This window comes from Sulfitobacter sp. 1A13679 (assembly GCF_043557115.1).
Lineage (GTDB): Bacteria > Pseudomonadota > Alphaproteobacteria > Rhodobacterales > Rhodobacteraceae > Sulfitobacter > Sulfitobacter faviae.
The window spans coordinates 1-112,396 of sequence record NZ_JBIFFO010000003.1; the positions used below are offsets into that span (position 1 = coordinate 1).

Genomic DNA, 112,396 nt, shown 5'->3' on the forward strand with positions numbered 1-112,396 from the left:
TTAACTTCCCTTTGCAGCCTGTCGAGGCGCCGAGTTAAGCGGAAAACCGCGTCATCCCGTGTGGACTTTCCGTATATTCCACCTGTTTGCAGCCAAATAGCGTGGGCCGGATCAAAGGCAACGCGATGATAAAGCGCCGTCGGCGAAAGGTTGATCAGGGTCACGATCTCACCCGATAATGCCCGTTTTGCAGCCTTTGCCCGGTCTCGCGCCAGATTAATAGGCCGAGTGAACATGGCCACGCTGCGCCGGGCGCGGGCGGGAAAGGGGCGGAAAGCGCTGCTGGCTGTCTGCGGCAGGGTAACGCGGACGATAGGGCGCTTCCCCCCTTCGGCGTGCCCCTCGTCCAACCTGCGCAGCAGCCTTGGCACATCACGCGGCTCCAACCCGCCGCTTACCAGATGGCGCAGCAGACGGCGGCGCTCTTGGGCCCGCAGATGCGCCCAATGAGCGGCACGGTCCTGCGCAGGCAGATGTTTGCGATGAAACACGGCCCAGCTCGCCCCGATATCGAAAAGATCGCGCGGCACGCGGTTGGCGCTTCGTATAGCGTTGGCGGCGAAACCGTGGTGGACCTCGGCCAGTGGCACGATTGCCGTGGCATGGCCCGCCCGCGCCAGCCGCATGTTCAGATCGGTCTCATCAAGATAGTAGTGAAAGGCTGGGTCAAAGCCGGCCATTTCCACCAAGACATCGCGCTGAAAGGCCATATTAGTGCCTTCGGTCTTGATTGCCCCCCCGGGCGGAGGGTGCAGGATGCTTGGGGTTTCAGGGTCGACATCGAGCGTTTCCGGCTCTCCGAGACCATTCAATTGGCGCGCACGATATTGAAACGAGATGCCGTTTCGCCCCCGAACGAAGCCGGTCATCGCCGCGACCTCGGGCTGTTGCGCAGGCTCCAGTAGGTGGCGCAGCCATTGCGGCTCCGGCACCGCGTCATCGTCGATAAAGGCCACGACCTCCCCCGCGGCCTCGGCGATCCCAAGGTTGCGGGCGGCAGAGATATTCGGCCTGTCGAAAGGGACCAGCTTCAACGCCCCGGCGAAATGCATGGCACGGGCCACGGCAATCCCGGCAGGATCGGCCACGATGATGACTTCGAAAGGGGTATATTGAAGCTGTTCCACCCCCGTCAGGCAGCGCCGCAATGCTTCGGGCCGATTCCGGCTGACAATCACGATGCTGACAGGCACGCCGCTTTCGAGCGTGGCACTGACGGGGGTGGCCCTCATTCCAGACCCATTTTCGCCATCATAGCTTCGAGCTTTGGCACGTCTTCGGGGTTGTTCAGCTCCCAAAACTCGCGCCCCTTGGCCTCGACCTCCGCACAGAGCACGGCGCGGCCATTTTCAAGAAAACGCAGCTGCTCCAACCCTTCCAATTGCTCCAAGGGGCCGACGGGCCAGCTTGGGTATTGGGCCAGCGCATCAGGGCGGTAGGCATAGACGCCGACGTGGTGGAAGACCGGGGTCTCATCCGTCTCTGCATAGAGCTTTCCGGTATAGGGAACGACCTCTTTCGAGAAGTAGAGCGCCTGATTGTCGGCGCCGAAAACCGCCGTGGTGCCGCCCACGCGGCCCGCTTTGCGGTCGGCCAGAAGACTGTTCAACGTGGCCCCGTCACAGCGCAGAACCGGGGTGGCGATCTCGGCCTCGGGGTTGTCTTTCAACCCCTGCACCAGCCCTTCGACAAACCAATGCGGGGTCAGCGGGGCGTCACCTTGCAGGTTAACCACGATGTCATAGCCCGCGCCCAATGCGGCATGGGCCTCGGCACAGCGTTCGGTGCCATTGGCGCAGCTTTCCGAGGTCATCACGACCTCGGCACCGCAGCCTTCGGCGGCCTCCCGAATGCGGTCGTCGTCGGTGGCCACCACAACGCGGTCGACGCCCGACACCGCGCTGGCGGCCCGCCAACTGCGTTCGATCAGGGTCTGTTTCTGGCCCGACGCCCCGGTGAGCGCCACCAGCGGCTTGCCGGGATAGCGGGTGGAGGCATAGCGGGCGGGAATGACGATCAGGACCGACATCAGCCCGCCTTCAACTCAACGCCCGGGGCATGGGCGATGAAGAAAGGGTTGGCGAAGTCTTCTTTGCCGTAGGTCAGGGGCGAGAGGTCGTCAAAGCGCACCACCGCGCCGCCTGCCCCGTTCAGCACCGCATGGCCGGCGGCGGTGTCCCACTCCATCGTGCGGCCCAAACGCGGGTAGAGATCGGCCTCTCCGGTCGCAACGAGACAGAATTTCAGCGACGACCCCGCCGAGGTCATGTCTCGCACAGCGTATTTTCCGATGTAATCATCGGTCGCCTGATCACGGTGAGATTTGGAGGCGACGACCATCAAGGCCGCATTGTCGGGGTTAGAGACCGAAATCGCCTTGGTCTCCCCCACCTGCCTCTTGTCGAATGCGCCGGCCTCTTCGACCGACTGGCCATCGGCTTGGGTAAAGAACATCCGGGCTTTGGCGGGGGCATAGACCACGCCGCGCGTCGGCACGCCGCCTTCGACCAGCGCGATGTTCACCGTGAAATCCCCGCGGCGGTGGACGAACTCTTTGGTGCCATCCAGCGGATCGACGATGAGAAAGGTATCGCCTTTAGCGGAATGGGTCGCAGCCTGCTCTTCGGTCACCAACATGACATCGGGGAAGGCCGCGCGGAGCCCGTCGGAAATGATCGCGTCGGCGGCTTCATCGGCGGCGGTGACGGGGCTGTCGTCGGATTTCGATTTCACCTCGAAATCGTCCTGACCGTAGATCTCCATGATCTTGTCCCCGGCTTCCAATGCCAGCCGCCGCATTTCCGCGACCAGTTTCTCGTAATCCATTTTGCCTCCGGCCCTGCGGGCTGTCGTTGCTTCAATTCACTGTTTCCCTTATGCTGCGGAGCTAACGGAACAGCAAGAATTCCGTGCCACGCTAGGGCTTCGTCAAGGACGCGCGCATGTTCCAGTCTTCCAGAAAGCCGAAATCCGGCATCGGTTCTGCCCTCGCCATCGCGGAACTGGTGTACCATTCCGTGGTGCGCAACGTGCGCAAACAGCACAACAATGCCTTTATCGCCATCGCGATGAACATGCTGCAAACGGTGATGTTCGTACTGGCCTTCTATGTGATGTTTTCGATCCTCGGGATGCGCGGCTCTGCCGTGCGGGGTGACTTCCTCATCTATCTCATGTCGGGGATTTTCCTCTACCTCACACATGTGAAAGCTTTGGGCGCGGTCGCGGGGTCTGAGGGACCGGCAAGCCCGATGATGCAGCACGCCCCGATGAACACGATCATCGCCATCGCATCGGCGGCAGTGGGCTCGCTCTATATCCAAGTGCTGTCGCTCTTCGTGATCCTGTTCATCTATCATGTGGCGGTCACCCCGATCACCATAGATCAACCTTTTGCCGCTTTCGGGATGATGCTGACCGCATGGTTTACCGGCTGCGCGCTCGGGCTGGTGATGCTCGCGATCAAACCGTGGTTTCCGTCCTTCGTGACGATTTTCTCTACCGTCTATCAACGCGCCAATATGATCGCCTCGGGGAAGATGTTCCTCGCCAACTCCCTGCCCGGCTATATGCTGGCGATGTTTGACTGGAACCCGCTGTTTCACAGCATCGACCAAGCGCGCGGCTTTGCCTTCATCAATTACAACCCGCGCTACACCAGTTGGGAATATCCGCTTTGGGTGGGTCTGGTGCTTTTGATGATTGGGCTGATGGGCGAATTCTATACCCGCCGCCATGCGTCCATCAGTTGGAACGCCCGGCGATGAGACTTCTGGCGCTCTTCCTCTGCCTTTGGGCACTGCCTGTCTGGGCGACGCAGGATGCTTGGCCCGCCCTGCATGACGTTAGCGGTGTCGCGGCGGATGACGTATTGAACATTCGCCAAGCCCCGAGTGCCAGCGCCCCGATCATCGGCAACTTCGAGCCTGACGCGCAGAACATCGAAGTGATCCGCCCCGATGACCATCACGGCTGGGGCTTGGTCAACACGGGCGAAGGGAGCGGCTGGGTCTCTCTGCGTTTCCTCACCCGGCAAGCGGGCCAATGGGCCGGTGCGATGCCACCCGTGGCCCATTGCGGCGGGACGGAGCCGTTTTGGTCTTTTGAGGTGACCGGCGAGGCGTTGAGCTACGATGCCATGGTGGGCGGTGCACGCGATTACCGCATCACGCAGTCTGGCCCGGCGCAGGGGCGGCGCGACAGTTTTCACATGATCGCCGAGGGGCGGCAGGGCGCGGCCATCGCCACGCTTACGGCGCGGGCCTGTAGCGATGGCATGTCGGATCGCGCCTATGGGCTGGCGGTCGACTTCCTTCTGCAGGGAAATGATGGCTGGCAACATCAGACAGGGTGTTGTTCGCTTAGCCACTGAAGCGACGGACTTTTTGAATAAGTCCGTCGCCGTTCTCTTTCAAAGAAAACGCTACTCCACCACGCGCAGCGTCAAGTTGATCCGCCCGCCTTTGGGCAGCAATGTCGAGGTGCCGGGTTTGATCCGGTCCACACCGTGATAGGTCAGCCGCGCGTCACCGCCCATCACCACCACATCGCCCGATTGCAGCCAGATCGATTCCGTCTTGCCCCCTCGGGTCAGGTTGCCGATCCGAAACAACCCATCATCCCCCAGAGAGACTGAGACCACAGGCCACTGAAAATCCGCCTCGTCCCGGTCTTGATGCAGCCCCATACGCGCATCGGCATCGTAGTAGTTGATCAGGCAGCATTCCGGGCGGCGCTCCAACCCGGTCAACTGATCCCAAATCGCCACAATCGGGACCGGGATCTCGGGCCAAGGCTGGCCGTCGGGATGTTCGGTGACGTAACGATACCCACGCCGATCCGAAAACCAGCCATAGCGCCCTGCCGCGCTCATCCGGACCGACATGCGCCCGCCGCGCGGCACTTCGGGGCGAAAGAACGGCGCCTGACGCACCACGCCGCGCACCGCCTCCAGCACCTCCTGCTGGGCCGCTCTTCCTAGAAATTCCTTGTGAATATCAAAGCCCCGGAGGCGCAAAGCAGTCATTTTTCGTTCTTCCTCACTCGTTTAGCAAAAACATCACGGAATCGCGACCATCCAGACCAGCCAATGGTTGCAGGGTGCAAATACCCTCCCTATATACGCTCCGAACCGTCGAAGGCACGTGGTCTTCGATGTCAACAGATCGGGGCAGGATGCCAAAACGGGTCCGCGCCTCGTGTCATCGCCTTAGATTCAAAGAGGGATCGAAACATGTCCAAAGTAATCGGTATTGACCTTGGCACCACCAACAGCTGTATCGCCATCATGGATGGCAGCCAGCCGCGTGTGATCGAAAACGCCGAAGGCGCGCGCACCACGCCGTCGATCGTCGCCTTCACCGACGATGAACGCCTTGTCGGCCAGCCGGCGAAACGCCAGGCGGTCACCAACCCTGAAAACACAGTCTTTGGCGTCAAGCGCCTGATCGGCCGCCGCAACGACGATGCGGACCTGGCCAAAGACAAAAAGAACATGCCGTTCAACGTCATCGACGGCGGCAACGGCGACGCATGGGTCGAAGCCAAGGGTGAGAAATACTCCCCAAGCCAAATCTCGGCCTTCATCCTCGGCAAGATGAAAGAAACCGCAGAAAGCTATCTGGGTGAGGAAGTCTCTCAGGCGGTTATCACCGTGCCTGCCTACTTTAACGACGCCCAGCGTCAGGCCACCAAAGACGCCGGCAAGATCGCCGGTCTCGAAGTGCTGCGCATCATCAACGAGCCGACAGCCGCCGCGCTGGCCTACGGTCTCGACAAAGAGAACACGCAAACCATCGCGGTCTATGACCTTGGCGGCGGTACATTCGACGTAACCATTCTTGAGATCGACGACGGCCTGTTCGAAGTGAAATCCACCAACGGCGACACCTTCCTCGGTGGTGAAGACTTTGACATGCGCATCGTGAACTATCTTGCGGAAGAGTTCAAAAAGGCCAACGGCGTCGACCTGACGCAAGACAAGATGGCGTTGCAGCGTCTGAAGGAAGCTGCTGAGAAGGCGAAAATCGAACTGTCCTCCTCCAGCCAGACCGAGATCAACCAGCCCTTCATCTCGATGGGCAAGGATGGCTCGCCGCTGCACATGGTCATGAAGCTGACCCGTGCCAAGCTGGAAAGCCTCGTTGGTGACCTGATCAAAGCTTCGATGAAGCCCTGCGCCGCCGCGCTGAAGGATGCCGGCCTGTCCGCGTCCGACATCGACGAAGTCGTGCTCGTGGGTGGTATGACCCGTATGCCGAAGGTGGCCGAAGAGGTCTCCAAATTCTTCGGCAAGGAGCCGCACAAGGGTGTGAACCCGGACGAAGTCGTGGCCCTTGGTGCCGCCATTCAGGCCGGTGTTCTGCAAGGCGACGTGAAGGACGTGGTCCTGCTCGACGTGACCCCGCTGTCCCTCGGTATCGAGACGCTCGGTGGTGTCTTCACCCGTCTGATCGACCGTAACACCACGATCCCGACGAAGAAGTCTCAGGTCTTCTCGACCGCCGAAGACAACCAGAACGCCGTGACCATCCGGGTCTTCCAAGGTGAGCGTGAGATGGCTGCCGACAACAAGATGCTCGGTGCCTTCAACCTTGAGAACATCCCGCCTGCGCCCCGCGGCATGCCGCAGATCGAAGTGACCTTCGACATTGACGCCAACGGCATCGTGTCGGTCGGCGCGCTCGACAAAGGCACCGGTAAGGAGCAGAAGATCACGATCCAAGCTTCGGGCGGTCTGTCGGATGCGGACATCGAACAGATGGTCAAGGACGCGGAAGAGAATGCCGAGGCGGACAAGTCCCGTCGCGAGCTGATCGAAGCGAAGAACCAGGCGGAATCGCTGATCCACTCGACCGAGAAGTCGCTGGAAGAGCATTCCGACAAGGTCGACCCGACCACCGTCGAAGCGATCGAACTGGCCATTGCCGCGCTGAAAGACGAGCTGGAAACAGACAACGCCGACAAGATCAAGAACGGCATCCAGAACGTCACCGAATCCGCCATGAAACTGGGCGAAGCCATCTATAAGGCCGCTCAGGAAGAGGGCGGCAGCGAAGACACGGCGCAGCCTTCGGATGCTCAGCAAGCCCAAGGTGGCGATGATGACATCCTTGATGCCGAGTTCGAAGATCTGGACGACGACAAGCGCGCGTAAGCGTGTGAAACGGAACCTGTGAAAGGGCCGGTCCGTCAGACGGGCCGGCCTATCACGTTCTAGCGCAGGAGCATGATAACCCATGGCAAAACGTGACTACTACGAGGTGCTTGGCGTTGCCAAAGGGGCCTCTGCCGACGAGATCAAGAAAGCCTATCGCCGCAAGGTGAAGGACCTCCACCCCGACCGCAACAAAGACAACCCCCAAGCCGAAGCCCAGTTCAAAGAAGTGGGCGAGGCTTATGATGTGCTCAAAGACGGTGACAAGAAAGCCGCCTATGATCGCTATGGCCACGCCGCCTTCGAAGGTGGCATGGGCGGCGGGCGTCCCGGCGGCGGCATGGGCGGCGGTCAGGGCGATTTCTCTTCGGCCTTTTCCGACGTCTTTGACGATCTTTTCGGCGACTTCATGGGCCAACGTGGCGGTGGCGGAGGACGACGTGCCGCACGCGGGGCTGATTTGCGCTACAACCTGCGCATCTCGCTCGAAGATGCCTTTTCGGGCATGCAAAAGTCGATCACCGTCCCGGCCTCCGTCCAATGTGACGCCTGTGACGGCAGCGGTGCCGAAGGCGGCGCGGAACCTTCGACCTGCCCTACCTGTTCGGGCATGGGCAAGGTGCGCGCGCAGCAAGGTTTCTTTACCGTCGAGCGGACCTGCCCGACCTGTTCCGGCATGGGGCAGATCGTCAAGAATCCTTGCAAGAAATGCCGCGGCGCGGGCCGGGTTGAGAAAGAGCGCACGCTCTCGGTCAACATCCCCGCGGGCGTCGAAACCGGCACCCGCATCCGTCTCGCTGGCGAAGGCGAAGCGGGCATGCGTGGCGGGCCTTCGGGTGATCTCTACATCTTTATTGAGGTGGCCGATCACGAATTGTTCGAACGCGACGGGCCGAACCTCTTCTGCCGTGTTCCGGTGTCGATGAGCACTGCCGCTCTGGGTGGCAATATCGAAGTGCCCACCATCGACGGGGGCCGTGGCCGCGTGCAGATCCCCGCAGGCAGCCAGTCGGGCCGTCAGATGCGTCTGCGCGGCAAGGGCATGCCGCCGCTGCGTGGCGGTGGCGTGGGTGACATGATCATCGAACTGGCGGTCGAAACCCCGGTGAACCTGACCAACCGGCAGAAAGAACTGCTGCGTGAGTTCGAGGGCGAGGCCCAGAACAACAACCCCGAAAGCAGCAACTTCTTCTCTTCCGTCAAATCCTTCTGGGATTCGATGAAGGGTTAATCATTGGGGGGAGCCTTGGATGCGGCTCCCCTTTTTCGGCAGCGTGGTGAACGAAGTTTTAACCGTCCGTTAACCGAATAATAACCACTTTGGCGCGACACTCCGGGCATGACCCGTGCCCCGAGAACCTTGGCTGATCAGCCCCTCCCCTATCTGCTGGACGAAGCGCAAGCGCCGCCGTCCAATACGGGCAAGCAACCCTCCTATATCGCGGATCACCGCCAGCGCCTGCGCAGCCGTTTCATCGACGGGGGCGCGGCGGCCATGCCGGATTACGAGATGTTGGAGCTTGTCCTCTTCCGCGCCATCCCGCGCCGGGATGTGAAACCGCTGGCGCGCGAACTGCTGGACCGGTTCGGCGATTTCAATCGCGTCATCACCGCCCCCGCCGCCCGGCTGCGCGATGTTAAAGGCGTCGGAGAGGCGGTGATTGTCGAACTCAAGATCATTGAAGCCGCGGCACAGCGGCTAGCCCGAGCGAAGGTGCTGCAACGGCATATCGTTTCCTCATGGGACGCGCTGCTGGACTATTGCCACACCACCATGGCCCATCTGGAGATGGAGCAGTTTCGAGTCCTCTACCTCGACCGGAAAAACATCCTCATCGCCGATGAAGAACAAGCGAAAGGCACGGTGGACCATGTGCCGGTCTACCCGCGCGAGGTTGCCAAACGTGCGCTTGAGTTGAACGCCAGCGCGATCATCCTCGTGCATAATCACCCCTCGGGCGACCCCAGCCCGTCACGGTCAGACATTGACATGACCCGACAGGTCGCCGCCGCCTGTGACGCCTTGGGGCTGACCCTGCATGACCACCTGATCATCGGAAAATCGCGCGAGCTCAGCTTTCGCAGTGAGGGGCATCTATAGCGGGGTGCGGTTAGCGCACCCAAACCTCGACTCGCCGGTTTGCTTGACGGCCCCATTCGCTGTCGTCACAGGCAATCGGCATCGCCTCCCCAAAGGCATCGACCCGCAGATCAATGCGCGACAGATTGGCGGTGACCGCAGCCGCGCTGACCGCGCGCTGCACCGCTTCGGCCCGGCGCAGGGCGATTTCGCGGTTGGCCCGCGCGGCCCCCTCGCCATCGCTGAAGCCCACGAACATCAATCGCCGCGCATCATACTGCCCCTGTTCCAAGGCCCGCGCCAATTGCTGCACGTTGGACCGCGACTGCGCATCAAGCCGGATCGACCCGGCCTCGAAGCGGAAAGAGGTGGTCAGCCGCGCCATCGGCACCAGTGTCGCCGTCATGCGCTGCAACTCTTCCAGCGGCGTTTCCGCGCCCGCCGTGATGATCGCATTGGCAAAGCGGTTGCCCTGCTCCTCAACCGGGATTTCCTCGGGCGTTTGATCCACGAAACCGGCCCGGCGGATCACGATCTGGGCCGAAGGGCCACGGGTGAAGGCCAGAAACTCGCGCGTGATCAGCGGCAAGCGCCGGGCGGGGAAATAGAGGAACATCGGCGCGGTCAGCGGGTAATCTTCGGTTTTGATCGTGCGCCGTGCGGCATCCAGCGCAAAACCGCAGTTGCCGCCAAGAGTCAGCACCTCGGTCTCCCCCTGTTCGGCATAGCTGGTGATGCCAAGGGCAAAAACATCCCGCGCGACCGCTTCGGCCAGCGCATCGGGCATGGCATGACGGGTGACATCGGCGCTCAGTTCCAGCCCGGCGGGGGTGAGCACCTGATCCACGATGGCTTGGCTCAACCCGCTGTCGGCGGTGGGCAGATGCAACTCAATCGGTGCGTCCGGCCCGCCGAGGCGCTGCCAATTCTTGATCTCGCCCGAGAACACCCGCGCCAAGGTCAGCGGCGAGATTTGTTTCACCGGGTTGGACGGGGCGACCACGGGCACCACTGCATCAAGCGCCAGAACCCGGCTGCGATTGGCATCGGTCAGATCACCCAAGCCCGCCTCACGGGCATTGATCCGCTCTTCGCGGCGCACCTCGCGTAGGGCCATGACGACGTCGGCCTCATCCGCCAGCAGATCGGCAAAGCCCTCGTTGGTATTGCTTGCACGAAAATCGAACCGCGCGGCAAGCTTGCCGTCATCCTCCCGCGAAAGCAGCAGCGCGAAGCGCCCGCTGTCCCCCTCTTCGCGGCTGACGGTATAGCCTTGGCGCGCGGCGAAGGCTTCGATCAGCGCAGGCATAAGCACCGCACCCATGGTGGCAGAGCCTGAAAAGCGCACCTCGGCCACGAAATCCGCAAGGTTGGGGCAGCCCGGACCGGCGCAGGACACACCGCTGCTGTCGACGGTCAACTCGCCATAGTCCGTCTCGACGCGGTAGAATTCGCCGTCGAACCCCAGCAGGGTGCCGCTGAGTTCGACACTGCCATCGCGCGAGGTCAGTGCGATGTCCTGCGCTGCGGATGCGCCCGTCGTAAAAAGCAAAAGTGCGGCGCTGATCGCCGCACGTTTCAACCCGTTCATCTAGACCTACCCGGTTGCGTCAGTTCTGCGCGACTTTCAGGTCTTGGAGCAAATTATTCAACACCAGAAAGTTGCCGACCGCGTCACAGTCCGGCACAGCGAGGGTCAGGTTTTGGGTTTTCACCGGATCATCGCCGCGCAGTTCCAGCGCCTGTGCTTCGATCTCAAGCCCGCAGTTCGCCTCGCTCACCTCAGCCTCCACGCTGAGCGCGACATCGCCCTCCTGCCCCGCTTTGGCGACCGGAAAGCTATAGACTTCGGCCATCAGCGGCTCAGAAGCCTCAATGTCGCCATTGCGGGTCATGAAGCCCCCTTCGCCCAGTACGGCGGCAGTCATATCGCGCGGCGCACCGGACCAGACGTGGCCCGCCTCGCCGTAATCCGCGCCAAACTCGCGGGCGTGAAGCTCGAACCCCGCCGTGCCTTTCCATTGCAGCACGACGCGGTTGAAGTCGGATAGTTCAGGAACCGAAGTTTGCGCCACCGCGCCATCACCGTTGCCGAAGGCGAGGATGAAAACAGCCTCTTCCGCCAAGGCGGGGACGGTGACGGACAACTGCCCTTGGTCATCGGTCACTTCGGTGAAAATCATCCCGTTGTGGTGCACGGTCAGCCGCTCATTTGGCAGGCAGGCGGCATCGAGGGTGAGTTTCACCATCGCAGCGGCAACGGCATCCGCTTCGGCAATGATATCGCAGGTCGCAGGGATCGCGGCGCCGTGGCTTTCCGGGGCGGGCGGCAGGCTTTGGGGCGCTGCGGCCTTGATCACGCGGTCATCCAGTGTTGGCAGCGCAATGGGACTGTCGAGCGCGGCAGAGGTCAGGGTGATGCCTTCAACCTCAAGCAATGCGCCATTGTCGGCCACCGGGCGCAGCACCTCAGCCGCGCCATAGCGCTGCTGCGCGGTGTCGGAGCTTTGCATGACATAGCCAATGCCCACCGCACAGGCCAGAGTGCCGACAGCTGTCAGAATTTCTTTCGTGCGCCACATGACAAGTCTCCTTCAACGGATTCGTTAGAGACTTTATGGGCGCGGATCAGGGCCGGGGTATGGCCCTGAAACGCCAAGTTATGGGCGAAAAGGTGACGCCGCTCAGGTGATCTGACCGTGGCAGTGTTTGAACTTCTTGCCAGAGCCGCAGGGGCAGGGATCGTTCCGGCCCGGGTTGCCCCATGTGGACGGATCGTTCTCGTCAAAGCCGGGGGCTGCGGCCTCGGCCTGTTCAGAGGCCTCATCCGCCGCTTCGCTCGCCGCAGCCTGCATCGCGGCCTGACGGGCGGCCATTTCCTGCATCATCTCGCGGCGCTGCTCTTCGCTCATCGGTTGGATCTGGCCCAGCTTTTGGGTCACGTCCTGCCGCAGACTGTCGAGCATCGTCTCGAACAATTGGAAGGCTTCGTTCTTATACTCGTTCAGCGGATCGCGCTGCGCGTAGCTGCGGAAGCCTACAACCGAGCGCAGATGTTCAAGCGTCAGCAGGTGATCGCGCCATTTGGTGTCGATGGCCTGCAACAACAACTGTTTCTCGATGTTGCGCATGTTCTCTTCGCCAAAGGCCTCGGCCTTCTTGGCCATTAGCTCATCCGTGGCTTTCATTAGACGTTCGCGGATCACCTCATCATCCACGCCGTCCTCTTCGCACCATGCAATGATCGGCACGTCGACGTTCAACTGTTCGATCACCGCGGCATAGAAAGCTTGGGTGTCCCACTGATCGGCATAGGTCTTGGGCGGCATATAGGTGTCGATCAAATCGTCGATCACCTGCTCGCGCATGTCGGTGACGATCTCATTGAGGTTGTCCGCCTCCATGATCTCGCGGCGCTGGCCAAAGATCACCTTGCGCTGCTCGTTCATCACGTCGTCGAACTTCAACAGCTGCTTGCGGATGTCGAAGTTGCGGCCCTCAACCTTGGCCTGCGCACGCTCCAGCGATTTGTTGACCCATGGGTGCACGATGGCTTCACCATCTTTCAGGCCCAACGTCGTCAGCACTTTCTCAAGCCGTTCCGAACCGAAAATGCGCATCAGGTCATCTTCGAGCGACAGGAAGAACGAGGTGCGGCCCGGGTCACCCTGACGGCCCGAACGGCCCCGCAACTGGTTGTCGATGCGGCGGCTCTCGTGACGCTCAGAGGCCAGAACGTAGAGACCACCGGCCTCCAGCACCTTCTGCTTCTCTTCGGCGTGCTGCGCTTCGATCTGGGCGCGGATGTTGGCCGGGTCGGCCTCAGGATCGGCATCCAGCGCGTCGAGCACTTTCAATTCGACGTTGCCGCCCAACTGAATATCGGTGCCGCGGCCCGCCATGTTGGTGGCGATGGTCACCGCGCCCAGCTTGCCCGCTTCGGCGATGATCTGCGCCTCTTGCTCGTGCTGGCGGGCGTTGAGCACATTGTGCTCGATCCCGGCGGCGGTCAGCATGGCGCTGAGCTGTTCGGACTTTTCGATTGAGGTGGTGCCGACAAGGCAGGGCTGCCCCTTGGCGTGGGCCTCTTTGACCCGTTCGATCATCGCCTCGTATTTCTCACGCGCGGTGCGGTAGACGGCGTCGTCTTCGTCCACACGGGCGATTGGCACATTGGTCGGCACTTCGACCACGCCGAGGCCGTAGATCTCGGCAAATTCTTCGGCTTCGGTCAGGGCCGTGCCGGTCATGCCGCCCAGTTTGTCGTATAGGCGGAAGTAGTTCTGGAAAGTGACGCTTGCGAGGGTCACGTTCTCGGGCTGGATGTCGACGCCTTCCTTGGCTTCGATCGCTTGGTGCAGACCGTCCGACAGGCGGCGGCCCGGCATCATGCGGCCGGTGAATTCGTCGATCAACGTCACCGCGCCATCGCGCACGATGTAGTCCTTGTCGCGCTGGAACAGCTTGTGCGCCCGCAGACCTTGGTTGACGTGGTGCACGATGGTCGTGCTTTCGGGATCGTAAAGGGTCATCCCCTCTTCGATCAATTCCCGCGCGCGCAACTGCTCTTCGAGGAACTCATTGCCCTCGTCGGTGAAGGTGACGTTGCGGGTCTTCTCGTCCAGCTCGTAATGCTCATCGGTGAGCGAGGGGATCAGCGCGTCGATGATCTGATACATCTCGGAACGGTCCTGCGACGGGCCGGAGATGATCAGCGGCGTCCGCGCTTCGTCGATCAGGATACTGTCGACCTCGTCCACGATGGCAAAGTTATGCCCGCGTTGCAGCATGTCCGACAGGTTCGACTTCATATTGTCGCGCAGGTAGTCGAAGCCCAACTCGTTGTTGGTGGCATAGGTGATGTCGCAGGCGTAGGCCGCGCGTTTCTGGTCCTCGGGCATGCCAGAATAGGCGACACCCGTGGTCAGGCCCAATGCGCCGAAAACCTTGCCCATCCATTCGGCGTCGCGTTTGGCGAGGTATTCGTTCACGGTCACCACATGCACGCCCTTATGCGTAAGCCCGTTGAGATAGGCCGCGAAGGTCGCGGTCAGGGTCTTGCCCTCACCGGTCTTCTGCTCGGCGATATTGCCCTGATGCAGGAAGATGCCACCCAGAAGCTGCGTGTCGAAGGCGCGCAGGCCGAGGGTGCGGCGGGCGGCTTCGCGGCAGTTGGCAAAGGCTTCGGGCAGCAGATCGTCAAGGCTTTCGCCCCCGTCGGCCCGTTTGGCCAATTCCGCGGTGCGCGCTTTGATCTCGTGGTCGCTTAGCTTTTCAAACTCGGGCTCCAGCGCATTGATCCGTGCCACAAGCGGCCGGGTCGCCTTGATCTTCCGGTCGTTTGGCGTGCCAAAGACCTTTTTGGCGATTGTTCCGATACCCAGCATGTAATCTCCCGCCGAAGTTATGATGTCTTGCGCCGATCTGGTTGCCGAGCGCCATGGCAGCCCATAGATAGTGGATGAGCCCGCGCCTCTCAGCGCCATAAGGCGATGTAAGGGGCGTGCCATACACTGTCAATGTAGCACCCTTGCTACGAAGGAAGCGATTGGACCCAACCATGCAAAAACCCCTCACTTTTCTGTCGTCTTTGGCGCTTGCAGCCGCTGTGGCGCTGCCTGTGGCCGCCCAGGACGAACCGGGTCTCGACACGGTTGTTGCCACCGTCAACGACACTGAAATCACGCTCGGGCATATGATCGTCGCCCGCGCGAGCCTGCCCCAGCAGTACCAACAACTGCCCGAGGACGTGCTGTTCAAAGGTCTGCTGGACCAGCTTGTGCAACAGACGGCCCTCGCCGACAGCTTTACCGGCGAATTGCCGCCGCGCGTGACCCTGTCTCTCGAGAATGAGACCCGCTCGCTCACCGCCGGTGAGGCGATCGAAGGCGTCATGGCTGAGCCGGTCAGCGACGAAGAATTGCAAGCGGCCTATGACGCGCAGTACAGCGACGCAGAGCCTGAGCCCGAGTTCAACGCCTCGCATATCCTTGTCGAAACCAAGGAAGAAGCCGACGCGATCAAAGCAGAACTCGACGGCGGCGCGGATTTTGCCGAGCTTGCCAAAGAGAAATCGACCGGCCCCTCCGGCCCCGGTGGCGGTTCCTTGGGTTGGTTCGGCCCCGGCATGATGGTGCCCGCCTTTGAAGAGGCTGTGACCGGCATGGAAGCTGGCAGCGTGTCGGAACCGGTGGAAACCCAGTTCGGCTGGCATGTCATCAAACTGAACGAGACACGCACCGCCGAAGCCCCCGCACTGGAAGACGTGCGCGAAGAGCTGGAAACCCAAATCCGCCAGACCAACGTGCAAGAGGCCATCGAAAGCCTGACCGACTCCGCCGAGGTTGACCGCAGCGCGGCCGAAGGCATCGACCCTTCCGTTCTCAACAACATCGAATGGCTGAACTAACTCATGGCTAAATCCCTGGCTGTCTCGCCGCTCGCCCCGGCCCGTTTTCCCGACCTGCCGGTTATCGACGGCGTGACTTTCGCCACCATCGCCGCAGGCGTGCGCTATCAAGGGCGCACCGATGTGATGTTGGCGAAGCTGGCACCCGGCAGTGCTGTGGCGGGGGCGTTCACGCGCTCTGCCACCCGCGCGGCCCCGGTGCTGGACTGCCAGGCAAAGATCGGCGGCGCCTCTGACGAGGGCGCCGCCATCGTCGTGAACTCCGGCAACGCCAACGCCTTTACCGGGCGCGGCGGCACCGACGCGGTCGAAGCGATCACCGCCGCCGCTGCCGAGGCCTGCGGCGTGCCGCAGGCGCGGGTCTTCACCTCCTCCACCGGTGTCATCGGCGAACCCCTACCGCATGAACGCATCACCGCCGTGCTGGGTGATCTGCACGACCAGCTTGACCCCGCGGGCATCGAGGACGCGGCGCGCGCCATCATGACGACGGACACTTTCCCCAAAGGGGCCAGCGCCAAGGTTGAGATCGGGGGCAAAACCGTCTCTATCGCGGGGATCGCCAAAGGATCGGGCATGATCGCGCCCGATATGGCCACTATGCTGGTCTATATCTTTACCGATGCGGTGCTGGCGACGGACGAGCTGCAACAGCGCCTTTCAACCCATACCGAAACAACGTTCAACTGCATCACCGTCGACAGTGATACCTCCACCTCCGACGCGCTGATCATGGCCGCAACAGGCGCCTCCGGTGTCGACGTATCGGGCAATGAAGCCTTCGACGCGGCGCTGCGGGACGTGATGATGGACCTCGCACATCAGGTCGTCAAAGACGGCGAAGGCGCGCAGAAATTCGTCGAGGTGGCCGTGACCGGCGCCTCCAACGATGACGAGGCCAAGATCCACGCCATGGCCATCGCCAACTCCCCCCTGATCAAGACCGCCATCGCGGGCGAAGACCCCAACTGGGGCCGCGTCGTCATGGCCATCGGGAAATCCGGGGCTGCGGCGGACCGTGATCGTCTGTCGATCCGGTTCGGTGATATCGAAGTCGCGCGCGACGGGTGGCGCAGCCCCGACTACTCCGAAGAAGATGCCGCCGCGCATATGAAGGGTCAGAACGTCACCATCGGCGTCGATCTGGGCCTTGGCGAGGGGAAGTGCACCGTATGGACCTGTGACCTGACCCACGGCTATATCGACATCAACGCCGATTATCGGTCCTGACCAGATGAAGACAGTGCTGGTTTCCGCCGCGGCCTTGATCGACATCGATGGCCGCGTGCTTTTGACCCAACGCCCCGAAGGCAAGCCGATGGCGGGCCTTTGGGAGTTTCCGGGCGGCAAGATCGAACCCGGAGAGACGCCAGAGGCGGCGCTGATCCGCGAGTTGCATGAGGAACTGGGGATCGAGACATGGGAATCCTGTCTTGCCCCGCTGACCTTTGCCAGCCACAGCTACAGTGATTTCCACCTTCTGATGCCGCTGTTTGCCTGCCGCAAATGGGGCGGCACACCGGTTTCGCGCGAGGGGCAGACCCTGAAATGGGTGCGCCCGAACGAAATGCGCGCCTATCCGATGCCCGAGGCAGACGTGCCGCTCATATCAATATTGCGTGATTGGCTCTAGCGCAGAGTGGCAGAATTGCACTAGTGATCGCCAATCGCTCAGCATGTTGCGGATTTTTTAACCGAATGCGCACCATCCTGAGGCAGAGTTGTAACATCTGTATGAAAGGGTGCCGACATGTTGAGAACCATCGCAATCGGAAGTTCCATTTACGTTCAGGGTATCTTTGTAAAAATGTTGGCAGGCGGTCGCATGGCCGTTCAGGTCGACGGGAAGATTTTCGAAGGCAGGCCTGTCTGAAAAATCTCATCGGAACGCCTATTGAGGTGAACAAATAGGCGTTCCACCGCGTTTTCCCCGAGCATTTGGCAGGGGAAACTATGTCACCGAAGCGCGCTATCGTCATTCTGAACCGCGGTTCAGGCCGTCAAGACGGTGACCAAGCCGAAAACACGATCCGATCCGCCTTTGCGCGGCATGGGATCACGGCGGAATTAATTCACATCGACAAACGCAACGACCCTGCCAGCGCAGCGCGCGAAGCCCTGTCTAGCGGCGAGGGGATCATCGCCGTCGCGGGCGGGGATGGCACAATCTCGGGCGTATCCTCGGCCATGGTAGACCATGACTGTCCGCTCGGCATCATCCCGCAGGGCACCTTCAACTACTTCGCGCGGTCGATGGGCATTCCAGAGAACCTTGAAGAGGCGGTCGACGTCATCGCCGCTGGTGACAGCCGCCCGGTGCATGTGGCGACGATCAACGGTGAGACCTTTTTGAACAACGCCAGCATCGGGGCCTATCCCGCTATCCTCAAAACGCGCGAAGGCATCTACCGTCGTTGGGGACGCAGCCGGATCGCCGCCTATTGGTCGGTGATCAAAGCCTTGATGGATTTCCGCACCTCGCTCAAACTGACTATCGTGGTCGACGGGAAAGAGAGCCAGTTGCGCACCCCGCTGGTCTTCGCGGTGAACAACGCCTTCCAATTAGATCAAATGGGGCTCGATGGGCAGGACTGCATCGCGCGCGGTGATATGGTGCTGCTGGTCGCCCCTGACACCTATCGCTTCGGCCTGCTGCGCCATGCGGTGGCGCTGGCGACAGGCCGCGCGAAACACCACACGGACTATGAAATGCTCTGCGGGTCCGAGATTGAGATACGCATGAAGCAGCGCAAACGCTATGTCGCGCGGGACGGAGAGATTGCGGTAATGCGCGGCCCGTATCGGCTCACCCGTGCCAGTTCGCCCATTCATATCTTTGTCCCCTCCACGACCGGGAAGACCGTGCGATGAGCCGTTTGATCCACCTATCCGACCTGCACTTTGGCAAGGACCGTCCCGACCTTTTGGTGCCGCTCCTAGAGGCGGTGAATGGCTATGACCCCGATCTGGTGATCATCTCGGGCGACCTGACCCAACGGGCGCGGGAAAAGGAATATCGCGCCGCGCGGGCCTTTATCGACAGGATCAACGCACCGGTGCTGAGCGTGCCGGGCAATCACGATATTCCGCTGCACCGCCCCTTTACCCGGTTTTTCGCCCCGTGGCGCTATTACCGGCGTTGGATCGATCACGACCTTACGCCGGTGCATGAGGGGGCGGATTTTGTCGCCGTGGGGATCAACACCGTCGACCGGTTCAAATGGCAGACCGGCAAACTGGGCCTGCGCCGTTTGGGCCGCGCCTGCCGCGCCTTGTCGCGCGGGGGGGAAAAGACCCTGCGCATCGCGGTTTGCCACCATCCGCTGGATCACCCCAACGAGACCCACAAGAAACCCATCCCCGGCGCGAAACGCGCGCTGAGGCGGCTCTTGGACTGCGGGGGCGACCTGATCCTCTCGGGTCATCTGCACATCTGGCACGCGGGCACCTTTGCCCATCCCGCGCCGGAGCATGACGGTCATCTGGCGATTCAACTGCACGCGGGAACCAGCCTGTCTTCGCGCCAGCGGGGGGAGCCCAATGACTTCAACCTGATCGATATCTCTCCCCTGCACGTCAATCTGGCGCGGATCAGTTTCGATGACAGTAAGAAGGCCTTCACAAAAGCAGAAGCCCGGCAATTCGACCGGGCCTCTGGGGAATTCATCTTGTAAACGCTTGGCTTAGGCCAAAGTGCGGGTCACTTCTTCGCGCTCGAAAATCTCGATCACATCGCCGGGGCGGATGTCTTCGTAGTTTTCAAATGCCATGCCGCATTCCTGACCGGACTGAACCTCGGGCACTTCGTCTTTGAAGCGCTTAAGCGTTTTCAGCGTGCCTTCGTGGATCACGACGTTGTCGCGCAACAAACGCACACCGGCGCTGCGGCGGGCGACGCCTTCGGTGACCAGACAGCCTGCGACTTTGCCCACACCGGTGACCTTGAAGACTTCTTTGATATTGGCGTAGCCAATGAAGTTCTCTTTGATCTCGGCGCTCAGCAAGCCGCTTGCGGCCGCTTTCACGTCATCCACAAGGTCATAGATGACCGAGTAGTAGCGGATTTCGACACCCTTCTGGTTCGCCGTATTCCGGGCCGAGGCATTGGCACGCACGTTGAAGCCCATGATCGGCGCGCCTGAGGCTTCGGCAAGGCCGACATCCGTCTCGGTGATCGCGCCCACACCGGAGTGCAGAACCCGAACGCGGACTTCGTCGTTGCCGATCTTCTCCATCGCCTGAACGATCGCTTCGGCAGAACCCTGCACGTCGGCTTTGACCAAGATCGGCAGCTCGCTGACGTTCTCGTCGGCCTTGGCGTTGGCCATCAGCTGTTCCAGCGTCGTGGCGGCACCGGCAGCGGCGCGTTTGTCCTTGGCGGCCTGCGCACGATACTCGGCAATCTCACGGGCCTGCGCTTCGGTCTCGGTCACGTTCAGCACGTCCCCGGCCTCGGGCGTGCCGTTGATGCCCAGCACCTCGACAGGCACCGAAGGCCCGGCTTCTTTGACGCGCTCGCCTTGGTCGTTGATCAGCGCACGGACCTTACCGTATTGCTCACCCACGACGAAGATATCGCCCTGACGCAGCGTGCCGTTCTGAACCAGCACAGTCGCGACGGGGCCGCGGCCCACGTCAAGCTGCGCTTCGATCACCGCACCCACGGCGGCCCGGTTCGGGTTCGCCTTCAGTTCGAGGATTTCCGACTGCAGCGCGATGGCTTCGAGCAGATCGTCCAGACCTTGGCCTGTCGCTGCCGAAACTTCGACGTCTTGCACATCGCCCGACATCTTCTCGACGATGACTTCGTGCTGAAGCAGATCGGTACGGACCTTGTCGGCATTGGCGGCGGGTTTGTCGATCTTGTTGATCGCCACGATCATCGGCACCTTGGCCGCTTTCGCGTGGGCAATCGCTTCGATCGTCTGCGGCATCACGGCGTCATCCGCCGCGACCACCAGAACCACGATATCCGTGACCTGAGCCCCGCGCGAGCGCATGGAGGTGAAGGCCGCGTGGCCGGGCGTGTCGAGGAAGGACAGCACGGTGCCATTGTCGGTTTTCACCTGATAGGCGCCGATGTGCTGGGTGATGCCACCGGCTTCGCCCGCCACAACCTTGGCGTTGCGGATCGCGTCCAGAAGCGAGGTTTTGCCGTGGTCGACGTGGCCCATGATCGTGATGACCGGGGGACGCGATTGCAGATCCTTCGGATCGTCCTCGACCTCTTTAATGACATCTTCGACATCGGCGTCGGAAACGCGCACCACTTTGTGGCCGAATTCCTCGATGATCAGCTCGGCTGTATCGGCGTCGATGGTTTCGTTCTGGGTCACCATCAGGCCGTTTTGCATCAGCGCCTTGACCACCGCGCCGGTCTTCTCGGCCATACGGTTGGCAAGTTCAGAGACCACGATGGCGGGCGGCAGCTGCACGTCGCGCACGATCTTTTCACGCTCGACCTGACCACCCATCGCCTTTTGACGGGCACGTTCTTGCTTGCGTTTCATCTGCGCCATGGAACGCTGACGGCCACCTTCGCCACCGGCAAGCGCCTGATTGACGGTCAGCTTGCCCGCGCGGCGGCTGTCGCCACCCTTGCTGCGCTTCTTGCTGTCGTCGCGGTCACGGTCCGTGGTTTTGCGCGGCGTAGCGGCGGGCGCAGGTTTGTTGCCCGGCTCGCGTGCAGCGGCAGGTTCCGGCGCGGGGGCAGCAGCAGCCGCTTCGGCCTCTGCCTTGCGGCGGGCGTCTTCCTCGGCCTTGGCTTTGAGGCTTTCTTCGCGCTCACGCTCTTCGCGTTCCTTGGCCTCAATCTCGGCCCGGCGACGCTCGCGCTCTTCGGCGCGGGCTTTTTCCTCGGCTTCACGCTGCGCGGCTTCCTCAGCCTCACGGGCCTTGGCGGCCTGAACGGCCTTCAGACGGCGCTCCATCTCGGCATCGGTGATGCCTGCGGGGCGCTTCTTGGGATCCCCAATTGGCCCGGCGCCCGGACCTGTTGATTTCTGGCCACCCGGTTTGGGCACCACAACACGCTTGCGCTTGGTTTCGACCACAACGTTTTTGGTACGCCCGTGGCTAAAGCTTTGCTTTACGTTCCCCGGACGTGCGCCACCGCGCAGACCCAATGTTTTCTTGCCGTCACTATCGCTCATGAAGCTCGTCTATCCTTTCGGATGGCCGTTGCCACCCTCGTTTACGCGCACGCCTTTAAGTCTACCGGCTTCCTCTACAACACGTTGCGTGAGTCCACCAGAGGCGAGCGCCCCATGTATCACAGTTTGGCGACCGAATGCCAAACCCAATTCATCGGCTGTCAACCAGCCGATGTAATGACCATAGTGTGGGGTGCTCAGCTTGGACTTGCCGCGCCCTGACCCATCTACGGCCTGTATCAATACTTCGGCCTCTTCGGTTTGCAACCAACCCTTGACCTTTTCGTAACCGGCGACCGCCTTGCCCGCCTTGCGCTGGAGCGAGATCAGCTCGACCACCCGGCGCGCCAACTGCTGCTCGACCTCGTCGACCAGCCCGTCGGGCAGGGTGACCGGCTGTTTCGCCGAGCGGGAAAAGGCCTTTTTCTTGATGGCCAATTCCAGCGCCGTACGATCCGCCGCGACATAGATGCCCCGGCCCGGCAGTTTACCCAGAATATCCGGGTAAACCTGATTGTCCGGGCCGACCACGAAACGGATCAACCCGTGTTTCGGCTGCACCTCGCCCGTGGCGATGCACTTGCGTTCCGCACCGTCTGACCGGTCATTCGAGGCGCCACCGCGTCCCATGTGCAACCCCCGAGGCCCGCTTAGGCCTCGGCCTCCTCGGCGGTTTCGCCGTCTGTTTCTACGTCGTCTTCTTCCGCATCGCCTTCAAGCTCGGTCGGGTCGACCCAGCCCAGCATGACGCGGGCGGTCATGATCATGGCCTGCGCATCTTCGAGGCTAACATCGAAGGGCTCAAGCGCGCCGTCGTCTTTGACACGCTCGCCATTGACCGTGGTCCAGCCGCCAGCCAGTTCCCAATCGGCACAGGTGGCGAAATCTTCCAGCGTTTTGACGTCGTCCTTGGCCAGCGCTTCTATCATTTGGGGGGTCAGCCCCTCAAATTCAACCAGGCTGTCTTCGACACCCAATGCGCGGGCGTTATCAAGCGCCGCTTTGTTCTGCGCTTCGAGCACGTCACGGGCGCGGGCCTGCAACTCACCCGCCGTGTCTTCGTCCACACCGTCGATGACCAGCAGCTCGTCGACTTCGACATAGGCCACTTCTTCGAGGTTGGTGAAACCTTCGGAGACCAGAAGCTGGGCGAAGAATTCGTCGAGATCGAGGTTGTCCATGAACAGCTTGGTGCGCAGTTCGAACTCGGCCTGACGGCGCTGGCTTTCCTGCTCTTCGGTCATGATGTCGATGTCGAGACCGGTCAACTGCGACGCCAGACGCACGTTTTGACCACGGCGACCAATCGCAAGCGACAGTTGCTCTTCAGGCACGACGACTTCGATCTTACCGGCTTCTTCATCGAGAACCACTTTCGACACTTCCGCAGGCTGAAGCGCGTTCACAAGGAAGGTGGGCTGGTCTTCGTTCCACGGGATAATGTCGATCTTCTCGCCCTGAAGCTCGTTCACAACGGCCTGCACGCGCGAACCACGCATACCAACACAAGCACCGACGGGGTCGATGGAGCCGTCATGCGAGATCACGGCGATCTTGGCACGCGAACCGGGGTCGCGGGCGACCGCTTTGATCTCGATGATGCCGTCGTAGATTTCGGGCACTTCCATCTTGAACAACTCGGCCATGAACTCAGGCGCGGTGCGGCTCAGGAAAATCTGCGGGCCGCGCTGCTCGCGGCGCACGTCTTTGATGTAGACGCGGATGCGGTCGTTCGGGCGATAGCTTTCGCGGCCAATCTTCTCGTTCCGGCGCAGGATCGCCTCGCCGGCACCCACGTCGACGATGACGTTGCCATATTCCTCGCGCTTGACCAGACCGTTGATGATGGTCCCGGCGCGGTCTTTGAATTCTTCGTACTGGCGGTCACGCTCAGCTTCGCGGACCTTTTGCAAGATCACCTGCTTGGCCGACTGCGCCGCGATCCGGCCCATTTCAACCGGAGGCACTTCCTCGACGAAAGTGTCGCCAACCTTGGGGTCGGCCATGTACTGCTTGGCCTGCTCTACGGTGAACTCGGCCTGATAGTTCTCAAGCTCATCATCCTCGACCACGGTGCGGACGCGGGTGAAGGTGGCCTTGCCGGTCTTGCGGTCGATGTCGACCCGGATGTCCATCTCGGCGCCATAGCGGGACTTGGCGGCACGGGCGAGGGATTCCTCCATCGCTTCGACGACCAGACCGGGGTCGATCATCTTCTCGCGCGCCACCGCCTCGGCGGTTTGCAACAGCTCAAGCTGGTTTGCAGATGTAATGGCCATTAGGTGTCTCCCTCAGCAGACTCTTCAGTCTCGATATCATCAAAATCGGTTTCGTCGATCGCACCAGACGCTTTGCGCTGGCGGAGCATTTCCTTGATCAGGTCGTCAGTCAGCACCAGCTTGGCATCGCTGAGCCAGTCGAACTGCAATCCGATGGTGCCTTCTTCGACATTGATCAGCACTTCGCCGCCCTCGACGCCAGCCAACTCACCCTTAAAGCGGCGGCGGCCGTCAATCAGTTCGGTCGTCTCGATCTTGGCCTCATAGCCTTCGAAGGCGTCAAAATCCTTAAGCCGCGTCAGCGGTCGGTCGATGCCGGGGCTCGACACTTCGAGCGAATACTCATCCAGGATCGGGTCTTCGACATCCAGCACGGCGCCGATGGCCTGCGAGATCTTGGCGCATTCATCCACTTCGATCCCGCCCTCCGGCCGGTCGGCCATGACTTGCAGGGTGGTGGACTTGCCCGACATCAGGCGCACGCGCACCAGTTCAAAGCCCATATCCTCGATCACCGGGGTGATGATCTCGGCCAGGCGGCGGTCGATGGCGGCTTTGGCGATCAGGTCATTCGACATGAGACATCCATTTTCACTGGGCACAAAAAAACGGGCGCGCGGCCCGTTCACGAATTAGGTGGAGCCTTCGGTGTGGACCCGAAAGCGCCGCTGTTGAGGGGATATAGGCCGAATGCGGCGAAACTGCAACCCCTCTCAGCCGAACCACCACCGCTCGGGCGCGCGCAGGTTGTCCATCGGCGCTTGGCGTCCGGGGTTCGGCGGCTGGCGCAGATCGCCCGACAATGCGCTGACCCCGCCTGCGCTATCAGCCTGAAGGGTCACATCCCCCCGGTCGCGGTAACGGGGCCGCGCGGGTAAATCCGCTGCATCAACAAGCCCTTCGCTCAGCGCCTGCGCCCGCACCTCACGGGCGGGGAGCGACACCAGTTCGACCGTATCGAACCACCCGGCGGTGCCGTCCTTGTAATGCATCTCTACCCGTTCGGCCAAAACCTGACGTCCAGCGGAAAAGCGCCGCAGACGGTAAAGGCCGGTGCCAATCCCGGCCTCGGGCGCATGTGCGGGGCGGATCACATAGCGCGATTGCGCCAGCAAGAGCGGCAGGTCAGGATTCGCCGCCGCCAATGTGACCTGCACTTGCAGATCGTCCTGAACGGCGACCTCGGCACCGGCCAGCAGACCGCGCAGACTGGCGACCACATCGCGGGCGGTCAGGGGGCTGCCGTCGTGAAAACGCACATCGGGGCGCAGATCGAACTGCCACTGCCGCGCGCCGTCGCTGGCCTGCCAGCCAGTCGCCAACTCACCCATGAGGATGCCATTGCCGGTGACTTCGGTCAGCGTGTCAAAGATCATTCCCTGCCGCGCGACCTGCATAAACAGCCCGTCGCCTTTGACCCAAGTGTCGTCACGCGTGGCACCCGAAAGCGCCAGCCGCAAACGGCCCCCACGCCGGGGCGGCTCCCCCGCGCTGGCACCTGTCGCAGCCAGCAGGGCCGCCGCCGCACCCGTGGTGAAAAGCGCCCGGCGATCCAGCAGAGAGTTACGCCCGCTCATCGCTGCCCGATCCTATCCATCGTGCGCACCAATTCGGCACTGATCCCCGGCTCCGACAAGGCGTGGCCCGCATCCCGGATCATCCGCAGGTCGGCATTAGGCCAGCGTTCGGCCAGCGCATAGGCCCCCGCAGGCGGGCAGATCATGTCATAGCGCCCCTGCACGATGACCCCCGGGATATGCGCAATCCGCCCCATATGTTCGAGGATCTGACCGTCGAACTCCAAAAAACCATTGTTGGTGAAATAATGGTTCTCCAACCGCGAAAAGGCCCGCGCATAGGCCGATGGCCCGCCATGCGACACCCCATCGGAATGCACCGAGGCCAGCGCGTTCTCCCAAGCGGCCCATGCGCGGCCATAGTCCTGCTCGACCCGCAGATCGCCCGAGAACAGCCGCCGGTGATAGGCCGCAATCAGATCGTCACGCTCATCTTCGGGGATCAGGTTCACGAAACGCGCCCACAGTTCGGGCCAGAACCGCCCGGCCCCGCCGCCGTAAAACCAATCAAGCTCGGCCTGCGTCATCAGAAAGACGCCGCGCAGGATCAGATGGCGCACCGCTTCGGGGTGCGCTTGGGCATAGATCAGCGAAAGCGTCGCGCCCCAAGAGCCGCCAAAAACCATCCATTTGTCGATGCCGAGCGTGGTGCGAATCAGCTCGATATCGGCGACCAGATGCCATGTCGTGTTGTCCGTGACCGACGCATGCGGGGTGGAGCGCCCGCATCCGCGCTGATCGAACAGCACCACACGGTAGACCTTGGGGTCGAAATACCGCCGCATCGCCGGGCTGCAACCACCGCCGGGGCCGCCATGCAGCACGACAACGGGGATGCCATCGGGGTTGCCACATTGCTCGACATAGACCTGATGCCCTTGCCCTACGGACAGCATCCGCTGGTCGAAAGGCTCAACCGGCGGATAAAGATGCGGCGCGCCGCGTTTTTGGTCGGGATACTTGTCCATTGCCGCCCTATATAGTCATTGAACCCAAAAGAGCACAGGGAGATCAGAATGCAAGCGGATCAATCAACCATCGACCCCGCCGAGATCGCCAAATTCGAAGCCATGGCCGCGGAATGGTGGGATCTGAACGGCAAGTTCAAACCGCTGCACATGCTGAACCCCTGCCGGTTGGACTATATCACCAGCCAGATCGCGGGGGAGTTCGACCGCGACCTGACGGCCCCTGCCCCCTTCGCGGGGCTGCGGATCCTCGACATCGGCTGCGGCGGCGGGTTGCTGTCCGAACCGATGGCGCGGCTTGGGGCCGATGTGGTGGGCGCGGATGCGGCGGCGGGCAACATCCCCGTGGCGCAGATCCACGCGCAGCGATCGGGGCTAGAGATCGACTACCGCCACACCACCGCCGAAGACATGGCCGAGGCTGGTGAGAAATTCGATGTGGTGCTGAACATGGAGGTGGTCGAACATGTCGCCTCTCCCATCGACTATCTGATCGCTTGCCGCCGCCTGCTGAAACCCGGCGGGCTGCACATCTGTTCGACCCTGAACCGCAATCCAAAGTCCTTTATGATGGCGATTGTCGGGGCCGAGCATGTGATGCGCTGGCTGCCCAAGGGCACCCATGACTGGAACAAGTTCATCACCCCAGATGAACTCTTTGACCTGCTGAGCCGCGCCGGGTTGGAGCCGGTGGATCGCAAAGGTTTCGTCTTTAACCCCGTCGCATGGTCGTGGCGGCTTTCGGATCGGGATTTAAGCGTGAACTACGTCACCGCCAGCCTTAATCCGGGCCTCAACCCTGGCTCAACTGACGCCTGAGCGCGCGCAGGATCGGGAGCGTGGCGCGGACCTGTTCTTCGCCAAGCTCCCCCACCACGTTTGAGATCATCGGCGTGATCGCATTCACCGCCGCATCCCGCGCCTGCCGCCCGGCGGGGCTGATCGCGACCATTTTGCGCCGCGCATCGTCCCAATCGGGGCGGATATGGACGTAGCCGGCCCACTCCAGCTTGCTCAGCGTGTTGGTCATGGCGCCGCGCGTGACGTTGAAAGTCTCGGCCAACTGCGCAGGTGAGCGTTCCCCGCCGTGCCACGAAAGAGAGTTCAGCACCGAGAAATGCGAAATCTCCATCCCCCGCGGCAACACCCGTGTCAGGCGACTGCGCACCGATTGGTCCGCGGCCAGCAATTCTCCGAACAACATGATCGCAAGGGTGTTTTTATCGTCGGTCATTTTCGGTCCGGTCAGGGCGCGGCAAAGGGGCGGCGGTTGGCAAGGCTGGGCACTTTGGCGCGGGCCTTGTCACATTCTTCCATGTCCATGTCACAAAAGTAAACGCCGGGGGCTGTCCCGGCATCCAACACCACCTCCCCCCAAGGGGCCACGACCAGTGAATGCCCATAGGTATCGCGCGTCTTATGTTCCGCACTGGCATGGGTGCCGGTCTGCGCCGGGGCCAGCACATAGCAGCCATTCTCGATCGCCCGCGCCCGCAGCAGACTGTGCCAATGCGCGGCCCCGGTGACCGGAGAGAAGGCCGCAGGCATGGTCAGGATACGCGCGCCCGCCTCGGCCAAAGCTTGATATAGCGGCGGAAAACGCATGTCATAGCAGATCGACATGCCGATCTTGCCAAACGGCGTCTCGGCCACCACGGCCTTGTCGCCGGGGCGGTAGCCTGCGGACTCGCGGTAGCTTTCGGTTTCGTTGATATTTACATCGAACATATGGATCTTGTCGTAACGCGCGACGATCTCCCCCTCCGGGGAAATCAGGAAAGACCGGTTGGCAAAGCGCCCGTCCCCCTCACGCGTTTTCAACCCGAGCGAACCGATCAGCAGCCAGATGCCCGCCTTCGCCGCCTCTTCGCGCAGGGCGGCAAGGGTGGTGTCGTCTTCCTCATAGGCAAGCACCGCTTGCTGGTGGCTGCGGCTGGTGCTGACGCAATTCGTCACCTCGGGGGTCAGGACAAACTCGGCCCCGCCCGCCACCGCCTCGCGCAGCAGGGCGCGGGTCTCGATCAAGTTGGCGGCGGGATCGTCCGAGACGTTGAGTTGCAGCAGCGCGATTTTCATCTGTCTTGCAGCAGCGCGTCGAGTTTGCCGGCACGGTCCAGCGCATAAAGCTCATCACAGCCGCCCACATGCACGTCGCCGATAAAGATCTGCGGCACGGTGCGGGCACCGCCTGCCCGCTGGATCATCTCTTTCTTGCGCTCAGGCTCCGACAGCACGTCGACTTCGTCAAAGGCTGCGCCCTTTTGGGTCAGCAGGCGTTTGGCGGAATGGCAAAAACCGCAGAGCGGCGACGTATAGATTTCGACAGGTTGCATAGGATCACCCTTTGAACAGTTAACGTTGCCCAGTGATCTAGGTCTCTTTGGCCACGCGCGCCAGTGCCAGCACGGAAACGGGGCCGGACCCGGCAGCCAGACAGGCCTGCGTGCAGGCGGTCAACGTAGCCCCGGAGGTAAAGACATCGTCCACCAAGATCACCGGTCGCGTTATGATACGGTGCCGCCGCCGAGGATGCACGCGGATCGCCTGTTCCAACACCCGATACCGGGCGGCACGGCCCAAACCCTCCAACGAGGGCGTATGCCGGATCCGCTGCAACAGATCGGGACACCAGCGGTGCCCGGTTTCCGCCGACAGCGCCTTGGCCAGCAGAGCCGATTGATTGTACCGCCGTTTTAGCAAGCGCAGCCAATGCAGCGGCACCGGCGCGATCAGCGCCTCTTGCGGCAGGATGCCTTGGGCCGCCTGCGCCATCCAGCGGGCCGCGGGGCGGGCGATCTCTTGCCGGTCGCTATGTTTCAGCGCCAGAACCAGCCTTCGCCCCATATCGCGGTAGATGAGCGCCGTGCGCCCCTGCGCCCAAGGCCGCGGCGTAGCAAGACAGGCATCACAATGGGGTGAACTCACATCCCCGCCGCCGGGCAGGGGCACGCCGCAGGCATCGCAGACCGTTCCCCCGATGAAGGCCGTATCGCGCCAGCAGGCGCCGCACAGGCCGAAATCCGCATCGACAAGCCCCCCGCAGCCCAGACAGCGCGGTGGGTAGATAAGCGACACTGCTGTTTGAAGTCCCCGTGGCGGCATTCTATGTGTTCCTCATGACAGCACAGCCCACCCTGACCGACCCCAAGGCCCTCGCCCAGCACCGCGCCCGCGCGACGGCCCGGGGCATGTTCCTGCAACAGGCAGCCGCCGATGAGGTTCAGGATCGGCTGAGTTTGGTTAAGAAAACGTTTACCGCACCGGCCATCGTGACCGGCTTCCCACAAGTCTGGGCAGAGGCGTTCCCCAAGGCCAAGATTGTCGCCGAGGCCGAGGTGCTGGCACTGGAACCGCAGGCGCATGATCTGGTGATCCACGCCATGGGGCTGCATTGGGCGAATGACCCCATTGGCCAGTTGATCCAATGCCGCCGCGCGCTGCGCCCTGACGGGCTGTTACAGGCCGTGGCGCTTGGCGGGCAAACCCTGCATGAGCTGCGCGCCTGCCTTGGTCAAGCCGAAGCCGAAGTGACCGGCGGCCTGTCGCCCCGCATCGCCCCGATGGGGGAACTGCGCGATCTCGGCGCGCTGCTGCAACGCGCGGGGCTGGCCCTGCCCGTGGCCGATAGCCAACCACTGACCGTGGAATATGATGACGCATGGGCCCTGATGCGCGACCTGCGCGAAATGGGAGAGACCAACGCCCTGCAAGCCCGCCTGCGCCGCCCCACGGGCCGCGCCGTGCTGACACGCGCGGCTGAGCTATACGCCACGCATTTCACCGCCGCCTCGGGCCGGATCACGGCGACCTTCGACATGATCTTTCTCGCCGGTTGGGCACCAGATGAAAGCCAGCAAAAGCCGCTCCGCCCCGGATCGGCGCAGCAACGGCTCGCAGATGCGTTGAATAGTCGCGAGGAACCCCTCCCCGATTGACCCAATCGGCAAAGCGGCTATCTCTGCGCGGATGATATGCGAGGAAACCCCCATGCAGGCAGCCCAGCCCCAATCCGCCCAAGCCGACGCCACCCAACCCGAACACGGCTCCACCGATCACCCCAAAGTCCCGCGTCCCAAAGTTGGCGTTTTGCTCGCCAACCTTGGCACGCCGGACGGCTATGACTATTGGTCGATGCGCCGCTACCTGAGTGAGTTCCTCTCGGACCGCCGGGTGATTGATTACAGCCCGTGGAAATGGCAACCGCTGTTGCAAACGGTCATCCTCACCAAACGCCCCTTTGCCAGCGGCGCGGCCTATAAATCCATCTGGAACGAGGCCGAGAACGAGAGCCCACTGGCGACGATCACCAAATCGCAAACCGCCAAGATCAAAGCGGCGCTTGAGGCGCGCTACGGGGCCGATGTGATGGTCGACTACGCCATGCGCTATGGCAACCCGTCGACCCGTTCCAAGGTCGAGTCGATGGTCGCAGCCGGATGCCAGAAGATCTTGTTTTTCCCGCTTTATCCGCAATATGCCGGGGCGACCACGGCAACGGCGAATGACGCTTTCTTTGCCGCTCTGGCGAAGGAAAAATGGCAACCCGCTTCGCGCACCGTGGCCCCCTATTTCGACCGGCCTGACTATATCGAAGCGCTGGCGCAATCGGTCGAACGTGCCTATGCCGCGAAGGACAAAAAGCCCGACCTGCTGGTCTGTTCCTACCACGGTCTGCCGCAGCGCTATCTGATGGAGGGTGACCCCTACCATTGTCAGTGCCAGAAAACGACGCGCCTGCTGAAAGAGCGTTTGGGCTGGCAGGACAGTGAGATCATCACGACCTTCCAGTCACAGTTCGGCCCCGAGGAATGGCTGCAGCCCTATACGGTTGAAGAGGTCGCGCGTCAGGCCAAGGCAGGCAAGAAAAGCATCGCCGTCTGCGCGCCTGCCTTCTCGGCCGATTGCATCGAAACGCTCGAAGAGATCAACGAAGAGATCAAGGAAAGCTTTGAAGAGGCAGGCGGCGAGGATTTCACCTATATTCCCTGCCTGAACGACGATGCGGCGCATATCGAAACGCTGACCACGATCATCACCGAGAATCTGGGCGGCTGGCTGGATTAAGCCCCCGCCTTGGGGTCGCTGCGGCGGCCCCTTTTTCAAAGCCTTACGCAGAAAACAAAAAAGGCGGTGCATTGCACCGCCTTTTCCGTTTGATCGTCAGTTCCGATTAGTCGGAAGCAACAGCTGCGGCAACCAGAGCCAGCAGGATCAGGGGAACCAGGATGCCCGAGGACGAACCTGTTGTTTCTTCCACGATGACCGGTGCTTCTACGATCGGCTCGGCCAGCGAACCGGCAAAAGCAGTCGATGCAGCAGCGGACAGAGCAGCGGCGAGAACGAGTTTCTTCATAACATAACCTCCAGAATAGGCGTGCTGTATCATATACATACACGCACCCAAGACTTACCTCGTAATCCTGTTCTAAACAGTATCGGCAAAAGTTTGCAAACCCGGAATCAGCTATTGCATCAAGGAATCAGGGGGATGTCGTCAAATAAGCAACACCTGCGTGCCGACCTTCGTCAGGGCAAAAAGTTCGGCGATATGTTCGTTATAGAGCCCGATGCAACCATTGGAAGACTTACGACCAATTTTTCTTGTGTCGTGGGTTCCGTGGATACGATAGTAGGTCCAGCTGAGGTACAGCGCATGGGTGCCCAGTGGGTTGTCCGGGCCGGGGCCGACATAGGGCGGCCATTCGGGATTGCGCTTGAGCATCGACGGCGTGGGACGCCAGCTTGGCCCCTCGACCTTTTTGATGACACGGGTCCGGCCACGGCGCGTGAGGTCTTCGGTCAGCGGCACCGAAGAGGGGTAGAGTTTGTAAACGCTCTGATCCTCAGACCAGTAGTGCACCGCCCGGCTGTCGATATCGACCAGCACCGCGCCATTGCGCGTGTTGCTGAAATAGGGGCGCCAATCCAGCATCCGGAAACTTGAGACATTGCGCTTGACCGCTTCGGTCAGATCACGCTCCGTCTCGGTCGTGGCGGTGGAGTTGAAGGAAGAGGTGCTTTGCGCCAGCGCGGGTGTGGCGAGCATCGCGGCGCTGCCAGCAAGGAAGCCACGGCGGCTCTTGATCGAAAAACGGGGAGCGGACATGGAGCGTCTCCAAAACTGAAATTATGCTAATTAATGCCAATTATATGGCTCGAAAGACGCAGTTTCAATTGAAACCGGGGCCGCACGGCAGAGTCATGCCTATGTGCGTTTGAACTGCAACGCGCCCCGATGTAAGGCAGAAAAAACTTCATTGCGTGGAGCGCTCATATGATCCGTATCCTGTCCATTCTACTGGCGCTGACGGTTGCGCTATCTGCATGTACCCCGTCCAGCACGACCGGCGGCAAAGCTGGCGGCACCTACCGCATCAGCCGCTCCGACGCGGGTACGATCCAATTCCGCATGCTCGACTCCGTCAATGCGCTGCGCAGCTCTGCCGGGGTGACGCCGCTCGCGCTAGATGCCAAGCTGAACGCCGCTGCCGCCACCCATTCGCGCGATATGGCGGTGCAAAACCGCCCTTGGCACTTCGGCTCTGACGGGTCGTCGCCCATCGATCGCATTCAGCGCGTGGGCTATACCGGTGGTCTGGTCGGCGAAGTCATCTCGGAAACCTATGAGACCGAGCTTGAGACCCTGGCCGCGTGGATGGAACAACCCGACACGCGCCGCATTCTGATGGCCCCCGATGGCCGCCAGATGGGTTTCGCATGGCATCAGGAAAACGGCGGCAAGATCTGGTGGACGCTGGTCGTCGGCAACTGATCTTTGTCTAATTAACCGACCGATCCGGCCCCTACGGGGGCCGGTGTCGTATCAAGCGGTCCTTAGGGCGTGATCAGGATCGGCGTGCCGTCACGCACCATCGCGTAGACATCTTCAATCTCTTTGTTGGTGACCGCGATACAGCCCCAAGTCCAATCGTGCTTTTCCTTCTTCCGCGGGTCCTTTTGCCCGTGGATAAAGATATCGCCCCCCGGGCTTTTGCCCATGGCGCGGGCGTTTTCGATATCGCGCGCGTTCGGGTAATCGATCCCGACGGAAAGGTGGAAACGGCTGTTCGGGTTTCGACGGTCGATTCGGTACAGTCCTTCGGGCGTTCGGCCATCCCCCTCAAAGGCTTTGTGACCCACCGGAGCGAAGCCCAGCTTGATCCGGTAATCTTCGAGCACGCGGTTATGGTGCAACAGCATCATGCGGCGTTGGCTTTTGTTCACAACCACATAGGTCACTTCAGGACCGGTGTAACGTTTGAACTTACTGCTACTGCACGCGCCAAGCGCCACCATAGCGGTGCCGCCAAGTATCATCGTCCTGCGTTTCATCACTGTGCCCTCAACGCCCTGGCCATTCCGGCCTTTTTATCCGCGTTACCATAGAGAGGGATTAATTTCACTCAAAAAGCGGTGATCCGCGGCGTCATATGGGGCCGTGGATTAGCTTTCAGGCAGGGTCAGACACGCGGCGAGTTCCACATGGGACGACCAGCGGAACTGGTCGACCACCTGCACCCAATCCAACCGATAGCCTGTCGCGACCATGTTCTGCACATCGCGGGCAAAGCTCACCGGATTGCAGGAGACATAGGCCACGCGCGGCACCTCGGCGCGGATGATCTCGGCCACCTGCGCCTCTGCCCCGGCACGCGGGGGATCGAGCACCACGGCGTCGATCTTGGCCAGTTCATCCGGAAGGAGCGGTCGGCGAAACAGATCGCGCGTCTCGGCGGTGAGCGGTTTTGCCCCCTTGGCCCGACGCCAGCCTCCTTCCAGCGCGGCGATCATCTCGGCATCGCCTTCCACCGCGTGCACCCGCGCCTGCTGCGCCAAGGGCAAGGCAAAGGTGCCGCAGCCCGCGAAAAGATCGGCCACGACTTCCGCCTCGCCCACGGCGTCCCTGACCGCCTCCAGCAAAGCTGCTTCACCATGACGGGTCGCCTGCAAGAAGGCGCCCGGCGGCGGCGTGACCGGCGCATCGCCAAAGCGCTGTACGGGCGGCGCGCGCATCGCAATTACCTCGCCATCCCATGTCAGCCGAGCCAGAGATAGAGCCTCACAAGCCTGCGCCAATTGCTGGCGCAGCGGCCCGTCGAGCGGTTTGCCATTGGCGACAGAGACGTCCAGCCCCTCTTCCGACAGGGTTACCGTGACGGCCAATTCGGCCTTTCGGCTGGTGCCGATCAGCGCGAGTTCTTCGGCCACCTTCAGCCCCGGCAGCAAGGCGGGATCGACCAACTGACAGCCCGGCACCTCGATCAGCACGTCAGAGGCGCGGCCATGAAAGCCCGCCATAGCGCCCTTTTTCGTCCGCCGCGCGGCAAAGGTCGCCCGGCGTCGCGATTGCGCGGGGGAGGTTTGGATGGGGCGAAATTCTGTCTCTAACCCATGAGCTGAAAGCGCGTTGCGCACCACATCGACCTTCCAAGCCGCCACGAAATCATCAGCGGCATGCTGCAACTGGCAGCCGCCGCAGGATTTGAAATGGCGACAGGGCGGTGCGACCCGGTGGTCGGAGGGGGTGACGATCCGCACATCGCGAAGCTGCTGCCCGTCGACAACGCCGGTGACGGTTTCCCCCGGCAGGGTCATCGGGGCAAAGATCGGACCTTCGGCGATGCCATCGCCGTGGTGGCCGAGACGCAAGATTTCATGTTCTGTCATGGCCTGCCCATAGCGCGCCAAAGGCGACTGGGAAAGCCTATTCCGCCGCCTTCACATCCAGAAACCCGCCCGACTGCCGGTGCCAATAGCGCGCATAAAGCCCGTCTTGGGCAAGCAAATCGGCATGGCTGCCAATCTCTGCAATGCGGCCCGCGTCCAGCACCATGATGCGGTCCATTTCGGTCAGGGTCGACAGACGGTGGGCGATGGCCAGCACGGTTTTGCCTTCCATCACACGGTCTAGGGTCTGCTGAATCGCGGCCTCCACCTCGCTATCAAGGGCGCTCGTCGCCTCGTCCAGCACCAGTATCGGCGCGTCTTTCAGGATGGCGCGGGCCAAGGCGATGCGCTGGCGCTGGCCGCCCGAAAGCTTCACCCCACGCTCCCCCAGATGCGCGTCATAGCCGCGGCGACCTTTGTGATCTTCGAGCTGCTGAATGAACTCATGCGCCTCGGCGCGTTCGGCGGCGGCGATGACCTCGGCCTCGGTCGCATCGGGGCGGCCATACAGGATGTTATCCCGCGCGGAGCGGTTGAACATCGCCGTCTCCTGCGTGACCATGCCGATATTGCGCCGCAGACTCTCTTGGGTCACCGTCGTAGTATCCACCCCGTCGATCAATATTTTGCCCTGCTCCGGTTCATAGAGCCGCAACAGCAGCGCCACGAGGGTCGATTTCCCCGCCCCCGAAGCACCGACGATGCCCAGCTTCTCACCCGGCCTGATGGTCAGTGAAATCCGGTCGATCCCACCCGTTTGGCGGCCATAGGCAAAGCCGAGATCCCGCAGTTCGATCTGCCCCGCCTCAACGACCAGATCCTTTGCATCAGGCCCATCGTCCAGCCTCACACGCGGCGTCAGGGTCCGCATGCCGTCTTCGACCTCACCGATGTTGGAATAAATCGCCATCAGCGTGAAAGACACCCAGCCGGTCATCTGCGCGATGCGGATCGCGATGGCGCCGGAGGCGACGATATCGCCCTCGCTTGCCAATCCGCGCTGCCACAGCAGGATCGTCCCGCCCAAAAGCAGAACCGGCAAAAGCCCCGCAAGGCTCATCAGCGCCAGACGGAACCCGGCGGCGAGATAGCCAAACTCCAAGGCCCGGGCGCGAAAGCTCTGCATCGCGGAAAGTGCCGCGCGGTCTTCGTGATCGGCATGGGCGAAAAGCTTCACCGTCTTGATGTTGGTGATCGTATCGACCACCTGCCCCGACACCATCGCCCGCGCCCCGGCCCGCCCCGCGGCCCGTTTGCGCACGCGCGGCAAGAACCAGTTGATCAGCGCCAGATACATCACCAGCCAGACGGAAAACCCAACCGCCACACGCCAGTCGATCGCCAAAAGTAGGGCCACCGACCCCACGAGAGAGGCGAGCGCAAAGGCCACCACGTTGATCACCTCGGCGGCCACATCCGTCACCGCCCGCGCTGCCTGCATCTGCTTTTGCGCAATGCGCCCGGCGAAGTCTTCGTCAAAAAAATTGACGTTCTGCCCCAGCGTCCAACGGTGCAGGCGCGACAGCACCAGCGGGTTCACATTAGGCTGCACCATGATCGCGTTGGAGGCCGAGGAGAGGCCAAACAGCACGGGACGCGCCACAAGGAAAAACGCAATCGCGCCCAAGACCAGAACCAGACTGCTGCCCTCAAAAAACCGCTCCGGCCCCGCGCTGACCGTGGCATCGATCACCTTGCCCAAAATCCACGCTGTGCCCGCCTCCATCGCGCCAGCGGCGGCAGATAGAAAGGCGGCGAGCCAGAGCACCGGCCAAGCGCCTGCAAGGCACCAGCGGATGAAGGCCCAGAGGGTCTGCGGTGGCGGCCCCTCGGCTGGGCGAAACGGGTTGATCCAATTCGAAATGCTCACGTCTTGTCATCCAATGCGAGAAAACCGCCCGACTGACGGTGCCAGAAAGCTGCATATAGGCCAGCTTTCTGCAAAAGCGCGTCATGGCTGCCCTCTTCGACGATACGGCCTTGATCCAGAACCAGAATTCGGTCCATCTCGGCAATCGTCGACAGCCTGTGCGCGATGGCGATGACGGTCTTGCCCGCCATCATGCCATAGAGCGTTTCCTGAATGACGGCCTCCACCTCACTGTCGAGCGCGCTTGTCGCCTCATCCAGCAACAAGATCGGCGCGTCCTTGAGGATTACCCGCGCCAGCGTGATCCGCTGCCGTTGCCCACCGGACAGTTTCACGCCCCGCTCACCCACCCGCGCGTCATAGCCCGCGCGCCCTTCAGGATCGGTCAGATCGAGGATAAACTCATGCGCCTGCGCCTGTTTCGCCGCCGCGATCATTTCGGCCTCGCTGGCGTCGGGACGGCCATAGAGAATATTCTCGCGCACCGAGCGATGCAGCAGCGAGGAATCCTGCTGCACCACACCGATATGCCGCCGTAGACTGTCTTGCCGGACCTGTGCGATGTCCTGCCCGTCGATCCGGATTTCGCCCGTTTCGGCGTCGTAGAATCGCAGTATCAGCTTCACGAGGGTCGATTTTCCCGCGCCCGAGCGGCCCACAAGGCCAATCCTCTCGCCCGGCTGCACGGTGATATTGATGTCCTGAACCCCGCCGCTATCGCGCCCGTAGTGATGGCTCAGCCCCGCCATTTCAATCCGCCCATCGGTGAGTTTCAGCGGCGGCGCATCGCGGCGGTCGGTGAGGGCGAGGGGCTGGGCAATGGTCTCCATCCCTTCGGCAACGACACCCAATTCGCGGAAAAAGCTCGACAGCGCCCACATGATCCAGCCGGTCATGGAGTTAAGCCGCAGCGCCAGCGCGGCGGCAGCGGCGACGACACCGACGCTTGCCTCCGCGCCCATCCACAACACCAAGGCCCAGCCGACGACGCCCACGATCAACATGCCGTTGAGAAGGGTGAGCACCACATCCATGATGGTGAAGATACGCATCTCACCTTGAAACGTGCGCCGCGCCTCTTCGATGGCCTCGCCCGCGAAATCGACCTCCAGATCATGATGCGCGAACATCTTGACCGAATGGATATTGGTATAGGCATCCACCACACGCCCCGTCACCTGCGACCGCGCGTCCGACGCCGCTTTGGACGCAGGGCCGACCCGTTTGATCGTCCAAGCCACCAAGCCGCCATAGAGGATGAACCACCCCAAAAGCGGCACTAACAAACGGATATCCGAGGTAGAGAGCAGGATCGCCGCGCCGATCATATAGGCCAGCGAATAAGAGATCGCGTCAAAGACCTGAAAGACCACCTCCCCCGCTGCTGGTGGGGTCTGCATGATCCGGTTGGCGATACGCCCGGCGAAGTCATTCTCGAACCAGCCCACGGATTGCCGCAAGACATGGCGATGCGCCCGCCAACGGATCAACGTGCCGAAGTTCGGCAAGATCGCATTGTTCAAAAGCATCACATCGACCGCCTGCACCATGGGCCGCAGCAACAGCACGGCCAGCGCCACGAGGATCAGCTCGGTCCCATGTTCCGCCCACATCTGCGCAGGATCGCTGCCCAGCAGATCGACGATGCGGCCCATGTAGTAGATCAGGCCAACCTCAATCGCGGCGACGAGGATTGCCATCAGCCCGGCGAGGGCAAATACCTTTTTGAACGGCTGCGCATAGTCCCGCAGGAAGGGCCAGAGCCCTTGGGGCGGCACGTCCTTCTCGCGATAGGAGACATAGGGATCGACGAGGTTTTCAAAAAAGCGAAACATGGGGAGACCTTGAAAAACAGACGTGCAAAATGTTCGGCACCGCCCAAGAGTAGAGCCGCAAAGGGGCAATGGTTATGCCAGCTTAGCTGAACCAGATCCCGAGGTACATTTCGCCCATCTCCCTTGTAATGGGCTTTGGATAGACGAATTTCCCCGCGATGTCGACCTAGCTGCGCCGCGCCAATAGGTCCGCCCGGGTCAAGGTGAAGCCGGAGTCGACCCAAAGCTGCTCCAGCCGGGCAAGCTCTTGGCCCAAGGCCGGGCCTTTGAACGCGGGCATCAGGTCTTTGGCCGTTACTGGAAACCGAGCCGCCGCGGCGGTTTTTATTGTCTCTAACATGGCGGTTTCGGGCATCTGTTCCGCCATACAGCCCCGCAGCAAAGCCGCGCCAATGGCCACATCCGCCCCATGACGATAGGCAAGCTCAGGCAATGGTGGCCCTGCGAAGCCCTGCTCTTGCAGCATGGTGAGATGTTTGGCCTCTGCTTTGCTCAACCGCAGACGGTCGGTCAAACCCTCCCCGCCCAGCGCGGCCAGACGCACCAGCCAATCGGGATCAAGGCCAAGCTCTTGTTCGAAATGGACCAGCAGGGAAATCCAACGGTCATCACTCCCCGGCAAAAGCACGGGCAAAGCACCGGTTTGCCGCATCAGAGCCAGTGCGGGGGCAGGATCAGGCGCGCGGAGGAGTTTTTTGAACTCCTGCCCCACACGTTCCGCCGAGAGCGTCTCGAGCCCATCCAAATTCGACGCGATGGCATCCAGTGCCTCAGGCTCTGGCCCCACTTCAACGTCACCATACCACGCCATGAAGCGGAAATAGCGCAGGGTGCGCAGGTAATCTTCGCGGATACGCTGACCTGCGTCCTCGATGAAACGCAAACGGCGCGCGCGCAGGTCGGGCAGCCCGCCCAATGGGTCGATCACACGGCCCTCAGGCGTGGCATAGAGCGCGTTCATCGTGAAATCCCGGCGGCGGGCGTCATCAGCGATATCGGTGGAAAAGGCGACGACAGCCCGACGGCCATCGGTCTCTAAATCGCGGCGAAAGGTGGTGATCTCAAAGGGTTTGCCACCCGAGACCAGCGTCACCGTGCCATGGTCGATCCCTGTCGGCACGGCCTTGACCCCGGCAGCCTTGGCCAGCGCCATCACCGTTTCAGGCGTCGCCTCGGTAGAAAGGTCCACGTCGCTGTCTGGCAGTCCCAGCAGCGCATCGCGCACGCAGCCGCCGACGAAATAGATAGGATGCCCGCCATCCTGCACCACGCGGCAAACCCGCTGTGCGTCTTCGTCATGTAGCCAGCGCGTGCCGGTCGGAATCATTGGTTCATTCGTGTCGCCCATGCCCGCAACATACGCGCGGTCGCGCCCCAGATGTAATAGGGGCCGTAGGGAACGGCGTAATAATACCGCCGCTGGCCGCGCCAACGCCGGGAATGGACAAGGTAGTTGCTGGGGTCGAGTACATGGTCGAGCGGCACGCGAAACACCTCTTCGACCTCGCCGGGTTCTGACACCACGGTGAAATCGCGCGTCACATGGCCGATCACGGGGGTCACGCTAAAGCCGGTGACCGTCTCATGAGCCGGAAGCACGCCCAAGACATCCACGCTATCGCTCGGCAGGCCAATCTCTTCGCGGGCTTCGCGCAGGGCGGCAGCGATGACATCCGCATCCCCGCCGTCTTGCTTGCCCCCCGGAAAGGCGATCTGCCCGGGGTGATGTTTTAACGCCGAAGACCGTTTGGTCAGGATCAGTTCCAGCCGCGCACCGGTATCCACCACCGGGGCCAGCACCCCCGCAGGGCGCAGGGCACGCCCCTCGGGGAGAGTAACCTCTGGGTTCAAATCGAAATCAGAGGATTCCACCCCGGTCTGGGCAAGCGCCTCACGAAAGGTCTGGAACCGGTCGCTCACCTTAGGCCTTGGCGTCGAAACCGACCGTGGCCGGATCAAGGTCGTAATGCGCGCCGCAGAATTGGCAATCGGCGGTAACCCGACCTTCGTCCGTAGTCATCTTTTCGATATCACGGGCCGAGTAGATCGACAGGCTTTGCCGCACGCGGTCTTCGGAACAGGTACAGCCGAAACGCACCGGCTGGGGGTCATAGACCCGCGGTTGTTCCTCGTGAAACAATCGCAGCAGCAGATCGGTCGGCGGAACGCTGGGGCCGATCAGCTCCAAATCCTCAACGGTGCCGAGCAGGATGTTCACCCGGTTCCAATCCTCGGCCTCATCGCCCTCGACCAAGTCATCGGCCTTGAGGATATCACCGCTCCCCTCGCCCGAGGCCGCCAACGGCGAGCCTTTGGGCATATGCTGCAACATGATGCCACCGGCGCGCCAATGCTCCGGCTCATCCGGGCCGGACGATTTGCCAAAGCTCAGGGAAAAGCGGGTCGGCAACTGTTCGGACTGGGCGAAATAGGCTTCGGCACAGGCGGCCAGAGACCCACCGGCCAGCGGCGTGATGCCCTGATAGGGGGTCATGCCTTGGCCTTGGTCGATCATGATCGCAAAATAGCCTTCGCCGACCTGCTCGAACGGGGCGTCATCGGTCAGCCGGTCCGCATCATAGCTGGCATAGGCGCGGATGCGCGCAGGCTCGCCTTCCTTCTCGGGGCCGTAGTAATCGGTCGCGATCATCCGAACGGCACCTTTGGACTGCACTTGCAGCGACAGCTTCCAACGCAGTTTGATCGTCTGGCCGATCAATGCGGTCAGCAACGCCATCTCGGCCACCAGCGCTTCGACCTGCGGCGGATAGTCGTGCTGTTTCAGGATGCCTTCCAACACGCCATCAAGCCGCGCCACGCGGCCGCGCATGTCGACATCATCAAGCTGAAAGGGCAGAACGGTATCGTCCCACGCGATTTTAGTTCCTTGGGTCATCGGGTTTCCTTATCGGGGGCCGCTTGGCATACCGCGTCTATATAGGCGCAGCAACCCATGGAAAAAGGGGCAGCATATGATCCGACGTACAGGTGAGACACCACAGCCCAGCCAACGCTACACGCCGCGACCCGGCGTCTATGCCATTCTGCCGCTGCAACGCCGCTTTCTGATGACGCTGGAAATGGCGGAGGAGACCGAGGTGCAACTGCCCGGCGGCGGTATCGAGGCGGGGGAATCCCCGCTTCAAGCGCTGCACCGCGAGGTGCTGGAGGAAACCGGCTGGCGCATCGCCCGCCCGCGCCGGTTGGGAGCCTTCCGCCGCTTTACCTATATGAAGGATTACGACCTCTGGGCGCAGAAGATCTGCCACGTCTATGTCGCCCATCCCGTGCGCCAAATCGCCGCCCCGACAGAGCCGCATCACGCCACGCTGGTGCTATCGGCCAGCGAGGCGCTGGCAACCCTCACCAATGAAGGCGATCGTCTGTTCCTGCAACGCCACCTGCGCTAGGCGTTGCCGTGATACTCAAGCAATATCCCCGAGACATCATCGGGGAAATCGCGGCTAGCAGCGAATTCCGACAGCTTCCAAACCAGCGCACTCAGCAACGCCGGGCCGCTGAACCGGCGCAATTCGCCCAACATGCGCGCCAAACCCTCTTCGCCCAACATCTCCCCCCCCGGATCGGGGCATTCCGTCACCCCATCAGATAGGACCAACAAACGATCCCCCGGCGCCATCTGAAGCTTATAGTCCTCGAACCCGACTCCAGAAAGCAGCCCGACAGGGAAGCCCCCGGTGCCCGACTGTTCGACCCGCCCATCCGAGCGCAGCAAGGCGGGATGCGGATGCCCCGCCTGCGCGACAGTGACCTCCCCAGACGTGAGATCCGCAATCGCGAGCATCAGGGTGAAATAATGCTCCGTCTCCATCTCATGAAGAACAAGATCGTTCAGTTCCGCAATCACTTCGCCCGGTGGTCGCGCCGCGTAGGTCCCCCCGGGCAAAAGCGTAAGCGCAAGGTTCTGATCCGGCGTGGCCGCCGACAGATACCCCGCCAGCCGCGCCGTCATCAGGGCCGAACTGATCCCATGCCCAGACACATCCAAGCCAAACAGCCCCACGACCCCCGGCCGCACCGGGAAATACCCCACCAAATCCCCGCCAACATGCCCGGCAGAGCGCAGCATCATCGACAGATTGCCCCCCTCCATGGCGCGATAACGCTCCCGGAGCAGCGATTGCTGGAATTTCTTCGCCTCGACCAAATCCTTGTCGATCCGCGCATGCACCTGCCGCAGAATATCCAAAGTCTCGGTAGTCAGCTGGTTTTTCTGCGTCAGCTCCCGCTGCATGGCCAGAAAACGCGCCCCCGCCATTAGACGCGCGCGTAGCTCCGGCAGACCGGCGGGCCGTATCAGAACATCATCAGCCCCCGCATCAAGGGTGCAGTCCACCCCCTCCTGACTATCGGCCAACAGAATGACATAACTGCCGCGCCCTTGCGAAAGCTCCCGAAAAGCCCGGCAAAAATCGAGCCCCGATATCGCCCCACTGCAAAGTACGATATCAGGCCACCCCTGCGCGCAAAGGGCCAACGCCTCGGCTTCCGAGGCGGCAGAGACCACCTCATACCCCCATCCCTTCAGCGCGGTCGAAAGACAGGCCCGCCGGGTCTCATCCCCCTCGACCACCAAAACCAAGGACGCCACAGCAGGTGTCGCCACTGCTTCGGAAAGGCTGGGGATATCCAATTTCATGCGACACGATCCTGACAGACCCTGTCGAGTTAGCCTACCAAGCCTTTCCAGAAGGTGAATCCTTCCGGTCTTCCGCCCCTACAGAACGAACTGCGCCAAGGTTTCGTCGTTGGTGATATCCGTATAGGTAAAGCCCGATTGCCCCAACTGCTCGAGAAACGGTTTGAAATTTTCAGGCCGCCGCGTCTCGATCCCGATCAGGACCGAGCCAAAGTTTCGCGCCGATTTTTTCAAATACTCAAAGCGGCAAATGTCATCCTCCGGCCCCAGCAGCATCAGGAATTCCTTCAACGCCCCGGGCCGCTGCGGCATGCGCAGGATGAAATATTTCTTCACACCCGAATAGCGCTGCGCCCGCTCCTTGACCTCCGGCAAACGCTCGAAATCGAAATTACCCCCCGAGGCCACGCAAACCACCGTCTTGCCCACAATCTGATCGGCCACCTCACCGAGCGCATCGATCGATAGCGCGCCTGCCGGCTCCAACACGATGCCTTCGACATTCAACATCTCGTTGATCGTCACGCAGATCCGGTCCTCAGGCAGATGCACCACATCCGCCGGGTTCACCCCGCGCAAACGCTCAAAGGTCCGCGCGCCGATCTTGGCCACCGCAGCACCATCGACAAAGTTGTCGATCGGAGAAACATCAACCGGCGCCCCGGCTTCCAACGCCCGCGCAAGGCTCGGCGCACCGGCGGGTTCGACGAATGTATAGTCGCAGGCATCCCCGAAATAGCTGACCACCCCCGAAGACAGCCCGCCGCCGCCCACCGGCAAGATTACCCGGTCGGGCACCCGGCCCAACTGCGCGGCAATCTCCACCGCGACCGAAGCCTGCCCCTCGATCACGTCGTCATCATCGAAGGGCGACAGAAAATGCGCCCCCTCCTCCCGACAGAAATCCTGCGCTGCGGCCAGCGTGGCGTCAAAATAATCCCCCACCAGCCGGATCTCGACATTCTTACCGCCGAACATGCGGGTCTTCTGCACCTTCTGCTGCGGCGTCGTCACCGGCATGAAGATCACGCCGCGCACCCCGAAATGACTACAAGCAAAAGCCACCCCCTGCGCATGGTTCCCGGCAGAGGCACAGACGAAAACCCCCTGCCCCGGGATCACCTTGCGCATCGCATTGAAGGCCCCGCGCAGCTTGTAGGAGCGCACCGGGCTCAGATCCTCGCGCTTCAACCAGATATCCGCGCCAAATCGCTCCGACAGATGTTCATTGCGCAAAAGCGGTGTCGCCGGGAACAATGCCCGCAGCGCCTCTGCCGCCGCCTGTGCTTTTCGTGCAAATTCATCCGCCATCTGTGCTCTCCTTGCTGCCGTTCGTCGATAGGCGCGCAGCCAGCATAGGTCAACGCGGGCTTCAATCTTGCCCGCGCCCGCGAAAACCGCTACCTCGCAGGGCGAACTTGAAAGGAAACCCGTCATGTCCGCGCCCAAGAAAGTCGTGCTTGCCTATTCCGGCGGCCTCGATACCTCGATCATCCTCAAATGGCTGCAAACCGAATATGGCTGCGAGGTGGTGACCTTCACCGCCGATCTCGGCCAAGGCGAAGAGCTGGAACCGGCCCGCAAGAAAGCCGAAATGATGGGCATCGCGCCTGAGAACATCTACATCGAAGACGTGCGCGAGGAATTCGTCCGCGACTTCGTCTTCCCAATGTTCCGCGCCAATGCGGTCTATGAAGGCCTCTACCTCCTCGGCACCTCCATCGCCCGCCCGCTGATCTCCAAACGCCTCGTGGAAATCGCCGAAGAAACCGGCGCCGATGCTGTCGCCCACGGCGCCACCGGCAAAGGCAATGACCAAGTCCGTTTCGAACTGGCCGCCTATGCGCTCAACCCCGACATCAAAGTCATCGCGCCTTGGCGCGAATGGGACCTGTCGAGCCGCACCAAACTGCTGGCCTTCGCGGAAGAAAACCAAATCCCGATCGCCAAAGACAAACGCGGCGAAGCGCCCTTCTCTGTCGACGCCAACCTGCTGCACACCTCCTCCGAAGGTAAAGTCCTCGAAGACCCGGCCATCGACGCGCCCGACTACGTCTACCAGCGCACCGTGAACCCCGAAGACGCCCCCGACACGCCCGAATACGTCGAAATCGGCTTCGAGCGCGGCGATGCGGTCAGCATCAACGGCGAAGCCATGTCCCCCGCAACGATCCTCACCAAACTCAACGAGCTTGGCGGCAAACACGGTTGCGGCCGTCTCGATCTGGTCGAAGGCCGCTTCGTCGGCATGAAGTCCCGCGGCATCTACGAGACCCCCGGCGGCACCCTGCTGCTCGAAGCGCACCGCGGCATCGAATCCATCACACTCGACCGCGGTGCCATGCACCTCAAAGACGAGCTGATGCCGAAATACGCCGAGCTTATCTACAACGGCTTCTGGTACAGCCCCGAACGGACCATGCTGCAAGCCGCCATCGACGCGAGCCAAACCCATGTCACCGGCACCGTGCGCCTCAAGCTCTACAAGGGCCATGTCCGCACCGTTGGCCGCTGGTCCGATCACAGCCTCTATTCCGAGGCCCATGTGACCTTCGAAGACGACGCCGGCGCCTACGACCAGAAAGACGCCGCAGGCTTCATCCAACTGAACGCCCTGCGCCTCAAACTCCTCGCCGCCCGCGACAAGCGCAGCAAAGGCTGAAGCACGGGACCCCAATCCCCCTTCATCCTTTCTTAAATACCACGGGGGTCCGGGGGCAGCGCCCCCGGCGGCCAGCCCCAGATAAAAACGCAAAAGGCCCGGACGCTCCCGCCCGGGCCTTTCTCTGAGCCACCTACCGGATCAATCGGCAGTGACGACCGTCATCACCAGCTCCCCATTCGGTTTGATCGGCCCGTCTTCCTTGGCGCCCAACGTATATTCGAACACCCCGGTTTTCATGCCACCATCTTCGGAATGAACCATCAACATCAGCATGTCGCCCGAAGCCACGTCCTCTTGCAGGATCGCGACCACATCCATGTTCTCGCCCGCGCGCAGCGGGGCGTAGCCGACCACGGGGCCGGGCTTCATATCGGCATCGGTGCGATGCACGACCAGCCAGCCATTCTCGCCCGCCATCACCTTGTCGGCAGTGACGACGCCATTCGATACATCCTGACCCGAGGCTTCGACCATGGCCATGGCATGGGCATCCGCCCATGCGCCACCGGCGATCATGGACAGGGCGATTGCGGTGCTTGCAAATTTTTTCATCTGGTTTTCCCTCCGTTTGAAATAGCACCGTAGTCACGACAGCCCCGCGAAATAGTTTCGCGGTCTTCAGGAATTTTTTAGACGTTCCGCAAACAGCCGCTCATAGTAGGGCATGGCGGCCTCCAGAACTTCCGCCTCTGCTCCTCTAAGCTCGGGCAGTTCCCCCTCCGGCCCCGCGAAACCGGTGCTGCGATGGATCGCCCCATACCAATGCGGCGCCCAAACCCCATCCTCGGCCCGCGGCCCGGCGGGCCAATTCAGCATTGCAGGATCGAAAGGCAGATCGATGGCGGCGCAAAGCCTGCGCAGCATCCCCTCCGGATCCGCCCGGATATCGCCGCTGTCGATGATCAGCCCCCCTAACAGCTCGAACAGCATGAGTTGCCGGTCAAACCCGATATCCGCCAGGCGGGGTGCTTCGCGCTTCTCCGCATAACTCGCGATCACCCGGGCCGGATGGCGGATCAGGTGGATGTTCACACAATCCTCGGCCCAATCAAGTGGGAACCCGTCGATCATATGCTGCGCCATATGTTTCATATAAAGATGCCGCCCGCCGTGTTGGACAAAGCCAAGAGGCACCCGTGCGGGGTCTTGCTCCTGCGCCGCCAGTACCGCGTCGCGCATCGGATGATCCAGCCCCGTCGCCTTGAGATAGGCCGCGTAAAACGGCTCATCCATCGCGGTGAAATCCGCGCGCGCTCCAAAACTATACATCATCGCAGTGCTAAGATTGCGCGGCCCTGACCACATCGCAATTCGCATGAAGAGCTTCTCCCATTGCCGTTCAACTCAGAACGCTAGGAAGAACGCGCCCGCGCGCCAAGTGGTAAATTGCCTTCACCAGAGCGTGACTTTCCCCGCCCCGGCCTTGCGCTATCTCCGCCCCAGCGGCAAGCCTAGGCCTGAGGAGGACCGACATGTTCCAAAAATCAATGTTCAAACCCGCCATTCTGACCCTTGCGATCACTCTGGGCCTCGCCGCGCAGAACCGACCTGCGGCGGCGGCGGAGACCGAGGTGCTGACCGTGGCGGGCGGCTGCTTCTGGTGCGTCGAAGCCGATTTCGAATCCGTCAAAGGCGTGAAAGAGGCCATCTCGGGCTTTGCCGGGGGCCGCACCAAGAACCCGACCTACAAAGAAGTCACCGGCGGCAACACAGGCCATTACGAAGCGGTGCAGATCCAATTCGACCCGGATGTGGTCAGCCGCAAGACACTGCTTGATCTCTTCTTCCGCTCGATTGACCCAACAGATGCAGGCGGGCAATTCTGTGATCGGGGGGAAAGCTACCGCACGGCGATCTTCGCGGGCAGCCCCGCCCAGAAAAGCGCGGCAGAGGCTGCCAAGGCCGAAGCGCAGGCCGCCCTTGGGACCAAGGTCGTGACGCCGATCCTCGGCGATGCGCCCTTTTACCCGGCCGATGATTACCACCAGGACTACTACAAAAGCAGCGATCGGCTCGCGTTCAGCAGTGTCGGCGTGGCCGTGAAAAAATCGGTCGCTTACAAACGCTACCGCAAGGGCTGTGGCCGTGACGCCCGCGTGAAACAGCTTTGGGGCAGCGCGGCCCCCTTCGTGAAGTAACCGCGCCCCGGTAGATTAGCTGCGAAAATCGTGATCCCGGATCTCTTTCAGATCGGGGATCACATCTGCCGTGCCATGACGCGTGACCATCAAGGCCCCCGCGCGCATGGCCAGATCAATCGCCTGCGGCATGGTCATCCCCCGGTCCAACCCGGCCAGCAGATAGCCGGTGAAAGTATCGCCCGCGCCGGTCGTATCCACCGCATCGACTTGATAGGCGGGGAAGCTCTCGACCAGATGTGCCTTGTTAGAGACCCATTCACAGCCCCCCGCCCCCAGCGTCACCACGATGTCGTCAATCGGCAGCTGCCGCAGCTCGCCCCCCGTCGCGGCCCGCAACTGCGCCGCTTCGACCTCGTTCAGCACCAATAGATCGATCTGTTCGAGGATCGCCGTCACCGCATCCGCATCAAAAGGGGCGGCGGCATAGGCCAGTCGCAGGCCCAAGGTCTTTGCCGTTCGCGCCGCGAACCGCTGCCCGTTGGTTTCGTTCTGCATCAACAGCCAATCGCCCGAGGAAGCCTCGCTCAGCGCGGCACCGATCATCTCATCGGTGATCTCGTGATTGGTGCCGGGGAAGATGACGATATTGTTCTCCCCTTCCAGATCCACGGCGATATTGGCGTGACCGGTCACGCCCTCCATCAAGGTGATATGCGCCGTTTCGACCCCATATTCCAAAAGCCGTTCCAGCGCCCAACCGCCATCGGCGCCCAACGCGCCGACATGCATCACCCGCGTCCCGGCCCGGGCGGCAGCGACAGACATATTGGCCCCCTTGCCGCCCAGCCCCTGCCGGAAATTCCGGGCTGAAATGGTCTCTCCCGGTCCCGGCAGATGGGGCAGCAGATAGAAGTTATCCGCGTTGATAGAGCCGAGGTTCCAGATCATCAGCCCACCTTACAGGCCGCGAGAATGGCCATGTTAAGGATGTCATTCGCCGTGGAGGTGGAAGAGCAGATCTGAATCGACTTATCGAGGCCCGTAAGGATCGGCCCGATCACCGTCGCCCCCGCCATCTCCTGCATCAGCTTGACCGAGATGCTGGCCGAGTGCCGCGCTGGCACCACGAGGATGTTCGCAGGGCCGGTCAGCCGCGAGAACGGGTAATTCGCCTGACTGGCCGCGTTCAGCGCCACGTCGACGGTCATCTCGCCCTCATATTCGAAATCCACCCCGCGCTGATCCAACACCTCTGGCGCGAGGTGCATCTTCTCAGCCCGTTCCGAGACAGGGTAGCCGAAGGTCGAGAAGCTGACGAAGGCGACCCGAGGCTCCAGCCCAAGATGCCGCGCCACGCGCGCGCCGCTTTCGGCGATATTCGCCAGATCGTTCTCATCGGGCCATTCATGGACCAAGGTGTCGGCGATAAAGACGATGCGCCCCTTGTGCAGCAGCGCCGTAATGCCTGCGGCCCCGGCCTCGGCATTGGCATCGAAGACGTGGTTGAGCCGCTCCAAGACATGCGCCGACTTGCGGGTCGCCCCGGTCACCAGACCGTCGCCATGACCATGCGCCAGCATCAGTGCAGCAAAGACATGGCGGTCGCGCGAGGCGAGGCGGTGGATGTCCTTGCGGTCGAACCCCTTGCGCTGCAACCGGCCGTAAAGAAAGTCTTTGTAGGTCGCCAGATGCTGGGTGTTGGCGGCGTTCACCACCTCCAACTCGCGCACTGCGTCGGCCATGCCCGCCTCTTCGAGCTTGGCGCGCACGTCGTCCTCGCGGCCCACGACCAGCGCCTTGCCCAAGCCCGCGCGCTGGTACATGACCGCCGCACGCAGCACCTTGGGATCGTCCCCCTCGGCAAAGATCATCCGGGCCTGATTGGCCCGGGCGCGAGCGTTGATGCCGCGCAGGATGCTCGCCGTTGGGTCCATCCGCGATTTCAGCCCGACCTCATAGGCGTCCATGTCGATGATCGGCCGCCGCGCGGCCCCGGTGTCCATGCCCGCCTTGGCCACGGCGGGCGGAATGCGGTGGATGAGGCGTGGGTCGAATGGCGTGGGAATGATGTAGTCGCGGCCAAAGCTCAGCGTGCGGCCATAGGCCAGCGCCACCTCGTCCGGCACATCCTCGCGCGCCAGCTGGGCCAGCGCATGGGCGCAGGCGATCTTCATCTCGTCGTTGATGGCCCGGGCATGGATGTCGAGCGCGCCGCGGAAAAGATAGGGAAAGCCCAGCACGTTATTGACCTGATTGGGGTAATCCGAGCGCCCGGTGGCAACGATGGCGTCCATGCGGACCTCATGCGCCTCTTCGGGGGTGATCTCCGGGTCCGGGTTGGCCATGGCGAAGATCACCGGGTTGTCGGCCATGGAGGCCACCATCGCCGGCGTCACCGCCCCTTTGACCGAGACGCCGAGGAAGACATCCGCGCCCTGCATCGCCTCTTCCAGCGTGCGCAGCTCGGTATTGGCGGCATGGGCCGATTTCCACTGGTTCATGCCCTCGGTGCGGCCTTGGTAGATCACGCCCTTGGTGTCGCACATGATGCAATTGTCGTGTTTCGCGCCCATCGCCTTGAGCAGCTCCAGACAAGCGATGCCCGCAGCCCCCGCACCGTTGAGCACGATGCGCACGTCCTCGATCTTCTTGCCCGAGAGGTGCAACGCGTTGATCAGCCCGGCGGCACAGATCACCGCCGTGCCGTGCTGGTCGTCGTGGAAGACGGGAATGTCCATCTCTTCCTTCAGGCGCTGCTCAATGATGAAACACTCGGGCGCCTTGATGTCTTCGAGGTTGATGCCGCCGAAGGTCGGCCCCATCAGCTTGCAGGCGTTGATGAAAGCCTCGGTGTCCTCGGTATCAAGCTCGATGTCGATGGAGTTCACATCCGCGAAGCGCTTGAACAGAACCGCCTTGCCCTCCATCACCGGTTTGGAGGCCAGCGCACCGAGGTTGCCGAGCCCCAGCACCGCCGTCCCGTTCGAGATCACGGCGACCAGATTGCCCTTGTTGGTGTAGTCATAAGCCGTTTCGGGGCTCTCGGCGATGGCCTCGCAAGGGACGGCCACACCGGGGGAATAGGCAAGGCTCAGGTCACGCTGTGTGGTCATCGGCACGGTGGCCGAGATCTCGAACTTGCCGGGTGTCGGTTCGAGGTGAAAGGCAAGCGCCTCTTCAGAGGTGATACGGTTCTTTCTCGTCACGACATTACCTTTCTTCTGCTTAGGGATCTTCTTAGCCACGATCCGAGTTCAGCACAACGCAAGCCCCACGTCAGTGCAAATCGCATGACAAAGACCGCCCAAGGCCCCGCACCCCCTTTCGCTGCGCCGGGGGGTTTTGTAGGGTCCGCGCGGCAACAGGGGGCAGCCGTGCAGACAGAAAAAGTAACGCCAATGATGGCGCAATATCTCGAGCTTAAAGCGGACCACGCGGATGCGTTGCTGTTCTACCGCATGGGCGATTTTTACGAGATGTTCTTTGACGATGCCATCGCCGCGGCAGAGGCGTTGGACATCGCGCTCACCAAACGCGGCAAGCATCAGGGCAAGGATATCGCCATGTGCGGCGTGCCGGTGCATGCCGCCGAAGGCTACCTGCTGACGCTGATCCGCAAGGGGTTTCGCGTCGCCGTCTGCGAGCAGATGGAAAGCCCCGCCGAGGCCAAGAAGCGCGGCTATAAATCGGTGGTGAAACGCGACGTGGTGCGGCTGGTGACGCCGGGCACGTTGACCGAGGAAAGCCTGCTTGAGGCGCGCCGGCATAACTACCTCGCCGCCTTTGCCGAGGTGCGCGATGCTTGTGCGATGGCTTGGGTCGATATCTCGACCGGTGCGTTTCACGTGATGCCGCTGGCCCAAGTCCGGTTGGGGCCGGAACTGGCGCGGCTATCGCCCTCGGAACTGATCGTCTCAGAGGCGAAAGAGACGGAATTGCACGAGGTTGTCTCTGATTTCGGGATCGCACTGACGGGTCTGGCCCGTTCGGCCTTTGACAGCACCAGTGCGGAAAAACGGGTCTGCGACCTGTTTGATATTGCAACGCTAGAGGCTTTCGGCAGCTTCACCCGCGCCGAAGTCTCCGCCATGGGAGCGGTAATAGAATACCTCACTATCACCCAACGCGGCAAGCTGCCCCTGCTCCGCCCGCCTCAGAAAGAGGCCGAGGCCCGCACCGTTCAGATTGACGCGGCAACGCGGCGCAATCTGGAACTGACGCACTCGCTGAACGGGGGCCGCGCCGGGTCTTTGCTGTCGATCATGGACAATACCGTCACCGCCGGGGGCGCGCGCCTGCTGGAGCGGCGGATCTCAAGCCCTTCGCGTGTTGTCGATGTGGTCACCTCCCGCGCCGATGCGGTCAGCTTTGCCTATGACAATGCCCGCGTTGCCGAAGACATTCGCCAACGTCTGCGCAATGTGCCGGACCTTGACCGGGCGCTGTCACGCCTCTCGCTCGACCGGGGTGGACCGCGCGACCTTGCCGCGATCCGCAATGGGTTGATCGAAGCCGAGGCTTTGCACCAAAGCCTGACACAACAGGATCTCCCCGACCTGCTTCGCGAAGCTGCGGAAGGGCTGCAGGGCCATGGAGATCTTATTGACCTGCTGGATCACGCGCTGGTGGCCGAGCCCCCGCTGATGGTGCGCGACGGCGGATTCATCGCCCCCGGCCATGACGCCGACCTCGACGCCGCGCGCGAGCTGCGCGACGAAGGCCGCAGCGTAATCGCGGGCATGCAGCAGCAGTTCGTCTCTGATACGGGGATTTCGTCGCTCAAGATCAAGCACAATAATGTGCTGGGATACTTCGTCGAATGCACCGCGACCCATGCCGAGAAGATGCTGAACCCGCCGCTGTCAGAGACCTTTATCCACCGGCAGACCACGGCCAACCAAGTGCGCTTTACCACTGTCGAACTGTCCGAGTTGGAGACGAAAATCCTCAATGCGGGCAACCACGCGCAGGAGATCGAAAAGCGGCTCTACGAAAGCCTTCGGAGCGCAATTCTAGAGCATGCCGCAGAGATCGGACAAGCCTCTGCCGGGTTGGCCGAGGTCGATCTGGCCACCGGTCTGGCCGACCTCGCGCGGAGTGAGAATTGGACCCGCCCGCGCGTGGATATGTCCCGCGCCTTCGACATCCAAGGCGGGCGGCATCCGGTCGTGGAACGCGCTCTGACCCAGCAATCGGGCGAGCCTTTCATTGCCAATGACTGCGACTTAAGTGCCGAGGGTGAAGCCGCGAATATCTGGCTCCTGACCGGTCCGAACATGGCGGGTAAATCGACTTTCCTGCGCCAGAACGCGCTGATCGCTCTGATGGCGCAGATGGGCAGTTTCGTGCCCGCCACTTCGGCGCATATCGGCGTTGTCAGCCAGCTCTTCAGCCGCGTCGGTGCCTCGGACGATCTGGCGCGGGGCCGCTCGACCTTCATGGTCGAAATGGTCGAGACCGCCGCGATCTTGAACCAAGCCGATGACCGCGCGCTGGTGATCCTCGACGAGATCGGGCGCGGCACGGCCACCTACGACGGCCTCTCTATCGCTTGGGCCACGTTGGAACATCTGCACGACGTGAACCAGACCCGGGCACTTTTCGCCACCCATTACCACGAGATGACGGCACTGGCCGGCAAACTGCCGGGGGTCGACAATGCCACGGTGGCGGTCAAAGAATGGGAGGGTGAGGTCGTCTTCCTGCACGAAGTGCGCAAGGGCGCTGCGGACCGCTCTTATGGCGTGCAGGTGGCGCAACTGGCGGGCCTGCCCGCCCCGGTGATCGCCCGCGCCCGTGTGGTGCTGGAGGCACTGGAGAAAGGTGAGCGCGAAGGCGGCGCGACGCAAAAGACCCTGATCGACGATCTGCCGCTCTTCGCGGCTAGCCCGCCCCCGCAACCAGCCCCGGCGAAAACGTCGCCTGTTGAGGAAAAGCTGAAAGAGATCATTCCCGATGAACTCTCCCCGCGTGAAGCGCTTGAGCTGATCTACAAACTAAAAGAGGCGGCCAAGTCCTGACCGCCTCTTTCGAAAGTGACTGACTGCGCGCTTAGCTCGCCGGGGTCGAAGACACCCCAACCTGCGCCGGGCGCAGCAGACGGTCGTGCAGCATGAAGCCTTCGGCGGCGACCTGAATGATCTCGCCCGCCACGGTGCCGGGCACGGGCGCTTCGAACATCGCTTCGTGATGCTTGGGGTCGAACTTGTCGCCAACCTCGGGCGCGATCACTTCGATGCCGTGCTTTTTGAAGACGTTCAGAAGCTCGCGCATCGTCAGTTCCACACCTTCCAGAAGCGGGCCAAAGGCCTCTTTCTGCTCATCGGTGGTGGTTTCCAGCGCGCGTTTCATGTTGTCATAAACAGGCAGCATGTCACGGGCCAGCTTCGAGCCGCCATAGTTCTCGGCCTCGCGACGGTCCTTGTCGGAGCGTTTGCGCGCATTCTCGGCATCGGCGAGCGCGCGCATGAAACGGTCGCGGTACTGGTCACGTTCGGCGCGCAGTTCCTCTACCGCAAGGGCTTCTTCGTCGATCTCGGCCATGTCTTCGGCGTATTCTTCAGCTTCGGCGCTGTCGATCTCGTCCAAAAAGTCGTTTTCTTTCGGCTCTGCCATGTTCCACCTCTAGTTCCGGTCGGAAATCAGCTTTCCCACCAGTTGTGCCGTGTAGTTCACAATCGGCACGATACGTCCATAATTTAAGCGTGTCGGGCCAATGACACCCACGGCGCCGATCACCTTACGATCAGCGTTCATATAAGGGGAAACGACCAGAGAGGAACCCGAAAGTGAGAAAAGTTTGTTTTCCGAGCCGATAAAAATTCGCACACCGTCCCCATCTTCGGCCAGTTCGAGGAATTCGGCGATGTCCCGCTTGCGCTCAAGATCATCGAAAAGACTGCGGATACGGTCAAGGTCTTCGGCCTCCGCCTCTCCGCCCAGCAGATTCGACCGACCGCGCACGATCAAACGCTCGGAATGCTCCCCTTCCGCGTCCCACAGCACCGCACCGCTCTCGACAAGCTGCTGTGCCAGCACGTCGATCTCCTGACGGCGCTTAGAGATCTCCTGCTTGATGCTGCGCTGCAACTCGCTGAGGGTTTTGCCTTCGACGAAAGCATTCAGGAAATTCGCCGCCTCGCGCATCGAACTGGGTGTCTGCCCGGGTGGCGGCGTGAATAGCCGGTTCTCCACATGGCCGTCGGAGAAAACAAGCACCACCAAGGCTCTATCAGGCGAGAGAGAAACGAATTCGATATGTTTGATCGGCGCTTCATGCTTCGGCGTCAACACGAGCGACGCACCATGCGTGACGCCCGACAGGGCCGATCCGATCCGGTCCAACAGCCCGCCGACATCAGAGGAATTATTCCCCAGTGTCGCGTCGATCTTCTCCCGGTCAAGCTCTGTCGGATCGCCGATCTCGATCATCCCATCGACGAACATCCGGAGCCCTAGCTGTGTCGGAATGCGCCCGGCTGAAACATGAGGGCTATCCAACAGGCCCATATATTCGAGATCCTGCATTACATTGCGGATTGTCGCCGCCGAGACCTTTTCGCTGAAGTCCCGCGTCAAGGTGCGCGACCCAACCGGATCGCCACTTTCCAGATAGCCCTCGACCACCCGGCGAAACACTTCGCGGGATCGGTCATTCATGTCTTTCAGCAATTCAGGCGTGTTTTTCATCGGTGCTCGCTCTCTTGTCTAATAAAGGTACAAGCCGGGCAAACGTCAATCGGGGTTGCATCAAAGCCTTGTGGGGCGGTATCCCCGGGCAACATCAAAAAGGATATGTCATGCGTCCCTCTGGCCGGAAACTCGATGAAATGCGCGCCGTCTCGATCGAGACAGGTTTCACCAAACATGCCGAAGGGTCGGCCCTGATCAAGATGGGCGATACCCATGTGCTCTGCACCGCAACGATCGAAGACCGCGTGCCGCCCTTCATCAAAGGCTCAGGTCTGGGGTGGGTCACTGCGGAATATGGCATGCTGCCCCGCGCCACTAACACGCGGATGCGCCGCGAAGCCGCCTCCGGCAAACAAGGGGGTCGCACGGTCGAGATCCAGCGCCTAATCGGTCGTGCCCTACGGGCCGGGGTCGACCGCTCAGCCTTGGGCGAGCGTCAGATCACCGTCGATTGTGACGTGCTGCAAGCCGATGGCGGCACCCGCTGCGCGTCCATCACCGGCGGCTGGATCGCGCTGCGTCTCGCCGTGAACAAGCTGATGAAAGCGGGCGATGTCGTTTCTGACCCGCTGGTCGATCCGGTCGCGGCGGTAAGCTGCGGCATCTACGCAGGCCAGCCGGTGCTCGATCTCGACTACCCCGAGGATTCCGAGGCGGGCGTCGATGGCAACTTCATCATGACCGGATCCGGCAAGCTGATCGAAGTGCAGATGAGCGCCGAAGGCTCGACCTATACCCGCGACCAGATGAACCAGCTAATGGACCTGGCCGAGAAGGGCGTCGGCGAACTGGCCACCATCCAAAAATCGGTTACCGCATGACCCGCAAGTTCACCGAAAATCGCATTCTGATCGCCACCCATAACGCCGGCAAACTGGCTGAAATGCGCCAGCTCTTCGCCCCCCACGGGGTCGAGGTGGTGGGCGCGGCAGAGATGAACCTGCCCGAGCCGGAAGAGACCGAGACGACCTTCGCCGGCAACGCCCGGATCAAAGCGCATGCCGCCGCCAAGGCGACCGGCTTGCCCGCATTGGCCGACGATTCCGGCATCGAAGTCGAAGCGCTCGACAATGCGCCAGGCGTCTATACCGCCGATTGGGCCGAAACAGAGAATGGCCGCGACTTCGTCATGGCCATGACCAAGACGCGCAATCTGCTAGAAGAAAAGAACGCCCCTCACCCCCGCCGCGCCCGTTTCTGCGCGACCCTAGTCTTGGCATGGCCCGACGGCCATGACGAGGTTTTCGCGGGCAAGGTGAACGGCACACTGGTTTGGCCGATGCGCGGCGAACAGGGTCACGGCTATGACCCGATGTTCCAACCTGACGGCCACGAGGCCACCTTTGCCGAAATGGACGCCGAGCAGAAAAACAGCATCAGCCACCGCGCCGATGCCTTTGCGAAACTGATTGCAGGCTGTTTTGGCTGAAGATTGGGAACAGGGCGGCTTCGGCCTCTATATCCATTGGCCATTTTGCGAGGCGAAATGTCCCTATTGCGACTTTAACAGCCACGTTAGCCGCCAGATCGACCAAGCAGCTTGGCGGGATGCCTATCTCGCCGAGCTTCAGCGCGCTGCGGATGAGACACCGGGGCGCGTGCTCAATGCCGTCTTTTTCGGCGGCGGCACGCCAAGTCTAATGGACCCCGATGTCGTCGCAGACATCATCAGCGCCATCCGGGGCCACTGGCCCACGGCAAACGATCTGGAAATCACCCTCGAAGCCAACCCCGGCTCAGTCGAAGCGGGCCGCTTTGCCGCCTACAGACAAGCCGGAGTGTCCCGCGTGTCGATGGGCATTCAGGCGCTGAACGATCCGGATCTCAAACGTTTGGGTCGTCTGCATACGGCAAAAGAAGCGATGACCGCCTTCGACATTGCCCGCAGTACCTTTGACCGCGTGAGCTTCGATCTAATCTATGGGCGGCAAGACCAATCCGCCACGGAATGGGAAGCCGAGTTAAAACAGGCTCTATCCCTCGCGATAGACCATATATCGCTCTATCAGCTCACGATCGAACAAGGCACCGCCTTTGGCGACCGTTACGCCCGCGGAAAACTTCGCGGCCTGCCTGACGAAGATCTCGGCGCGGATATGTTCACCCTGACCCAAGACATCTGCAATGACATGGGCATGCCTGCTTACGAGGTGTCAAACCACGCCCGGGATGGCGCCCAATCGCGTCACAACCTGATCTATTGGCGCTATGGGGACTATATCGGCATCGGCCCCGGCGCCCATGGGCGGCTGACGCTGGACGGGCAGAAATTCGCGACAGTTGCTTATAGCAATCCACAGCGGTGGCTCGACGGTGTCGCAAAAGGCGAAACGGAGAAACCCCGGACTGCCCTGAGCCGAAGCGAACAGGCGACCGAGTTTCTCCTGATGGGCCTGCGCCTAAAAGAAGGCGTCGACCTTAGCCGTTACGCCGATATTGCCGGGCATGAGATCGACGAAAAGGCCGTCAATCACCTGCAAGACATCGGCATGGCAACACGCGAGAAAGAAAGGTTAATCGTTTCAGATCAAGGCGTTATCGTCCTAAACGCCGTGATCGAAACGCTTCTGCCTTAAGAGCTGCCCAACAGGCGGCAGATCTCATCCAACTGGTCAAGCGTGGTATAGTGCAACGTCACCTTACCCGCTTCCTGACCCGGTTTATGGTCCAAACTAACCTTCATACCTAGGTTGGCTGACAGGTCGCCTTCAAGCGCCTGAGTATCGGCATCCTTCTCTGGCCGCTGCGAGAGACGCTCTTTATTTACCATATTGCCGCGCTCGCCAGCTTGATCTTTCTTGACCAAAGCCTCGGTCGCGCGCACGGAAAGGCCGCCTTTGATGACCTGCTGCGCCAGCTTCAGCGGATCCTTCGCCGGAATTAGCGCCCGCGCATGGCCCGCGCTTAGTTCATTCTGGCGCACCATCTCTTGCACCGGATCTGGCAGGTTCAGCAGACGCAATAGATTGGCAATATGGCTTCGGCTTTTCCCAAGGGCTTCGGCCATCTTCTCCTGAGTATGGCCGAACTTATCCATCAACTGACGATAACCCGCCGCTTCTTCGACCGAATTCAGATCTGCCCGCTGGATGTTCTCGATGATCGCGACTTCCAGGACTTCGACATCGGTGAACTCGCGCACGATCACCGGAAGGCTATGGACCTTCGCGATCTGCGATGCCCGCCAACGCCGTTCACCCGCGACGATCTCGAAATTGCCATCGGCCAAAGCGCGGACGATCAGAGGCTGAATGACCCCCTTTTCTTTGATTGAGGCCGCGAGATCATCAAGATGCTCTTGCTCAAACCGCTTACGAGGCTGATCCGGGTTCGGTTTGATCCGCTCGATCGGAACGAACTGCTCCGCCGCCGCGGCCCCCTTGGCGGCCACGCTCTCGGTCTTCGCTACATCCGCCATCAGTGCCGAAAGCCCCCGGCCAAGGCCCCGTTTCCGCTCTTGTTTGTCTGCCATACTGCCACCTTATTAACCATTGTTTCTTGTTAGCTCCGCCGCCAAATCGCGGTAGGCTTGGGCCCCTTTCGATGTGGGATCATAACTCAAAACGGGCATGGCAAAGCTCGGCGCTTCGCTGACCCGAACATTACGCGGAATTACGGTTTGGAACACCAGTTCACCAAGGTTCGCCCGTGCGTCATTCTCAACCTGCTGCGACAGATTATTGCGGCGATCATACATGGTCAGTAGAACGCCCTCAATCCGCAGGTCTTTATTTCCGCTTTGCCGGACCTCTCTTATCGTCAGCATAAGCTGGGAAAGCCCTTCCAGTGCGAAAAATTCGCTCTGCAAAGGCACCAAAACCGAATGCGCCGCGATCATCGCATTTACGGTCAATAGGTTGAGCGAAGGCGGGCAATCAATCAAGATGTAATCAAACTTAAACTGATCCATCTGGGTTTGCCTGAGTGCGTCGTGCAAAAGGAAACTTCTTTTCTCATTCGAAAAGAGTTCGATATCCGCGGAACTGAGGTCAACCGTCGCTGGAACGATGAGCAACCCTTCCGTTTCTGTCCGCTGGATAACATCCTGCGGAAGGCTATCGTCCAGCAAAAGATCATATGTCGTAAACTCGCGATCTTCGACTTCGATCCCGAGCCCCGTAGAGGCGTTGCCCTGCGGATCCAGATCAACCACCAGAATACGCTTTCCAGACTCCGCAAGCGCAGCGGCAAGATTGATCGTCGTCGTCGTTTTTCCAACGCCGCCCTTCTGGTTTGCAATGGCAATGATTTTCGGTCCATTTGGACGAGAAAGGTCAGACACGGGCGATTTCCTTAATCTTTAGAGTGGCAGCGTCCGAATTGGTCTTGCTGGTTACCGTCTCTAGGTCGTAAGTCCAATCCTGCCGCGCCTCTAGGTCTTCGCGCTGCCAGCTTTGACCTTTAGGGAAAAGTGCAATGCCTCCGCGTTTAAGATGCAACTCGGCGAACCCTAACAACTTCGTCAGATCGGCTAAAGCGCGGGCAGATAGCACGTCTGCTTCGAGACATTCGAGTTCTTCAATTCTCTCAGTTTTCACCTTTGCCGAAAGATCAAGTTCTCGAATGGCCGTCCGCAGGAAAGCTGATTTCCTTTGATCACTTTCAACCATGACTACATCGAAATTGCGTTCTTCTTGATTGAGGATCGAAATAACAATGCCCGGGAAACCTCCGCCGCTACCGAGGTCTATCCATTTCCCTCGGCCCGTAGCAAGCTCAAAGATTTGGACGGAATCCAGAATATGGCGAGACCACAGGTCGTCCAAGCTGCTCTTAGAAACCAAGTTAATCTTCGGATTCCATTTCCTCACGAGTTCGGCAAAGGCTTTCAGCTTTTCCAATGTTTCACGTGAAACATCGAGGTCATTTTCGGTGCTCATGCTGACTTCTTTCCGGCCCCGCGCTTCACACGAGCAAGTATCAAAGTCAGCGCGGCTGGTGTCATTCCATCAATGCGAGCCGCCTGTGCCATTGTTTCCGGACGCGCGGAAGATACCTTCGACTTCAGCTCGTTAGAAAGGCCTGCAAGATCATCGAAGGAAAAATCAGACGGTATACGAACGTTCTCGTCTTTCTTAAGCACATCGATCTCTTTCTGTTGTCGAGCGATGTAGGTTGCGTAGAGCGCGTCCCGTTCAATCTGTCGACGTATCTCGAATGGAGTTTCTTCCAGGCTGCGATCAAGCGGCAGCAAATCTTCAAACTCTACATCGGGAAACGCGAGAACCTGATAGCCGCTACGCTTTGAACCATCTTGGTTGACTTTGATACCGGCGCTCGCAAGCTCTTTCGGCGTGTACTCCGTACCTTCCAGCTTCGCTTTTGTCTCCTCTAGGGAGGAAACTTTCTTCTCGAAGCTATCTCGGCGCGCGTCAGAAATACAGCCTAATTGAATCGCCAAAGGAGTTAGTCGCTGATCCGCATTGTCCGCCCGTAGCGACAGGCGGAACTCGGCCCGCGATGTGAACATCCGGTAGGGTTCCGTAACGCCCCGGGTCGTCAGATCATCGACCATAACCCCAATATAGCTTTCGGAACGGGTAAATGTCATCGCATCCCGGCCCTGGGCGCTAAGAGCGGCATTCAAGCCTGCTACCAGTCCCTGCGCGGCTGCTTCCTCATAGCCCGTCGTACCATTGATCTGTCCGGCGAAATAGAGGCCGGGTACGGTACGGACCGAAAGCGTCGATGAGAGAGCGCGCGGATCGACGTAGTCGTATTCGATCGCGTAACCGGGTTGCAGAATAGTTACGTTCTCAAGGCCAACCATGCTCCGGACATAGGCTTCCTGAACATCTGCCGGGAGGGAGGTCGAAATGCCGTTTGGATAGACGGTATGATCATCCGCGCCCTCGGGCTCTAGGAAAACCTGATGCGACTCTTTATCGGCAAAACGGACGACCTTATCTTCGATCGAAGGGCAATAGCGCGGGCCTACGCCATCGATATGCCCGCCATACATTGCGGACCTATCGAGATTCTCTCTGATGATCTTATGAGTTTTCTCGTTCGTATGCGTGATACCGCAGGCGACCTGAGGGGCTGAAACCTTATCGGAGAGAAAGGAAAACAGGACGGGGTCATCGTCCCCGGGCTGCGCTTCCAATATATCCCAATTGATCGTGCGGCCATCCAGCCGGGGTGGTGTCCCCGTCTTTAGTCGGCCCATCGGGAGATTAAAGGAATCGATCCGTTCGGCCAGTTTAACCGACGCTTTATCGCCCATGCGGCCGCCTTCGTGCGATACGTCGCCGATATGAATGACACCACGGAGGAAGGTCCCCGTCGTAAGAACCACTGACGCCGATTTTATGGTCGTTCCGTCTGCCAAGACTACCCCGGTAACGACTTCGCCGTCCATCACGAAGTCGGTAACCTCTCCTTCAATGATGTTGAGGTTCGCTTGTGCGTTGATTTCGCGGAGCATCTCTGTCCGGTAGATTTTCCGATCAGCCTGCGCACGGGGGCCCTGAACCGCGGGGCCTTTCCGGCGGTTTAGCAGACGGAATTGAATGCCGGCCTTATCGGCAACGTGGCCCATGACGCCGTCCATCGCGTCAATCTCTCGTACCAGATGGCCCTTCCCCAGTCCGCCGATGGCCGGATTGCAGGACATGACGCCGATCCCATCGCGGCTCATCGTGACGAGTGCTGTTTGTGCGCCTAGCCGTGCCGAAGCGTGCGCTGCTTCCGCGCCCGCGTGGCCGCCACCGATCACGATCACATCAAAATGTTTCACGTGAAACACTCCATCATTTACCAACGCAAAAGCTGGTGAAGATCTCATCCAGCAGGTTCTCGACGTCTATGCGGCCCACTAGGGTTTCCAGCGCGCGAATGGCGAACCGAAGCTCCGCAGCGGCCAAATCATAGAAATCAGGTCCGCGAGTCAGGATAACATCTACTTCAGCCAAACACGAGACGGCTTGCTGCAAAGCGACGCGATGCCGCTCATGGGTCGCAAGTCCGATGCTTGAGCTGCGTTCCGAGAGCGTAGATTGAATGCGGTCGATCAGCTCTGACACGCCCTGCCCGGTCTTGCCTGAGATACCGTTCGCCTCCATACCAACGAGATCTGCTTTCGGCTGGAGAACAATATCCTCTTCCTCCGGTGTAAGGGCCAAGGCCTCACCCGGCGCCGCGAGGAACACCCGCAGATCCGCCGCCCCGGCGCGTTCGATTGCGCGCTCGATCCCGATGGCTTCAACTTTATCTTCGCTCTCACGCAGACCCGCCGTATCCAAAAGGGTGACCGGCAGCCCGCCGAGGTCCATTCGAACTTCGATTACGTCGCGGGTGGTGCCCGCGATTTCAGAGGTGATCGCTGCGTCGCGTCCCGCTAGCGCATTCAAGAGCGTCGACTTGCCTGCATTTGGCGCGCCGATGATCGCGACTTCGAAGCCGTTTCGAACCCGTTCGGCGACATAGGTGCCTTCCGCTTCGGCTTGCAATTCCTTACCGACCTTCGAGAGCAGCGCCTCCACCTCGGGGGTGACATCGACGGGTACCTCTTCATCCGCGAAGTCGATCGTGGCCTCCAGAAGCGCAGCGGCGCGTATCAAATCTTTCCGCCAATCTTCGACCCGTGCGCCGAGGTGGCCCGATAAAACGCGAATCGCTTGCTTTCGCTGTGCTTCTGTTTCGGCTTCGATGAGATCTGCCAGCCCTTCAACCTGCGCGAGATCCAGCTTTTCATTCTCTAGCGCACGGCGAGTGAACTCCCCCGCTTCGGCCATCCGAGTTTCGGGGAAGGTCGAGAGCAGGGAAAGCATCGCCCGAACCACGGCGATAGAACCATGCAATTGAAGCTCGACCACATCCTCGCCAGTGAAGGAGTTTGGCCCGGGGAAGCTCAGGACCAAAGCTTGGTCGATAACCTCTCCGCCCGTGCCGCGGAGGTTTCGCAACACGCTTTCGCGTCCTTCAGGACGTTTGCCGGAAATCTCCTGCGCGATCGCGAAGGACTGTGGGCCGGAAATGCGGATCACCGCAACCCCGGCACGGCCCGGCGCTGACGCTTGGGCGAATATCGTGTCCATATTTCACTAACCTATTGTTATTACGAAATAACTCAGGTGTTCATGGAGTCGAAGAAGTCAGAATTCGACTTAGTTTGCTTTAGCTTGCCGAGCAGGAATTCGATGGCATCGGTGGTGCCCATCGGGTTGAGGATGCGGCGCAGCACGAAGGTTTTCTGCAGGTCCACTTTGTCGACCAGAAGGTCCTCTTTCCGGGTGCCGGACTTGAGGATGTCGATCGCCGGGAAGACGCGTTTGTCGGCGATCTTGCGGTCCAGCACGATCTCGGAGTTGCCGGTGCCTTTGAACTCTTCAAAGATCACTTCGTCCATGCGGCTGCCGGTGTCGATCAGCGCGGTGGCGATAATGGTGAGCGAGCCGCCCTCTTCGATGTTCCGCGCGGCCCCGAAGAAACGCTTCGGCCGTTGCAGGGCATTAGCGTCGACACCACCGGTCAGGACCTTGCCAGAGGACGGCACCACGGTGTTGAAGGCGCGGCCCAGACGGGTGATCGAATCGAGCAGGATGACAACGTCGCGCTTGTGCTCGACGAGGCGCTTGGCCTTTTCGATAACCATCTCGGAAACGGCGACGTGGCGCGTGGCGGGCTCGTCGAAGGTGGAGGAGACGACCTCCCCCTTCACTGACCGCTGCATGTCGGTGACTTCCTCGGGCCGTTCGTCGATCAGCAGGACGATCAGGTAGCACTCCGGGTGGTTCTTTTCGATGCTGTTGGCGATGTTCTGCAGCAGCACGGTCTTACCGGTGCGCGGCGGGGCCACGATCAGCGAGCGCTGGCCCTTACCGATGGGTGAGACCAGATCGATGATCCGCGCGGAGCGGTCCTTGATCGTAGGGTCATCAACCTCCATCGTCAGACGCTCGTCGGGGTAAAGCGGCGTGAGGTTCTCGAAGGCAACCTTGTGGCGCGCCTTCTCGGGCGCCTCGAAGTTGATCTTGGTGACCTCGGTCAGCGCGAAATAGCGTTCGGTGTCATCGGGCGCCTTGATCAGCCCCTCGATAGTGTCCCCGGTGCGCAGCGACCATTTGCGGATCATGTCGGGCGAGACGTAGATGTCATCGGGGCCCGGCAGGTAGTTCGCCTCCGGCGAACGCAGGAAGCCGAATCCGTCCTGCAGCACTTCCAACACGCCGTCGCCCGAGATCTCCCAACCGTCATCCGCGCGTTCGCGGAGAATCTGGAACATCATCTCGCCTTTACGCATGGTCGAGGCGTTCTCGATCTCCAGCTCTTCGGCCATAGCGAGCAGGTTTTTCGGCGTCTGCGCCTTGAGATCAGCGAGGTTCAGCGTTTCGGTTGTCATGGAGCATCCTGTTCAGCCGCAGCAGAATGCGGGCTGGTCGATCATTTGAATGTGGCAAGCAGAAACCGCCCCGGACGGGACAGTGGCGCAGATATAGGCGGCAGCGCGGCTTGAGTCAATTGCCTCAGAATTTCACGACCACCGAGAAGACGATCACGATCATCAGCAGCGTCGGCACTTCGTTTAAAAGCCGGAACTGACGGCCCGTGACGGTACTGCAGCCGCTTTCGACGGATTTGACCTGTTTTTTCAGCCAAACATGGAAAACCGTCATGGCGATGACACTGGCCCCCTTGGTCCATGGCCAGATCATCGTCCAATCCACGATTCCGGGCGTCAGAACGAGGGCGAGGCCGAAAACCCATGTCGCCATCATCGCGGGCCGCATGATGAACTGAGCGAGCTTGAATTCCATCATCGCGAAAGTCTCGTGCATCCGCCCGGCGGAGCCCGCCTGTTCGACATGATGCACGAAGAGGCGCGGCATGTAGAAGAGCGCCGCCATCCAACTGATGACCGACACGATATGGAGCGCTTTGATCCATGGATAAGCGAGGCTGAGAAGATCGAACATGGGGAAGGCTCCGGTGTGCGTGCTTCTTTCTTAATAAATAAGAAAAGAGAAAAGATGTAGTTGATTGTAGGGCGCCTGAATCCTGTGGATTAATGATTTATACCGCCGCTTATCAACAGGTGAACAAACTTCGCGGCCCCCTGTGGATAAGCCGGCCCCGATTCGAGAATGTCGAACTTTCTCAAGATCTTGCTCGCGTATTTTCCGGGGGACAAAATGTATCAAAGCGGGGATAACCGGTGAAGTCTCGTGGTTATACGCACAAGCGGCTTATCCCTATTCATCGGGGTGGGAATCGGCGACAAAAACCGCGACTCGGGGCGAGATCTGCGGGCTTGTGCTGTCAACTTTTATCTCGCAGAACAAATCCTCAAGATTTGCGCCAGATCATCACAGGGTTATCCACATGCCGCAGAAAATCATCCTCGCCTCCGGCTCGGAGATCCGGGCGCAGCTTTTGGCGCAGGCCGCGATCCCGCATGAAGTGATCCCAGCCAAGATTGACGAAGAGATGATAACCGCCGCGCTGCGGGCCGAAGAGGCCAAGCCGCGCGACCTCGCCGATACCTTGGCTGAGATGAAAGCCCGCAAAGTGAGCGAGCGGCACCCCGGCGCGCTGGTTCTTGGCTGCGATCAGGTTTTGCAACATCGCGGAGAGATGCTGCACAAGCCGCATGATCGGGACGAGGCGATTGCGCAGCTTCACCGGCTGCGCGGGGATCGGCATTCGTTGCTCTCTGCCGCCGTGCTTTATGAAGACGGTGAACCGCTCTGGCGGCACGTCGGTCAGGTGCGGCTGCGCATGCGTGAGGCCAGCGACGCCTATATAGAAGACTACGTCGCGCGAAACTGGGAGAGCATTCGCCACGCGGTGGGCTGCTACAAGCTCGAAGAGGAAGGCGTGCGGCTCTTCACCCAGATTGAGGGGGATTACTTTCACGTCCTCGGTATGCCATTTCTTGAACTGCTGAATTACCTGACGCTGCGCGGAGACCTCACGACATGAGCCTGCCCAAAATCCCCCTCGCCGGTGTGATCGGATCGCCCATCGCGCATTCCAAATCCCCGCAGTTGCATCGCCATTGGCTGGAGACCTATGGCATCGCCGGTCATTACGTGCCGCTTGATGTCGCGCCCGACGATCTGGAAGAGGTGCTGAGAACGTTGCCCAAGATGGGTTTTGTCGGGGTGAACCTGACGATCCCCCATAAAGAAGCGGTGATGGAGATCGCGGATCTTATCACCGACCGTGCCACTCTGATCGGCGCGGCCAATACGTTGATCTTTCGCGCCGATGGCAAGATTCATGCGGATAATACGGATGGCTACGGCTTCATCGAAAACCTCAAGGCCGGTGCGCCGGATTGGGATCCGAAGGCCGGACCGGCGGCGGTCTTGGGCGCGGGGGGCGCCGCGCGGGCGGTTGTCTCGTCGCTTTTGGATGCTGGCGTGCCTGAGATCTGCCTGTCAAACCGCACCCGCGTCCGGGCAGAGCAGTTGCAGCGCGATTTCGGCGGCCGGGTCAAAGTCGTCGATTGGGTGCAAGCGGGCAATATGATCGATCACGCCAGTTTGTTGGTGAACACCACATCGCTTGGCATGATCGGCAAAGGCGCCTTGCGGGTGCCTCTGGATGGGCTGCGCTCCGGCACGGTGGTGACGGATCTCGTCTATGCCCCGCTGCGCACCCATCTGCTTGAAACGGCTGAGGATATGGGCTGCGTCACGGTCGACGGGCTGGGCATGTTGTTGCATCAGGCGGTCCCGGCGTTCGAGCGTTGGTTCGGCCAGCGGCCCGAGGTCGACCGCGCCACGCGAACGGCGGTGCTGCGCTGATGTTTCACCTCGGGCTCACCGGCTCCATCGGCATGGGCAAATCGACCACGGCAAAGATGTTTGCCGAGGAAGGCTGCGCCGTTTGGGACGCCGACGCGGCGGTGCACCGGCTTTATGCCCCGGGCGGGGCTGCCGCGGCGCCGATGCAGACGGCTTTCCCGGAGGCCATCGAGGGCGATGGCGTCTCTCGTGCCGCATTGAAAGAGATCATCGCCGCCGATCCGACCGCCCTGCCCCGGATTGAGGCCATCGTGCATCCGCTGGTGGCCAAAGACCGGGCGACGTTTCTGGCGCAGGCGGATAGCGACATCGCCGTGCTCGACATCCCGCTGCTGTTCGAAACCGGCGGCGAGGCTGCGATGGACGCCGTGGCCTGCGTGACGATCCCGGCAGAGGTGCAACGCGAGCGCGTACTGGCGCGTGGCACGATGACGGAGGCGCAATTCGACGCCATCCGCGCCAAGCAAATGCCCGCCGAAGAGAAGTGCGCCCGCTCGGACTATGTGATAGTGACCGACACGCTCGACCATGCCCGCGCGCAGGTGCGGGCGGTGATCCGCGACATCAGGGAAAGACTGCGCCATGCGTGAAATCGTGCTCGATACCGAAACCACCGGCTTTGACCCCGAAAGCGGCGACCGCATCGTCGAGATCGGCGCGGTCGAGTTGATGAACCATATGGCCACGGGCGAGACCTATCACCAATACATCAATCCCGAACGCTCCATGCCCGAGGAAGCCTTTCAGGTGCACGGGCTGGGCGATGACTTTTTGCGCGACAAGCCCAAGTTCGCGCAGATCGGGCGGCAGTTTCTCGACTTTATCGGCGATTCCAAGCTGATCATCCACAACGCCGCCTTCGACATCAAATTCCTGAACGCCGAACTGCGCTGGATGGGCCTGCCGCAAATCCCGTGGGAACAGGCGCTCGACACGCTTGAGATCGCGCGCAAACGCTTTCCGGGCTCACCCGCTTCGCTCGACGCTCTGTGCCGCCGCTTCGGCATCGACAACACCTCGCGGACGCTGCACGGCGCTCTGCTCGACAGTGAGATCTTGGCCGAAGTCTATCTGGAACTGATTGGGGGGCGGCAGCCGGATTTCGCGCTGTCCTCGGCGCCGGAGCGCAAGACGGGCGAGCCAGAGACGCGCTGGACCCCGAAACCGCGGCCCACGCCCCTGCCCTCGCGTCTGACAGAGGCCGAAGCCGCCGCCCATGCCGAATTTGTCGGCAAACTGGGCGACGACGCGCTGTGGAAACAGCTTAGCTGACGCTTAGGCGTCGGCTTTTGGCGGGTTTTCGGCCTGACGGCGTGCCACTTCGTTGCGATAGAGCGATAGGAAGTCGATGTTCTCAAGGTTCAGCGGCGGGAAGCCACCGTCACGCGTCACGTCGCTGACGATGCGGCGCAGGAAGGGGAAGATCATGCGCGGGCATTCGATCAGCAGATAGGGGTGCATCTGCTCTTCCGGCACGTTTTCGACTTGGAAGATACCGACATAGTCGATTTCCAGCACGAAAAGCGTCGCGTCGCCGTCTTTCGCCTTGGAGGTGATGTTCAGCTTGATCGCGGTCTCATACTGGTTGTCGCCCGAACGCTTTTTGGCGTCGAGGTTGACCTGAACCTGCACGTCGGGCTGTACATCCGCCGGGGCACCCTTTTGCGCCATGATGTTCTCGAACGACATGTCGCGGATGAACTGGCCCATCACGCGCATCTGCGGCTGCTTAGGTTGTGCGGTTTCGTTTTCTGCCATTTTCTGTGTCCTGTTGTGGTGAATTTCTTAAATCTACCCGGACTTAACAGGTCGGCACGGGCCGCTCAATCCTTAGTCCAGCCCGAGGGGCCCCTGGTCTGGCGCGGCTGTTCGGGAATTTCGTGAAAATCCCCGTCGATCACATCACCGCGCGGATCGCCGCGGCGTTGCGGCCCGGGCCGCGGCCCCATGCCGCCGGGGGTGCCAAAGCTTTGGACCTTCACCCGGTCGCGGATCGCGCGATAGGCGGCGGCGCGAAAGCGCGGCACCAGAAAGGCAAAGCCAACAGCATCGGTGAAGAACCCCGGCGTCAGCAGCAGCGCGCCGGAAAACAGGATCATCGCGCCATGCACCAAAGGCTCGGTCGGGTCGCGCAGATCATTGAAGGAACTGCGCAACTGCCCAAGCGCAAGCGCACCCTGAGACCGCACCAACCATGTGCCCAAAATGGCGGTCGAAACCACCACGGCCAGCGTCCAGCCAAGGCCGATGGCGCCACCGACTTGGATGAAAAGCGTGATCTCGATCAGAGGCACGGCGATAAATGCGATCAATAGCCACATGCGGCGGAGTCCTTTCGCTGGGGGCAGAGTGGACTTGCCCCGGTCGAACACCTACATAAGAGCTTAACTCGCATGTTTCCATGCCACCCCTGAATGAGGTTTCGATGAATTCTCCCCTGATACAGCTTCTGGTGCTTGCCGGTATCGCCGTATTCCTGATCCTGCGGCTGAAAAACGTGCTTGGCACGCGTGAGGGTTTTGAAAAGCCCCCGGTCACCGATCAAACGCCAACCGCCCGCAGCGGCCCCGCGTTCGAAGTGATCGAAGGTGGTCCGGATCTCGATATCACCGACCACGTTCCCGAAGACAGCCCCTCGGGCAAGGCCTTGGCCGAGATGAAGCGGGTCGAGCCGTCCTTTGGTGTCAGCGATTTCCTGCAAGGCGCGCGCGGCGCTTATGAGATGATCGTCATGGGCTATGAGCGGGGCGATTTGGCCGAAATTCAGCCGTTTCTGGCTGATGACGTCTATGAAAGCTTTGTTGACGGCGTCGCCGCGCGGGAGGACCAAGGTCTGACGATCGAGGCGACTTTCATCGGCGTGCGCGAGATGGAACTGATCGACGCCAAGATGGACGAGACCACGAAAGAAGCCGAACTCACCATCCGCTTCGTCGGCGAGCTGACCTCGGAGGTTCGCAACCGCGAGGGCGAGGTTGTCGAGGGCAGCAGCAAAGAAATCAAACGCCAAAAAGATACATGGGTTTTTGCCCGTGTCATGGGCTCGGATGATCCGAATTGGCTGTTGGTTTCCACAGACGGGTAGCGCGTGTGCTTGGCGCACTGGCGCTGTTGGGCGGTGTGTCGATGAACACGCCGTCCGCAGCAGAGGTGCATTATACCGTCATGGATTTCGACCAGCTTGAGGGCTGGGCCGAAGATGACCACGCCGCCGCCTTTGAGGTTTTCACCAGTACCTGCGGCGACATGAAAGACGTCGATTGGCGCGCGCTCTGTAAGCTGGCCAAGGATGGCCCCGACCCGCGGCAGTTTTTCGAATTGTTCTTTCGCCCCGTTCTGATGGAAGACGGCAAAGACGCGCTTTTCACTGGGTATTTCGAACCTGAGTTGGATGGTGATCTCTACCCCTCTGCCCGATTTCAATATCCCATCTACGCCATGCCCCCCGAGGCCGAGCAGATCCGCCCCTGGCTCACTAGACGCGAGATCCTAGATGGCGACGTGATGCGCGACCGCGGGCTTGAGATCGCTTGGGTCGATGACCCGGTTGAGCTTTTCTTTCTGCAAATTCAGGGTTCTGGCCGTATTCGCCTGCCCGATGGCAGCTATCTGCGGGTGGGCTATCGCGGCGCGAATGGTCATGATTACCGCTCGGTCGGGGTCGAATTGGTGCGGCGCGGGGTCTATGAGGCGCATCAGGTCAGCGCCGATGTCATCAAGAACTGGGTGCGTCGCAACCCCGAAGATGGCCGGGAACTGCTCTATCACAATCCCTCTTACGTATTCTTCCGCGAGGTCAGCCGCGTGCCCGCCGACAAGGGGCCGCTGGGGGCGATGAACCGATCCATCACCGCCATGCGCAGCATCGCGGTGGACCCGTCGCACGTGCCGCTCGGCGCGCCGGTCTGGATTGAGAAAGACGGGAAGAAACCCCTGCGCCGTCTGATGGTCGCGCAGGATACAGGCTCGGCCATTAAGGGCGCGCAGCGTGCGGATGTTTTCTTTGGCACCGGTGACAAAGCGGGCCGCGCGGCGGGCCGTCTGCGTGATCCGGGGCGGATGATGGTCTTGATGCCCATCCAACGCGCCTATGCTTTCCTGCCGGAGAGCGCGATATGAAACGGCGCCGCTTGAACGAAGACGATCTCGAACTTTGGCGCCGGGTGACCGAGCGGACCGAGAAGCTGGAGTTAAATAAGCTGTTCACGCCCGAGATCGACGCCCCCGCCCCTGCCCCGCCGCAGGTTCGGCGCGCCAAGATCGCCCTGCAGGGCAACAAGCCGCAGCCCAACATGAAAAAGCGCAGCAATGACCTGCGCCCGACGTTGGCCGAACAGATGAAAGCTGCGCCGGTTCAGATGGACCACAAGGCTTACGGAAAGCTCAAACGTGGCAAGCTGCGGCCCGAGGGCCGGATCGACCTACATGGCATGACCCTCGACCGGGCGCATCCGGCGCTCAATGGTTTCATCATGGATGCCCATGCCCGGGGTAAAAGGTTGGTGCTGGTGATCACCGGTAAGGGCAAGCGGCGCGACGACGGTGGCCCGATCCCCGTGCGCGACGGGGTGTTGCGCCATCAGGTTCCGCAATGGCTGTCGATGCCCCCGCTTAGCAGCCTCGTGCTTCAGATCGCGCAGGCCCATGTCAGCCACGGCGGCGGCGGGGCCTATTACGTTTACCTACGGCGCAACCGCTAGCCGCGCAGCAGCGGTTTGTAGTGCGCAATAGCCCATGCGGCCAAACCAGCCGCCAGCAGATAGTAAAGCGCAATTGGCAACATTTGCTGCGGGAAATCGACGCCCAAGTCGATAAACAGCCCCGTCACCCCCGGCCCGATGGCCGAGCCAAAGACCATCAGCGCGGCGGCGACCGCTTTAATCGACCCCACATGACGGGTGCCGAAATACTCGGCCCAAAAGGCCGCCGGGGCGGTGGATTGCATGCCTTGCCCCATGCCGAAAATCAGCAAACCGATCCCGGCCATCCAGAGCGTGTCGGCATAGGCCAGCACTGCGAATGACAGGGCAAAGGGCAGCATCATCACCGGCACCACGCGGCTGACGCCAAAGCGGTCAATCGCCCATCCCGAGAGGAAGGTCGAAGCCACGGCAGAGAGCGTATAGACCGGCATCAACGCCACGAATTCGACCAAGACCCAGCCCTTCACTCGGGTCAGATGCACCTGCTGAAAGAACAGAGCGGTGCCCCATGCGGCGGGGCCGATGGCCAGCGGAATGATCATCCAGAACAGGCCCGAGCGGAACATCTCTGCCCGGGTCCAATGTCGCCCTTTCATGCCCGCGCGCTGTGCCTGATCCGCCATGCTTTGCGGAGTGCGCTCTTGCCGCAGCAGCATCAGGATCACGGGGATCGTCAGCAACACCAGCACGGCGGCCAGCACCCAAAGGCTGCGCCAGTGAAAGCTGGCGAAAAGCGCCACGAAGATCACCGGCAAAAATGCCTGACCAGCGGCGAAACCCATCGAGGATAGGGAAAGCGCTTTGCCGCGTGAGGCTTCGAACCAGCGCACCATGGCGACCTGCCCAAGCTGAGACATCATCCCCTGCCCGGTCAGCCGCAAGGCGTAGATGACAAAGATCAGCGCAATCCAATTCGGCACCGCTGCCATCGCCAGACAAGCCCCCGCCAGCGCCAGCATCACGCCAAGGGCCAGCACCCGCACGCGAAAGCGGTCCGTCAGCACCCCGGCCCAGACCATGGTGATGGCCGAAAACGTCGTGCCGATGGTATAGATGCCGCCCCATTGGCCGTCGCTTAGGCCAAAGTCGCCCTTCACCGCCCCCGCAAAGAGCGAGATGAAATAGGTTTGCCCATAGGACGAGGTGAAGGTCAGCAGGAAACCGGCCAGTAGAAACAGCCAGTTGCGCTGCAGAAATGAGAGGTATTCCATGCCCCTTTCATCGCCGGGGCATGGAGGAAAGGAAAGCCCTAAAGAACGTAGCGGCTGAGATCGGTGGAGCGGGTCAGTTCGCCAAGGTTCTTTTCAACGAAATCGGCATCGACGGTGATCTCTTGCCCCGAGCGATCAGGCGCGTCGAAGGAGACTTCTTCGAAGACCCGTTCCATCACCGTGTAAAGCCGCCGCGCGCCAATATTCTCGACCGAGGTGTTGACCTCTGCCGCGATCTTGGCCAGCGCCGCGATGCCCTCTTCGGTGAAGGTCACGGTCAGTTCCTCGGTCCCCATCAGGGCGGTGTACTGCCGCGTCAGCGCATTGTCGGTTTCGGTCAGGATGCGGACAAAATCATCCTCGGTCAGCGCCCGCAGTTCGACGCGGATCGGCAGACGTCCCTGCAATTCGGGCAAAAGGTCCGAAGGCTTGGCGATATGGAACGCGCCCGAGGCGATGAAGAGGATATGGTCGGTCTTCACCGGGCCATATTTCGTCGAAACGACGGTGCCTTCGATCAGCGGCAGCAGGTCGCGCTGCACCCCTTCGCGGGAAACATCGCCACCGCGCGCGTCAGAACGGGCGCAGACCTTGTCGATCTCATCAAGGAAAACGATGCCGTTCTGCTCGACCGCTTCAATGGCGGCGCGGTTGACGGCTTCGTCGTCGAGCAGCTTGTCGGCCTCTTCGCCCACCAGCACGTCATAGCTATCGGCCACGGCCATGCGTTTTTTGGTGGTGCGGCCCCCCATGGCTTTGCCGAAAATATCGCCGAGGTTCATCATCCCCATGCCTTGCTGGCCGGGAATGTCCATCATCGGGAAGGGGCTGGAGGTATCGGCGACCTCAAGCTCGATCATCGTGTCGTCGAGTTCGCCTGCGCGGAGCTTCTTGCGGAACATCTCGCGCGTGCCGTCGCGGGCATCGGTGCCGGCGATGGCGTCGATGACACGATCCTCAGCGGCTTGTTCGGCCTTAGCTTTAACGTCTTCGCGCATGAACTCGCGGGTCATGGCGATAGAGCTGTCCACGAGATCGCGGATGATCTGTTCCACGTCGCGGCCAACATAGCCGACTTCCGTGAATTTCGTCGCCTCAATTTTAATGAAGGGCGCGCGGGCGAGCTTCGCCAAGCGGCGGCTGATCTCGGTCTTGCCGACGCCGGTGGGGCCGATCATCAGGATGTTCTTTGGGTAGACTTCGTCGCGCAGGTCATCGCTCAATTGCTTGCGGCGCCAGCGGTTTCGCAGGGCCACCGCCACGGCGCGTTTGGCGTCGTTCTGGCCGATGATATAGCGGTCCAGTTCGGATACGATCTCGCGGGGGGTCAGGTCGGTCATGCGGTGATTTTCTCCACGGTGAGTTTGCCGTTGGTGTAGACGCAGATGTCAGCGGCGATCGCCATGGCATCACGGGCAATGGTTTCGGCGTCCCGGTTGCTGTCCATCATGCCGCGCGCGGCGGCGAGGGCATAGTTCCCGCCCGATCCGATGGCGGCGACCTCATGTTCGGGCTCCAGCACATCGCCCGCGCCGGTGATGACCAGCAGGTCTTTCCCGTCGGTGACGATCAGCATCGCTTCGAGCTTTTGCAGGTATTTATCGGTGCGCCAGTCCTTGGCCAATTCGACACTGGCACGGGCCAATTGACCCGGTGTCGCTTCCAGTTTGGCCTCCAGCCGTTCCAGCAGGGTAAAGGCATCCGCGGTGGAGCCCGCGAACCCCGCCACCACGTCATAGCCGCCGGGGCTGAGCTTGCGCACCTTGCGCGCGGTGCCTTTGATCACGGTCTGGCCGAGGCTGACCTGTCCGTCACCGGCAATCACCACTTCGCCGCCTTTTTTGACGCCAATGATCGTGGTCCCGTGCCAACCGGGGAAATCGTCGTTCTGTGCCATGGGGCCTCCTGTCGCTTGGCGCTCTATATGGCCCCCGTGGCAGGGCAGGACAAGGGCAGCGCCGGTTGCGCGTGGGGCAGGGCTGCCGTTCGTGATGCGGGGGCACGCTTGCGGTGATGTGGCCAGAGGCTTTGCCCAAATGAAAAGGGCGCCCCGAAGGACGCCCGTTTTCGTAACTCAATGCCTAAGGCGTTAACCTTAGATGGATTCTTCGATCCAGCTTTGCAGGGCCGCCTTCGGGCGCGCGCCGGCGAGGTTGGACACGACCTGACCGTCCTTGAAGATGAACAGCGCCGGGATACCGCGCACGCCGACTTGGGCGGGCGAGTTCGGGTTTTCGTCGACGTTGACTTTGACGATCTTCACGCGACCGTTCATTTCATCCGACAGCTCTTCCAGCGAAGGGCCAATCTGTTTGCACGGGCCGCACCATTCGGCCCAGAAATCGACCAGAACCGGAATGTCCGAATTTTTGACTTCGGCGTCGAAAGTGTCGTCGGTGACTGCGACGGTTGCCATGATGCTCTCCTGACAGGAATGGGTTGAGGCCTGAACCTATGAATGCGCGGCAGTGGCGTCAAGATATGGCAGGGCACGCAGGGCATTTGTCACGATATCGTTGGGTAACACCATAAGCGCGGGGGTCGCGGTCCATAGAATGGCCGTCTCGATCCGCCGATCCGGGTAGATCTGGCGCAGCATATGAGCATAGGCCCCCATCTGGCGCAGCAGCCCGTCGGGGCAGGCCTCAGCCGTGCCGGGGACCACGCGGTTGGTCTTGAAATCGACAGCAAGGATGCGATCCTCGGCGATCACCAAACGGTCGATCGTGCCATGCAGGCGCTGGTCTCCGAGGCTGCCGGTCACGGGCACTTCGGCGAGGGTTGTCTCAGCGAACAGCGGGGCGAGGGCAGGGGTGTTCAGCACCGCTTCCGCCTCATCTTCCGCGCGGGCGATCATCTCGGCGGGGTGTGTGCGGGCCAACCGCTCTAGAAAGACTTCCCGGGCATCCGCGCCCATCAGTGGCAGATGTTCCAGCAACTCATGAACCAGCGTGCCATAGCTCAACGCAGTGTCCATATCGAGCCCGGCCTCACCCGCAAGCGCCTTGGCTCCGCCGAGATCCGAGGGCGACAGGGTCTTGTCCTCTCCCTTGGGGGAGGGGGCGGGGCGGGCGAAAACAGGGTCTAACCTGGGCGTTGTGACGGTTTTCTCTGGCGTCTCTATGATGTCGAGCGCATCCCAATCGCCCTGTTGATAGCGCAGCGTGCCATCGTCGCCCAAAGGCTCGGCCCGGAGCCGGGCCAGAGCGGCTGCGGTGATTTGATACCAAGAGGATTCATCTTTCGACAATTCCCCCGCCGCTGCCACGATCAGCCATTTTTCGGCCCGCGTCATGGCGACATAGAACAGGCGAAGTCGCTCTTGCAGCGCGGCCTCTTTCATCTCGTCCAGCCGGACGCGCATGGGCTGGGGCATGTCATCCGCCGGGGCTTTCCAGACGGGGGTGCCGTCAACGGTGATGATCTCATCCTTGATCGTCACATCGCGCCGCCCGGTGTCGGGCAGGATCACGATTGGCGCTTCCAGACCCTTGGCCCCGTGCACCGTCATCACCCGGATCTGGTTCGACGCGCTGTCGATCTGGCGTTTGATTTCCAGATCATCGGTCTGCATCCATTGCAAGAACCCGGTCAGGCTGGGCACCGTGCCGCGCTCGTAAGACAGCGCTTGGCTCAGCATCGCGTTGATCCCATCCTCGGCCTCTGGCCCCAACCGTGCCAGCAGTTTGCGGCGCCCATCGTGGCGGGTGAGGATGCGTTCGACCAGATCGTAGGGGCGTAGGTAATCGACCTGCCCGCGCAGGTCGCGCAGCACGGCGAGGGTGGCGGCGTGGGCCTCGGTCTGGTTGCGCAGCGCTTGCCAGAGGTGATCCTCCTTACGGTAATGGGCGAGGGTGAAAAGCTCTTGTTCCGACCAGCCGAAAAGTGGCGATTTCAGCGCGGTGGCTAGCGATAGATCGTCGTCCGGCGTTGCAAGGAACGACAGGATCGCCGCCAGATCGCGCACCGCCAGTTCGGCCCCAACCTTGAGCCTGTCGGCCCCGGCGATGGGCAATTCCGCCGCCTTGCAAGCGCGGATGATCTCGGAAAAGAGGGCCGAGCGGCGCTGCACGAGGATTAGAAAATCCCCCGGTTGGATGCGCCGCCGCGCTAACCCGCCCTTGCTGTCATCGGGGAGGTAATGCTCCTCGGTCGTCAACTCCTTGATGCGGCGCGCGATGCGTTCGGCCAGTTGCACCGTGTGATGCCGCGCGCTGCGTCGGTCGACGGGATCGGTCCAATCGCCTTCTTCGTCAGGGCCTGCCTTTTCGATGAAGGGCCAAAGATCGACGCGGCCGGGCAGGCGATCTTTGAAGGCCATATGGCCGTCATTGGTAAAGCCGGTCTGGATCGCGGGGTCGAAAACCCCATCGACCGCTTGCAAAATCGCCGAAGAGGAGCGGAAGGAATAGGCGAGGCTGCGGCGCTGGAAAAACTGCCCGGCCTCACCGATCTTTTGTTCGAATGTCGTGCCTTTGCGGTCCAGCTCTTCGGGGTCCGCGCCTTGGAAAGAGTAGATCGATTGCTTCTTATCGCCCACGACGAAGAGGGTGCGATCCACCTCGTTACGCGCCCCGGCGCCGGAGTAAAATTCATCCGTCAGCCGTTCGATCACGTCCCATTGCCGGGGCGAGGTGTCCTGCGCCTCGTCGACAAGGATATGGTCGATGCCGCCGTCGATGCGGAACAGCACCCAAGCGGCCACGGCCTTGTCGGTCAGCAATGCGCGGGCTTTGAGGATCAGATCGTCAAAGTCGAGCCAGCCGCGTTTTTGTTTCTCATCCGCGTAGCGTTCAAGAAAGCGGGCCGCGAAACGGTGCAGCACATAGGATTTGCGCGCCGCCTTTAGCGCCAGCCGCGCTTCGCGGGCATCTTCGACGCGTTGCATCAATTGCTCAAGCTGCGGCATCTGCTCGGCGATGACCTTTTGCGTCGGCTTGGTCGGGAAACTGCCGATCTTGGCGGTGAAGGGCGCCTTGGCGCCGCTGCCGGTCAAAAGGATGTTTTCAAGCTGGGGCAGGGCGGACAGATCATAGCGGTCGATCTCTTGCAGCGCCGCGCCCGCCTTGCCGTCATTGCCGCCTTTCGCCAGCAGATGGGGGATGATCTCGGCCATCATCGCCGCTTCGCTGCCAAGGAAGACCGAGGCCGCGATCTTGTCTTCGGTCAGGTCTTCGGGCTGGGCGAAAAGCGCTAGGATCTCGTGCCAAGAGCGGGGCGTGCTGAAGGCATCGCGCTGGCCTACGATGCTGCGGGTGAGGCTGGCGAAATCCTCGCCCGTGTAGTGCCGCGCAATCTCGGCAACCAGCGGGGCGTCTTCGCCTTCGGCCATCTCATCGACGATCTCGGCCCGCAGTAGATCAGCGGCGCGGTCTTCGATCTCGGTGAATTGCGGGCTGACCTGCGCCTCCAGCGGGAAGCGGCGCAGAAGGGCCGCGCAGAAAGAGTGGATGGTCTGAATTTTCAGCCCGCCGGGCGTCTCGATCGCGCGGGCAAAAAGGGTGCGGGCATTGCGCAGTTGCTCAGGCGTCAATTCGCCCTGAACGCCAAGATCGGCCAAGGCGCTGCGCAGTGCCGCGTCTTTCAGCATCGCCCATTCGCCCAAGCGTTTGAACAGGCGGTTCTGCATCTCCGAGGCCGCCGCCTTGGTATAGGTCAAGCAGAGGATGTGCTGCGGCTCCACGTCGTCGAGCAGCAGCCGCGCCACGCGGTCGGTCAGCACGCGGGTCTTGCCAGAGCCTGCGTTGGCCGTCAGCCAAGTGGAGGCATCGGGCCGCGCCGCTTCGATCTGGGCGCGGGTGGCATCGTTGAAATCACGCATCATTCCAGATCCTCCGGGCGGGCGGGGCTGGTGCCATCCCACTCCCCGAACCGCGCCAATTGGTCGAAGTTCCCGGCAAAGGCATCGCTTTGCACCATCCGCCGCGCGGTAAAGCCCTGCCCCTCATCAAGGTAGCGTGAGAGCAGCGCGTGCAGACCGGCCAGCACCTCTTGCGGGTTCTCTTCGTCCAGCGGGGCGGGGACTTCGACGGGTTTTGACCCCAACCCGATAAAGGCCGCATGGGCCACATGGGCCACGCCCACCTCGGGAAAGCCGCCCCGTTCGACCATCGCCGCTTCGATCAAGAGTTGCTTGTCGAAAAGCCGCTGTTCTTTTTTGCCGGGCGGGGTGCCGGTTTTGTAGTCGTAGATCAGCACATCGCCGTCATCGGTCTGGTCGATCCGGTCAGCAAAGCCGCTGAGTGTAAAACCGAGGTCGGCAAAGGTGTAGCTGCCCCGCGCGCCCTGTTCGAAGGCGACGGGGCTGGAGAATGCGGCGCGTTGGCTCTCGCGGGCGATGAACCAATCCGCGATCCGGTCGATACGGGCCAGCCACATGGCGCGGGCGGCGGGCCAGGGGGCTTCTTCCTCTAGCACCTCGGCGGCCACTTGCATCAGCGTGTCGCGGGTCAACCGCGCAGGATCGCGGGCCACCAGTTTGACGAAATCCTCCATGATGCGGTGCAGGACGATGCCGCGCACCGGCGCATCCGGCGATTGCACCAGCGGGTTGATCGGACGCAGTTTCAGGCTGTGTTTGGCATAGATCGCGTAAGGATCGCGGATCAGCGTCTTGATCTCGGTCACCGACAGTTTGCGGGGGCGCGCCGCGCGCGGCGGGCGGGGCGAGGGGCGCGTGGCCGGGGCGGTGCGCTCCACCGCTTCCAAGGCGCGCACCTGATCCAGCCAGTGGTTGCCGCGCTGCTGCATGGCCTTCCACGCCTCCGGCCCGCCGGTGTCGCCCAAGCCGCCCAGCAGGTTGCCCAAGCGGTTCAGCCAGCGTGATGGCACCATCTCGGCCTCGTCCGAGCGGATCGCGCGGGTGATCCAAACCTCGGGGCTGGCGATGGCCTGTTGATAGTCATGCGCCGACAGGCCGATACGCCGTTCGGGCAGCAGCAGCCCGGCCTTCTCGCGCATCTGACGGTTGAGCCATGGATCGGGCGGCGGTGCTTCGGGCCATGTGCCTTCGTTCAAACCGCCAAGGATGACCAGCTCGGCCCCCTGCACCCGCGCCTCCATCGTGCCCCAGATCATGATATCGGGATGGGGAGTATCGGCCTCGCGCACCTCTTCTTGGGCCAAGAGCGCGCCCAAGAGATCGGCATAATCGGCGGCGTTCATCGCCCCGCCGTGGGCCGCATGTTCCGTGAGGTTCGCCATCACCGCCTCGGCCGCGATGCCCGCGCCCTGCTGCCAAAGCAGGTGGTCGGGATCGGCGGATTGCCCGGCGGCGATCTTTTCGGCCAGCGCCAAATGCGCGGCGACGCATTCGGGCAGGGGCCGCTCTCCGGGGGTGTCATGGCCGGGAAAAACCTCGCCCAGCCAAGCGACCCAATCGCGGAAACCGCTGGGGTCTTCCATCCGCTTTGCGGCGCGCTCTGCAATCTCGGCCAAGCCTTCGGCGTCGGGGTAGGGCAGCCCATGGCGGCGGATCTCATCCTCCAAGCGCTGGGTATAGAGCTGGTGGAAATTCCGCCCCGCGCCGCTGTGGGTCAGCGGGTGTTTCAGCAGGGTCAGCAGCGCTTCGGCATCCAGTTTTCGGACAAACAGCGCCGCCACATGGCGTAAGAACCGCCCCGGCGGGGAGAGTTGCAGCGGCATCCCGGCGCTGTCGTCGGGCAGAATGCCCCACCGGTCGAGCGCTGCGGTGACCTGCCGGGTGAGCATCCGGTCGGGGGTGATCAAGGCGGCCTTCACGCCTTCCTCGGCAGCTTGGCGCAGGCGCAGCGCGATGGCCAAAGCCTCGACCCGGGGGGTGGGCGCTTCGATCAGGGTAATGTCGGCGGTGGCACCTTGCAGGTTTTCCAGCTTCGGCCCTTCGTTCAGCCAAGCATGGGTGACGGGCGCAGGCCGAAGCGAGAGCGACACCAGCTTGTTACGGGCGGCGGATACCGGGGGCATCTCGCACCACGGCGCGACCGCGCCGCGCGCCACGCCGAGCATATTCATCAGCTTGCGGAAGCGGTATTGCGGGTGATCCTCGGCCAGAAGCGCCTGATCCAACTCGTTCCAAACGGCGGTCGGCATTTCAAAATCGAACCCCGGCAGGATGATCGCGCCCTGCGGCAGGCGAGCCACGGCCTCCATCAACAGCGCGGTGGTCCCGCGCGAGCCGGTGGACCCGGCGAGGATCACCGGGTGCTGCGGTGGCGCGTCCTGCCAGCGGGCGATGATCCGGGCGACCAGCTGCCGCCGACGTGCCTCGGCATCCGGGCGGGTGGTGGTTTGGCCCAGATAGTCATGCGCGATGGCGAGGAACCGCTGCGCCCGCTCCCAATGGGCAGAGAGGTTGCCGACGTCCAGCCCGGCCACCGTCTCGGGCGAGACCCCTTCGCCCTGCATTTCGTCGATCAGCCCCGCCAGACTGTCCGACAGCGCATAGAGCGAGGCGCGCGGCGCGAGATCGGGTGCGGCATCCAGCAGGCGCGACACGAGTTGAATGAGTTCCAGCCGCCGTTGCAGCGGCGGTGTCGGGGCGGGGAGCGCGATGCCGGGGGCCAATGCATCAAGGTCGGTGATCAGCCGAATGCGCGGCAGAAATCCTGCCGGACCCGCGTCGAAATCATGGCGCAGCCGACGCGCCATGCGGTTGGTGTTGACCAGTAACTCGACACGGGCCATCGCCTCGGGTGGGCCATTCTCCAACCGGTCGCACAGCCCGCGCACCAATCCGCGCGGGAAATCGACACCGGGGGCAAGGCCAAAGACCCGGGGGCTGTCCTGCGGCTCAAACATCGGCACCGGCCAAGAGGCTTTCGGCAAGGCGGATGCCGCCGGGGTGCCCCACGTCGCACCAGCGCCCGCTATAGGGCAGGCCAAACAGCGTCCCGCGTGCCAGCATCATGTCCCACAACAGGTTGAGCGAGAATGCCTCGGCTTCGATATCGGCCAACAGGTCGGTCTTGATGATCTGCACCCCGCCATAGACCTCGCCCGGCCCCCGTTGCAGGCGGCCATCCGCGGTGCGGGTAAAGTCGCCCGTGCCGCCATGGCCAAGTGTGTTTTCCAACGGCACGGTCATCAAAAGCGCGTCCATCCGCGCCGGATCCCATGCGTTGCGGAGCATTTCGAGCGGGTTCGCCCCGGCCCAGATCGCGTCACTGTTCATGGTGAAAACGGGGCCCGTCCCCAACAGCGGCAACGCGTTGCGCAGCCCGCCGCCGGTGTCGAGAATCTGGGGCGTTTCGATCACCGTTTGCACATCCTGCGCTTTCAGATGTGCCTCCAACTGGTCGGGGAGGTAGTGGAGGTTCGCCACGATCCGCGCAGGGGATATTCCGCGGGCAAGATCGAGCGTATGGTCAATCAAGGGGCGGCCCGCGACCGGCACCATGGGCTTGGGTTGGTTCTGGGTGAGATGTTTCATACGCGTGCCGAACCCGGCCGCGAACATCATGATGGCGTCGGGATTGTCGCGCATTGGCTTTTCAGTTGCTCCAGAAATTCGGGGGTCGGCGGGGGCAGCACGCCTGCGATTGCCTCCGCCACATCGGCAAGCGCGGGATGGCGCAGGTTATGTTGCAGATGCTGCCAGACGCGGGGGATCAGATCGACGTAATGCGGTTTGCCATCGCGCAGACAGAGGCGCGCAAAGATCCCCAAGATGCGCAGATTGCGCTGGGCGCCGAGTAGCGCATAGGCGCGGCGGAAGGGGGTTTCCGCCTGTCCGGTTTGGGCAAGGTAATCGTCGATGATCTGCGCCTCCACCGCCCGGGGCACATCGCGGCGGGCGTCTTGCAGGATCGAGACGAGATCATAGGCCGGGTGGCCGAGCAGCGCGTCTTGAAAATCCAGCAAACCGACCCGCGCCGCCCCTTCGCGCTGCGGCAGCCAGAGCAGGTTCTCGGCATGATAATCGCGCAGGATCACGACCTTTGGGCTGTCATCCAGCGCAGCGGCGAGGGGGTGGAAAGCCTCAGCAAAAGCGGCGTTTGCCTCTCGTCCACCCGCGGGTGCGTAGTAGTCGAAGGCGGGGGCTGCCATATCCGTCAGCCAATCGGCATCGCAAATCGGCAGTTCCGGCAGGGGGGCGGCGTGCAGTTTCACCAGCACGTCGGCGGCGGCGCGGTAGAGGGGGAGTTCCCGAGCCGGATCCGCGGCCATGAGCCGCGCAAAGAGGTCATCGCCGAGGTCTTCGATCAGCAGCAGACCGTTGTCATTGTCCGCATGATAAATCTCGGGCGCGCTGAGGCCACAGTCTGCCAGATGCGCGGCGACATGACGGAAGGGTCGCACGTCTTCACCGCGTTCCGGTGGGGCGTCCATCAGAATGGCCCGCGCTCCATTCGCTTTGCGCAACCGGTCATACCGCCGGTTGGAGGCATCGCCCGCCAGCAGCTTGCGGGAGGCTTCGGCCCAGCCCGCGGTTTGCAAAAAACCTTTGATCAATGCGGCGCGTTCGGTCATTTGCGCCACGCCGCCAGCTTCTCGGCCCAATCGCCGCCGGACCATTCTGCGGTCAGCCTGCGGCTATCTTCTTCGGTGCCGGGGCTAAGGCTGATCTCTAGGGCATCGGCTGGCGCGAGCGGGCCCAGCCGATCCGGCCATTCCACCAAACAGATCGCATCGTGAAAGGCGTCGATCAGCCCGAGCTCCTCAATCTCATGGGTGGAGGTCAGCCGGTAGAGATCGGCGTGCCAGATCGCGCTGCTTGCCGTGTCATAGGTCTGCACCAAGGTGAAGGTGGGCGAGGGGATATCCTCGGGGTGGTCGAGCAATTCGGTGATCAGCGCGCGGGCGAAATGGGTCTTGCCCGCGCCGACATCGCCGCTGAGCAGGATGACATCGCCGGGAGACAGGCGGCGGGCCAGTTGCCGGGCGCGCCCAGCGGTGTCATAGGGGCCGCTGAGCAGGAGGGAAAGGGTATCGTCGGACATGCCCCATGCTTAGCGTCCCGACGCGCAGCCGCAAGATTAAAGCGGCTGGGAGTGACCTAGTTGGAGGGTTGCCGCCGGTCGGCCGCCGAAGGAGCGTTAGTAGGCTCCGACCGGTCCGCGCCGACGGGGATCGGACAAAAGCGTATGAGCGTGGCACCCGATGCGATGGCCGAGACCTCGCAAGAAAGCGGCGCGCCCTGATGCGGGTAGATGGGCATGTTCCAGCCCGCGCGGTCGCCCCTGCCCATGACGAATTCCACAACATCGGGCCAGAGTGGATTGGCCGCCGACATTTCCTGCCAGACCCGGATCGCATCGTTGATGGTGATCTCGGCAAAGCTTTTGTCCGGGTCCTGTTTCCACCGGGCGCGATAGGCGGCGTTGCAAAAGGTCAGCACGCCGGAGGCGGAGAAGACGGCGAAACCATCTTCGAGCGTGTCGAGCAGGCTTTGGCTCTGTTCAAGTTCGGCCCGAAAATTGCGGGTCAGGGTCACCTCGGCGGTGATGTCTTCGATCAGGAAAGCGGTGGCGCCATCGGGGTGGGGCCGGCCCCGGATGCTGTAGGTCTGGCCGTTCTCCAGCGACCAAGTCTCTTGATAGCGGCCATCGGTTGCGGCGGCGATAACTTCGGCGATTTCGTGACGCCAATTCTTGTAATTCTTCGGCTCCGGCATGCGGCGGCTTTCGCGCAATTGGTCGAAGAAAGAGACAATCGTAGGCCGGGCGCTGAGAAATGGGGCAGGCAGATCGGTCAGGTCGACCAGCGCGGGGTTAAACAGGGCCAATTGCCCGTTGCGGTCAAAAATCGCGAGCCCGATGGACAGATGCGCAAAGGTTTTGGCGAGGGTTTGGACAAAGTTGCGCTGCGCCTCTTCGGCGGCGACCACGGCATTGATGCAGGTGGCGTGGTAGACCTGCACATTATCCTCGGTCGTGGTGGTGAGCGCGTACCAATCGGGCTTTTCCCCATCGCTACGCCGCAAGCAGACGCGGTTGGGATGGTCGGGCGAGGGGGTGCTGAACAAGGCGGCGCCGCCGCAGTCCGGGTCGGGTTGGACTTTGCGTTTCAAGGCCCCGTAGGCCCGGTTGTGCCAGATGATACGGCCGCTCGCGTCGGTCTGCCACGCGGGGTTCGGGCTGGTTTCGCTGGCCCGGCGCAGTGCGGCGAGTTTCTGAAACGTCCCTTCCGTGATCTCTTCGGTCGCGCGGGTCTGGGGCAGGTGCAGCCAGCAGAGCGCGTCGCGCCATGTGATGCGCAGCTCTGACGGGCTGTCGCCATCCTCTGCCCTAAGGGTCAACTTGCCGGTGGCCCCATGCCGGGGCGTGCGGGGAAATTCGGGAAACCGCGACAGCAGCGCATCGCGAATATCTTCCCACTGGTGATAGCCGGGTGCGAGGGCAAAGCGGGTCAGCGCGTCGTTGGAGCCATGAACCAACTGGCCCTCTTCGAACAGCAGGCTCATATCATCGATGCCGGGGGGTGCCGCCGCCGGTCGCCCCGCAGCCGCGCCGAGCCACCAAAGAGCGGCCAGCGCGGTGACGGAGGCGGCGGCAAGCACGATGATGACATCCGGCAATGCCACGACGGAGACCCCTTTCGGCAAATGCGACGCCCTATTTTGAGCCCCAATGGTTAACGGTGGGTTAACAAACGCGCCAATCCCGCCCTCAAGCCGTCAGACGCTGGTTCTCGCCCATCACGCTGTCATCGGGGCCAAGGTCCAGCAGGCGGCGTGGCCAGACGACTTCGACCACAGCACCGCTGCCAGCGGGGGGCAGCCCGCGCAGCCAACCGCTGTCCGATCCATTGGCAAAGCGCAACCGCGCGCCGGAGCGTTCGAGGAAGGTCTTGGCGATGAACAGCCCCAGCCCCATGCCCTCATATTCAGGCCGCGCCGTCTCGTTCGATGCACCTCCTCGGCGGCGCAAAAACGGGTCGCCGATGCGGCCCAGATGCTGCGGCGGGAAGCCCGGCCCGTTGTCGATGATCCGCACCGAGATATCCTCGGCGGACCATTCGGTTTCGATCCAAACCGTGGTTTCGGCAAAATCCACGGCGTTCTGCACCAGATTGCGCAGCCCGTGGATGATCTCGGGCTTGCGCGGGATCGTCGGGGCGCGGGCCGGGTCTCGGGCCATCGGATTGTCGGAAAAAATCACCGTCTTGCCGCGCTCCAGATGCGGCTCGGCGGCCTCTTTCACCACGGCGGTCAGCTGCGCGCGCTGCATGTGCAGATCGTCTTTCCCGATGCGGCCCATGTCGCGCAGGATATCCCGGCAGCGGTCGGCCTGATCGCGGATCAGCGCTGCGTCTTCTGCCAGATCGGGACGGTCTTCCAGATCGCCCAGCAGCTCGGTGCTGGCCAATTTGATCGTGGCAAGCGGCGTTCCCAATTCATGGGCGGCGGCGGCAACGACGCCGCTGAGGTCCGAGAGCTTCTGCTCCCGTGCCAGCACCATCTGCGTGGCCGATAGTGCGTCGGCCATGGAGTGGACCTCGGTCGTAACGCGCCGGGAATAGGCACTGGTAAAGACGATGGCGATCAGCAGCGCCGCCCAATGGCCAAAGACGAAGATGCCGGGCTGTCGCAGCACATCGCCTGATTGCGTCACCAACGGCAGATGCCACAGCGCCAGCACCGAGGCCGCGATAATCGCGGTGCCGCCCAGAACCAGTGTCGAGCGCAGGCTGAGCGCGGTGGCCGAGATCGTCACCGGTGCCAGCAGCAGAAGTGCAAAGGGATTGTGTAGCCCGCCGGTCAGCGCCAAAAGCGCGGTAAGTTGCAGCAGGTCGAAGAGCACCATGGCGAGGTTCTCGCGCTCGGACAGGCGTTTGTTCTGCGGAAAGACGAAGGCCGCGACGAGGTTGCCCACCACCGAGGCCCCGATCGTCAGATAACAAAGGCCAAAAGCCAGTTGCAGCCCAAGCGCCCATTGCGCCACGGTGACGGCGGTCAACTGTCCGGCGATGGCGAACCAGCGCAGCAGGATCATCGTGCGCAGGCGGATCCAACTGGCGCGGGTGCGCCCATCGAGGGGCCGGATATTTGCCTGCGTCATCTTAGCCCCATCACTTTATTGCGTCTTGCATCACCTGCCATCTAGCGTAGGTCTGCGGCGAAACACGATCAAGACCGGCCAGCACGGCGGAGGACTGACATGAAACGAATGATTGCATTTGGCGCAGCTGGGGTTGCGGCGGTATTTCTGGCCGGGACGGCTTTCATGGTGCTGCGGGGCGAGGACGATCCCTATGCCACCTGCCGGTCGAGCCAAGTGGCGGGCGGTGATATCGGCGGGCCGTTCGAGCTGGTCAACAGCGCGGGCGAAACCGTGACCGATGCCGATGTCATCAAAGAGCCAGCCTTGCTTTATTTCGGCTATACTTCCTGCCCCGATGTCTGCCCGCTGGACGTGGACCGCAACGCGGCAGCGACCGAAATTCTGGATGAGCGCGGCCAGAGCATCACGCCGGTCTTCATCACCGTTGACCCTGCGCGCGACACGCCAGAAGTGGTCGGTGATTTTGCCGAGGTGATGCACCCGCGTATGGTCGGGCTGACCGGCTCGCCCGAGCAAATCAAAGCCGCCAGCCAAGCCTACCGCACCTATTACAAAGTGCACCCCGAAGACGAGAATGGCGAATACCTCGTCGATCACTCGACCTTCAGCTATCTGGTCATGCCCGAAGAAGGCGTTGTCGACTTTTTCCGCCGCGAAGTGCGCCCCGAAGAGATGGCCGACAGCATCGGTTGTTTTCTGGATCAACGCTGAAATTGACCCGCCGCCTTGGCCGCCCCATATTAGCCTTTGAGAGGGGATGTTGATGCAGGATATTTGTGACTTAGGCGCGGACCGCAGCTTGCTTTTGGTCGATGACGATGAGCCGTTTCTGCGCCGTTTGGCCAAGGCGATGGAGAAACGCGGCTTTGAGGTGGAAACCGCAGGGTCCGTCGCGGCGGGCAAAGCCATCGCCACGGCGCGCCCCCCGGCCTTCGCCGTGGTCGATCTTCGGCTTCAGGATGGCAATGGGCTCGACGTGGTCGAAGTGCTGCGCGACAAACGCGCCGATGCGCGGGTCGTCGTGCTGACGGGCTATGGTGCGATTGCCACGGCAGTGGCAGCGGTGAAATCCGGGGCTACGGATTACCTGTCGAAACCCGCCGACGCCAATGACATCGTGAATGCGCTTTTGGCCACCGGAGGAGACCTGCCCGAACCGCCGGAAAACCCGATGAGTGCGGATCGCGTGCGGTGGGAGCATATCCAGCGGGTCTATGAACTCTGTGACCGAAACGTCTCGGAAACCGCGCGGCGGCTGAACATGCACCGGCGGACCTTGCAGCGCATCTTGGCAAAACGCTCGCCGCGCTAAAGCTCGAACCGTTTCCAGATTTTATCAACGCGGGTGCCATCGGCCAATGTGCAGTTTGGCAGCCGTTTGAAATCCTCGAAGCCGCGGCTTTGGTAATAGGCCAGCCCGCCCTGATTGTCGGCGCGGATGATGGCGTGGATATGGGCATAGCCTAGATCACGCGCGGCCTGTTTGGTCTGTTCGAACAGGGCCGAGCCGATGCCAAACCCCGTCTCTCCCAACCGTACGAAAGTTGCGACATCCACACCGCCTTCGGGCAGGTCAGGGTGGGGTTCGATGTACTGAAAGCCTTTGATCTCACCGCGCACATCTTCCGCCAGATGCCACGCGCTGTCGGGCGCGGCCATCCAACCTTGCAACTCGCGCGGGGTGACGGGGCTGACCATGGCGGTGGTCCCGCCCTTGGCGATGATCGCGTTCAGCAATTCGGCCAAGGCGCGGGTATCGAGCGCTCCGGCGCGGCGGATGTGGATCACGCCATTTCGCGCAGCAGCGCCGTGTGGCGTTCGGTGAACTCGGCCCGTACCTCAACCGGCGGGCGCAGCAGGATGCTCAGCCCTTCCATCAGCGCCGCATCGGGGCGGCCAAAGAAACGGGTCGCCTCGGCCTCGGAAAAGCCTGCGATCTGGCTGGCCTCCATCCAAGCGCTGACGCGGTCGGCTTTCTTGATCTGCTGCTTGACCCGCGCGGGCAAGCTGGCGGGGAGGCCGAAGCGGACATGCACGGCAGTGGTCAAGCGCTCATCCAAAGCGCGATAATCCGGCCCGACGGCGGCCTTTACGGGTGAGATCATGTCGCCGATCACATATTCCGGCGCATCATGCAGCAACGCGGCCAGACGCCATTTCGCAGGCGCGCGGGGGGCGATGCGGGCGAAAATCGTTTCCACCAGCAGCGAATGTTCGGCCACCGAATAGGCATAGTCGCCCCGTGTCTGCCCGTTCCAGCGCGCGACAAAGGCCAGACCATGGGCGATGTCTTCGATCTCGACATCGACCGGCGTGGGGTCGAGCAGGTCAAGCCGCCGACCTGACAGCATCCTTTGCCATGCGCGTGGTTTCTGCGCCATTCGCGGGGGTCCTTACCTCGTGAGCCTTGGGAACAAATCCCTGTCAAACCTGTTCATCCCACGAAGGAGATGATCATGAAACCCGTTTTTTCCGGTACGATAGTTGCAGTTACCTTGGCCACCCTCGCCGGTGCTGCACAGGCAGAAGAAGTCTGCATGCCCGCCAAGGAAATGAAGTCTGCCTTGATTGATTGGTACGGCGAAGAGCCGGTGCCGGGTCAGCGTGAGGACAACAACCAGCTTTGGGCATCGGATCAGTCGGGGACATGGACCTTGGTCAAGACTTTGGCCGATGGCAATGCCTGCGTGCTGGCTCAAGGCGATGATTGGATGGCGGGCCTGTCGGGTGATAAGCAACTGGCCGCTCTTCAGGAGTGATCCGGCGCGGCTTTCCCCCATTCACGTTGAGAATTCGCGGCGAAGGTGCTAACCGCCCTGCAACACTTCAAACAGGAGCGCCGCATGGCCCACGACTATATTGTTAAGGATATCAATCTGGCGGCCTACGGGCGTAAAGAGCTGGACATCGCCGAGACCGAAATGCCGGGCCTGATGGCGCTGCGCGATGAATACGGTGACAGCAAGCCGCTGAAAGGCGCGCGGATCGTCGGCTCTTTGCATATGACCATCCAGACCGCCGTTCTGATCGAAACACTGGTCGCCCTTGGCGCCGATGTGCGTTGGGCATCTTGCAACATCTTCTCGACCCAAGACCACGCGGCCGCGGCCATCGCCGAAGCGGGCGTGCCGGTTTTCGCCATCAAAGGCCAGTCATTGGTTGAGCATTGGGATTACCTCGACAAATCCTTCATGTTCCCCGAAGGGCCGAACCTGATCCTCGACGATGGCGGCGATGCGACGCTCTACATCCTTCTCGGCGCGCGCGTGGAAAATGGCGAAGACGAGCTGATCGCCGTGCCGAAGTCCGAAGAGGAAGAGGCGATCTTTGCCCAGATCAAGAAGCGTATGGCCGAAAGCCCCGGCTGGTTCACCAAGATGCGCGACCAGATCAAGGGTGTCTCCGAAGAGACCACGACGGGCGTGCATCGTCTTTATGACCTCGTGAAACAGGGGCAGCTGCCCTTCCCCGCGATCAATGTGAACGACTCTGTCACAAAGTCGAAGTTCGACAACAAATACGGCTGTAAAGAGAGCCTCGTCGACGGTATCCGCCGAGCCACCGATACGATGATGGCGGGCAAGGTCGCCGTTGTCATGGGCTATGGTGACGTGGGCAAAGGCTCCGCCGCGTCTCTGCGCGGTGCGGGTGCCCGCGTGAAGGTCACCGAAGTCGACCCGATCTGCGCGCTGCAGGCCGCGATGGACGGCTTTGAGGTCGTGCTGCTGGAAGACGTGGTCGCGACCGCCGATATCTTTATCACCACCACCGGCAACAAGGACGTGATCCGCATCGAGCACATGCGCGAGATGAAGGACATGGCGATCGTCGGCAACATCGGCCACTTCGACAATGAAATCCAAGTCGCCGCGCTGAAGAACCACAAGTGGACCAACATCAAAGAGCAGGTGGACATGATCGAGATGCCGAATGGCAATCGTCTGATCCTGCTCTCTGAGGGTCGCCTGCTGAACCTTGGTAACGCCACTGGGCACCCGTCTTTCGTGATGTCTGCATCCTTTACCAACCAAGTGCTGGCGCAGATCGAACTGTGGGAAAACACCGACAAATACGAGAATGACGTCTACATCCTGCCCAAGCATCTGGATGAAAAAGTCGCCCGCCTGCACCTCGACCGGATCGGCGTAAAACTGTCGAAGCTGAACCCGGAGCAGGCTGCCTATATCGGCGTGACGCCCGAGGGGCCGTTCAAGCCCGAGCATTACCGCTACTAAGCCGCGAAGAGTTCCCTCTTTCAGCAATTTTCAGCGCCGTCCCGGAGATCACCGGGGCGGCGTTTTTGTGTTAAGTGACTGAAATAAATATTAAAATCAGATCAATCGGCGGATTCAAGCACATATCTGCCAGGGGCGGAGGACGGGCGGAACATAGTCAATCGGGCGGTGTTTCATCCCCAGACCATTCAAAAGGAGTATCGAAGATGAAACGTACATTCCTGAAGTCCACCGTCGCCGCCCTCGCTCTGACCGCGGGCACCGCATTCGCTCAGACCGCCGACACCGATGCGGGTGCCGCCGCGGAAGCCGAGGCCACCATCTCGGGCGAGAACGTCACCAACACGGCCAACGATCTGACCGCCACTGTTGAGCAGCAGGCCGAGCGAACCGCTGAGATGTCGCGCGAAAATTCCGACGACTACGAGGGGACCAACGACCCCAACACCACCGATGAAATCCTGACCGCTCCGACACAGGGCGCAGAGTTCGAAGGTGATACCGAAGTCGACAACGAAGCGGAACTGACCGCCGAGACCGATGGCGTGACGCCGACAACCGATGCCGAAGCGGATCTGGCCGGAAACGCCGATTCAGAGTCGAATTCGACCCTGAGCACCGACACCAGCGGCACCGTCACCACCGAGACTGACACCGATCTGGCCGCCGACGAAGATGCCGATTTCGACAATGAAACCACAGCCGAGATCGAAGGCGAAGCCGAAACCGATCTGGATGAGAATGTCGCTTCCAACACCGAAGCGGACATGGAAACAGATGTGACACGCACCGACACCGGCATGAGCAACGCATTTTCCGGCATGGTCGTGGGTGATCTGGTCGGCCTGACCGTGGTCGAAGCCGATGGCGACAGCATTGGTGATGTCGACTATGTCATCAAGACCGACGATGGCTATGCCGCTGTTGTTGGCGTGGGCGGCTTCCTTGGCCTTGGCGAGCACACCGTCGCCGTACCGCTTGAGGAAATCTCCATGGCAGCCGAGAACGACCTGAAGCTGAGCTCCTGGACCAAAGCCGAGCTGGAAGCCCAGCCGGAAGTCGATGAAGACAACATCGAAGGTCTGGAAGACGACGTCCGCCTTGACGACGCCTCCTAAGCGACAGCCGATATCCTGACTGAGAGGCGCCCAATTCGGGCGCCTCTTTTTCTGGCGGCTCCGGGGTCAGCCCACCGCCCCCGAAATAAATCTTTTGCAATACAGGGATATGGCCTTAGGCTCCGGTCTCAGGAACCCCTGACGGGCCGAAGACACTATTGGGAGAGATTTTATGGGCAAGCGTGACGAATGGATCGCCAAATACGCCGAAGACCTGAAGAACAAATGCGGCATGGAGCCGGATATGGACCTTTTGACCAAGGTGACCATCGGCTGCGGTCCGTCGATCTATAACGCCGACGCGCAGACGGTATCTTCCAGCGATACGGCTGAGTTGAACACCGTAAAGGACAACTTCCTGATCAAGAAACTCGGCCTGCCGGATGATGAGCATCTTATGGGCGGCATTCAAAAAGTGGTCGAGACCTATGGCCGGTCCGAGCGGAACAAGTACCGCGCGGTGGTCTATTACATGCTGGTCAAACACTTCGGCAAAGAGTCCGTCTACGCCTGAAGGGCGGTGGGAAACCCTACCAAAACCTTACCTGAGACGCGCGCTTGGTTAAGCGCGCGTTTCGTTTTTGCGCGGGCTTTGACACAGTCGAAAGTTGAGTAAATCACCGGTTTCTGCTATCTCTCTTATATCGGCCAGATCGGCTGGTAAGAGTTACGAACATGTGTGGTGGTTATGGGAGCACATGGGGTGAGAAGGGTTCTGGCGGGGTGCCGGAACCCTTTTTCGTTTTTCCGATGGCCGCGCCGGAATTAGGGCGCGGTCTTGCCCAGGGCGCAGATAAGCTGCCATTCCGCTTCGGTCACGGGCTGCACCGATAGGCGCGAATTCTTCACCAGAACCATGTCCTCCAGCCTTGGGTCCGCTTTGATCGTATCCAAACTGACCGGCTGGTTGAACGACCGCACCGCTTTGATATCCACACATTCCCAACGCGGGTCATCGGTGCTGTTGTCGGGATGAGCCTCGGCGCAGACTTCGACGATGCCGACGATCTCACGATCTTTCTGCGAGTGGTAAAAGAACCCGAGGTCGCCAACCTTCATCTCACGCATGAAATTGCGGGCCTGATAGTTGCGCACGCCGTCCCATTCCTCGCCCGCGTCGCCCTTGCCCTTTTGGTCGGCCCAGCTCCAAGTTGCGGGTTCGGATTTGAACAACCAATAGGCCATCAGCCGATCACCCGGTTCCAATGGGTCAGGGTCACGCTTTGGAACAAGCCGGCCTTGGCATAGGGGTCATTCGCGGCCCAATCCTCGGCCGCGGCCATATCGGGCACCTCCAGAATGATGAGCGAACCGATCATGCCGCCTTCGGCATCCAAAAGCGGCCCAGCCTGTGCCACGGCATCACTGGACTTTAGATAGGCCAAATGGTCGGGCCGGTTTTCCTGACGGATCGGCAGGCCATCGGCTTTGTCATGGGCGATCAGGGCAACAAACATATCATTCTTCCTTTAGGGGGCGGGTCAGCAAAGATTTCATGGCACCAGCCACATCTAACTGGTTGTCGAGCAATCCGGCAACCGCGCGGGTGATCGGCATATCAAGCGCCGCTTCGCGCGCCAGCGCATCGACGGCGCGGGCGGTCGCGGCCCCTTCGACCGTGGTCGATGGGTCAAAGGGGGTGCCTTGGCCCAGCGATTGTCCCAAACGGTAGTTGCGCGATTGCTCGGAGGTGCAGGTCAGCGTGAGATCACCAAAGCCCGAAAGCCCGGCCAGCGTTGTCGGCTCAGCCTTCAGATGGGCGGCGAGGCGCTGCATTTCGGCATAGCCGCGGGTCATCAGCGCGGCGCGGGCGCTTTCGCCCAATCCGGCCCCTATCGCGGCCCCGCTAGCGATGGCGACGACATTTTTCAGCGCCCCGCCCAATTCCGCGCCGGTGGTATCCGTGGTGCGGTAAAGCCGCAGGTTCGCCGTGGTGAGTTCCGCTTGCAGCTGTTCGCCCGCCGCAGGGTCTGCACAGGCCAAGGTGAGCGCGGTGGGCAGGCCCCGCGCGATATCGGCGGCAAAGCTCGGCCCTGTCAGGATCGCGGCGGTTGCTTGGGGAATGGTCTCTTCGATCACGCTGACCGGCCCCACGCCGCTGCTGAGTTCGATGCCTTTGCAGCAGGCGACCAAATGTTTCCCGTGAAGCGCCGCGCGATGTTCCTTTAACACGCTGCGCAGCTTTTGCATCGGCACGGCAAGCAAAAGGGTCTCGGCTTCAGCCGCTTGGGCGAGGCTTTCGGTCACGCTGAGCGTCTCGGGGAAAGGGCAGCCGGGGAGGCGTTTGGCGTTCTCGCGCCGCGCGGCCATGTCCCCCGCGTCACGCGCCCAGAGTGTTACCGGCCCTTTGCCCGCAAGCGAAATGGCCAGTGCCGTGCCGAATGCCCCTGCGCCGAGGACGGAAACGCTCATGCCTTGGCCCCCTTCTTGCCGCTGCCCAGCATCGACGGGCGCGCGGTATCCAGCGGCCAGCGGGGCCTTGCGGCGAGGGTCAGGTCATCGGCGTCCCGCAGGGCGGCCTGCTCTCCCGCCGCGAAGGCGATCATCGCGGCGTTGTCAGTGCAAAGCGCCAGGGGCGGCGCCACAAAGGTGGCCTCTTGCGCTGCCGCAACAGTCTCTAACGCAGCGCGGATGGACTTGTTTGCCGCCACGCCCCCCGCCACGCAAAGGCTCCGCGCATCCTCTGCCGGGTACTCTGCAAAGGCGCGGCGCGTTTTATGGGCCAGCACATCGACCACGGCAGCTTGGAACCCCGCGGCGAGGTCCGCTTGATCCTGTCGCGTCAGCCCGCCACGCTCTGCCACGCATTTGTCGCGGGCGCGCAGCACGGCGGTTTTCAAACCCGAGAAGGACATGTCGCAGCCCTCGCGATCCAGCAGAGGGCGCGGCAGGGCAAAGCGTTTCACATCGCCCTCTTGGGCGCATTTTTCAATCGACGGTCCGCCCGGCTGGGGCAGGCCCAACAGCCGCGCGACCTTGTCAAAGGCCTCACCCGGGGCATCGTCGATGGTACCGCCGAGACGGTCGAAACTTTCCGGCCCGCGCACCAGTAGAAACTGACAATGTCCGCCCGAGACCAGAAGCATCAGATAGGGATAGGGCACATCATCGGTCAGCCGCGGGGTCAGCGCGTGACCTGCGAGGTGGTTCACCCCGTAAAGCGGTTTGCCCGTCGCCGCCGAGAGCCCCTTGGCGCACATCACGCCCGACACCACGCCGCCGATCAGCCCCGGCCCGGCGGTCACTGCGATGGCGTCGATCTGCGGCAGGCCGATACCAGCTTCGGCCAAGGCATCCTCGACACAGTGGTCCAATTTCTCGGCATGGGCGCGGGCGGCGATTTCAGGAACAACGCCGCCAAAGTCGGCGTGCAGCTCGGTCTGGCCCGCCACGACCGAGGCCAGCACCTTGCCGCGCCCGTCCTCCTCCATGCGCACCACGGCGGCGGCGGTATCGTCGCAACTGCTTTCCAAACCAAGGATCAAGCGGGTCTGAGACTGGGTAGAGGGCATGGGGGCTTTCCGTTGCAAGGCACCTGTACCGCAGGTAACACCGCTCTCACGCGCAAACAATGCCGGAGCCTTGCGATGCCGCAGCCAAGATTGCTTCTGACACGTCCCCAGCCCGGTGCCGCGCAGTTTCTGGATCGGCTTTCGCCTGCGCTGCGCGACGGGGCCGTGATCTCTCCGCTGATCGAGATTACCGCGACGGGTGAGCCTGTCGATCTTTCGCCCTATGCCGGGGTGATCTTTACCTCGGCGAATGCCGTGGCCCATGCGCCGCCGGGGGAGGGGCGGCCTGCCTATTGCGTCGGCCCGCAGACCACGGCGGCGGCGGGCAAAGCGGGCTGGCAGGCGCAAATGATCGGGCTGGATGCCGAGGCGCTGATTGCGACCCTGTCGGAACGCCCTCGGATCGGCCCGCTCTTGCACCTTGCCGGGCGGCACCGGCGGGCAGATATTGCCGGAATTTTAAGCGCCGCAGGTCTAAAAGTGGAAACCGCCACGGTCTATGACCAGACCCTTCTGCCGCTCTCCACCGCCGCGCAGACCCTTCTAAAGGGCCCTAACCCTGTCATCGTGCCGCTGTTTTCCCCGCGCAGCGCACAGCATTTCGCCCGCGAAGCAAGCTCGACGGAACGGGTCATCGCCCTGTCGATCAGCCGCGCCGCCGCTCAGGCGCTTGAAGCTCTGCCGCTCTATGCGCATGATGTCGCCACAGAACCCACCGGCGAGGCCATGGCAGAGGCCGTTGAAAAACTATTCCGCTGCACCACCTTGCCTTGAGGGGCATAGGTATGCCGGGTAAGCTCGCCATTGCGAGTGAATGACAGGTTCAGAATCGAAAGGCGTGAGGCGTGGCAAAACCCAAAAAGACGGTCAGCAAAAACGAAGCGGACAAGACCACAGCCGATCAGACGCCTCCCGCGGCGGATAAGGCGACCACGGCAGAGAAGGCCGAGGCCGCGAAACCCAGCCAGACCGATGGTAAGGGGGCGGAGACGGCAAAACCCGACACGCCAAAAAACGAGGATGCCCTGCCCGACGCGCCGAAAACCGAAACGGGCAAGGCCGACTCGTTGAAGACATCCAGCACCACGCCCACAACGGATAAAGCAACGGCGAAGCCCGCCACTGCAGCCAAGCCGGACGACAAAGCCCCGGCCAAGTCCGAAAGCGCAACGCCGGCGAAAGAGACGAAGCCCCAGACGGCTTCGCCCAAGGACGATACCAAGACAAGCGCCACCAGCGCTGCACCCAAGGACAAACCAGTGCCCAAAGACAAACCGGCCGCTGATCCCGCGCCCTCGCGCGCCTCGGCGGCTGCGTCTAAGCCGAGCGGTAGCTCAGCCAAACCCGCGCCGGAAAAGGCTGAAAAGCCGAGCGTTGCCACGTCCAAACCGATGTCCCCACCCGCCTCGACCCCGGCGCCTGAGCCCGCCTCGAAAGAGCGCAAGCGTGGCGTGTTCTTCCCCATGCTGCTCGGCGGTGCCATCGCTGCGGGCCTCGGCTTTGCCGCATCGGAATATGACGTCTTGGGCACCCGGGCACAAAGCGCGGCAGAATTGAAGAGCGCGATGGAAGCGCAGCAGGCCCGCATCGCGGAACTGGAAGCCCGCATCGAAGAGCCTGCCACCCTGCCGGAAAGCCTGCCGCAGGTCGACGCGCTGCGCGAAGAACTGACCGCCAGCCGCGAGGCCCTCTCGGCGCTGCAAAGCCAATTGGGCGAGATCGACAGCCGCCTCACCACGGTTGAAAAGCAACCCGCAACCGGCGGTGACAACCAAGTCGCGGTCGCGGCTTTTGAGCGTGAGATGGAAGCCCTGCGCGCCTCCGTCGCCGAACAGCGCAGCGAGATCGAGAGCCTGCTGGAAAACGCCCAGACCGCCGAAGAGGCAACAGCCGCCGCGGCGGAAGCGGCCCGTGCCCAGACCGCGATGACCCAGATGAACGCTGCAATCGGCGCCGGGCGCCCCTTCGAAGCGCCGTTGGCCGAGTTGCAGCAGGCCGGGGTCGAGGACATACCCGAAACCCTGCGTGAAAGCGCCGCGGGCGGTGTCGTCACCCTCGCCAATCTCCAAGCGCGCTATCCCGATGCCGCGCGGCAGGCGCTGGCCACCGCCCGTGCCGCCGTGCCGGAAGAGGGCGAAGGTGGATTTAGCAACTTCCTGAAACGTCAACTGGGTGCCCGCTCGGTTGCGCCGCGCGAAGGGACGGATGCCGATGCAGTCCTGTCTCGCGCCGAAGCGGCGGTGCGCGATGGCCGTTTGACCGATGCGCTGGCTGAGATCGACACGCTGCCAGCCCCCGCGCAGGATGCGATGGCGGAATGGCTCGCCGATGCCCGCGGGCGTCAGGCGGCTGAAACCGCCGCCAATGAACTCTCCCAACGCCTGACGGCCAACTGAGGAACGAAAAATGCTCTGGTCTCTTATTAAAATCGTTCTTTTTGTCGTGTTGGTCGCCGCTCTGGCTTGGGGTGCAGGCTTCCTGTTGGAAAGCGAAGGTGGCATTCAGCTGACCGTGGCGGGCACGGAATATACCCTTGGGCCGCTGCAATCGGTGATCGCCGTTTTGCTGCTGATGCTTGCGGTTTGGGTGTTGCTCAAGATCGTGTCGCTGCTCTCGGCAGTCTGGCATTTCCTGAATGGCGATGAGACGGCGCTGTCGCGCTACTTTGACCGCAACCGCGAGCGTAAGGGCTATGAGGCGCTGTCGGACGGGTTGATGGCGCTGGCCAGCGGCGAGGGTCAGGTCGCGATGGCCAAGGCCGCCAAGGCTGACCGCTATCTCAAACGCCCGGCACTGACCAATCTGCTGACCGCGCAGGCGGCGGAGCTGGCGGGGGACCGTCGCAAGGCCGAACGGACCTATCGCAAGCTGGTCGAAGACGAAAAGACCCGTTTCGTCGGCGTGCGCGGTATCATGAAGCAGAAGCTGGCCGACGGAGATACCGAAACGGCGCTGAAACTGGCCGAGAAAGCCTTCGCGCTGAAGCCCAAACATGAGGAAACCGGCGACACGCTCCTGAAGTTGCAGGCCGAGAAACATGATTGGACCGGTGCGCGTGGCACTCTGCAGGCCAAGTATAAAAACGGCCATCTGCCGCGCGATGTGCACAAGCGCCGCGACGCGGTTCTGGCACTCTCCGAGGCGCGCGAGGTTATCGACGAGGGCAACAGTGTCGAGGCCCGCGAGGCCGCGATCGAAGCCAACCGCCTGTCGCCCGATCTGGTGCCCGCCGCCGTGATGGCCGCGCGCAGCTATATCGCGCAGGACAAGCCCCGCAATGCTTCCAAAGTGCTGCAAAAAGCGTGGAGCGTGCAACCGCACCCCGATCTTGCCGCCGCCTTTGCCGAGATTCAGCCGGATGAGACACCGCCCCAGCGGATCAAACGGTTCCGCGCGCTGACCAAATCTCAGCCCGACCATCCCGAGACCAAGATGCTGCTGGCCGAACTGCACATCGCCAACGAAGACTTCCCCGAAGCGCGCCGGGCGCTTGGCAATCTGGTTGAGACCGATCCCTCGGCCCGGTCCGTCACCCTGATGGCGGCGATCGAGCGGGGCGAGGGCGCGCCGGACACCGTGGTCAAAGGCTGGCTGACACGCGCGCTGAACGTCTCACGCGGGCCGCAGTGGATTTGCGAGAACTGCCACCACATCCATGCCGAATGGGTGCCGATCTGCGAAAACTGCAAGAGCTTTGACACACTGGAATGGAAGACGCCGCCGCTGTCGGAGGTGGCCATGCCGAGCGGAGTTCAGATGCTGCCCCTGATCGTCGGCGCGCCGGAAACGACCCCGACAGAGGGGGCGTTGACCAAGCGGACGGAGGATATCGAAGATGCGGAACTGGTGACCGAACCGGAAAAGCCGACCGATCCTGAGGCGCCCAAGAAAGCGCCGGACCCTACAGCTTGATGTCGTAGGTGACCCAGTTGGTCCGGGTGGCCAGCCTGTCATAAACACCACGGCCGCGGTAGTTATCCTCGGCCGTGATCCAGCGGACGAGGCTCCAACCGCGTTTCTCGGCGATCTTTTTCACCTCTCCGATCAGCGCATCGGCAGCCCCGCTGCCGCGGGCTTCGGGGGCCACGAAAAGATCGTCGAGGAAACAGCCCGTCGCCGCAGCGAGCGGGCGGGCGAAATGCCGAAAATGGGTGAGTCCGATCACCCGTCCTTCGGCATCTTCGCAGACCAGCCCTTCGACCTCGGTCAGCGGATCATGCAGCCAAGACCAGACCCGCGCGCGCATCTCCGGCGTCTGCTCGACTTTATAGAATTCGGCATAGCCTTGATAAAGCCGCTCCCAATCGGCGCGGTCATGGTCTCTCACGGTTCGGATGGTAAGGTCGGACATGGCGGGCTCCCTTCGCTGGCTGCGCGATCTTTGCCCCAGTTGGTTCAGAAATCCAGCCCAAGGTCCAGCGTTGTCGCAGAATGTGTCAGCGCGCCCATAGAGATATAGTGCACCCCCGTCGCCGCGACCTCGGCCAAGCGCGGCAGGGTCATGTTGCCCGAAGCCTCCAGCACGATGCGCCCTTGCGCCATTTCGACCGCTTGCGAGAGCGTTGGCGTGTCCATATTATCCAACAGCACCACATCCGCGCCGCCTTCGTCCAAGACCTCTTGAAGCTGCGCCAGCGTGTCGACCTCGATCTCGACCCGGATCATATGCGAGGCATTGGCCTTGACCGCCTGCAACACAGGCCGGATGCCCCCGGCGGCGGCGATGTGGTTGTCCTTGATCAGGATCGCGTCAGAGAGGGAGAAGCGGTGGTTGAACCCGCCGCCATGCAGCACCGCTTGCTTCTCGACCATGCGCAGCCCCGGCGTGGTTTTGCGGGTGCAGGTGATCCGGGTCTCGGTCCCCTTCGTCTCGGCCACACAGGCCGCGGTGAGGGTGGCAATGCCCGAGAGCCGCCCGGCGAAATTCAGCGCCACACGTTCCGCCGAGAGGATCGCGGCGGCGGAGCCTTCGATCTCCATCAGCGTGTCGCCTTTGGCGATTTCGCTGCCGTCTTCTTTTAGCGTGCGCACCTCAAGCGTAGGGTCGACAAGGTGGAAGGCCAGCCGCGCGATCTGCATGCCAGAGACGACCCCCTCGGCGCGGGCGCGCAGCCGGGCGGTATAGGTCGTGCCCTCGGGAATTACGCTGCGGGTCGTGACGTCACCATAGGTGCCGAGGTCTTCCATCAAGGCGGCGCGGACCAGCGGCTCAAGGATCAGGTCGGGCAGGGCGGTGGTCATCTTCAGGCGTCCTCGGGGTTGGAGCGGCGGGCGGTGGCCTCGGCCAATGTCATGAAGCTGCGGGCGGCTTCGGGGAGTGTTTCGGGATAGTCCGTGCGGCAATGCGCGCCCCGGCTTTCGCGGCGGGCGAGGGCCGCGGCGGCGATGAGCGTCGCGGTGGCGGTCATGTTTTGCAACTGGGCGCAATCGGGCTGCGCCGCTTCGATCTCGGCGATGGCCGTTAAGGCGCGGTGCAAGCCCGCCGCATCCCGCAGCACGCCGACCTCTGCGGTCATGGTTTGGCGCAGGCGGGTGACGAGGGTCTCGTTCGGTGCCTCGCCAGCAGACAACTCCGGCAGCTGTACGGCGTCATCGTCGCCCGCTTCGCATTCCTCAAGCATGTCCTGCGCTGCGCGGCGGGCAAAGACCAGCGCTTCAAGCAGCCCGTTTGACGCCAGACGGTTCGCGCCGTGCAGCCCAGTCGAAGACGCCTCTCCGCAGACCCAGAGCCCGGCGAGGCTTGAGCGGCCATGCGCATCCGTCGCGACACCGCCCATATGGTAATGCGCCGCGGCGGCGACGGGGATGGGCTGGGTCACCGGGTCGATGCCATTGCGCGCGCAGGCGGCTGCGACGGCGGGGTAGTCGGTCAGCACCGCCGCGCCCAAGGCCGCGCGGGTGTCCAGCATGGGGCGCAGCCCCGTCTGGGTCTGGGCAAAGATGGCGCGGGCCACGACATCGCGCGGGGCAAGCTCGGCAAGGGGGTGAACCGCCTCCATAAAGCGCGCGCCTTCGCGGTTGATCAGATGCGCCCCGGCCCCGCGCAGTGCTTCGGTCGCCAAGGGCGCGGGGTCTTCGCCGCAATCGATGGCGGTGGGGTGAAATTGCACGAATTCCGCATCGGCAATGAGCGCGCCCGCCCGGGCGGCCATGCCGATCACCTGCCCGCGAATGCGGGCCGGGTTGGTGGTCAGCGCATAAAGCCCGCCAGACCCGCCGCCCGCCAGCAAGACCCCCGCGCCGCGCAGCATTACGGGGGCGGAGCCTTCGGGCCGGGCCAGTTCGACCTCGACCCCGGTGACCTTGGTGCCGTCACTTTCCAAACCGCGGGCCAGCACCCCTTCGAGCACTTGGATCGAGGGTGTTTCGCGCACCTTTTCGATCAGCGCGCGCATGATCTCGGCCCCCGCTTGATCGCCTTGCACGCGCACGACGCGGGCAAAGCTATGCGCCGCCTCGCGCGACATGACGTAGCCACCATCGGCGCTGCGGTCGAAGGCAGTGCCGAAATCGGTCAGGGCGAGGATATGGGCGCGGGCCTCATCCGTTACGGTGGCGGCGACGCGCGGCTCGACCGTGCCCGCCCCGGCTTTGATGGTGTCGAGCGCATGGGCCTCGGGGCTGTCGGCCTGCGCCATCGCGGCGGCCACGCCGCCCTGCGCCCAAGCGGAACTGGCCCCAGACCCCAAAGGATCGGGCGAGATCAGCAAAACCGGGCGCGGCGAAAGACAAAGAGCGGCATAGAGCGCGCCCAGACCGGCCCCAACGATGATGATCCTGCCGGTTGTGATCTGCTCCACGCGCGCGCCCTTCAGAGGCCGAGTTCGCGGGAGAGGTCGATCATCCGTTGCACGGCCACCCGCGCCTTGCTGGCAACCTCGGTCTCCACTTCGACGGCGCCGGACATCGTGTGCAGCGACCAGAGCACCTTTTCCATCGTGATCTTCTTCATGTAGGGGCACATGTTGCAAGGGCCGACGAAATCGACCTCGGGCAATTCATCGGCGATGTTCGACGCCATGGAACATTCGGTGACCAGCATCGCTTTGGCCGGTTTTTCGCGGTGCACATAGTCAAGGATGCCGCTAGTCGAGCCGGAAAAATCCGCCTCCGCCACCACGTCGGGCGGGCATTCCGGATGCGCGATGATGCGGGTGTCGGGGTTCCACTCGCGGTAGTCGGCGATGTCCTTGGCGGTGTAGCGTTCGTGCACGATGCAGGCGCCGTCCCACCAGACGATGCGCTTTTGCGGCACCTGTTTGGCGATGTTCTGGGCGAGGTATTTGTCCGGCGTCATGATGATCGTCTCTGCCTCAAGCGCAGCCACGATCTGCGCCGCGTTCGACGAGGTGCAGCAGATGTCCGACGCCGCCTTCACCTCGGCCGTGGTGTTGACGTAAGTGACAACCGGCGCGCCGGGATATTGCGCGCGCATCTGTGCCACGCCCTCGGCGGTGATGCTTTCGGCCAGCGAGCAACCCGCTTCCATGTCGGGGATCAGCACGGTTTTTGCGGGGTTCAGGATTTTCGAAGTCTCGGCCATGAAATGCACGCCGCATTGCACGATGACATCGGCCTCAACCTCGGTCGCCTTAATGGCGAGTTGCAGGCTGTCGCCGACGAAATCCGCGATGCCATGGTAGATGTCGGGCGTCATGTAATTATGCGCAAGGATGACCGCGTTGCGCTCTTTCTTGAGCTTGTTGATCGCGGCGACATAGGGCGCATGAATGGCCCAATCGGGGGGCGAGACGACACGATCCATCTTGGCGTAGATATCGGCCATTTCAGCCGCCAGCGCTGGCGATGGCGCGAGGTCATAATGGCGCTCAAGCTCGCTGGGCGAAAAGATTTCATCACGCATGGTCGGTCCCCCTCCGGCCTTGGCGCGTGTCACGGCACCGCGCTGGACACCACACCCGGCGTGCTGGCCATAGACGACTGGCGGGGTTTGGGCAAGCCAATACCCTTTATGACAAGGCGTTGCTTGCTGAGGGCGTTAGGTGAATTTGCGGAACAAACGGGTCTGGTCGAACATGTCTTCCAGCCGTTCGGCGCGGTCCTTTGTATCGGCCCAGTTGATGTCTTGCATGGCCGAGATCACGCTTTCTACCAGCAGCAGCGTGGCCGCCGCGCTGTCCCAAGCTGAGGGCGCGACGATCCGGCTGGAGAAACAGATATCGGCAAGGCTATGCACAGGAGAGCGCCATTGGTCGGTGAAGAGGATGATCTTGGCCCCCCGCGCATGGGCCATTTCCGCCAGTTTCAGCGTGTTGTTCTCATAGCGCCGCACGTCGAAAATGACGAAGACATCGCCTTCGCCCACGTCCAGCAGGTAATGCGGCCAAGCGTTTGATGTGGATTGAATATGTGTCACTCGTGGGCGGATGATCTGGGCGTGGAGGAACAGATACTCGGCCATCACATGGGTAATGCGCCCGCCCACGATATAGAGCGGGTGCGCGGTGTCGGCGATCATCGCGCAGGCACGGTCAAAGGTGGCCGGTTCGATCTGGCCGAGGGTGTGGCGGATGTTGTCTATCACCGCGTCGGTGAACCGGTTCAGCACATGGCCCGAGGGTGCGCCTTCAGCCCATGTGTCATGTTTGGCGATGGGGTTCTTGGCCTTGGCTTTAAGCTCTTCGCGCAGCTCGTTCTGAAACTCGGGATAGCCCTTGAACCCCAGCTTTTGCACCATCCGCGCCACGGTGGGGGTCGAGACATTGGCATCCTTCGCCAGCGCCGTCAGCGGGCCGAGGCCAGAGGCGGGGTAGTTTTCCAGAATCGAATGGGCGAGTTGCCGTTCCGCACGGGTCAGCCGGTCCAGCTCCTGCTGGATACGGTCGGAAATGGTCAGTGTCGGTTCAGCCATGGATGCCCCTCTTTTGACGAGTAATAACACAAACTGAACCGCGTTGTAATAAATTTGACATTATTCTGTTGACAGAAGCCCCCCGCCCGAATGAGGTTTGAACTAACTGAGGGGGACAGGGTGTCAGAACAGTCAGATCTTTCGAATGAAGCCGTCGAGGTGATCAATGCCGGGGCCAAGGCCCCGCTGGTGTTGGTCTGCGAACATGCGGCGCGTGAGATACCGGCCTGCTACGACGGTCTGGGGCTGGATGCCGCGGCCCGCGAAAGCCATGTGGCTTGGGATCCCGGTGCCTTGGGCGTGGCCCGGGCCATGGCGCAGGATCTGGATGCGGTGCTGGTGGCGGGGCGCGTCTCGCGTCTGGTCTACGATTGCAACCGCCCGCCCGAAGCCCCGGGCGCGATGCCAGCGCAGAGCGAGATTTTCGCGATCCCCGGCAATGCCACGCTTGATGACGCAGGCCGGGCCGAGCGGGTGACGCGCTATTACGAGCCTTTCCGCAAGACTTTGGCCGCGACGATCAAGCGGGTCGAGGCGCCTGCGATCGTCACGGTGCATAGTTTCACGCCCATCTACCACGGCAAACCGCGCAGCGTAGAGATCGGGATCCTACACGACAGCGATACGCGCCTTGCCGATGCGATGCTGGCCGTGGCGGCGGAGTTCACAGATCTGAAGGTTGAGCGTAACGAACCCTACGGCCCGCAGGACGGGGTGACCCATACGCTGAAAGAACATGGGCTCGCCCATGGTCATCCGCATGTCATGCTAGAGATCCGTAATGACCTCATCACGACCGAAGCCGAACAGCGGCAGATGGCCGAGATGATCAGCAATTGGCTCCGTGCCGCCATGGCTCGGCCCGAGATGGAGGAGGTCAAACCATGAGGTTCATCCGGGGCTATATCCGAGGCATCGACGCGATGAACCGGCGGATCGGGCGGATCATGATGTATGGCATCTTTGTCCTGATGGGGGTGCTGTTGTGGTCCACCGTCAGCAAAGCCTTCTTCGTCCCCTCGCTTTGGACGCTGGAAATCGCGCAGTTCGTCATGGTGGGCTATTACATTCTGGGCGGTCCCTATTCGATCCAACTGGGGTCGAACGTGCGGATGGACCTGCTCTATGGCGATTGGTCGCTGCGCCGCAAAGCGTGGTTTGACCTCTTCACCGTCTTCTTCCTGATCTTCTATCTCTGCGTGCTGCTCTATGGCGCAGTAAGCTCTACCGCCTATTCGCTGGGCTACTGGGGGACCGAGCCGTTCAGCTTTTTCGGTGGCCTGATCACCGGTAGTGAAGAGGTTGGCCATATGGAGCAATCCAGTTCCGCATGGCGTCCCTATCTCTGGCCGATCAAGGTCGTGATGATCGTCGGCATCTTTCTGATGCTGCTGCAATGTCTGTCCGAGCTCGCGAAAGACGTGCTGCGGCTCAAGGGTGAGGCCATCTGATGTCCTATGAAATGATTGCGACATTGATGTTCTCGTCAATGATGCTGATGCTACTGACCGGCCAGCGGGTGTTTGGCGCCATCGGCTTTATCGCCGTGGTTTCGGCGCTGCTGCTCTGGGGTGACAAAGGCGGCTATGACATCGGTTTCGCCGCCGCGATGAAGCTGATGAAATGGTATCCGCTGCTGACGCTGCCGATGTTCATCTTCATGGGCTATGTCCTCAGCGAGAGCCGCATTGCCGATGACCTTTACCGCATGTTCCACGTCTGGATGGGCGGGGTGCGCGGCGGGCTGGCGATTGGCACGATTGGCCTGATGGTGCTGATCTCGGCGATGAATGGGCTCAGCGTGGCGGGTATGGCGATTGGCTCGACCATTGCGCTCCCGGAACTGCTGAAACGTGGCTATGACAAAAGGATGGTCACGGGGGTGATCCAAGCAGGGTCCAGCCTTGGCATCCTCGTGCCGCCTTCGGTGGTGCTGGTGCTTTACGCGATGATCGCGCGGCAGCCGGTGGGGCAGTTGTGGCTGGCCGGGGTTATCCCGGGGTTGATGATGGCAGCGATGTTCATCGCCTATATCGTCATCCGCTGCCGGATGAATCCCGAACTTGGTCCCATCCTCTCAGCCGAGGATCGCGACATTCCCCGTGCCGAGAAACTGCGCCTTCTGCGGGCGGGCATCCTGCCGCTGGTGATCTTTGCGGTGATGATGGTGCCTTTCGTCAACGGTTGGACCAGCTTGGTCGAAAGCTCGGCCATCGGGGCTGCGGCGGCATTTTTTGCAGCGGTGCTCAAGGGCCGCATGACCCGCGAGGTTTTCGAGAACTCCGTCCGCAACACCTTGGGCATCACCTGCATGTTCATGTGGATCATCCTCGCCGCCCTCGCCTTTGGCGCGGTCTTTGACGGGCTGGGCGCGGTAAAGGCGATTGAGAGCCTGTTTACCGAGAAGATGAACCTCAGCCCCTGGATGATCCTGATCATGATGCAGCTTAGCTTCATCATCATGGGCACCTTCCTTGATGATACGGCGATGCTGGTCATCGTGGCGCCGCTCTATGTGCCCTTGGTTGGTGCGCTGGGCTTTGATCTGATCTGGTATGGTATCCTTTATACGATCACCACGCAGATCGCCTATATGACGCCGCCCTTTGGCTATAACCTGTTCCTGATGCGCGCCATGGCCCCGCCAGAGATCACGCTGCGCGACATCTATGCGTCGATCACGCCCTTTGTGCTGGTGATGGTCTTGGCGCTGATACTCGTCATGGTCTTCCCGGAGATCGCGACATGGCTGCCCGATTACATCTACGACAAATAACAATGAGAGCCGCGCAAAGACGGCCTGACATTTCAACAAAGGAGAGACGTATGACCACTCGCAGAAAGTTTCTATCCGGGGCCGCCGTCGCCGCCCCTGCGGCCCTCGCCGCGCCCTCCATCGTGCATGCCCAAGCGCCGATCAAATGGCGCATGCAGACCTATGCCGGCGCCGCTCTGGGTGAGCAGGTGACCAAACCGGCGGTCGATTACATCAACGCCGCCGCCAATGGCGAGATGGAGATCGAACTGTTCTACGCCGACCAGATCGTCCCCACCGGTGAGCTGTTCCAAGCCATGCAGCGCGGCACCATCGACATGGTGCATTCGGATGACGATTCCATGGCCTCGCCCACGCCGCTGCAACAATTCGGCGGCTACTTCCCCTTCGCCACCAAGCACATTCTCGACGTGCCGGTGCTGTTCAACCAGTACGGTTTGGCCGAAATCTGGAAAGAGGAATATGCCAAGGTCGGTGTTGAATGGCTGTCGGCTGCGGGCCAAGACCCCTGTAACTTCAACACCACCAAAGAGATCAAATCGGTCGCCGATCTGGACGGTCTGAAGCTCTACACCTTCCCCACCGCGGGCCGCTTCCTGTCGAAGTTCGGTGTGGTGCCGGTGAACATTCCTTACGAGGACGCAGAAGTCGCCGTGCAGACCGGCGAGCTCGACGGCATGGCGTGGTCCGGCATCACCGAAGACTACACCGTCGGCTGGGCCGATGTGACCGACTACTTCCTGACCAACAACATCTCGGGTGCTTGGATCGGGTCGTTCTTCGTCAACCAGCAGCAGTGGGCCGATTTGCCGGATCACCTCAAGCAGCTGGTCATGGCGGGGATCGAAGCGGGCCACACCTACCGTAACCAGTGGTACTGGGGCGGCGAGGCGCGTCTGCGGGCGCAGGGCGACAAGCTTAAGCTCAGCACCGTGCCTGCCGACGAATGGGCCGAGGTTGAAAACGCGGCCAAGGACTTCTGGACAGAGATCGCCGAGGAAGGCGAAGTGCACGCCAAGATCGTGCAGATCTTCCGCGACTATAACGAAGTCATCAACAAAGCCGGTCCGCCCTACACCAACGGCTGAACCGACAACCGGGGGCGCGCTGTCTGCGCCCCCGCCTTACCCCCTGAAGTGGACAGAACATGCCCGGCACACTGACATTCGACGCGCTGAAAAAACTGGTCAAAGAAGGATCCGTCGATACGGTTCTTGCGTGCCTTGTGGACATGCAAGGCCGGTTGATGGGCAAGCGCTTCCATGCCGTCAACTTCGTCGAGACCTCTTATAAAGAAACCCATTGCTGCAACTACCTGCTGGCCACCGACCTTGAGATGGCCACGCCCGAGGGCTTTGCCTCCACTTCGTGGGAGACGGGTTACGGCGACTATGTGATGCAGCCCGACCTCGACACGATCCGCCCGGTGCCGTGGCTGGAGGGCACGGTGATGGTGCTTTGCGACGTGCTGGATCACGATACGCACCAGCCGGTGCCGCATTCCCCGCGCGCCATGCTGAAGAAGCAGATCGCGCGGCTGAAGGAACTGGGTTTCGACGCCATGATGGCGACCGAGCTGGAGTTCTTCCTTTTCGAGCAGAGCTTTGACACAATCCGCAAGGGCGGCTACCGCGACCTCACGCCGATCAGCGGCTATAACGAAGACTACAACATCCTTCAGACCACCAAGGAAGAGAACGTGATGCGCCCGCTGCGCAACCATCTCTTCGCTGCCGGTCTGCCGATTGAGAACTCCAAGGGCGAGGCCGAGGCCGGTCAGGAAGAGCTCAACATCCGCTATTCACAGGCGCTTAATTGCGCCGATTATCACACGATTGCCAAACATGCGGTCAAGGAGATCGCGTGGCAGCAGGGCCATGCGGCAAGCTTCCTGCCCAAGTGGCACAAGGACCGCGTCGGCTCTTCCAGTCACGTCCATCAGTCGCTGTGGAAAGACGGCGAAGCGGCATTCTATGACAGCGAGGGTGAGTTGGGCATGTCCGACTTGATGCGCCACTATATGGCCGGTCTGATCGCCTATGCGCCGGAATATACCTATTTCCTCGCCCCCTATGTGAACAGCTACAAACGCTTCGCCAAAGGCACCTTCGCCCCGACCAAGACCGTCTGGTCCGTCGACAACCGCACCGCGGGGTTCCGCCTCTGCGGGGCAGGGACAAAGGGCGTGCGGGTCGAATGCCGTATTGGCGGATCGGACCTAAACCCTTATCTGGCGCAGACGGTCATGCTGGCTGCCGGAATCAAAGGGATCGAAGACAAGATGGAGCTTGCCCCGCCCACACGCGGCGATGCTTATGGCGAGTCCGACGCTGTCGATATCCCCCAGACCCTGCGGGCAGCAACCGAGACCCTGCGCGGCTCGACGTTCCTGCGCGAGGTCTTGGGCGACGATGTAGTGACCCATTACACCCGCGCGGCGGAATGGGAGCAGGAAGAATATGACCGGGTGGTGACCGATTGGGAAATCGCCCGCGGCTTTGAAAGGGCCTGAGAATGACGACGGTAAAATGTATCTCTCCGATTGACGGTTCGGTCTATGCGGAGCGCGAAACCCTGAGCACGCAGGCAGCGCAAGACGCTGTCGCCCGCGCGCGCCGCGCGCAAAAGGCATGGGCCGCGCGGCCCTTGCAGGAGCGTGTCGATCTGGTGATGGCTGCGCTGAAAGAGATTGAGAATTCCACCGACCGGATGACCGAGGAGCTGGCCCACCAGATGGGCCGCCCGGTGCGCTATGGCGGTGAGTTTGGTGGCTTGCAGGAGCGCACCAGCCACATGGCCAAGATCGCCCCCGATGCGCTGGCGCCCAAGGTGATTGAAGACAGCGACGCCTTCAGCCGCAAGATTATGCGTGAGCCGCATGGCGTGGTTTTCGTCGTCGCGCCGTGGAACTACCCCTATATGACCGCGAACAACACCATCGCGCCTGCGCTGATCGCGGGCAATTCGGTGATCCTGAAGCACGCCTCGCAGACCATTCTGGTCGGTGAACACCTCGCCGATGCCTACCGCGCCGCGGGCGTGCCGGAGGATGTGTTCCAAAACGTCGTGCTGAGCCATGACACCACCTCGGCGCTGATCGCCGACAACGCCTTTGATTTCGTCAACTTCACCGGCTCTGTTGGCGGTGGTCAGGCGATGGAACGCGCCGCGGCGGGCACTTTCACCGGTGTCGCCACCGAGCTTGGCGGCAAAGACCCCGCCTATGTCCGGGCCGATGCCAACCTCGACGCGGCAGTCGATGGCGTGATGGACGGGGCGATGTTCAACGCGGGCCAGTGCTGCTGTGGGATCGAGCGGATCTATGTGCACGAAAGCCTCTATGACGCCTTTGTCGAAAAGGCCGTGGCATGGGTGAATAACCTCAACCTCGGCAATCCGCTGGATCAGGCCACGACGCTTGGGCCGATGGCCAATGTACGTTTCGCCAATGAGGTTCGCGCGCAGATTGATGAGGCCGTGGCGGCAGGTGCCAAGGCGCATATCGATAGAATGCCCGCCGACGATGGCGGTGCCTATCTGACGCCGCAGGTGCTGACCGATGTGACCCACGAGATGCGCGTCATGCGTGACGAAAGCTTTGGCCCCGTTGTCGGCATCATGCCGGTCAAGGACGATGAAGAGGCCATTGCGCTGATGAACGACAGCCAATTCGGTCTGACCGCCGCGATCTTTACCGCCGATGCCGAGGCTGCCGAGGCCATCGGCCAGCGGTTGGAAACCGGCACCGTCTTCATGAACCGTGCCGACTATCTGGACCCGGCGCTGTGCTGGACCGGCTGCAAGCAAACCGGGCGCGGCGCGGGCCTGTCTGAACTGGGCTATCACGCGCTGACACGCCCCAAATCCTACCACCTCAAGAAAGCCTGAGACATGTCCCTGACTGCCAATTGGTCTTACCCCACCGCCATCCGTTTCGGCGCGGGCCGGATTAAAGAGATTGCCGAGGCCTGCGCCGCTGCGGGCATCAAGAAGCCGCTGCTGGTCACCGACAAGGGGCTGGCCTATCTGCCCATCACCCAGGCCACGCTGGACCTGATGGAGGCCGAAGGTCTGGGCCGCGCGATGTTTTCGGACGTTGACCCGAACCCGACCGAGATGAACGCCGAGGCGGGCATCAAGGTC

General features: G+C 61.8%; 109 protein-coding genes (1 of these 109 cut by a window edge). 44 read left to right on the forward strand and 65 right to left on the reverse strand.

The window, feature by feature from the left end; translation table 11 throughout:
- From ACGYLA_RS03175 to cysQ, 3 genes are all read right to left on the reverse strand, one after another.
- On the reverse strand, positions 1-1,232 hold a 1,232-nt coding region (locus ACGYLA_RS03175), incomplete at its 3' end, for a glycosyltransferase family 2 protein (protein WP_394430264.1).
- Positions 1,229-2,029: a 3-deoxy-manno-octulosonate cytidylyltransferase gene (locus ACGYLA_RS03180; protein ID WP_394430267.1), complete on the reverse strand. Its 801-nt coding sequence runs from the start codon at positions 2,027-2,029 to the stop codon at positions 1,229-1,231. The genes ACGYLA_RS03175 and ACGYLA_RS03180, both read right to left, overlap by 4 nt.
- Positions 2,029-2,826 (reverse strand): 3'(2'),5'-bisphosphate nucleotidase CysQ, encoded by a 798-nt coding sequence (gene cysQ / locus ACGYLA_RS03185; RefSeq protein WP_394430269.1) that lies wholly within the window; start codon positions 2,824-2,826, stop codon positions 2,029-2,031. Before cysQ ends, ACGYLA_RS03180 begins: the two co-directional genes overlap by 1 nt.
- Positions 2,827-2,942: 116 nt before the next feature.
- Between cysQ and ACGYLA_RS03190 the strand changes: the two genes are divergently transcribed.
- Together ACGYLA_RS03190 and ACGYLA_RS03195 are read left to right on the forward strand one after the other, a co-directional pair.
- A complete protein-coding gene (locus ACGYLA_RS03190) occupies positions 2,943-3,767 on the forward strand; it encodes an ABC transporter permease (RefSeq protein ID WP_067264256.1) in 825 nt (274 codons plus the stop codon).
- A complete protein-coding gene (locus tag ACGYLA_RS03195) occupies positions 3,764-4,372 on the forward strand; it encodes a COG3650 family protein (RefSeq protein WP_394430271.1) in 609 nt (202 codons plus the stop codon). The genes ACGYLA_RS03190 and ACGYLA_RS03195 overlap by 4 nt, the downstream gene beginning before the upstream one ends.
- A 51-nt stretch (positions 4,373-4,423) precedes the next feature.
- Here the strand turns inward: ACGYLA_RS03195 and ACGYLA_RS03200 are convergent, their stop codons facing one another.
- Entirely contained in the window at positions 4,424-5,026 is a 603-nt protein-coding gene (locus ACGYLA_RS03200; RefSeq protein WP_394430273.1) for an alpha-ketoglutarate-dependent dioxygenase AlkB family protein, read from the reverse strand.
- A gap of 207 nt (positions 5,027-5,233) precedes the next feature.
- Between ACGYLA_RS03200 and dnaK the strand changes: the two genes are divergently transcribed.
- The 3 genes from dnaK to radC all read left to right on the forward strand — a co-directional run bounded on the left by dnaK (position 5,234) and on the right by radC (position 9,257).
- Positions 5,234-7,156, forward strand: a complete 1,923-nt coding sequence (gene dnaK, locus ACGYLA_RS03205) for a molecular chaperone DnaK (protein ID WP_271688593.1) — start codon at positions 5,234-5,236, stop codon at positions 7,154-7,156.
- Positions 7,157-7,238: 82 nt separating this feature from the next.
- Positions 7,239-8,387, forward strand: coding sequence for a molecular chaperone DnaJ (dnaJ, locus tag ACGYLA_RS03210; protein ID WP_067264268.1), 1,149 nt, complete (start codon positions 7,239-7,241; stop codon positions 8,385-8,387).
- 108 nt (positions 8,388-8,495) lie between these two features.
- Positions 8,496-9,257: a DNA repair protein RadC gene (radC, locus tag ACGYLA_RS03215; RefSeq protein ID WP_209216868.1), complete on the forward strand. Its 762-nt coding sequence runs from the start codon at positions 8,496-8,498 to the stop codon at positions 9,255-9,257.
- A 10-nt stretch (positions 9,258-9,267) separates the two neighbouring features.
- Here the strand turns inward: radC and ACGYLA_RS03220 are convergent, their stop codons facing one another.
- From ACGYLA_RS03220 to secA, 3 genes are all read right to left on the reverse strand, one after another.
- Positions 9,268-10,827: a phosphate ABC transporter substrate-binding/OmpA family protein gene (locus ACGYLA_RS03220; RefSeq protein WP_394430275.1), complete on the reverse strand. Its 1,560-nt coding sequence runs from the start codon at positions 10,825-10,827 to the stop codon at positions 9,268-9,270.
- Positions 10,828-10,846: 19 nt separating this feature from the next.
- Entirely contained in the window at positions 10,847-11,818 is a 972-nt protein-coding gene (locus tag ACGYLA_RS03225; RefSeq protein WP_394430277.1) for a hypothetical protein, read from the reverse strand.
- Between the two features lie 102 nt (positions 11,819-11,920).
- Positions 11,921-14,623, reverse strand: a complete 2,703-nt coding sequence (secA, locus tag ACGYLA_RS03230) for a preprotein translocase subunit SecA (RefSeq protein ID WP_394430279.1) — start codon at positions 14,621-14,623, stop codon at positions 11,921-11,923.
- 173 nt (positions 14,624-14,796) lie between these two features.
- On the opposite strand from secA, the gene ACGYLA_RS03235 reads away from it, so the two are divergent.
- The 5 genes from ACGYLA_RS03235 to ACGYLA_RS03255 all read left to right on the forward strand — a co-directional run bounded on the left by ACGYLA_RS03235 (position 14,797) and on the right by ACGYLA_RS03255 (position 19,319).
- The gene (locus tag ACGYLA_RS03235; RefSeq protein WP_394430281.1) at positions 14,797-15,645 is read left to right on the forward strand and encodes a peptidylprolyl isomerase; all 849 of its coding nucleotides are present in this window, start codon (positions 14,797-14,799) and stop codon (positions 15,643-15,645) included.
- A 3-nt stretch (positions 15,646-15,648) separates the two neighbouring features.
- Positions 15,649-16,875, forward strand: a complete 1,227-nt coding sequence (argJ, locus tag ACGYLA_RS03240; RefSeq protein WP_394430283.1) for a bifunctional glutamate N-acetyltransferase/amino-acid acetyltransferase ArgJ — start codon at positions 15,649-15,651, stop codon at positions 16,873-16,875.
- Between the two features lie 4 nt (positions 16,876-16,879).
- Positions 16,880-17,278: an 8-oxo-dGTP diphosphatase MutT gene (mutT, locus tag ACGYLA_RS03245; RefSeq protein ID WP_067264286.1), complete on the forward strand. Its 399-nt coding sequence runs from the start codon at positions 16,880-16,882 to the stop codon at positions 17,276-17,278.
- 320 nt (positions 17,279-17,598) lie between these two features.
- Positions 17,599-18,516, forward strand: a complete 918-nt coding sequence (locus ACGYLA_RS03250) for a diacylglycerol/lipid kinase family protein (protein WP_394430286.1) — start codon at positions 17,599-17,601, stop codon at positions 18,514-18,516.
- Positions 18,513-19,319 carry a metallophosphoesterase family protein gene (locus tag ACGYLA_RS03255; protein ID WP_394430288.1) on the forward strand — a complete coding sequence of 269 codons (807 nt, stop codon included), beginning with the start codon at positions 18,513-18,515 and terminating at the stop codon, positions 19,317-19,319. The genes ACGYLA_RS03250 and ACGYLA_RS03255 overlap by 4 nt, the downstream gene beginning before the upstream one ends.
- A gap of 9 nt (positions 19,320-19,328) precedes the next feature.
- Here ACGYLA_RS03255 and infB read toward each other — a convergent pair whose 3' ends face one another.
- The 6 genes from infB to pip all read right to left on the reverse strand — a co-directional run bounded on the left by infB (position 19,329) and on the right by pip (position 26,621).
- Entirely contained in the window at positions 19,329-21,797 is a 2,469-nt protein-coding gene (infB, locus tag ACGYLA_RS03260; RefSeq protein ID WP_271692644.1) for a translation initiation factor IF-2, read from the reverse strand.
- 9 nt (positions 21,798-21,806) lie between these two features.
- Positions 21,807-22,427: an RNA-binding protein gene (locus ACGYLA_RS03265; protein WP_394430290.1), complete on the reverse strand. Its 621-nt coding sequence runs from the start codon at positions 22,425-22,427 to the stop codon at positions 21,807-21,809.
- A gap of 20 nt (positions 22,428-22,447) precedes the next feature.
- The gene (gene nusA / locus ACGYLA_RS03270) at positions 22,448-24,076 is read right to left on the reverse strand and encodes a transcription termination factor NusA (protein ID WP_271688605.1); all 1,629 of its coding nucleotides are present in this window, start codon (positions 24,074-24,076) and stop codon (positions 22,448-22,450) included.
- Positions 24,076-24,654, reverse strand: a complete 579-nt coding sequence (rimP, locus tag ACGYLA_RS03275; protein ID WP_067265355.1) for a ribosome maturation factor RimP — start codon at positions 24,652-24,654, stop codon at positions 24,076-24,078. Before rimP ends, nusA begins: the two co-directional genes overlap by 1 nt.
- A 135-nt stretch (positions 24,655-24,789) precedes the next feature.
- Positions 24,790-25,653 carry an ABC transporter substrate-binding protein gene (locus ACGYLA_RS03280; protein WP_394430292.1) on the reverse strand — a complete coding sequence of 288 codons (864 nt, stop codon included), beginning with the start codon at positions 25,651-25,653 and terminating at the stop codon, positions 24,790-24,792.
- Positions 25,650-26,621: a prolyl aminopeptidase gene (gene pip, locus ACGYLA_RS03285; RefSeq protein WP_271688608.1), complete on the reverse strand. Its 972-nt coding sequence runs from the start codon at positions 26,619-26,621 to the stop codon at positions 25,650-25,652. Before pip ends, ACGYLA_RS03280 begins: the two co-directional genes overlap by 4 nt.
- A 48-nt stretch (positions 26,622-26,669) precedes the next feature.
- On the opposite strand from pip, the gene ubiG reads away from it, so the two are divergent.
- Positions 26,670-27,440 carry a bifunctional 2-polyprenyl-6-hydroxyphenol methylase/3-demethylubiquinol 3-O-methyltransferase UbiG gene (gene ubiG, locus ACGYLA_RS03290; RefSeq protein ID WP_394430294.1) on the forward strand — a complete coding sequence of 257 codons (771 nt, stop codon included), beginning with the start codon at positions 26,670-26,672 and terminating at the stop codon, positions 27,438-27,440.
- Here ubiG and ACGYLA_RS03295 read toward each other — a convergent pair.
- Genes ACGYLA_RS03295 through ACGYLA_RS03310 form a run of 4 tightly spaced genes read right to left on the reverse strand, consistent with a single transcriptional unit; the run spans position 27,415 to position 29,723 of the window.
- A complete protein-coding gene (locus ACGYLA_RS03295; RefSeq protein WP_067265366.1) occupies positions 27,415-27,855 on the reverse strand; it encodes a MarR family winged helix-turn-helix transcriptional regulator in 441 nt (146 codons plus the stop codon). The two genes, ubiG and ACGYLA_RS03295, sit on opposite strands and share 26 nt — an antisense overlap.
- An 11-nt stretch (positions 27,856-27,866) precedes the next feature.
- Entirely contained in the window at positions 27,867-28,697 is an 831-nt protein-coding gene (locus ACGYLA_RS03300) for a carbon-nitrogen hydrolase family protein (RefSeq protein WP_394430296.1), read from the reverse strand.
- Positions 28,694-28,954 carry a glutaredoxin 3 gene (gene grxC, locus ACGYLA_RS03305; protein ID WP_067941907.1) on the reverse strand — a complete coding sequence of 87 codons (261 nt, stop codon included), beginning with the start codon at positions 28,952-28,954 and terminating at the stop codon, positions 28,694-28,696. The genes ACGYLA_RS03300 and grxC overlap by 4 nt, the downstream gene beginning before the upstream one ends.
- Positions 28,955-28,991: 37 nt before the next feature.
- Positions 28,992-29,723, reverse strand: coding sequence for a ComF family protein (locus ACGYLA_RS03310; protein ID WP_394430298.1), 732 nt, complete (start codon positions 29,721-29,723; stop codon positions 28,992-28,994).
- A gap of 14 nt (positions 29,724-29,737) precedes the next feature.
- Between ACGYLA_RS03310 and ACGYLA_RS03315 the strand changes: the two genes are divergently transcribed.
- Positions 29,738-30,556 (forward strand): methyltransferase domain-containing protein, encoded by an 819-nt coding sequence (locus ACGYLA_RS03315; protein ID WP_394430300.1) that lies wholly within the window; start codon positions 29,738-29,740, stop codon positions 30,554-30,556.
- 52 nt (positions 30,557-30,608) lie between these two features.
- Positions 30,609-31,685, forward strand: a complete 1,077-nt coding sequence (gene hemH, locus ACGYLA_RS03320) for a ferrochelatase (protein ID WP_394430302.1) — start codon at positions 30,609-30,611, stop codon at positions 31,683-31,685.
- A 106-nt stretch (positions 31,686-31,791) separates the two neighbouring features.
- On the opposite strand, the gene ACGYLA_RS03325 is transcribed toward hemH, so the two are convergent.
- Together ACGYLA_RS03325 and ACGYLA_RS03330 are read right to left on the reverse strand one after the other, a co-directional pair.
- A complete protein-coding gene (locus tag ACGYLA_RS03325; RefSeq protein WP_067261136.1) occupies positions 31,792-31,974 on the reverse strand; it encodes a hypothetical protein in 183 nt (60 codons plus the stop codon).
- Between the two features lie 141 nt (positions 31,975-32,115).
- Complete coding sequence (locus ACGYLA_RS03330; protein WP_067261126.1) at positions 32,116-32,727, reverse strand: L,D-transpeptidase; 612 nt, start codon at positions 32,725-32,727, stop codon at positions 32,116-32,118.
- A gap of 168 nt (positions 32,728-32,895) precedes the next feature.
- On the opposite strand from ACGYLA_RS03330, the gene ACGYLA_RS03335 reads away from it, so the two are divergent.
- Complete coding sequence (locus ACGYLA_RS03335; RefSeq protein WP_168612925.1) at positions 32,896-33,393, forward strand: CAP domain-containing protein; 498 nt, start codon at positions 32,896-32,898, stop codon at positions 33,391-33,393.
- A gap of 62 nt (positions 33,394-33,455) precedes the next feature.
- On the opposite strand, the gene ACGYLA_RS03340 is transcribed toward ACGYLA_RS03335, so the two are convergent.
- The 7 genes from ACGYLA_RS03340 to ACGYLA_RS03370 form a co-directional block, all read right to left on the reverse strand.
- Positions 33,456-33,953, reverse strand: a complete 498-nt coding sequence (locus tag ACGYLA_RS03340) for a murein L,D-transpeptidase family protein (protein ID WP_168612924.1) — start codon at positions 33,951-33,953, stop codon at positions 33,456-33,458.
- A gap of 111 nt (positions 33,954-34,064) precedes the next feature.
- Positions 34,065-35,288, reverse strand: coding sequence for a class I SAM-dependent RNA methyltransferase (locus ACGYLA_RS03345; protein WP_394430304.1), 1,224 nt, complete (start codon positions 35,286-35,288; stop codon positions 34,065-34,067).
- Positions 35,289-35,325: 37 nt separating this feature from the next.
- A complete protein-coding gene (locus ACGYLA_RS03350; protein ID WP_394430306.1) occupies positions 35,326-37,158 on the reverse strand; it encodes an ABC transporter ATP-binding protein in 1,833 nt (610 codons plus the stop codon).
- The gene (locus tag ACGYLA_RS03355) at positions 37,155-38,993 is read right to left on the reverse strand and encodes an ABC transporter ATP-binding protein (RefSeq protein WP_394430308.1); all 1,839 of its coding nucleotides are present in this window, start codon (positions 38,991-38,993) and stop codon (positions 37,155-37,157) included. The genes ACGYLA_RS03350 and ACGYLA_RS03355 overlap by 4 nt, the downstream gene beginning before the upstream one ends.
- Positions 38,994-39,159: 166 nt before the next feature.
- Positions 39,160-40,320: a CCA tRNA nucleotidyltransferase gene (locus ACGYLA_RS03360; RefSeq protein WP_394430310.1), complete on the reverse strand. Its 1,161-nt coding sequence runs from the start codon at positions 40,318-40,320 to the stop codon at positions 39,160-39,162.
- Positions 40,317-40,913 (reverse strand): CoA pyrophosphatase, encoded by a 597-nt coding sequence (locus ACGYLA_RS03365; RefSeq protein ID WP_394430312.1) that lies wholly within the window; start codon positions 40,911-40,913, stop codon positions 40,317-40,319. The genes ACGYLA_RS03360 and ACGYLA_RS03365 overlap by 4 nt, the downstream gene beginning before the upstream one ends.
- Before the next feature lies 1 nt (position 40,914).
- Positions 40,915-41,889 carry an Hsp33 family molecular chaperone HslO gene (locus ACGYLA_RS03370; protein ID WP_394430314.1) on the reverse strand — a complete coding sequence of 325 codons (975 nt, stop codon included), beginning with the start codon at positions 41,887-41,889 and terminating at the stop codon, positions 40,915-40,917.
- A gap of 76 nt (positions 41,890-41,965) precedes the next feature.
- Here ACGYLA_RS03370 and ACGYLA_RS03375 point away from each other — a divergent pair, with 76 nt between their 5' ends.
- Complete coding sequence (locus tag ACGYLA_RS03375; RefSeq protein WP_394430316.1) at positions 41,966-42,403, forward strand: NUDIX domain-containing protein; 438 nt, start codon at positions 41,966-41,968, stop codon at positions 42,401-42,403.
- Here ACGYLA_RS03375 and ACGYLA_RS03380 read toward each other — a convergent pair.
- Entirely contained in the window at positions 42,400-43,653 is a 1,254-nt protein-coding gene (locus ACGYLA_RS03380; RefSeq protein WP_394430318.1) for a SpoIIE family protein phosphatase, read from the reverse strand. The genes ACGYLA_RS03375 and ACGYLA_RS03380 overlap by 4 nt on opposite strands.
- Before the next feature lie 78 nt (positions 43,654-43,731).
- Positions 43,732-44,964: a threonine ammonia-lyase IlvA gene (gene ilvA / locus ACGYLA_RS03385; RefSeq protein WP_394430320.1), complete on the reverse strand. Its 1,233-nt coding sequence runs from the start codon at positions 44,962-44,964 to the stop codon at positions 43,732-43,734.
- Between the two features lie 124 nt (positions 44,965-45,088).
- Here ilvA and ACGYLA_RS03390 point away from each other — a divergent pair, with 124 nt between their 5' ends.
- The gene (locus tag ACGYLA_RS03390) at positions 45,089-46,315 is read left to right on the forward strand and encodes an argininosuccinate synthase (RefSeq protein ID WP_394430322.1); all 1,227 of its coding nucleotides are present in this window, start codon (positions 45,089-45,091) and stop codon (positions 46,313-46,315) included.
- A 141-nt stretch (positions 46,316-46,456) separates the two neighbouring features.
- Here ACGYLA_RS03390 and ACGYLA_RS03395 read toward each other — a convergent pair whose 3' ends face one another.
- On the reverse strand, positions 46,457-46,870 hold the full coding sequence (locus tag ACGYLA_RS03395; RefSeq protein ID WP_067267884.1) for a hypothetical protein: 414 nt from the start codon (positions 46,868-46,870) through the stop codon (positions 46,457-46,459).
- Between the two features lie 66 nt (positions 46,871-46,936).
- Complete coding sequence (locus tag ACGYLA_RS03400; protein ID WP_394430324.1) at positions 46,937-47,635, reverse strand: HAD family hydrolase; 699 nt, start codon at positions 47,633-47,635, stop codon at positions 46,937-46,939.
- A 155-nt stretch (positions 47,636-47,790) separates the two neighbouring features.
- Here ACGYLA_RS03400 and msrA point away from each other — a divergent pair, with 155 nt between their 5' ends.
- Entirely contained in the window at positions 47,791-48,456 is a 666-nt protein-coding gene (gene msrA, locus ACGYLA_RS03405; RefSeq protein WP_394430326.1) for a peptide-methionine (S)-S-oxide reductase MsrA, read from the forward strand.
- A gap of 15 nt (positions 48,457-48,471) precedes the next feature.
- Here msrA and ACGYLA_RS03410 read toward each other — a convergent pair whose 3' ends face one another.
- Both ACGYLA_RS03410 and ACGYLA_RS03415 read right to left on the reverse strand, forming a co-directional pair.
- Positions 48,472-49,347 (reverse strand): ribokinase, encoded by an 876-nt coding sequence (locus tag ACGYLA_RS03410; RefSeq protein WP_322328684.1) that lies wholly within the window; start codon positions 49,345-49,347, stop codon positions 48,472-48,474.
- Positions 49,347-51,605, reverse strand: coding sequence for an NADP-dependent malic enzyme (locus ACGYLA_RS03415; protein WP_394430329.1), 2,259 nt, complete (start codon positions 51,603-51,605; stop codon positions 49,347-49,349). Before ACGYLA_RS03415 ends, ACGYLA_RS03410 begins: the two co-directional genes overlap by 1 nt.
- A gap of 192 nt (positions 51,606-51,797) precedes the next feature.
- On the opposite strand from ACGYLA_RS03415, the gene mutS reads away from it, so the two are divergent.
- Complete coding sequence (gene mutS, locus ACGYLA_RS03420) at positions 51,798-54,419, forward strand: DNA mismatch repair protein MutS (protein ID WP_394430562.1); 2,622 nt, start codon at positions 51,798-51,800, stop codon at positions 54,417-54,419.
- A gap of 31 nt (positions 54,420-54,450) precedes the next feature.
- On the opposite strand, the gene ACGYLA_RS03425 is transcribed toward mutS, so the two are convergent.
- Both ACGYLA_RS03425 and hrcA read right to left on the reverse strand, forming a co-directional pair.
- Positions 54,451-55,014 carry a nucleotide exchange factor GrpE gene (locus ACGYLA_RS03425; RefSeq protein ID WP_067267873.1) on the reverse strand — a complete coding sequence of 188 codons (564 nt, stop codon included), beginning with the start codon at positions 55,012-55,014 and terminating at the stop codon, positions 54,451-54,453.
- Between the two features lie 9 nt (positions 55,015-55,023).
- Positions 55,024-56,088 (reverse strand): heat-inducible transcriptional repressor HrcA, encoded by a 1,065-nt coding sequence (gene hrcA, locus ACGYLA_RS03430; protein ID WP_394430331.1) that lies wholly within the window; start codon positions 56,086-56,088, stop codon positions 55,024-55,026.
- A gap of 110 nt (positions 56,089-56,198) precedes the next feature.
- On the opposite strand from hrcA, the gene rph reads away from it, so the two are divergent.
- Genes rph through hemW form a run of 3 tightly spaced genes read left to right on the forward strand, consistent with a single transcriptional unit; the run spans position 56,199 to position 58,667 of the window.
- Entirely contained in the window at positions 56,199-56,912 is a 714-nt protein-coding gene (gene rph / locus ACGYLA_RS03435; protein ID WP_271688630.1) for a ribonuclease PH, read from the forward strand.
- Positions 56,909-57,520: an RdgB/HAM1 family non-canonical purine NTP pyrophosphatase gene (rdgB, locus tag ACGYLA_RS03440; protein ID WP_394430333.1), complete on the forward strand. Its 612-nt coding sequence runs from the start codon at positions 56,909-56,911 to the stop codon at positions 57,518-57,520. Before rph ends, rdgB begins: the two co-directional genes overlap by 4 nt.
- Positions 57,513-58,667 (forward strand): radical SAM family heme chaperone HemW, encoded by a 1,155-nt coding sequence (hemW, locus tag ACGYLA_RS03445; protein WP_394430335.1) that lies wholly within the window; start codon positions 57,513-57,515, stop codon positions 58,665-58,667. Before rdgB ends, hemW begins: the two co-directional genes overlap by 8 nt.
- On the opposite strand, the gene ACGYLA_RS03450 is transcribed toward hemW, so the two are convergent.
- From ACGYLA_RS03450 to ACGYLA_RS03480, 7 genes are all read right to left on the reverse strand, one after another.
- Positions 58,664-59,563, reverse strand: a complete 900-nt coding sequence (locus ACGYLA_RS03450; protein WP_394430337.1) for a ParB/RepB/Spo0J family partition protein — start codon at positions 59,561-59,563, stop codon at positions 58,664-58,666. The genes hemW and ACGYLA_RS03450 overlap by 4 nt on opposite strands.
- Positions 59,564-59,575: 12 nt before the next feature.
- Positions 59,576-60,373: a ParA family protein gene (locus tag ACGYLA_RS03455; RefSeq protein WP_394430339.1), complete on the reverse strand. Its 798-nt coding sequence runs from the start codon at positions 60,371-60,373 to the stop codon at positions 59,576-59,578.
- Positions 60,366-60,971: a 16S rRNA (guanine(527)-N(7))-methyltransferase RsmG gene (rsmG, locus tag ACGYLA_RS03460; protein WP_394430341.1), complete on the reverse strand. Its 606-nt coding sequence runs from the start codon at positions 60,969-60,971 to the stop codon at positions 60,366-60,368. The genes ACGYLA_RS03455 and rsmG overlap by 8 nt, the downstream gene beginning before the upstream one ends.
- Positions 60,968-62,878, reverse strand: coding sequence for a tRNA uridine-5-carboxymethylaminomethyl(34) synthesis enzyme MnmG (gene mnmG / locus ACGYLA_RS03465; protein ID WP_394430343.1), 1,911 nt, complete (start codon positions 62,876-62,878; stop codon positions 60,968-60,970). The genes rsmG and mnmG overlap by 4 nt, the downstream gene beginning before the upstream one ends.
- Positions 62,844-64,130: a tRNA uridine-5-carboxymethylaminomethyl(34) synthesis GTPase MnmE gene (gene mnmE, locus ACGYLA_RS03470; protein WP_394430345.1), complete on the reverse strand. Its 1,287-nt coding sequence runs from the start codon at positions 64,128-64,130 to the stop codon at positions 62,844-62,846. The genes mnmG and mnmE overlap by 35 nt, the downstream gene beginning before the upstream one ends.
- A 32-nt stretch (positions 64,131-64,162) precedes the next feature.
- Entirely contained in the window at positions 64,163-65,434 is a 1,272-nt protein-coding gene (rho, locus tag ACGYLA_RS03475; RefSeq protein ID WP_067267859.1) for a transcription termination factor Rho, read from the reverse strand.
- A 124-nt stretch (positions 65,435-65,558) separates the two neighbouring features.
- Positions 65,559-66,008, reverse strand: a complete 450-nt coding sequence (locus tag ACGYLA_RS03480) for a CopD family protein (RefSeq protein WP_394430347.1) — start codon at positions 66,006-66,008, stop codon at positions 65,559-65,561.
- Positions 66,009-66,414: 406 nt separating this feature from the next.
- Here ACGYLA_RS03480 and ACGYLA_RS03485 point away from each other — a divergent pair, with 406 nt between their 5' ends.
- Genes ACGYLA_RS03485 through dnaQ form a run of 4 tightly spaced genes read left to right on the forward strand, consistent with a single transcriptional unit; the run spans position 66,415 to position 69,116 of the window.
- Positions 66,415-67,014 (forward strand): Maf family protein, encoded by a 600-nt coding sequence (locus tag ACGYLA_RS03485; protein WP_394430349.1) that lies wholly within the window; start codon positions 66,415-66,417, stop codon positions 67,012-67,014.
- Positions 67,011-67,844 carry a shikimate dehydrogenase gene (locus ACGYLA_RS03490; protein WP_394430351.1) on the forward strand — a complete coding sequence of 278 codons (834 nt, stop codon included), beginning with the start codon at positions 67,011-67,013 and terminating at the stop codon, positions 67,842-67,844. The genes ACGYLA_RS03485 and ACGYLA_RS03490 overlap by 4 nt, the downstream gene beginning before the upstream one ends.
- Positions 67,841-68,434, forward strand: a complete 594-nt coding sequence (gene coaE, locus ACGYLA_RS03495) for a dephospho-CoA kinase (RefSeq protein ID WP_394430563.1) — start codon at positions 67,841-67,843, stop codon at positions 68,432-68,434. The genes ACGYLA_RS03490 and coaE overlap by 4 nt, the downstream gene beginning before the upstream one ends.
- Entirely contained in the window at positions 68,427-69,116 is a 690-nt protein-coding gene (gene dnaQ, locus ACGYLA_RS03500; RefSeq protein WP_394430353.1) for a DNA polymerase III subunit epsilon, read from the forward strand. Before coaE ends, dnaQ begins: the two co-directional genes overlap by 8 nt.
- A gap of 3 nt (positions 69,117-69,119) precedes the next feature.
- Here dnaQ and secB read toward each other — a convergent pair whose 3' ends face one another.
- Together secB and ACGYLA_RS03510 are read right to left on the reverse strand one after the other, a co-directional pair.
- Complete coding sequence (gene secB / locus ACGYLA_RS03505; protein WP_394430355.1) at positions 69,120-69,602, reverse strand: protein-export chaperone SecB; 483 nt, start codon at positions 69,600-69,602, stop codon at positions 69,120-69,122.
- Between the two features lie 65 nt (positions 69,603-69,667).
- Positions 69,668-70,165, reverse strand: a complete 498-nt coding sequence (locus ACGYLA_RS03510) for an FxsA family protein (protein ID WP_394430357.1) — start codon at positions 70,163-70,165, stop codon at positions 69,668-69,670.
- 104 nt (positions 70,166-70,269) lie between these two features.
- On the opposite strand from ACGYLA_RS03510, the gene ACGYLA_RS03515 reads away from it, so the two are divergent.
- Genes ACGYLA_RS03515 through ACGYLA_RS03525 form a run of 3 tightly spaced genes read left to right on the forward strand, consistent with a single transcriptional unit; the run spans position 70,270 to position 72,544 of the window.
- Positions 70,270-70,929: a Tim44/TimA family putative adaptor protein gene (locus tag ACGYLA_RS03515; protein WP_394430359.1), complete on the forward strand. Its 660-nt coding sequence runs from the start codon at positions 70,270-70,272 to the stop codon at positions 70,927-70,929.
- A 41-nt stretch (positions 70,930-70,970) separates the two neighbouring features.
- Positions 70,971-71,963: a murein transglycosylase A gene (locus tag ACGYLA_RS03520; protein WP_394430565.1), complete on the forward strand. Its 993-nt coding sequence runs from the start codon at positions 70,971-70,973 to the stop codon at positions 71,961-71,963.
- Positions 71,960-72,544: a Smr/MutS family protein gene (locus ACGYLA_RS03525; RefSeq protein WP_394430361.1), complete on the forward strand. Its 585-nt coding sequence runs from the start codon at positions 71,960-71,962 to the stop codon at positions 72,542-72,544. Before ACGYLA_RS03520 ends, ACGYLA_RS03525 begins: the two co-directional genes overlap by 4 nt.
- Here the strand turns inward: ACGYLA_RS03525 and ACGYLA_RS03530 are convergent.
- The 11 genes from ACGYLA_RS03530 to regB all read right to left on the reverse strand — a co-directional run bounded on the left by ACGYLA_RS03530 (position 72,541) and on the right by regB (position 87,737).
- Positions 72,541-73,758: an MFS transporter gene (locus tag ACGYLA_RS03530; RefSeq protein ID WP_394430363.1), complete on the reverse strand. Its 1,218-nt coding sequence runs from the start codon at positions 73,756-73,758 to the stop codon at positions 72,541-72,543. The genes ACGYLA_RS03525 and ACGYLA_RS03530 overlap by 4 nt on opposite strands.
- Before the next feature lie 38 nt (positions 73,759-73,796).
- Positions 73,797-75,098, reverse strand: a complete 1,302-nt coding sequence (hslU, locus tag ACGYLA_RS03535; protein ID WP_067267727.1) for an ATP-dependent protease ATPase subunit HslU — start codon at positions 75,096-75,098, stop codon at positions 73,797-73,799.
- Positions 75,095-75,655 (reverse strand): ATP-dependent protease subunit HslV, encoded by a 561-nt coding sequence (gene hslV, locus ACGYLA_RS03540; RefSeq protein ID WP_394430365.1) that lies wholly within the window; start codon positions 75,653-75,655, stop codon positions 75,095-75,097. Before hslV ends, hslU begins: the two co-directional genes overlap by 4 nt.
- A 198-nt stretch (positions 75,656-75,853) precedes the next feature.
- Positions 75,854-76,174: a thioredoxin gene (trxA, locus tag ACGYLA_RS03545; RefSeq protein ID WP_007118424.1), complete on the reverse strand. Its 321-nt coding sequence runs from the start codon at positions 76,172-76,174 to the stop codon at positions 75,854-75,856.
- 36 nt (positions 76,175-76,210) lie between these two features.
- Complete coding sequence (gene addA, locus ACGYLA_RS03550) at positions 76,211-79,582, reverse strand: double-strand break repair helicase AddA (RefSeq protein WP_394430368.1); 3,372 nt, start codon at positions 79,580-79,582, stop codon at positions 76,211-76,213.
- Positions 79,579-82,536 carry a double-strand break repair protein AddB gene (addB, locus tag ACGYLA_RS03555; RefSeq protein ID WP_394430567.1) on the reverse strand — a complete coding sequence of 986 codons (2,958 nt, stop codon included), beginning with the start codon at positions 82,534-82,536 and terminating at the stop codon, positions 79,579-79,581. The genes addA and addB overlap by 4 nt, the downstream gene beginning before the upstream one ends.
- Complete coding sequence (locus ACGYLA_RS03560) at positions 82,529-83,221, reverse strand: nucleotidyltransferase family protein (protein WP_394430370.1); 693 nt, start codon at positions 83,219-83,221, stop codon at positions 82,529-82,531. Before ACGYLA_RS03560 ends, addB begins: the two co-directional genes overlap by 8 nt.
- Positions 83,194-84,207 (reverse strand): aminoglycoside phosphotransferase family protein, encoded by a 1,014-nt coding sequence (locus ACGYLA_RS03565; RefSeq protein WP_394430372.1) that lies wholly within the window; start codon positions 84,205-84,207, stop codon positions 83,194-83,196. Before ACGYLA_RS03565 ends, ACGYLA_RS03560 begins: the two co-directional genes overlap by 28 nt.
- Positions 84,204-84,677 carry a tRNA (adenosine(37)-N6)-threonylcarbamoyltransferase complex ATPase subunit type 1 TsaE gene (gene tsaE, locus ACGYLA_RS03570; protein WP_394430374.1) on the reverse strand — a complete coding sequence of 158 codons (474 nt, stop codon included), beginning with the start codon at positions 84,675-84,677 and terminating at the stop codon, positions 84,204-84,206. Before tsaE ends, ACGYLA_RS03565 begins: the two co-directional genes overlap by 4 nt.
- Before the next feature lie 56 nt (positions 84,678-84,733).
- Entirely contained in the window at positions 84,734-86,260 is a 1,527-nt protein-coding gene (locus tag ACGYLA_RS03575; protein ID WP_394430376.1) for a PAS-domain containing protein, read from the reverse strand.
- Positions 86,261-86,345: 85 nt separating this feature from the next.
- On the reverse strand, positions 86,346-87,737 hold the full coding sequence (regB, locus tag ACGYLA_RS03580; RefSeq protein ID WP_394430378.1) for a sensor histidine kinase RegB: 1,392 nt from the start codon (positions 87,735-87,737) through the stop codon (positions 86,346-86,348).
- A gap of 99 nt (positions 87,738-87,836) precedes the next feature.
- Here regB and ACGYLA_RS03585 point away from each other — a divergent pair, with 99 nt between their 5' ends.
- Together ACGYLA_RS03585 and ACGYLA_RS03590 are read left to right on the forward strand one after the other, a co-directional pair.
- Positions 87,837-88,451 carry an SCO family protein gene (locus tag ACGYLA_RS03585; protein WP_394408053.1) on the forward strand — a complete coding sequence of 205 codons (615 nt, stop codon included), beginning with the start codon at positions 87,837-87,839 and terminating at the stop codon, positions 88,449-88,451.
- Positions 88,452-88,497: 46 nt separating this feature from the next.
- Positions 88,498-89,052: an ActR/PrrA/RegA family redox response regulator transcription factor gene (locus ACGYLA_RS03590; protein WP_394430381.1), complete on the forward strand. Its 555-nt coding sequence runs from the start codon at positions 88,498-88,500 to the stop codon at positions 89,050-89,052.
- On the opposite strand, the gene ACGYLA_RS03595 is transcribed toward ACGYLA_RS03590, so the two are convergent.
- On the reverse strand, positions 89,049-89,528 hold the full coding sequence (locus tag ACGYLA_RS03595) for a GNAT family N-acetyltransferase (RefSeq protein ID WP_394430383.1): 480 nt from the start codon (positions 89,526-89,528) through the stop codon (positions 89,049-89,051). The two genes, ACGYLA_RS03590 and ACGYLA_RS03595, sit on opposite strands and share 4 nt — an antisense overlap.
- Positions 89,525-90,121, reverse strand: a complete 597-nt coding sequence (locus tag ACGYLA_RS03600; RefSeq protein ID WP_394430385.1) for an HD domain-containing protein — start codon at positions 90,119-90,121, stop codon at positions 89,525-89,527. Before ACGYLA_RS03600 ends, ACGYLA_RS03595 begins: the two co-directional genes overlap by 4 nt.
- Positions 90,122-90,196: 75 nt before the next feature.
- Here ACGYLA_RS03600 and ACGYLA_RS03605 point away from each other — a divergent pair, with 75 nt between their 5' ends.
- The 4 genes from ACGYLA_RS03605 (at position 90,197) to ACGYLA_RS03620 (ending at position 93,607) form a co-directional block, all read left to right on the forward strand.
- Positions 90,197-90,499 (forward strand): S-adenosyl-L-homocysteine hydrolase, encoded by a 303-nt coding sequence (locus tag ACGYLA_RS03605; protein WP_394398284.1) that lies wholly within the window; start codon positions 90,197-90,199, stop codon positions 90,497-90,499.
- 84 nt (positions 90,500-90,583) lie between these two features.
- Positions 90,584-91,975 carry an adenosylhomocysteinase gene (ahcY, locus tag ACGYLA_RS03610; protein WP_394430387.1) on the forward strand — a complete coding sequence of 464 codons (1,392 nt, stop codon included), beginning with the start codon at positions 90,584-90,586 and terminating at the stop codon, positions 91,973-91,975.
- Positions 91,976-92,181: 206 nt separating this feature from the next.
- Entirely contained in the window at positions 92,182-93,093 is a 912-nt protein-coding gene (locus ACGYLA_RS03615) for a PRC-barrel domain-containing protein (protein ID WP_394430389.1), read from the forward strand.
- A gap of 172 nt (positions 93,094-93,265) precedes the next feature.
- A complete protein-coding gene (locus ACGYLA_RS03620) occupies positions 93,266-93,607 on the forward strand; it encodes a DUF2853 family protein (protein WP_271692695.1) in 342 nt (113 codons plus the stop codon).
- A gap of 251 nt (positions 93,608-93,858) precedes the next feature.
- Here ACGYLA_RS03620 and ACGYLA_RS03625 read toward each other — a convergent pair whose 3' ends face one another.
- The 4 genes from ACGYLA_RS03625 to tsaD are packed head-to-tail and all read right to left on the reverse strand — an operon-like array spanning position 93,859 to position 96,605.
- Positions 93,859-94,278 (reverse strand): EVE domain-containing protein, encoded by a 420-nt coding sequence (locus ACGYLA_RS03625; protein WP_394430391.1) that lies wholly within the window; start codon positions 94,276-94,278, stop codon positions 93,859-93,861.
- On the reverse strand, positions 94,278-94,550 hold the full coding sequence (locus tag ACGYLA_RS03630) for a YciI family protein (protein WP_394430393.1): 273 nt from the start codon (positions 94,548-94,550) through the stop codon (positions 94,278-94,280). The genes ACGYLA_RS03625 and ACGYLA_RS03630 overlap by 1 nt, the downstream gene beginning before the upstream one ends.
- A 1-nt stretch (position 94,551) precedes the next feature.
- A complete protein-coding gene (locus ACGYLA_RS03635) occupies positions 94,552-95,505 on the reverse strand; it encodes an NAD(P)H-dependent glycerol-3-phosphate dehydrogenase (RefSeq protein WP_394430395.1) in 954 nt (317 codons plus the stop codon).
- Positions 95,502-96,605 carry a tRNA (adenosine(37)-N6)-threonylcarbamoyltransferase complex transferase subunit TsaD gene (gene tsaD, locus ACGYLA_RS03640; protein ID WP_394430397.1) on the reverse strand — a complete coding sequence of 368 codons (1,104 nt, stop codon included), beginning with the start codon at positions 96,603-96,605 and terminating at the stop codon, positions 95,502-95,504. Before tsaD ends, ACGYLA_RS03635 begins: the two co-directional genes overlap by 4 nt.
- Positions 96,606-96,680: 75 nt before the next feature.
- Here tsaD and ACGYLA_RS03645 point away from each other — a divergent pair, with 75 nt between their 5' ends.
- The 3 genes from ACGYLA_RS03645 (at position 96,681) to ACGYLA_RS03655 (ending at position 100,517) form a co-directional block, all read left to right on the forward strand.
- Positions 96,681-97,379: a uroporphyrinogen-III synthase gene (locus tag ACGYLA_RS03645; protein ID WP_394430399.1), complete on the forward strand. Its 699-nt coding sequence runs from the start codon at positions 96,681-96,683 to the stop codon at positions 97,377-97,379.
- A gap of 71 nt (positions 97,380-97,450) precedes the next feature.
- Positions 97,451-99,001 carry a hypothetical protein gene (locus tag ACGYLA_RS03650; RefSeq protein ID WP_394430401.1) on the forward strand — a complete coding sequence of 517 codons (1,551 nt, stop codon included), beginning with the start codon at positions 97,451-97,453 and terminating at the stop codon, positions 98,999-99,001.
- A 10-nt stretch (positions 99,002-99,011) separates the two neighbouring features.
- Positions 99,012-100,517 (forward strand): heme biosynthesis protein HemY, encoded by a 1,506-nt coding sequence (locus ACGYLA_RS03655; RefSeq protein WP_394430402.1) that lies wholly within the window; start codon positions 99,012-99,014, stop codon positions 100,515-100,517.
- Here the strand turns inward: ACGYLA_RS03655 and ACGYLA_RS03660 are convergent.
- From ACGYLA_RS03660 to ACGYLA_RS03680, 5 genes are all read right to left on the reverse strand, one after another.
- Positions 100,507-100,956 carry a GNAT family N-acetyltransferase gene (locus ACGYLA_RS03660; RefSeq protein WP_394430404.1) on the reverse strand — a complete coding sequence of 150 codons (450 nt, stop codon included), beginning with the start codon at positions 100,954-100,956 and terminating at the stop codon, positions 100,507-100,509. The two genes, ACGYLA_RS03655 and ACGYLA_RS03660, sit on opposite strands and share 11 nt — an antisense overlap.
- 44 nt (positions 100,957-101,000) lie before the next feature.
- Positions 101,001-101,846 (reverse strand): carboxylating nicotinate-nucleotide diphosphorylase, encoded by an 846-nt coding sequence (nadC, locus tag ACGYLA_RS03665; RefSeq protein WP_394430406.1) that lies wholly within the window; start codon positions 101,844-101,846, stop codon positions 101,001-101,003.
- A gap of 2 nt (positions 101,847-101,848) precedes the next feature.
- Entirely contained in the window at positions 101,849-103,405 is a 1,557-nt protein-coding gene (locus ACGYLA_RS03670) for an L-aspartate oxidase (RefSeq protein WP_394430408.1), read from the reverse strand.
- Between the two features lie 11 nt (positions 103,406-103,416).
- A complete protein-coding gene (gene nadA / locus ACGYLA_RS03675) occupies positions 103,417-104,469 on the reverse strand; it encodes a quinolinate synthase NadA (RefSeq protein ID WP_394430410.1) in 1,053 nt (350 codons plus the stop codon).
- Between the two features lie 135 nt (positions 104,470-104,604).
- Positions 104,605-105,477, reverse strand: a complete 873-nt coding sequence (locus tag ACGYLA_RS03680; RefSeq protein ID WP_394430412.1) for a MurR/RpiR family transcriptional regulator — start codon at positions 105,475-105,477, stop codon at positions 104,605-104,607.
- A gap of 120 nt (positions 105,478-105,597) precedes the next feature.
- On the opposite strand from ACGYLA_RS03680, the gene ACGYLA_RS03685 reads away from it, so the two are divergent.
- The 7 genes in view from ACGYLA_RS03685 to ACGYLA_RS03715 are tightly spaced (at most 59 nt apart) and all read left to right on the forward strand, a layout consistent with a single transcriptional unit that may run on beyond the window.
- Positions 105,598-106,365, forward strand: coding sequence for an N-formylglutamate amidohydrolase (locus ACGYLA_RS03685; RefSeq protein ID WP_394430414.1), 768 nt, complete (start codon positions 105,598-105,600; stop codon positions 106,363-106,365).
- Positions 106,362-106,928, forward strand: coding sequence for a TRAP transporter small permease subunit (locus ACGYLA_RS03690; RefSeq protein WP_394430416.1), 567 nt, complete (start codon positions 106,362-106,364; stop codon positions 106,926-106,928). The genes ACGYLA_RS03685 and ACGYLA_RS03690 overlap by 4 nt, the downstream gene beginning before the upstream one ends.
- Entirely contained in the window at positions 106,928-108,253 is a 1,326-nt protein-coding gene (locus tag ACGYLA_RS03695) for a TRAP transporter large permease subunit (protein ID WP_067268276.1), read from the forward strand. Before ACGYLA_RS03690 ends, ACGYLA_RS03695 begins: the two co-directional genes overlap by 1 nt.
- Before the next feature lie 50 nt (positions 108,254-108,303).
- Entirely contained in the window at positions 108,304-109,341 is a 1,038-nt protein-coding gene (locus ACGYLA_RS03700; protein WP_136720278.1) for a TRAP transporter substrate-binding protein, read from the forward strand.
- 59 nt (positions 109,342-109,400) lie between these two features.
- Entirely contained in the window at positions 109,401-110,765 is a 1,365-nt protein-coding gene (locus ACGYLA_RS03705; RefSeq protein ID WP_394430418.1) for a glutamine synthetase family protein, read from the forward strand.
- A 2-nt stretch (positions 110,766-110,767) separates the two neighbouring features.
- Complete coding sequence (locus tag ACGYLA_RS03710; RefSeq protein WP_394430420.1) at positions 110,768-112,141, forward strand: aldehyde dehydrogenase family protein; 1,374 nt, start codon at positions 110,768-110,770, stop codon at positions 112,139-112,141.
- Positions 112,142-112,144: 3 nt separating this feature from the next.
- Positions 112,145-112,396, forward strand: the beginning of a protein-coding gene (locus tag ACGYLA_RS03715; RefSeq protein ID WP_394430422.1) for an iron-containing alcohol dehydrogenase. The gene runs 894 nt beyond the window's last position; 252 of the gene's 1,146 nt are visible here — the first part of the coding sequence; it begins with the start codon at positions 112,145-112,147; the stop codon falls past the right edge of the window.

Coding starts and splice junctions, on each gene's coding strand:
- ACGYLA_RS03180 (WP_394430267.1), bottom strand. CDS start 2,029: ATGTCGGTCCTGATCGTCATTCCCGCCCGCTATGCCTCCACCCGCTAT.
- cysQ (WP_394430269.1), bottom strand. CDS start 2,826: ATGGATTACGAGAAACTGGTCGCGGAAATGCGGCGGCTGGCATTGGAA.
- ACGYLA_RS03190 (WP_067264256.1), top strand. CDS start 2,943: ATGTTCCAGTCTTCCAGAAAGCCGAAATCCGGCATCGGTTCTGCCCTC.
- ACGYLA_RS03195 (WP_394430271.1), top strand. CDS start 3,764: ATGAGACTTCTGGCGCTCTTCCTCTGCCTTTGGGCACTGCCTGTCTGG.
- ACGYLA_RS03200 (WP_394430273.1), bottom strand. CDS start 5,026: ATGACTGCTTTGCGCCTCCGGGGCTTTGATATTCACAAGGAATTTCTA.
- dnaK (WP_271688593.1), top strand. CDS start 5,234: ATGTCCAAAGTAATCGGTATTGACCTTGGCACCACCAACAGCTGTATC.
- dnaJ (WP_067264268.1), top strand. CDS start 7,239: ATGGCAAAACGTGACTACTACGAGGTGCTTGGCGTTGCCAAAGGGGCC.
- radC (WP_209216868.1), top strand. CDS start 8,496: ATGACCCGTGCCCCGAGAACCTTGGCTGATCAGCCCCTCCCCTATCTG.
- ACGYLA_RS03220 (WP_394430275.1), bottom strand. CDS start 10,827: ATGAACGGGTTGAAACGTGCGGCGATCAGCGCCGCACTTTTGCTTTTT.
- ACGYLA_RS03225 (WP_394430277.1), bottom strand. CDS start 11,818: ATGTGGCGCACGAAAGAAATTCTGACAGCTGTCGGCACTCTGGCCTGT.
- secA (WP_394430279.1), bottom strand. CDS start 14,623: ATGCTGGGTATCGGAACAATCGCCAAAAAGGTCTTTGGCACGCCAAAC.
- ACGYLA_RS03235 (WP_394430281.1), top strand. CDS start 14,797: ATGCAAAAACCCCTCACTTTTCTGTCGTCTTTGGCGCTTGCAGCCGCT.
- argJ (WP_394430283.1), top strand. CDS start 15,649: ATGGCTAAATCCCTGGCTGTCTCGCCGCTCGCCCCGGCCCGTTTTCCC.
- mutT (WP_067264286.1), top strand. CDS start 16,880: ATGAAGACAGTGCTGGTTTCCGCCGCGGCCTTGATCGACATCGATGGC.
- ACGYLA_RS03250 (WP_394430286.1), top strand. CDS start 17,599: ATGTCACCGAAGCGCGCTATCGTCATTCTGAACCGCGGTTCAGGCCGT.
- ACGYLA_RS03255 (WP_394430288.1), top strand. CDS start 18,513: ATGAGCCGTTTGATCCACCTATCCGACCTGCACTTTGGCAAGGACCGT.
- infB (WP_271692644.1), bottom strand. CDS start 21,797: ATGAGCGATAGTGACGGCAAGAAAACATTGGGTCTGCGCGGTGGCGCA.
- ACGYLA_RS03265 (WP_394430290.1), bottom strand. CDS start 22,427: ATGGGACGCGGTGGCGCCTCGAATGACCGGTCAGACGGTGCGGAACGC.
- nusA (WP_271688605.1), bottom strand. CDS start 24,076: ATGGCCATTACATCTGCAAACCAGCTTGAGCTGTTGCAAACCGCCGAG.
- rimP (WP_067265355.1), bottom strand. CDS start 24,654: ATGTCGAATGACCTGATCGCCAAAGCCGCCATCGACCGCCGCCTGGCC.
- ACGYLA_RS03280 (WP_394430292.1), bottom strand. CDS start 25,653: ATGAGCGGGCGTAACTCTCTGCTGGATCGCCGGGCGCTTTTCACCACG.
- pip (WP_271688608.1), bottom strand. CDS start 26,621: ATGGACAAGTATCCCGACCAAAAACGCGGCGCGCCGCATCTTTATCCG.
- ubiG (WP_394430294.1), top strand. CDS start 26,670: ATGCAAGCGGATCAATCAACCATCGACCCCGCCGAGATCGCCAAATTC.
- ACGYLA_RS03295 (WP_067265366.1), bottom strand. CDS start 27,855: ATGACCGACGATAAAAACACCCTTGCGATCATGTTGTTCGGAGAATTG.
- ACGYLA_RS03300 (WP_394430296.1), bottom strand. CDS start 28,697: ATGAAAATCGCGCTGCTGCAACTCAACGTCTCGGACGATCCCGCCGCC.
- grxC (WP_067941907.1), bottom strand. CDS start 28,954: ATGCAACCTGTCGAAATCTATACGTCGCCGCTCTGCGGTTTTTGCCAT.
- ACGYLA_RS03310 (WP_394430298.1), bottom strand. CDS start 29,723: ATGCCGCCACGGGGACTTCAAACAGCAGTGTCGCTTATCTACCCACCG.
- ACGYLA_RS03315 (WP_394430300.1), top strand. CDS start 29,738: ATGACAGCACAGCCCACCCTGACCGACCCCAAGGCCCTCGCCCAGCAC.
- hemH (WP_394430302.1), top strand. CDS start 30,609: ATGCAGGCAGCCCAGCCCCAATCCGCCCAAGCCGACGCCACCCAACCC.
- ACGYLA_RS03325 (WP_067261136.1), bottom strand. CDS start 31,974: ATGAAGAAACTCGTTCTCGCCGCTGCTCTGTCCGCTGCTGCATCGACT.
- ACGYLA_RS03330 (WP_067261126.1), bottom strand. CDS start 32,727: ATGTCCGCTCCCCGTTTTTCGATCAAGAGCCGCCGTGGCTTCCTTGCT.
- ACGYLA_RS03335 (WP_168612925.1), top strand. CDS start 32,896: ATGATCCGTATCCTGTCCATTCTACTGGCGCTGACGGTTGCGCTATCT.
- ACGYLA_RS03340 (WP_168612924.1), bottom strand. CDS start 33,953: ATGAAACGCAGGACGATGATACTTGGCGGCACCGCTATGGTGGCGCTT.
- ACGYLA_RS03345 (WP_394430304.1), bottom strand. CDS start 35,288: ATGACAGAACATGAAATCTTGCGTCTCGGCCACCACGGCGATGGCATC.
- ACGYLA_RS03355 (WP_394430308.1), bottom strand. CDS start 38,993: ATGTTTCGCTTTTTTGAAAACCTCGTCGATCCCTATGTCTCCTATCGC.
- ACGYLA_RS03360 (WP_394430310.1), bottom strand. CDS start 40,320: ATGATTCCGACCGGCACGCGCTGGCTACATGACGAAGACGCACAGCGG.
- ACGYLA_RS03370 (WP_394430314.1), bottom strand. CDS start 41,889: ATGACCCAAGGAACTAAAATCGCGTGGGACGATACCGTTCTGCCCTTT.
- ACGYLA_RS03375 (WP_394430316.1), top strand. CDS start 41,966: ATGATCCGACGTACAGGTGAGACACCACAGCCCAGCCAACGCTACACG.
- ACGYLA_RS03380 (WP_394430318.1), bottom strand. CDS start 43,653: ATGAAATTGGATATCCCCAGCCTTTCCGAAGCAGTGGCGACACCTGCT.
- ilvA (WP_394430320.1), bottom strand. CDS start 44,964: ATGGCGGATGAATTTGCACGAAAAGCACAGGCGGCGGCAGAGGCGCTG.
- ACGYLA_RS03390 (WP_394430322.1), top strand. CDS start 45,089: ATGTCCGCGCCCAAGAAAGTCGTGCTTGCCTATTCCGGCGGCCTCGAT.
- ACGYLA_RS03395 (WP_067267884.1), bottom strand. CDS start 46,870: ATGAAAAAATTTGCAAGCACCGCAATCGCCCTGTCCATGATCGCCGGT.
- ACGYLA_RS03400 (WP_394430324.1), bottom strand. CDS start 47,635: ATGCGAATTGCGATGTGGTCAGGGCCGCGCAATCTTAGCACTGCGATG.
- msrA (WP_394430326.1), top strand. CDS start 47,791: ATGTTCCAAAAATCAATGTTCAAACCCGCCATTCTGACCCTTGCGATC.
- ACGYLA_RS03410 (WP_322328684.1), bottom strand. CDS start 49,347: ATGATCTGGAACCTCGGCTCTATCAACGCGGATAACTTCTATCTGCTG.
- mutS (WP_394430562.1), top strand. CDS start 51,798: ATGATGGCGCAATATCTCGAGCTTAAAGCGGACCACGCGGATGCGTTG.
- ACGYLA_RS03425 (WP_067267873.1), bottom strand. CDS start 55,014: ATGGCAGAGCCGAAAGAAAACGACTTTTTGGACGAGATCGACAGCGCC.
- hrcA (WP_394430331.1), bottom strand. CDS start 56,088: ATGAAAAACACGCCTGAATTGCTGAAAGACATGAATGACCGATCCCGC.
- rph (WP_271688630.1), top strand. CDS start 56,199: ATGCGTCCCTCTGGCCGGAAACTCGATGAAATGCGCGCCGTCTCGATC.
- rdgB (WP_394430333.1), top strand. CDS start 56,909: ATGACCCGCAAGTTCACCGAAAATCGCATTCTGATCGCCACCCATAAC.
- ACGYLA_RS03450 (WP_394430337.1), bottom strand. CDS start 59,563: ATGGCAGACAAACAAGAGCGGAAACGGGGCCTTGGCCGGGGGCTTTCG.
- rsmG (WP_394430341.1), bottom strand. CDS start 60,971: ATGAGCACCGAAAATGACCTCGATGTTTCACGTGAAACATTGGAAAAG.
- mnmG (WP_394430343.1), bottom strand. CDS start 62,878: ATGAGATCTTCACCAGCTTTTGCGTTGGTAAATGATGGAGTGTTTCAC.
- mnmE (WP_394430345.1), bottom strand. CDS start 64,130: ATGGACACGATATTCGCCCAAGCGTCAGCGCCGGGCCGTGCCGGGGTT.
- rho (WP_067267859.1), bottom strand. CDS start 65,434: ATGACAACCGAAACGCTGAACCTCGCTGATCTCAAGGCGCAGACGCCG.
- ACGYLA_RS03480 (WP_394430347.1), bottom strand. CDS start 66,008: ATGTTCGATCTTCTCAGCCTCGCTTATCCATGGATCAAAGCGCTCCAT.
- ACGYLA_RS03485 (WP_394430349.1), top strand. CDS start 66,415: ATGCCGCAGAAAATCATCCTCGCCTCCGGCTCGGAGATCCGGGCGCAG.
- ACGYLA_RS03490 (WP_394430351.1), top strand. CDS start 67,011: ATGAGCCTGCCCAAAATCCCCCTCGCCGGTGTGATCGGATCGCCCATC.
- dnaQ (WP_394430353.1), top strand. CDS start 68,427: ATGCGTGAAATCGTGCTCGATACCGAAACCACCGGCTTTGACCCCGAA.
- secB (WP_394430355.1), bottom strand. CDS start 69,602: ATGGCAGAAAACGAAACCGCACAACCTAAGCAGCCGCAGATGCGCGTG.
- ACGYLA_RS03510 (WP_394430357.1), bottom strand. CDS start 70,165: ATGTGGCTATTGATCGCATTTATCGCCGTGCCTCTGATCGAGATCACG.
- ACGYLA_RS03515 (WP_394430359.1), top strand. CDS start 70,270: ATGAATTCTCCCCTGATACAGCTTCTGGTGCTTGCCGGTATCGCCGTA.
- ACGYLA_RS03520 (WP_394430565.1), top strand. CDS start 70,971: ATGAACACGCCGTCCGCAGCAGAGGTGCATTATACCGTCATGGATTTC.
- ACGYLA_RS03525 (WP_394430361.1), top strand. CDS start 71,960: ATGAAACGGCGCCGCTTGAACGAAGACGATCTCGAACTTTGGCGCCGG.
- ACGYLA_RS03530 (WP_394430363.1), bottom strand. CDS start 73,758: ATGGAATACCTCTCATTTCTGCAGCGCAACTGGCTGTTTCTACTGGCC.
- hslU (WP_067267727.1), bottom strand. CDS start 75,098: ATGACCGACCTGACCCCCCGCGAGATCGTATCCGAACTGGACCGCTAT.
- hslV (WP_394430365.1), bottom strand. CDS start 75,655: ATGGCACAGAACGACGATTTCCCCGGTTGGCACGGGACCACGATCATT.
- trxA (WP_007118424.1), bottom strand. CDS start 76,174: ATGGCAACCGTCGCAGTCACCGACGACACTTTCGACGCCGAAGTCAAA.
- addA (WP_394430368.1), bottom strand. CDS start 79,582: ATGATGCGTGATTTCAACGATGCCACCCGCGCCCAGATCGAAGCGGCG.
- addB (WP_394430567.1), bottom strand. CDS start 82,536: ATGTTTGAGCCGCAGGACAGCCCCCGGGTCTTTGGCCTTGCCCCCGGT.
- ACGYLA_RS03560 (WP_394430370.1), bottom strand. CDS start 83,221: ATGCGCGACAATCCCGACGCCATCATGATGTTCGCGGCCGGGTTCGGC.
- ACGYLA_RS03565 (WP_394430372.1), bottom strand. CDS start 84,207: ATGACCGAACGCGCCGCATTGATCAAAGGTTTTTTGCAAACCGCGGGC.
- tsaE (WP_394430374.1), bottom strand. CDS start 84,677: ATGTCCGACGATACCCTTTCCCTCCTGCTCAGCGGCCCCTATGACACC.
- regB (WP_394430378.1), bottom strand. CDS start 87,737: ATGACGCAGGCAAATATCCGGCCCCTCGATGGGCGCACCCGCGCCAGT.
- ACGYLA_RS03585 (WP_394408053.1), top strand. CDS start 87,837: ATGAAACGAATGATTGCATTTGGCGCAGCTGGGGTTGCGGCGGTATTT.
- ACGYLA_RS03590 (WP_394430381.1), top strand. CDS start 88,498: ATGTTGATGCAGGATATTTGTGACTTAGGCGCGGACCGCAGCTTGCTT.
- ACGYLA_RS03600 (WP_394430385.1), bottom strand. CDS start 90,121: ATGGCGCAGAAACCACGCGCATGGCAAAGGATGCTGTCAGGTCGGCGG.
- ACGYLA_RS03605 (WP_394398284.1), top strand. CDS start 90,197: ATGAAACCCGTTTTTTCCGGTACGATAGTTGCAGTTACCTTGGCCACC.
- ahcY (WP_394430387.1), top strand. CDS start 90,584: ATGGCCCACGACTATATTGTTAAGGATATCAATCTGGCGGCCTACGGG.
- ACGYLA_RS03615 (WP_394430389.1), top strand. CDS start 92,182: ATGAAACGTACATTCCTGAAGTCCACCGTCGCCGCCCTCGCTCTGACC.
- ACGYLA_RS03620 (WP_271692695.1), top strand. CDS start 93,266: ATGGGCAAGCGTGACGAATGGATCGCCAAATACGCCGAAGACCTGAAG.
- ACGYLA_RS03625 (WP_394430391.1), bottom strand. CDS start 94,278: ATGGCCTATTGGTTGTTCAAATCCGAACCCGCAACTTGGAGCTGGGCC.
- ACGYLA_RS03630 (WP_394430393.1), bottom strand. CDS start 94,550: ATGTTTGTTGCCCTGATCGCCCATGACAAAGCCGATGGCCTGCCGATC.
- ACGYLA_RS03635 (WP_394430395.1), bottom strand. CDS start 95,505: ATGAGCGTTTCCGTCCTCGGCGCAGGGGCATTCGGCACGGCACTGGCC.
- tsaD (WP_394430397.1), bottom strand. CDS start 96,605: ATGCCCTCTACCCAGTCTCAGACCCGCTTGATCCTTGGTTTGGAAAGC.
- ACGYLA_RS03645 (WP_394430399.1), top strand. CDS start 96,681: ATGCCGCAGCCAAGATTGCTTCTGACACGTCCCCAGCCCGGTGCCGCG.
- ACGYLA_RS03655 (WP_394430402.1), top strand. CDS start 99,012: ATGCTCTGGTCTCTTATTAAAATCGTTCTTTTTGTCGTGTTGGTCGCC.
- ACGYLA_RS03660 (WP_394430404.1), bottom strand. CDS start 100,956: ATGTCCGACCTTACCATCCGAACCGTGAGAGACCATGACCGCGCCGAT.
- nadC (WP_394430406.1), bottom strand. CDS start 101,846: ATGACCACCGCCCTGCCCGACCTGATCCTTGAGCCGCTGGTCCGCGCC.
- nadA (WP_394430410.1), bottom strand. CDS start 104,469: ATGCGTGATGAAATCTTTTCGCCCAGCGAGCTTGAGCGCCATTATGAC.
- ACGYLA_RS03680 (WP_394430412.1), bottom strand. CDS start 105,477: ATGGCTGAACCGACACTGACCATTTCCGACCGTATCCAGCAGGAGCTG.
- ACGYLA_RS03690 (WP_394430416.1), top strand. CDS start 106,362: ATGAGGTTCATCCGGGGCTATATCCGAGGCATCGACGCGATGAACCGG.
- ACGYLA_RS03695 (WP_067268276.1), top strand. CDS start 106,928: ATGTCCTATGAAATGATTGCGACATTGATGTTCTCGTCAATGATGCTG.
- ACGYLA_RS03700 (WP_136720278.1), top strand. CDS start 108,304: ATGACCACTCGCAGAAAGTTTCTATCCGGGGCCGCCGTCGCCGCCCCT.
- ACGYLA_RS03705 (WP_394430418.1), top strand. CDS start 109,401: ATGCCCGGCACACTGACATTCGACGCGCTGAAAAAACTGGTCAAAGAA.
- ACGYLA_RS03710 (WP_394430420.1), top strand. CDS start 110,768: ATGACGACGGTAAAATGTATCTCTCCGATTGACGGTTCGGTCTATGCG.